Origin of the sequence: Paracidovorax valerianellae, assembly GCF_900102625.1 — a bacterium.
In the GTDB taxonomy this organism is placed as follows: domain Bacteria; phylum Pseudomonadota; class Gammaproteobacteria; order Burkholderiales; family Burkholderiaceae_C; genus Paracidovorax; species Paracidovorax valerianellae.
In genome coordinates this window covers 1-112,459 of record NZ_FMZC01000013.1, presented here as the reverse complement: position 1 = coordinate 112,459, position 112,459 = coordinate 1, and the positions used below count along the sequence as shown (strand labels likewise).

At 66.6% G+C, this 112,459-nt stretch carries 111 protein-coding genes and 1 tRNA gene (1 of these 112 cut by a window edge); 47 read left to right on the top strand and 65 right to left on the bottom strand.

Annotated features, from left to right (window positions below; all coding sequences use genetic code 11):
• The 3 genes from BLT03_RS18315 to BLT03_RS18305 form a co-directional block, all read left to right on the top strand.
• A protein-coding gene (locus BLT03_RS18315) for an NAD(P)H-dependent flavin oxidoreductase (protein WP_092745204.1) crosses the window boundary here: on the top strand, positions 1–465 show its 3' end. 579 nt of this gene lie to the left of the window's left edge; only the last 465 of its 1,044 coding nucleotides appear in the window; its start codon lies off the left edge, out of view; it ends in the stop codon at positions 463–465.
• Between the two features lie 63 nt (positions 466–528).
• Complete coding sequence (locus BLT03_RS18310; protein WP_092745203.1) at positions 529–861, top strand: DHCW motif cupin fold protein; 333 nt, start codon at positions 529–531, stop codon at positions 859–861.
• Positions 862–1,056: 195 nt separating this feature from the next.
• A complete protein-coding gene (locus BLT03_RS18305; protein WP_092745202.1) occupies positions 1,057–1,461 on the top strand; it encodes a hypothetical protein in 405 nt (134 codons plus the stop codon).
• A gap of 37 nt (positions 1,462–1,498) precedes the next feature.
• Here BLT03_RS18305 and rpe read toward each other — a convergent pair whose 3' ends face one another.
• Positions 1,499–2,179 (bottom strand): ribulose-phosphate 3-epimerase, encoded by a 681-nt coding sequence (rpe, locus tag BLT03_RS18300; protein WP_092745201.1) that lies wholly within the window; start codon positions 2,177–2,179, stop codon positions 1,499–1,501.
• 69 nt (positions 2,180–2,248) lie between these two features.
• Between rpe and apaG the strand changes: the two genes are divergently transcribed.
• From apaG to BLT03_RS18275, 5 genes are all read left to right on the top strand, one after another.
• Positions 2,249–2,656: a Co2+/Mg2+ efflux protein ApaG gene (apaG, locus tag BLT03_RS18295; RefSeq protein ID WP_092745200.1), complete on the top strand. Its 408-nt coding sequence runs from the start codon at positions 2,249–2,251 to the stop codon at positions 2,654–2,656.
• Positions 2,657–2,694: 38 nt separating this feature from the next.
• Positions 2,695–4,632, top strand: a complete 1,938-nt coding sequence (locus tag BLT03_RS18290; RefSeq protein ID WP_245711453.1) for a site-specific recombinase — start codon at positions 2,695–2,697, stop codon at positions 4,630–4,632.
• Positions 4,633–4,812: 180 nt separating this feature from the next.
• Positions 4,813–6,072, top strand: coding sequence for a cation:proton antiporter (locus tag BLT03_RS18285; RefSeq protein WP_092745198.1), 1,260 nt, complete (start codon positions 4,813–4,815; stop codon positions 6,070–6,072).
• Complete coding sequence (locus BLT03_RS18280) at positions 6,062–7,186, top strand: YbdK family carboxylate-amine ligase (RefSeq protein WP_092745197.1); 1,125 nt, start codon at positions 6,062–6,064, stop codon at positions 7,184–7,186. Before BLT03_RS18285 ends, BLT03_RS18280 begins: the two co-directional genes overlap by 11 nt.
• Positions 7,187–7,225: 39 nt before the next feature.
• A complete protein-coding gene (locus BLT03_RS18275) occupies positions 7,226–7,744 on the top strand; it encodes an O-acetyl-ADP-ribose deacetylase (RefSeq protein WP_092745196.1) in 519 nt (172 codons plus the stop codon).
• An 87-nt stretch (positions 7,745–7,831) separates the two neighbouring features.
• Here the strand turns inward: BLT03_RS18275 and rbp are convergent, their stop codons facing one another.
• Together rbp and BLT03_RS18265 are read right to left on the bottom strand one after the other, a co-directional pair.
• Positions 7,832–8,182 (bottom strand): RNA-binding regulator, encoded by a 351-nt coding sequence (rbp, locus tag BLT03_RS18270; RefSeq protein WP_092745195.1) that lies wholly within the window; start codon positions 8,180–8,182, stop codon positions 7,832–7,834.
• 115 nt (positions 8,183–8,297) lie between these two features.
• Positions 8,298–8,507, bottom strand: a complete 210-nt coding sequence (locus BLT03_RS18265; protein WP_092745194.1) for a hypothetical protein — start codon at positions 8,505–8,507, stop codon at positions 8,298–8,300.
• A 333-nt stretch (positions 8,508–8,840) separates the two neighbouring features.
• Here BLT03_RS18265 and thiL point away from each other — a divergent pair, with 333 nt between their 5' ends.
• The 6 genes from thiL to BLT03_RS18235 all read left to right on the top strand — a co-directional run bounded on the left by thiL (position 8,841) and on the right by BLT03_RS18235 (position 15,870).
• Complete coding sequence (gene thiL, locus BLT03_RS18260; RefSeq protein ID WP_092745193.1) at positions 8,841–9,815, top strand: thiamine-phosphate kinase; 975 nt, start codon at positions 8,841–8,843, stop codon at positions 9,813–9,815.
• 374 nt (positions 9,816–10,189) lie between these two features.
• A complete protein-coding gene (locus BLT03_RS18255) occupies positions 10,190–11,962 on the top strand; it encodes a pectate lyase (RefSeq protein WP_092745192.1) in 1,773 nt (590 codons plus the stop codon).
• 474 nt (positions 11,963–12,436) lie between these two features.
• On the top strand, positions 12,437–12,964 hold the full coding sequence (locus BLT03_RS18250; protein WP_092745191.1) for a chemotaxis protein CheW: 528 nt from the start codon (positions 12,437–12,439) through the stop codon (positions 12,962–12,964).
• Between the two features lie 124 nt (positions 12,965–13,088).
• Positions 13,089–14,780 carry a DUF4139 domain-containing protein gene (locus BLT03_RS18245; protein ID WP_245711452.1) on the top strand — a complete coding sequence of 564 codons (1,692 nt, stop codon included), beginning with the start codon at positions 13,089–13,091 and terminating at the stop codon, positions 14,778–14,780.
• Positions 14,777–15,316, top strand: coding sequence for a phosphatidylglycerophosphatase A family protein (locus BLT03_RS18240; protein ID WP_092745190.1), 540 nt, complete (start codon positions 14,777–14,779; stop codon positions 15,314–15,316). The genes BLT03_RS18245 and BLT03_RS18240 overlap by 4 nt, the downstream gene beginning before the upstream one ends.
• 116 nt (positions 15,317–15,432) lie before the next feature.
• Entirely contained in the window at positions 15,433–15,870 is a 438-nt protein-coding gene (locus BLT03_RS18235; RefSeq protein WP_245711451.1) for a CinA family protein, read from the top strand.
• Here BLT03_RS18235 and BLT03_RS18230 read toward each other — a convergent pair.
• From BLT03_RS18230 to BLT03_RS18215, 4 genes are all read right to left on the bottom strand, one after another.
• Positions 15,850–16,209, bottom strand: a complete 360-nt coding sequence (locus BLT03_RS18230; RefSeq protein WP_092745189.1) for a DUF1493 family protein — start codon at positions 16,207–16,209, stop codon at positions 15,850–15,852. The two genes, BLT03_RS18235 and BLT03_RS18230, sit on opposite strands and share 21 nt — an antisense overlap.
• A complete protein-coding gene (locus BLT03_RS18225) occupies positions 16,209–16,640 on the bottom strand; it encodes an STM2901 family protein (RefSeq protein WP_092745188.1) in 432 nt (143 codons plus the stop codon). Before BLT03_RS18225 ends, BLT03_RS18230 begins: the two co-directional genes overlap by 1 nt.
• Before the next feature lie 86 nt (positions 16,641–16,726).
• Positions 16,727–18,217, bottom strand: coding sequence for a SulP family inorganic anion transporter (locus tag BLT03_RS18220; RefSeq protein WP_092745187.1), 1,491 nt, complete (start codon positions 18,215–18,217; stop codon positions 16,727–16,729).
• Between the two features lie 122 nt (positions 18,218–18,339).
• Positions 18,340–19,182: a YecA/YgfB family protein gene (locus BLT03_RS18215; RefSeq protein ID WP_092745186.1), complete on the bottom strand. Its 843-nt coding sequence runs from the start codon at positions 19,180–19,182 to the stop codon at positions 18,340–18,342.
• A gap of 254 nt (positions 19,183–19,436) precedes the next feature.
• On the opposite strand from BLT03_RS18215, the gene BLT03_RS18210 reads away from it, so the two are divergent.
• A complete protein-coding gene (locus BLT03_RS18210) occupies positions 19,437–20,264 on the top strand; it encodes a BUD32 family EKC/KEOPS complex subunit (protein ID WP_092745185.1) in 828 nt (275 codons plus the stop codon).
• 46 nt (positions 20,265–20,310) lie between these two features.
• Here the strand turns inward: BLT03_RS18210 and BLT03_RS18205 are convergent, their stop codons facing one another.
• The gene (locus BLT03_RS18205) at positions 20,311–21,612 is read right to left on the bottom strand and encodes a UDP-N-acetylglucosamine 1-carboxyvinyltransferase (RefSeq protein ID WP_092745184.1); all 1,302 of its coding nucleotides are present in this window, start codon (positions 21,610–21,612) and stop codon (positions 20,311–20,313) included.
• A 256-nt stretch (positions 21,613–21,868) separates the two neighbouring features.
• Here BLT03_RS18205 and BLT03_RS18200 point away from each other — a divergent pair, with 256 nt between their 5' ends.
• Entirely contained in the window at positions 21,869–23,821 is a 1,953-nt protein-coding gene (locus tag BLT03_RS18200) for an ABC transporter ATP-binding protein/permease (protein ID WP_092745183.1), read from the top strand.
• Positions 23,822–24,051: 230 nt separating this feature from the next.
• Here the strand turns inward: BLT03_RS18200 and BLT03_RS18195 are convergent, their stop codons facing one another.
• From BLT03_RS18195 to BLT03_RS18185, 3 genes are all read right to left on the bottom strand, one after another.
• Entirely contained in the window at positions 24,052–25,014 is a 963-nt protein-coding gene (locus BLT03_RS18195; RefSeq protein WP_092745182.1) for an alpha/beta hydrolase, read from the bottom strand.
• 202 nt (positions 25,015–25,216) lie between these two features.
• The gene (locus tag BLT03_RS18190) at positions 25,217–25,696 is read right to left on the bottom strand and encodes a putative toxin-antitoxin system toxin component, PIN family (RefSeq protein ID WP_092745181.1); all 480 of its coding nucleotides are present in this window, start codon (positions 25,694–25,696) and stop codon (positions 25,217–25,219) included.
• Entirely contained in the window at positions 25,686–26,957 is a 1,272-nt protein-coding gene (locus tag BLT03_RS18185; RefSeq protein WP_092745180.1) for a THUMP domain-containing class I SAM-dependent RNA methyltransferase, read from the bottom strand. Before BLT03_RS18185 ends, BLT03_RS18190 begins: the two co-directional genes overlap by 11 nt.
• A gap of 183 nt (positions 26,958–27,140) precedes the next feature.
• Between BLT03_RS18185 and BLT03_RS18180 the strand changes: the two genes are divergently transcribed.
• The 3 genes from BLT03_RS18180 to BLT03_RS18170 all read left to right on the top strand — a co-directional run bounded on the left by BLT03_RS18180 (position 27,141) and on the right by BLT03_RS18170 (position 30,067).
• On the top strand, positions 27,141–28,997 hold the full coding sequence (locus BLT03_RS18180) for a methyl-accepting chemotaxis protein (protein ID WP_092745179.1): 1,857 nt from the start codon (positions 27,141–27,143) through the stop codon (positions 28,995–28,997).
• A 101-nt stretch (positions 28,998–29,098) separates the two neighbouring features.
• On the top strand, positions 29,099–29,416 hold the full coding sequence (locus BLT03_RS18175; RefSeq protein WP_139160440.1) for a hypothetical protein: 318 nt from the start codon (positions 29,099–29,101) through the stop codon (positions 29,414–29,416).
• A 90-nt stretch (positions 29,417–29,506) separates the two neighbouring features.
• Positions 29,507–30,067 carry a TspO/MBR family protein gene (locus tag BLT03_RS18170; RefSeq protein ID WP_092745177.1) on the top strand — a complete coding sequence of 187 codons (561 nt, stop codon included), beginning with the start codon at positions 29,507–29,509 and terminating at the stop codon, positions 30,065–30,067.
• Positions 30,068–30,128: 61 nt separating this feature from the next.
• Here BLT03_RS18170 and BLT03_RS18165 read toward each other — a convergent pair whose 3' ends face one another.
• From BLT03_RS18165 to argS, 6 genes are all read right to left on the bottom strand, one after another.
• Entirely contained in the window at positions 30,129–31,733 is a 1,605-nt protein-coding gene (locus tag BLT03_RS18165) for an RNA polymerase factor sigma-54 (RefSeq protein WP_092745176.1), read from the bottom strand.
• Positions 31,734–31,821: 88 nt separating this feature from the next.
• On the bottom strand, positions 31,822–32,610 hold the full coding sequence (gene lptB / locus BLT03_RS18160) for an LPS export ABC transporter ATP-binding protein (protein WP_092745175.1): 789 nt from the start codon (positions 32,608–32,610) through the stop codon (positions 31,822–31,824).
• A complete protein-coding gene (gene lptA, locus BLT03_RS18155) occupies positions 32,610–33,254 on the bottom strand; it encodes a lipopolysaccharide transport periplasmic protein LptA (RefSeq protein WP_092745174.1) in 645 nt (214 codons plus the stop codon). Before lptA ends, lptB begins: the two co-directional genes overlap by 1 nt.
• A gap of 106 nt (positions 33,255–33,360) precedes the next feature.
• Positions 33,361–34,020 carry a thiol:disulfide interchange protein DsbA/DsbL gene (locus BLT03_RS18150; RefSeq protein ID WP_092745173.1) on the bottom strand — a complete coding sequence of 220 codons (660 nt, stop codon included), beginning with the start codon at positions 34,018–34,020 and terminating at the stop codon, positions 33,361–33,363.
• A gap of 58 nt (positions 34,021–34,078) precedes the next feature.
• On the bottom strand, positions 34,079–34,726 hold the full coding sequence (locus BLT03_RS18145; protein WP_092745172.1) for an SPOR domain-containing protein: 648 nt from the start codon (positions 34,724–34,726) through the stop codon (positions 34,079–34,081).
• 12 nt (positions 34,727–34,738) lie between these two features.
• Positions 34,739–36,448 carry an arginine--tRNA ligase gene (argS, locus tag BLT03_RS18140; protein ID WP_092745171.1) on the bottom strand — a complete coding sequence of 570 codons (1,710 nt, stop codon included), beginning with the start codon at positions 36,446–36,448 and terminating at the stop codon, positions 34,739–34,741.
• Between the two features lie 116 nt (positions 36,449–36,564).
• On the opposite strand from argS, the gene BLT03_RS18135 reads away from it, so the two are divergent.
• On the top strand, positions 36,565–36,903 hold the full coding sequence (locus BLT03_RS18135; protein WP_092745170.1) for a PsiF family protein: 339 nt from the start codon (positions 36,565–36,567) through the stop codon (positions 36,901–36,903).
• An 84-nt stretch (positions 36,904–36,987) separates the two neighbouring features.
• Here BLT03_RS18135 and BLT03_RS18130 read toward each other — a convergent pair whose 3' ends face one another.
• The 3 genes from BLT03_RS18130 to BLT03_RS18120 all read right to left on the bottom strand — a co-directional run bounded on the left by BLT03_RS18130 (position 36,988) and on the right by BLT03_RS18120 (position 39,224).
• Positions 36,988–37,443 carry a DUF2214 family protein gene (locus BLT03_RS18130; protein ID WP_092745169.1) on the bottom strand — a complete coding sequence of 152 codons (456 nt, stop codon included), beginning with the start codon at positions 37,441–37,443 and terminating at the stop codon, positions 36,988–36,990.
• Positions 37,444–37,509: 66 nt separating this feature from the next.
• Positions 37,510–38,223 carry a DUF3016 domain-containing protein gene (locus tag BLT03_RS18125; protein WP_092745168.1) on the bottom strand — a complete coding sequence of 238 codons (714 nt, stop codon included), beginning with the start codon at positions 38,221–38,223 and terminating at the stop codon, positions 37,510–37,512.
• Positions 38,220–39,224 (bottom strand): LysR family transcriptional regulator, encoded by a 1,005-nt coding sequence (locus BLT03_RS18120; RefSeq protein ID WP_092745167.1) that lies wholly within the window; start codon positions 39,222–39,224, stop codon positions 38,220–38,222. The genes BLT03_RS18125 and BLT03_RS18120 overlap by 4 nt, the downstream gene beginning before the upstream one ends.
• A gap of 329 nt (positions 39,225–39,553) precedes the next feature.
• On the opposite strand from BLT03_RS18120, the gene BLT03_RS18115 reads away from it, so the two are divergent.
• From BLT03_RS18115 to BLT03_RS18085, 7 genes are all read left to right on the top strand, one after another.
• Positions 39,554–41,770 carry a malate synthase G gene (locus BLT03_RS18115; protein ID WP_092745166.1) on the top strand — a complete coding sequence of 739 codons (2,217 nt, stop codon included), beginning with the start codon at positions 39,554–39,556 and terminating at the stop codon, positions 41,768–41,770.
• Between the two features lie 253 nt (positions 41,771–42,023).
• A complete protein-coding gene (locus BLT03_RS18110; RefSeq protein ID WP_092745165.1) occupies positions 42,024–43,637 on the top strand; it encodes a methyl-accepting chemotaxis protein in 1,614 nt (537 codons plus the stop codon).
• Between the two features lie 193 nt (positions 43,638–43,830).
• Positions 43,831–44,079, top strand: coding sequence for a cysteine-rich CWC family protein (locus BLT03_RS18105; RefSeq protein ID WP_092745164.1), 249 nt, complete (start codon positions 43,831–43,833; stop codon positions 44,077–44,079).
• A gap of 43 nt (positions 44,080–44,122) precedes the next feature.
• Positions 44,123–44,311 carry a 4-oxalocrotonate tautomerase gene (locus BLT03_RS18100; protein ID WP_092745163.1) on the top strand — a complete coding sequence of 63 codons (189 nt, stop codon included), beginning with the start codon at positions 44,123–44,125 and terminating at the stop codon, positions 44,309–44,311.
• Positions 44,312–44,351: 40 nt separating this feature from the next.
• Entirely contained in the window at positions 44,352–45,818 is a 1,467-nt protein-coding gene (locus tag BLT03_RS18095) for a DHA2 family efflux MFS transporter permease subunit (RefSeq protein WP_092745162.1), read from the top strand.
• A 59-nt stretch (positions 45,819–45,877) separates the two neighbouring features.
• Entirely contained in the window at positions 45,878–46,645 is a 768-nt protein-coding gene (locus BLT03_RS18090; protein WP_092745161.1) for a class II glutamine amidotransferase, read from the top strand.
• 403 nt (positions 46,646–47,048) lie between these two features.
• The gene (locus BLT03_RS18085) at positions 47,049–48,119 is read left to right on the top strand and encodes a YihY/virulence factor BrkB family protein (RefSeq protein ID WP_092745160.1); all 1,071 of its coding nucleotides are present in this window, start codon (positions 47,049–47,051) and stop codon (positions 48,117–48,119) included.
• Positions 48,120–48,281: 162 nt separating this feature from the next.
• Here the strand turns inward: BLT03_RS18085 and BLT03_RS18080 are convergent.
• Positions 48,282–48,357: transfer RNA gene (locus tag BLT03_RS18080), tRNA-Arg, on the bottom strand.
• Positions 48,358–48,387: 30 nt separating this feature from the next.
• Positions 48,388–49,080, bottom strand: a complete 693-nt coding sequence (locus BLT03_RS18075; RefSeq protein WP_092745159.1) for a TetR family transcriptional regulator — start codon at positions 49,078–49,080, stop codon at positions 48,388–48,390.
• Between the two features lie 213 nt (positions 49,081–49,293).
• Here BLT03_RS18075 and BLT03_RS18070 point away from each other — a divergent pair, with 213 nt between their 5' ends.
• The 4 genes from BLT03_RS18070 to BLT03_RS18055 all read left to right on the top strand — a co-directional run bounded on the left by BLT03_RS18070 (position 49,294) and on the right by BLT03_RS18055 (position 56,476).
• Positions 49,294–50,598 carry an efflux RND transporter periplasmic adaptor subunit gene (locus BLT03_RS18070; protein WP_175537796.1) on the top strand — a complete coding sequence of 435 codons (1,305 nt, stop codon included), beginning with the start codon at positions 49,294–49,296 and terminating at the stop codon, positions 50,596–50,598.
• Positions 50,599–50,613: 15 nt separating this feature from the next.
• Positions 50,614–53,772, top strand: coding sequence for an efflux RND transporter permease subunit (locus tag BLT03_RS18065; RefSeq protein ID WP_092745157.1), 3,159 nt, complete (start codon positions 50,614–50,616; stop codon positions 53,770–53,772).
• Positions 53,773–53,795: 23 nt separating this feature from the next.
• On the top strand, positions 53,796–55,259 hold the full coding sequence (locus BLT03_RS18060) for an efflux transporter outer membrane subunit (RefSeq protein WP_092745247.1): 1,464 nt from the start codon (positions 53,796–53,798) through the stop codon (positions 55,257–55,259).
• A gap of 320 nt (positions 55,260–55,579) precedes the next feature.
• Positions 55,580–56,476 carry a c-type cytochrome gene (locus BLT03_RS18055; protein ID WP_092745156.1) on the top strand — a complete coding sequence of 299 codons (897 nt, stop codon included), beginning with the start codon at positions 55,580–55,582 and terminating at the stop codon, positions 56,474–56,476.
• A 155-nt stretch (positions 56,477–56,631) separates the two neighbouring features.
• On the opposite strand, the gene BLT03_RS18050 is transcribed toward BLT03_RS18055, so the two are convergent.
• From BLT03_RS18050 to BLT03_RS18040, 3 genes are all read right to left on the bottom strand, one after another.
• Positions 56,632–57,156, bottom strand: coding sequence for a DUF2946 family protein (locus BLT03_RS18050; protein WP_092745155.1), 525 nt, complete (start codon positions 57,154–57,156; stop codon positions 56,632–56,634).
• Entirely contained in the window at positions 57,149–58,261 is a 1,113-nt protein-coding gene (locus BLT03_RS18045; protein ID WP_092745154.1) for a YheT family hydrolase, read from the bottom strand. The genes BLT03_RS18050 and BLT03_RS18045 overlap by 8 nt, the downstream gene beginning before the upstream one ends.
• Positions 58,262–58,351: 90 nt before the next feature.
• The gene (locus BLT03_RS18040; protein WP_092745153.1) at positions 58,352–58,801 is read right to left on the bottom strand and encodes a YybH family protein; all 450 of its coding nucleotides are present in this window, start codon (positions 58,799–58,801) and stop codon (positions 58,352–58,354) included.
• Positions 58,802–59,027: 226 nt separating this feature from the next.
• On the opposite strand from BLT03_RS18040, the gene BLT03_RS18035 reads away from it, so the two are divergent.
• The 5 genes from BLT03_RS18035 (at position 59,028) to BLT03_RS25030 (ending at position 64,497) form a co-directional block, all read left to right on the top strand.
• Positions 59,028–59,627, top strand: a complete 600-nt coding sequence (locus tag BLT03_RS18035; protein ID WP_092745152.1) for a LemA family protein — start codon at positions 59,028–59,030, stop codon at positions 59,625–59,627.
• A gap of 18 nt (positions 59,628–59,645) precedes the next feature.
• Complete coding sequence (locus BLT03_RS18030) at positions 59,646–60,590, top strand: TPM domain-containing protein (protein WP_092745151.1); 945 nt, start codon at positions 59,646–59,648, stop codon at positions 60,588–60,590.
• A 115-nt stretch (positions 60,591–60,705) separates the two neighbouring features.
• Complete coding sequence (locus tag BLT03_RS18025) at positions 60,706–61,248, top strand: TPM domain-containing protein (protein WP_434802412.1); 543 nt, start codon at positions 60,706–60,708, stop codon at positions 61,246–61,248.
• Between the two features lie 157 nt (positions 61,249–61,405).
• Entirely contained in the window at positions 61,406–62,746 is a 1,341-nt protein-coding gene (locus BLT03_RS18020) for an NEL-type E3 ubiquitin ligase domain-containing protein (RefSeq protein ID WP_175537795.1), read from the top strand.
• 269 nt (positions 62,747–63,015) lie between these two features.
• Positions 63,016–64,497 (top strand): NEL-type E3 ubiquitin ligase domain-containing protein, encoded by a 1,482-nt coding sequence (locus BLT03_RS25030; protein ID WP_175537794.1) that lies wholly within the window; start codon positions 63,016–63,018, stop codon positions 64,495–64,497.
• 26 nt (positions 64,498–64,523) lie between these two features.
• Here the strand turns inward: BLT03_RS25030 and pdeM are convergent, their stop codons facing one another.
• From pdeM to BLT03_RS17950, 14 genes are all read right to left on the bottom strand, one after another.
• Positions 64,524–65,237: a ligase-associated DNA damage response endonuclease PdeM gene (pdeM, locus tag BLT03_RS18010; RefSeq protein ID WP_092745147.1), complete on the bottom strand. Its 714-nt coding sequence runs from the start codon at positions 65,235–65,237 to the stop codon at positions 64,524–64,526.
• 108 nt (positions 65,238–65,345) lie between these two features.
• Positions 65,346–68,390 carry a ligase-associated DNA damage response DEXH box helicase gene (locus tag BLT03_RS18005; protein ID WP_092745246.1) on the bottom strand — a complete coding sequence of 1,015 codons (3,045 nt, stop codon included), beginning with the start codon at positions 68,388–68,390 and terminating at the stop codon, positions 65,346–65,348.
• Positions 68,381–68,752 carry a hypothetical protein gene (locus BLT03_RS24060; RefSeq protein WP_139160439.1) on the bottom strand — a complete coding sequence of 124 codons (372 nt, stop codon included), beginning with the start codon at positions 68,750–68,752 and terminating at the stop codon, positions 68,381–68,383. Before BLT03_RS24060 ends, BLT03_RS18005 begins: the two co-directional genes overlap by 10 nt.
• A 44-nt stretch (positions 68,753–68,796) precedes the next feature.
• Positions 68,797–70,527, bottom strand: coding sequence for an ATP-dependent DNA ligase (locus tag BLT03_RS18000; RefSeq protein WP_092745146.1), 1,731 nt, complete (start codon positions 70,525–70,527; stop codon positions 68,797–68,799).
• Positions 70,524–71,705, bottom strand: coding sequence for a ligase-associated DNA damage response exonuclease (locus BLT03_RS17995; protein ID WP_092745145.1), 1,182 nt, complete (start codon positions 71,703–71,705; stop codon positions 70,524–70,526). Before BLT03_RS17995 ends, BLT03_RS18000 begins: the two co-directional genes overlap by 4 nt.
• Positions 71,706–72,016: 311 nt before the next feature.
• On the bottom strand, positions 72,017–72,433 hold the full coding sequence (locus tag BLT03_RS17990; protein ID WP_092745245.1) for a F0F1 ATP synthase subunit epsilon: 417 nt from the start codon (positions 72,431–72,433) through the stop codon (positions 72,017–72,019).
• A gap of 139 nt (positions 72,434–72,572) precedes the next feature.
• Positions 72,573–73,979, bottom strand: coding sequence for a F0F1 ATP synthase subunit beta (gene atpD / locus BLT03_RS17985; RefSeq protein ID WP_092745144.1), 1,407 nt, complete (start codon positions 73,977–73,979; stop codon positions 72,573–72,575).
• A gap of 36 nt (positions 73,980–74,015) precedes the next feature.
• Positions 74,016–74,882, bottom strand: a complete 867-nt coding sequence (gene atpG, locus BLT03_RS17980; protein WP_092745143.1) for a F0F1 ATP synthase subunit gamma — start codon at positions 74,880–74,882, stop codon at positions 74,016–74,018.
• 18 nt (positions 74,883–74,900) lie between these two features.
• Complete coding sequence (gene atpA / locus BLT03_RS17975) at positions 74,901–76,454, bottom strand: F0F1 ATP synthase subunit alpha (RefSeq protein WP_092745142.1); 1,554 nt, start codon at positions 76,452–76,454, stop codon at positions 74,901–74,903.
• Positions 76,455–76,497: 43 nt separating this feature from the next.
• Positions 76,498–77,040, bottom strand: a complete 543-nt coding sequence (locus BLT03_RS17970) for a F0F1 ATP synthase subunit delta (RefSeq protein ID WP_092745141.1) — start codon at positions 77,038–77,040, stop codon at positions 76,498–76,500.
• Positions 77,041–77,053: 13 nt separating this feature from the next.
• On the bottom strand, positions 77,054–77,524 hold the full coding sequence (locus tag BLT03_RS17965) for a F0F1 ATP synthase subunit B (protein ID WP_092745140.1): 471 nt from the start codon (positions 77,522–77,524) through the stop codon (positions 77,054–77,056).
• Positions 77,525–77,558: 34 nt separating this feature from the next.
• Positions 77,559–77,807, bottom strand: a complete 249-nt coding sequence (atpE, locus tag BLT03_RS17960; protein WP_092745139.1) for a F0F1 ATP synthase subunit C — start codon at positions 77,805–77,807, stop codon at positions 77,559–77,561.
• A gap of 51 nt (positions 77,808–77,858) precedes the next feature.
• The gene (gene atpB / locus BLT03_RS17955; RefSeq protein WP_092745138.1) at positions 77,859–78,737 is read right to left on the bottom strand and encodes a F0F1 ATP synthase subunit A; all 879 of its coding nucleotides are present in this window, start codon (positions 78,735–78,737) and stop codon (positions 77,859–77,861) included.
• Positions 78,738–78,758: 21 nt separating this feature from the next.
• On the bottom strand, positions 78,759–79,226 hold the full coding sequence (locus BLT03_RS17950) for an ATP synthase subunit I (RefSeq protein ID WP_092745137.1): 468 nt from the start codon (positions 79,224–79,226) through the stop codon (positions 78,759–78,761).
• Positions 79,227–79,462: 236 nt separating this feature from the next.
• Between BLT03_RS17950 and BLT03_RS17945 the strand changes: the two genes are divergently transcribed.
• From BLT03_RS17945 to lipA, 3 genes are read left to right on the top strand one after another with little or no spacing between them, the layout of a single operon-like run.
• On the top strand, positions 79,463–79,777 hold the full coding sequence (locus tag BLT03_RS17945; protein ID WP_092745136.1) for a YbeD family protein: 315 nt from the start codon (positions 79,463–79,465) through the stop codon (positions 79,775–79,777).
• Between the two features lie 7 nt (positions 79,778–79,784).
• Positions 79,785–80,483, top strand: a complete 699-nt coding sequence (gene lipB / locus BLT03_RS17940) for a lipoyl(octanoyl) transferase LipB (protein ID WP_092745135.1) — start codon at positions 79,785–79,787, stop codon at positions 80,481–80,483.
• Between the two features lie 12 nt (positions 80,484–80,495).
• On the top strand, positions 80,496–81,476 hold the full coding sequence (gene lipA, locus BLT03_RS17935) for a lipoyl synthase (RefSeq protein WP_092745134.1): 981 nt from the start codon (positions 80,496–80,498) through the stop codon (positions 81,474–81,476).
• A gap of 57 nt (positions 81,477–81,533) precedes the next feature.
• Here the strand turns inward: lipA and BLT03_RS17930 are convergent, their stop codons facing one another.
• On the bottom strand, positions 81,534–82,853 hold the full coding sequence (locus tag BLT03_RS17930; RefSeq protein WP_092745133.1) for a heavy metal sensor histidine kinase: 1,320 nt from the start codon (positions 82,851–82,853) through the stop codon (positions 81,534–81,536).
• Positions 82,854–82,870: 17 nt separating this feature from the next.
• On the bottom strand, positions 82,871–83,548 hold the full coding sequence (locus tag BLT03_RS17925) for a heavy metal response regulator transcription factor (protein WP_092745132.1): 678 nt from the start codon (positions 83,546–83,548) through the stop codon (positions 82,871–82,873).
• A gap of 167 nt (positions 83,549–83,715) precedes the next feature.
• Between BLT03_RS17925 and BLT03_RS17920 the strand changes: the two genes are divergently transcribed.
• The 5 genes from BLT03_RS17920 (at position 83,716) to BLT03_RS17900 (ending at position 90,739) form a co-directional block, all read left to right on the top strand.
• Positions 83,716–84,042 (top strand): DUF4148 domain-containing protein, encoded by a 327-nt coding sequence (locus BLT03_RS17920; RefSeq protein ID WP_139160438.1) that lies wholly within the window; start codon positions 83,716–83,718, stop codon positions 84,040–84,042.
• 108 nt (positions 84,043–84,150) lie between these two features.
• Complete coding sequence (gene czcI / locus BLT03_RS17915; RefSeq protein ID WP_092745130.1) at positions 84,151–84,516, top strand: cation efflux protein, CzcI family; 366 nt, start codon at positions 84,151–84,153, stop codon at positions 84,514–84,516.
• Between the two features lie 109 nt (positions 84,517–84,625).
• Positions 84,626–85,927 carry a TolC family protein gene (locus BLT03_RS17910; RefSeq protein WP_092745129.1) on the top strand — a complete coding sequence of 434 codons (1,302 nt, stop codon included), beginning with the start codon at positions 84,626–84,628 and terminating at the stop codon, positions 85,925–85,927.
• Positions 85,928–85,969: 42 nt separating this feature from the next.
• Positions 85,970–87,532, top strand: a complete 1,563-nt coding sequence (locus BLT03_RS17905) for an efflux RND transporter periplasmic adaptor subunit (protein ID WP_092745128.1) — start codon at positions 85,970–85,972, stop codon at positions 87,530–87,532.
• Between the two features lie 9 nt (positions 87,533–87,541).
• On the top strand, positions 87,542–90,739 hold the full coding sequence (locus BLT03_RS17900) for a CusA/CzcA family heavy metal efflux RND transporter (RefSeq protein ID WP_092745127.1): 3,198 nt from the start codon (positions 87,542–87,544) through the stop codon (positions 90,737–90,739).
• A gap of 70 nt (positions 90,740–90,809) precedes the next feature.
• Here the strand turns inward: BLT03_RS17900 and BLT03_RS17895 are convergent, their stop codons facing one another.
• The 7 genes from BLT03_RS17895 to kdpF all read right to left on the bottom strand — a co-directional run bounded on the left by BLT03_RS17895 (position 90,810) and on the right by kdpF (position 100,304).
• Positions 90,810–91,964 carry a pectate lyase family protein gene (locus tag BLT03_RS17895; protein ID WP_092745126.1) on the bottom strand — a complete coding sequence of 385 codons (1,155 nt, stop codon included), beginning with the start codon at positions 91,962–91,964 and terminating at the stop codon, positions 90,810–90,812.
• A 192-nt stretch (positions 91,965–92,156) separates the two neighbouring features.
• Positions 92,157–92,867: a two-component system response regulator KdpE gene (gene kdpE, locus BLT03_RS17890; protein WP_092745125.1), complete on the bottom strand. Its 711-nt coding sequence runs from the start codon at positions 92,865–92,867 to the stop codon at positions 92,157–92,159.
• A complete protein-coding gene (locus BLT03_RS17885; RefSeq protein ID WP_092745124.1) occupies positions 92,864–95,632 on the bottom strand; it encodes a DUF4118 domain-containing protein in 2,769 nt (922 codons plus the stop codon). The genes kdpE and BLT03_RS17885 overlap by 4 nt, the downstream gene beginning before the upstream one ends.
• 69 nt (positions 95,633–95,701) lie before the next feature.
• Complete coding sequence (gene kdpC / locus BLT03_RS17880; protein ID WP_092745123.1) at positions 95,702–96,274, bottom strand: potassium-transporting ATPase subunit KdpC; 573 nt, start codon at positions 96,272–96,274, stop codon at positions 95,702–95,704.
• A gap of 18 nt (positions 96,275–96,292) precedes the next feature.
• On the bottom strand, positions 96,293–98,389 hold the full coding sequence (kdpB, locus tag BLT03_RS17875) for a potassium-transporting ATPase subunit KdpB (protein ID WP_092745122.1): 2,097 nt from the start codon (positions 98,387–98,389) through the stop codon (positions 96,293–96,295).
• 9 nt (positions 98,390–98,398) lie between these two features.
• Positions 98,399–100,204, bottom strand: coding sequence for a potassium-transporting ATPase subunit KdpA (gene kdpA, locus BLT03_RS17870; protein WP_092745121.1), 1,806 nt, complete (start codon positions 100,202–100,204; stop codon positions 98,399–98,401).
• A gap of 1 nt (position 100,205) precedes the next feature.
• Entirely contained in the window at positions 100,206–100,304 is a 99-nt protein-coding gene (gene kdpF / locus BLT03_RS17865) for a K(+)-transporting ATPase subunit F (protein ID WP_092745120.1), read from the bottom strand.
• 361 nt (positions 100,305–100,665) lie between these two features.
• Between kdpF and BLT03_RS17860 the strand changes: the two genes are divergently transcribed.
• On the top strand, positions 100,666–101,487 hold the full coding sequence (locus tag BLT03_RS17860; RefSeq protein WP_434802411.1) for a TorF family putative porin: 822 nt from the start codon (positions 100,666–100,668) through the stop codon (positions 101,485–101,487).
• Positions 101,488–101,613: 126 nt separating this feature from the next.
• Here the strand turns inward: BLT03_RS17860 and ptsP are convergent, their stop codons facing one another.
• The 4 genes from ptsP to BLT03_RS17840 form a co-directional block, all read right to left on the bottom strand.
• Entirely contained in the window at positions 101,614–103,368 is a 1,755-nt protein-coding gene (gene ptsP, locus BLT03_RS17855) for a phosphoenolpyruvate--protein phosphotransferase (protein WP_092745118.1), read from the bottom strand.
• A 96-nt stretch (positions 103,369–103,464) separates the two neighbouring features.
• On the bottom strand, positions 103,465–103,734 hold the full coding sequence (locus tag BLT03_RS17850) for an HPr family phosphocarrier protein (RefSeq protein WP_092745117.1): 270 nt from the start codon (positions 103,732–103,734) through the stop codon (positions 103,465–103,467).
• A complete protein-coding gene (locus BLT03_RS17845) occupies positions 103,703–104,155 on the bottom strand; it encodes a PTS sugar transporter subunit IIA (RefSeq protein WP_092745116.1) in 453 nt (150 codons plus the stop codon). The genes BLT03_RS17850 and BLT03_RS17845 overlap by 32 nt, the downstream gene beginning before the upstream one ends.
• 106 nt (positions 104,156–104,261) lie before the next feature.
• Positions 104,262–104,819: a hypothetical protein gene (locus tag BLT03_RS17840; protein WP_092745244.1), complete on the bottom strand. Its 558-nt coding sequence runs from the start codon at positions 104,817–104,819 to the stop codon at positions 104,262–104,264.
• Between the two features lie 171 nt (positions 104,820–104,990).
• Here BLT03_RS17840 and BLT03_RS17835 point away from each other — a divergent pair, with 171 nt between their 5' ends.
• Both BLT03_RS17835 and BLT03_RS17830 read left to right on the top strand, forming a co-directional pair.
• Positions 104,991–105,494 (top strand): TlpA disulfide reductase family protein, encoded by a 504-nt coding sequence (locus BLT03_RS17835; protein ID WP_092745243.1) that lies wholly within the window; start codon positions 104,991–104,993, stop codon positions 105,492–105,494.
• 102 nt (positions 105,495–105,596) lie between these two features.
• On the top strand, positions 105,597–106,088 hold the full coding sequence (locus BLT03_RS17830; protein WP_092745115.1) for a GNAT family N-acetyltransferase: 492 nt from the start codon (positions 105,597–105,599) through the stop codon (positions 106,086–106,088).
• 209 nt (positions 106,089–106,297) lie between these two features.
• Here BLT03_RS17830 and BLT03_RS17825 read toward each other — a convergent pair whose 3' ends face one another.
• From BLT03_RS17825 to BLT03_RS17765, 13 genes are all read right to left on the bottom strand, one after another.
• Positions 106,298–106,804, bottom strand: coding sequence for a peroxiredoxin (locus tag BLT03_RS17825; RefSeq protein WP_092745114.1), 507 nt, complete (start codon positions 106,802–106,804; stop codon positions 106,298–106,300).
• 130 nt (positions 106,805–106,934) lie between these two features.
• Positions 106,935–107,204 (bottom strand): 30S ribosomal protein S17, encoded by a 270-nt coding sequence (gene rpsQ / locus BLT03_RS17820; RefSeq protein WP_092745113.1) that lies wholly within the window; start codon positions 107,202–107,204, stop codon positions 106,935–106,937.
• Between the two features lie 9 nt (positions 107,205–107,213).
• Positions 107,214–107,411 carry a 50S ribosomal protein L29 gene (gene rpmC / locus BLT03_RS17815; protein ID WP_092745112.1) on the bottom strand — a complete coding sequence of 66 codons (198 nt, stop codon included), beginning with the start codon at positions 107,409–107,411 and terminating at the stop codon, positions 107,214–107,216.
• Between the two features lie 15 nt (positions 107,412–107,426).
• Positions 107,427–107,843, bottom strand: a complete 417-nt coding sequence (gene rplP / locus BLT03_RS17810; RefSeq protein ID WP_056662458.1) for a 50S ribosomal protein L16 — start codon at positions 107,841–107,843, stop codon at positions 107,427–107,429.
• A gap of 3 nt (positions 107,844–107,846) precedes the next feature.
• Positions 107,847–108,728, bottom strand: a complete 882-nt coding sequence (gene rpsC, locus BLT03_RS17805) for a 30S ribosomal protein S3 (RefSeq protein WP_092745111.1) — start codon at positions 108,726–108,728, stop codon at positions 107,847–107,849.
• Between the two features lie 16 nt (positions 108,729–108,744).
• Positions 108,745–109,077, bottom strand: a complete 333-nt coding sequence (gene rplV, locus BLT03_RS17800) for a 50S ribosomal protein L22 (protein ID WP_005796970.1) — start codon at positions 109,075–109,077, stop codon at positions 108,745–108,747.
• Between the two features lie 9 nt (positions 109,078–109,086).
• Complete coding sequence (rpsS, locus tag BLT03_RS17795) at positions 109,087–109,365, bottom strand: 30S ribosomal protein S19 (protein WP_092745110.1); 279 nt, start codon at positions 109,363–109,365, stop codon at positions 109,087–109,089.
• Between the two features lie 10 nt (positions 109,366–109,375).
• A complete protein-coding gene (rplB, locus tag BLT03_RS17790; protein ID WP_092745109.1) occupies positions 109,376–110,200 on the bottom strand; it encodes a 50S ribosomal protein L2 in 825 nt (274 codons plus the stop codon).
• 2 nt (positions 110,201–110,202) lie between these two features.
• Entirely contained in the window at positions 110,203–110,517 is a 315-nt protein-coding gene (gene rplW, locus BLT03_RS17785) for a 50S ribosomal protein L23 (protein WP_092745108.1), read from the bottom strand.
• The gene (rplD, locus tag BLT03_RS17780) at positions 110,514–111,134 is read right to left on the bottom strand and encodes a 50S ribosomal protein L4 (RefSeq protein WP_092745107.1); all 621 of its coding nucleotides are present in this window, start codon (positions 111,132–111,134) and stop codon (positions 110,514–110,516) included. Before rplD ends, rplW begins: the two co-directional genes overlap by 4 nt.
• Positions 111,134–111,805, bottom strand: coding sequence for a 50S ribosomal protein L3 (rplC, locus tag BLT03_RS17775; protein WP_092745106.1), 672 nt, complete (start codon positions 111,803–111,805; stop codon positions 111,134–111,136). The genes rplD and rplC overlap by 1 nt, the downstream gene beginning before the upstream one ends.
• Before the next feature lie 221 nt (positions 111,806–112,026).
• Positions 112,027–112,338: a 30S ribosomal protein S10 gene (rpsJ, locus tag BLT03_RS17770; protein ID WP_005796953.1), complete on the bottom strand. Its 312-nt coding sequence runs from the start codon at positions 112,336–112,338 to the stop codon at positions 112,027–112,029.
• 27 nt (positions 112,339–112,365) lie between these two features.
• Positions 112,366–112,459: EF-Tu C-terminal domain-related protein (locus tag BLT03_RS17765; RefSeq protein ID WP_020653549.1), on the bottom strand; the 94-nt coding region annotated here is incomplete at its 5' end.

Below are 112,459 nucleotides of genomic sequence, written 5' to 3'. Positions count from 1 at the left end.
TCGGGCACGTTCGCACTGCTTCCGCAGATCGTCGATGCCGTCCAGTGCCCCGTCATCGCGGCCGGTGGCATTGCAGACGCCAAAGGCGTCGCCGCGGCGATGGCGCTGGGAGCTTCGGGCGTGCAAGTGGGCACGGCTTACATGCTGGCGACCGAAGCCACGACGAGCGCCGTGCACCGGGCCGCCCTGAAAAGCGAGGCAGCGCGCCACACCGCGCTGACCCACCTGTTCACCGGCCGGCCGGCGCGCGGCATTGTGAACCGGCTGATTCGCGAGGTGGGCGCCATGAGCCCGGCCGCTCCGGAGTTCCCGCTGGCGACCGCCGCGCTGGCCCCGCTGCGCGCCAAGGCGGAAGCCCAAGGCTCGGGAGACTTTTCACCCCTCTGGTCCGGACAAAACGCCAGCGGCTGCCGGGAAGAACCTGCTGCCGTGATAACCCATGCGCTCGCGCAAGGGTTTCATTGAGCGGCCGCATCGCGTTCGCCACCCGTTGCCTTCCTTCACACACCACCAATCTCAGCGACTCCCATGAAGATTCCCGCCCTGCCCTTCACCGCGACGGACTGGTCGCTCATCGAACCGACCGAACATCCTGGCGAGAGCGGCATGGCCTATTGGCGCACGCTGACGTTGGGCGACATCCGCATTCGCAGGGTCGACTATTCCGCCGGCTATCTGGCCGACCATTGGTGCGATCGCGGACACATCCTGTTCGTGCTGGAAGGCACACTGGATACCGAACTGAAGGACGGCCGCCGCTTCACGCTGTCTGCCGGCATGAGTTACCAAGTCTCCGACTTTGGCGATGCCGCGCACCGATCCTCCACGGACACTGGCGCCAAGCTCTTCATCGTGGACTGATGGAACAAGGGTTTCGCCGTGGGCCGCAGCCCTCGCCGAATCCTCTGTGAACCCCGCAGCGGGCCGCCTGCCCGCACCGGTGCTGCGCGCCGTCCGACAGACTCCGGCCCCGTGCAACCCCTACGCTGCAACCCTCGCTCTCGCCAGAACTTTGCTGGCGAATTCAGGGCTGTATCGATCAAAAAGGGTTTCAACATGCCGTTGTCTTTTCGCCGACTTTCCCTATTCGCCACCACCGCCCTGCTCGCTGCCGCTGCGGGCGCCGCGCATGCCGCACCGGACGAGTCGGCCCGGGCGCGCTATGAGCGCGACCGCCAGGCCTGCCTGAGCGGCAACACGCAGCAATCGCAGGCCGTGTGCCTGCAGGAAGCCGGCGCCGCGCTGGAATCGTCGCGCGCCGGTCAGTTGACCGATGCCGGAGCGCCCACCCAGCAGAACAATGCGGTGGAGCGTTGCGATGTGTTCAAGACGCCCGATGACCGCGCTGCCTGCCTGGACCGCGTGAAGGGCCAGGGCGCGGTGTCGGGCTCGCCTGCAGCGGGCGGCGTACTGCGCGAGAGCACCACGACCACGATCACGCCGGCACCGGCGTCCCGCTGATCGACCGGAAGTGAAAACCGCGCCCGCGGCCGGGCTGTCAGGCCAGTTGCGTGCGCATGGCGCCGATCACGCCCGCATAGTCGGGCTTGCCGAAGATGGCGCTTCCCGCCACGAAGGTATCGGCACCGGCATCCGCCACACGGCGGATGTTGTCGGTCTTGATGCCGCCGTCCACTTCCAGGCGAATGTCTTTGCCGCAAGCGTCTATGCGGCGGCGCACGGCTTCGATCTTGCGCAGCGCCGAGTCGATGAAACTCTGCCCGCCGAAGCCGGGGTTCACACTCATGATGAGGATGAGGTCGATGTCGTCGATGACCCAGTCCAGCACGTCCAGCGGCTCGGCGGGATTGAAGACCAGCCCGGGCTTGGCACCCTTGGCGCGAATGGCCTGCACGCTGCGGTGCACATGCGCCGAGGCGTCGGGGTGAAAGCTGATGTAGTCGGCGCCGGCGTCGGCGAAGGCTGCGGCCAGCGCGTCCACAGGCTGGACCATCAGGTGCACGTCGATCGGCACGGGCTGGCCGTCGGGGGTTTTGGCGTGCGGCTTCAACGCCTGGCAGATCATGGGCCCGAACGTCAGGTTGGGCACATAGTGGTTGTCCATCACATCGAAGTGGATCCAGTCGGCGCCGGCGGCGATGACGTTCTTCACTTCGTCGCCCAGACGGGCGAAATCGGCGGACAGGATCGAGGGGGCAATGCGGTAAGTGCGGCTCATCCCCCGATTGTCGCAGCAGGCCGACGCACGGCCGCCGCCGGGGGTGCGGGCGCAGGTACCATTGCGCCCATGCCGAAGTACCAGTTCCAGGCCGAGGTGCAACCCCAGTACCTGCCCGAGCAATCCGCGCCCGATGAGGGCTTTTATGGCTTCGCTTACACGATCACCATCACTAACACGGGCGATATTCCCGCCCAGCTCATTTCCCGCCATTGGGTCATCAGCGACGCACGCGGCCACACCGAAGAGGTGAAAGGCGAAGGCGTCGTGGGGCAGCAACCGCTGCTCAAGCCCGGCGAATCCTTCCAGTACACCAGTGGATGCCGCCTGCGCACCGCCAGCGGCAGCATGCATGGCCGCTATTTTTGCGTGGCAGAGGACGGCGAGGCATTCGAATGCCCCATAGCGCTCTTCGTGCTGGAAGCCGTCTCGGGGGGCCCGTCGGGCGCGCCCCTGAGCGGCAGAGTGCTCCATTGAAGCGCCAGGCCAACGACCTGGGCCATTTGCTGGCGCAGATGGATGCCAGCGCACCGCTGGCGCAGCGCCACCTCTGGCTGATCGCTTTGCTGGACTGGGTGCGGGGCAACCGCCGCTCGGTGGAGGCCGCCGTCGGCCGCATGCAATTGTTCGTCGAAGCCATCGAGAAGGACGAAGCCGCGAGGCAGCGCCTTCAGGCCTGGTGGAGCGCGCTCGTGGGCACCGTGGACATCACCACCTTGCTGGCGGACTTCGGCTTTGCCCCGCGCACGGCACTGGCGAGCGAAGTGGCGGAGCGCCTGCGCTACAAGCTGCTGCCGGGCAGTCCCGAGACCATCGACGCGTCCGAGCTGTTCATGCTGGCGCTGCCCTACGATTTCGACGCGCTGTGGCTGCAAGCCCTGGACGAAGCCCTGCTCGTACGGCTGCTGTCGGCCATGGCACCGGCCGAGGCACCCGGCGCCACCCGCTGGCAACGCGCCCTGCTGGACGCCATCACCTATTGCGCTGGGCAGATCCTGTCGACCGGCTTCGCGCCGGAATTGCGCCTGCGCATGAGCGAGGCAGCGCGCGACGCGCAGCCATTCCATGCGCTGATCCGCGACGTGGAGAGTGTGCGCGTCGAGGTAATGCACCAGTTGCGCACCACGGACCGGCTCGATGAATCGGTGCAGCGCCTGCGCGAGCGGCTCGACGCCTGCCGCGCGGCGGCGGCCACCGTGTATTCGCATTTCGAAGACAACGGCATTTCCGTCGGCCTGGTGTTCCGGCTGCGGCAATTGCGCGAACGCATCCTGCGCGTGCGCGAATTGCTGGACTGCCTGCTTTCGCCCACGCCCGCCCTCACTGCGGCGCGCCTGATGGCGCGGCTGGTGACGGTGGGCCGCGAGCGCCGCAGCCTGCGCGCGCTGCTGGCCTCCAACTCTTCGCTGTTGGCCGCCAAGGTGGCCGAACGCAGCGCCGAAACGGGCGAGCACTACATCACCCGCACTGGCGCCGAGTACCGGGCCATGGTCGGCAAAGCTGCTGGTGGCGGGCTGGTGATGGCTTTCACCACCTTGATGAAGTTCGGCTTGGCGGCACTGGCCCTGTCCGCTTTCTGGGGCGGCTTCTGGGCCGGCGTGAACTACTCGGTGAGCTTCGTGCTGATTTTGCTGCTGCACTTCACGGTGGCCACCAAGCAACCCGCCATGACGGCACCGGCCATGGCGGCAAAGCTCAAGGACCTCCACTCCGACGAGGCGGTCGTATCCTTCGTGGACGAGGTCACGCATCTGGTGCGCTCGCAGGTGGCGGCGGTGCTGGGCAACGTGCTCGTGGTGTTCCCGACGGTTATCGGCATCACGCTGCTGATCGCCAAGGCGACCGGCGAGCCGGCCATCAGCACGTCTCAGGCGCGCCATGTGCTGGAGTCGCTGCACCTGCTGGGGCCCTCGCTGCTGTTCGCGGCCTTCACCGGCGTGCTGCTGTTCGCCTCGAGCATCATCGCGGGCTGGGCAGAGAACTGGTTCGTGCTGCACCGCCTGGATTCAGCCGTGCAGTACAACCCCCGCATCACCCGCGTGCTGGGCATTGCCCGCGCCAAGCGCTGGGCCCACTTCATGCGCGAGAACCTCTCGGGCTTCGCGGCCAACATCTCGCTGGGGTTCATGCTGGGGCTGGTGCCACCGATTGCCTCGTTCTTCGGCTTGGGACTGGACGTGCGCCATGTCACGCTCTCGTCAGGTCAGTTGGGGGCTGCCAGCACGGCACTGGGCGTGCAGGTGCTGCACATGCCGCAGTTCTGGTGGGCCGTGGCCACGATTCCGCTTTTGGGCGCACTGAACGTGTCGGTGAGTTTCTATCTCGCCTTCCGGCTCGCGCTGCGCGCACACAGCGTGACCGGCGTGGAGCGTGCACGCGTCTACGCCGCGCTTCGTGCGCGGCTGCGCGGGGCGCCGCTGGAGTTTTTCATGCCCACCCGGCGCGCCACTTAGGCCCTGCCGGACCGGCATTTTCAGGCCGGCCGAAGGGGGGCCTCCGTCCTACAGTAGGGGTATGGCTCAGCGGGTAAATTCGGGCGACCCCAGGGTCGGGCCGCTGCGCGCCGAGGGGGCTTCGCGAAGGCCGACCCAACCCTGCAGGCCCTGCGCCTGCGCGAAGAGGACTGATAAAGAATGGATGAAATCCTGAGCTTCTGGGCGCAATGGTTGCGCCCTTCGGCCGGGTTGCCCACGGTGCAATGGTCGCTGCTGCTCGCAGTGGCCGCGATTTCGGGCTACCTTTTCCAACGCCACATCGGCCTGCCCAAAGTGGTGGGCTACACACTGGTCGGCACCATCGCCGGCTTGCTGGGCTTTACCGGCGCCGTCTGGCCGCTGCAAGGCATCAGCCTGTTCTTGCTGGAGCTGGGCATCGCGCTGGTGCTGTTCGAGGCGGGCGGGCGCATTCCACTGCGCTGGTTCCGGCACAACCCCATGGTGCTGGTGCAGAGCATCGCTGAATCGGCGCTGACCTATTTCGCCGTGTACTACGTGCTGATATGGCTGGACGTGCCCCAGCGCGCCGCCGGCCCGCTGGCGCTGGTGGCCCTGGCGGCATCGCCCGCGGTGCTGAGCCGCGTGATCGCCGACACGCGCGCCGCAGGCCCCGTGACCGACCGCGCCATGGTGCTGGCCACGTTGTCCACGCTGTATGCCCTGACGCTGGGCAGCGCCACGGCGGAGCTCATCAACCGCCCGGTCGCGCGCATCATGGACACCATGTACCCCGTGATGGTGGTGCTGGGCGTCTCGGTCATCGTGGGCGCCGTGCTGGCGCTGGTACTGCGCATGGCGCTGCGCTTCATGAGCCCCACGAGCGAGAACACCTCTTTCCTGCTGCTCACCCTCATCGCTGCCGGCACGGCCGTGGCGGCGCACATGGGCGGCTCCGCGCCGTTGGCCGCGCTGCTGGCCGGCATGCTGCTCAAGCAACTCAATCCACGCCCCTGGGCCTGGCCCCGCCAGATGGGCACGGCGTCCTCGCTGCTGACCATGCTGATGTTCGTGCTCGTCTCCACCGTGGCGGCGCAGGCCGACTGGAGCGGCCCGGTGGCCGGCGTGGTGCTGGCGCTGATCGTGGTGCGCCTGGCAGCCAAGGCCGTCGGCGTGGCGGTGGGCAATGTGGGCAGCGGCGCCAGCTGGCGCCAGGCCCTTTGGGTGGGCTGCGCGATGACGCCGATGTCGTCGATCGCGCTGCTCATCGCTTCGCAATTCGTGGTGGCCTCGGCCTCCACCGGCCAGCTGATCGCCCGCGTGGCGCTGCCGGCCATCCTGCTCATGGAAGTGCTGGGGGCCGTGATCGCCACCGTGGCCATCTACCGCGCGGGCGAAAGTTCGAAACCCTGGGCGCCGCTCTCGCGCGCCGGCAACGGAGACAACAGCCGTGAGTCTTGAAGCCTTCCACCATTCCGAGCCGCTGACGCTGGGCGTCGAGCTGGAACTGCAGCTCGTCAACACGCACGACTACGACCTGGCGCCCTACGCCGAAGACATGCTCCGCCTCATGCACAAGACGCCGCTGCCCGGCAGCGTCGTGCCCGAGATGACGAACAGCATGATCGAGATCTCCACCGGCGTGTGCCACAGCAGCAGCGAAGTGCTCGGCCAGCTCACGCAGATCCGCGATGCGCTGGTCAAGAGCGCGGACAAGCTCAACATCGCCGTGGCCGGCGGCGGCACGCACCCGTTCCAGCAATGGCACGAGCGGCGCATCTACGACAAGCCGCGCTTTCGCGAGCTGTCGGAGCTGTATGGCTACCTGTCCAAGCAGTTCACGATCTTCGGGCAGCACGTGCACATCGGATGCCCTGACGCCGATTCAGCGCTGCTGATGCTGCACCGCATGTCGCGCTACATCCCGCACTTCATCGCGCTGTCGGCCTCCAGCCCTTACGTGCAGGGGCAGGACACGGCTTTCGACTCGGCGCGGCTCAATTCCGTGTTCGCGTTCCCGCTGTCGGGCCGCGCGCCCATGGCGCTGACCTGGACCGACTTCGAGCACTACTTCGACAAGATGACGCGCACCGGCGTGGTCAAGAGCATGAAGGACTTCTATTGGGACATTCGCCCCAAGCCCGAGTTCGGCACGATTGAGATTCGCGTGTTCGACACGCCGCTCACCGTGGAGCGCGCCGCCGCGCTGGCGGGCTTCGTGCAGTCGCTGGGCGCCTGGTTCTTGGCCGAGCAGCCCTTCATGCCGACCGAGGACGACTACCTCGTGTACACGTACAACCGCTTCCAGGCCTGCCGTTTCGGAATGGATGCGGTCTACGTGGACCCGGCCACCGGCAACCACATGCCGCTGCGCGACCACATCCTGCAGACGATCGACCACATCGCTCGCCACGCCGGCGTCACGGGGGCCTCGGGCGCCCTGCACATGCTGCGCAGCGAAGCCGACGCGGGCCAGAACGACGCGCGCTGGCTGCGCGAGCGGCAGCGCAACGAGCAACTGCTCGGCGAAGTGAGCCGGCAGGCGGCACAGCGCTTTCGGGGCGCGGTGTCGTAGCCCTGGAAAGCGGCAACGCGCCTTGATGGGTTGACGGTCATGCTCCACGCCCTTCATGCCCTTCGCGCCGACATCACCCAACTGGCGGTGGATGCCATCGTGAACGCGGCGAATTCATCGCTGCTCGGGGGTGGCGGCGTGGACGGGGCGATCCACCGCGCTGCCGGACCCGAATTGCTTCATGAATGCCGTCTGCTGGGCGGATGCAAGGTAGGCGACGCCAAGGCCACCAAAGGCTATCGGCTGCCCGCTTCGCACGTCATCCACACCGTCGGCCCCGTGTGGCGCGGAGGAGCGAACGGCGAAGCGGACCTGCTCGCCTCCTGCTACCGCAAGTCACTGCTGCTGGCGAGCGAACTGGGCGCCAGGACGGTGGCGTTCCCCTGCATCAGCACCGGCATCTATGGCTATCCGATCGAACCGGCGGCTCACGTGGCCATCGACACGGTCCGCGCAACGCTGGCACAGGTGCGCGGCATCGAAGCGGTGACCTTCTGCTGCTTTTCAGAAGACGACCTGTCCGTTTACCGGCAAGCCCTCGGAGAGCGCGAACGCTAGCCCTGACGCGCAGCCACAGGGTTGCAGGACGAAAAAAAACCGGCTCCGAAGAGCCGGTTTTTCATGGAGCCGATGGGGCTCGGTCGCTCAGTAGCGGCCGCCGCCGTAGCCGCCGGTGCCGTAGCCCACATCCGAGCGCTTGTTGGCCGTGTAGCCGGCGGGACTGTAGCCACCCGAACCACCACCCTCTTCGCGAGGACGGGCCAGGTTCACGACGATGGAGCGGCCATCGACGGACATGCCGTGCAGGGCGGTAATGGCGGCCTGGGCGACTTCGGCCGATGCCATTTCCACGAAGCCGAAGCCCTTGGAACGACCGGTTTCACGGTCCATCATGACCTTGGCCGAAGAGACGCCGCCGAATTCGGCGAAGTTGCTTTGCAAGATGGCATCGGTCACGGAATAAGGCAGGTTGCCCACGTAGATTTTGGTGCTCATGGAAGAGCCTTTCTGAAGGAAGGTGCGCAACGGACGGCGCGTTGGAAGACAGGATGCGCAGACGACAAGTCCGCGGCACGGGGCACAGGTGGATGCAATCTGCGGCAGCAGACCATCAGCACGCGGGAGGATGCGGCATGCAGGTTTGCAGCCAGCCCTGGGTGATGGCGAAGAGCCGGGCGGCTTCGCGCGATGCGAAGGCTTTGTCGAAACGGAATACGCGGCAGTAGCTGCCGTTACCCTGGGAACGATGGACCGAGAAGGAGGCGCGAAAGCCGCCACAGTCGGTCGGATGTGTCGAGGGCGAGACGACGTACTTGCCCATGGGGATAGCGGTGATGGAAATCTAGTTCATTCAGGATCGCGGGCTTGAAAGGCCTGCGTGAGCATCTAAAGACTCGGTTGGCTGCAGCTCAACAGACCAAGCGGGGCGACAAAGGTCGCGAAAGGCGGCCGGTGTGGGATGGGTTGGAATCCTTCCTGCCGGTGTTGCGGTGACTGCACGAGTCAGGCGCCGTGACTGCAACAGTGCCTATTATATTTCCCGCATTCATTTAAGCGCAAGTCAATATTCCTAGCGGTTGTAAAAAAGCACTTCTGAAACCACTGACTTTGCGCTAGATCGATCACGGTATTTCCGGGGTCGTATGCTCCCGCCATGGGTGAATTCGATCTGATCCGGCGCTTCTTTCAGCGCCCCGTGCACCGCGCCGCACTGGGCGTCGGCGATGACTGCGCACTGCTGGCGCCCGCGCCTGGCATGCATCTGGCCGTGTCCAGCGACATGCTGGTGGAGGGCCGCCATTTCTTTGCCGATGTCGATCCCGAGGCGCTGGGCCACAAGGCCTTGGCGGTCAATCTGAGCGATCTGGCGGCCTGCGGCGCGCGACCCCTGGCGTTCACGCTCGCCCTGTCGCTGCCCCGAGCCGACAGCGCCTGGCTGGAGCGCTTTTCGCGCGGGTTGCTGGCGCTGGCCGATGCACACGGGTGCGAACTCGTGGGCGGCGACACCACGGGCGGGCCGCTCAACCTCTGCATCACCGTGTTCGGCGAGGTGCCTGCAGGCCAAGCCCTGCTGCGCAGCGGCGCCCGGGCAGGCGATGACCTGTGGGTGAGCGGCACCTTGGGCGATGCGCGGCTGGCATTGGAGGCGCTGCGCGGCGAGCGCGCACTGGCGGCACCGCTGCTGGCGCAGGCGCGCGAGCGGTTGGAGCGGCCCACGCCGCGCGTCGCGCTGGGCCAGGCCTTGCGCGGGGTGGCGCACAGCGCCATCGACGTGAGCGATGGGCTGGCAGGCGACCTGGAACACATCCTCGCAGCGTCCGGCGTGGGTGCGCGTATCGACACATCGATTGCTATCAAATTAATAGCATTACAGGCAGTGGATACGGCGGCAAAGCCCATTTTCGATACCGAAACCCTGCTGCGCTGCACATTGTCTGGCGGCGACGACTACGAATTGCTGTTCACCGCCCCGCCCGGCCAGCGCGGCGCGGTGGAGGCGGCGGGCCGGGCCACGGCCACGCCTGTCACGCGCATCGGCACCATCGAAGCCGAGCAGGGCCTGCGTCTGGTGGACGCCATGGGTGAGGCCGTTCCTGCCAGCCACTTGTCGTACGACCACTTCCGCTGAACCAAGCCTGCGCAATCACTTCCGAGACAGACTGGTGCGTCAAAGTCGTTTGATGTCGGATGACTTTGTGACGAAATGCCACCAAAAGCCGTTTTACAACTTCATGCCGTTGCGTGCTGTTGCCGTATGCGCAATCGTTTGCGCCTAAGTAAACACTAACTCGAAGCGCCTTACCAGTCGCTGACGGCATCCAAAACCTCCCGCCCTTGGGGTAAACGCGGATCGCCCCTTTTCGCACTCCTTTCCACAATCGCCGCAAGTTGTACGACGTCATTCAAGACGATCTGCACACCAAGACAGCCGGGACACCCCAGGCTGCAACCGCCGCGCCGACGGCGCGTGCATTCCTTGCACCGGAGACAGAGGAGACATTCATGAAACGCAGAGATTTCGCGCTGACCGCGCTGGCACCGCTATGGCTCACCGCTTGCGGGGGCGGCTCGGGGGGCGCTTCCGGCCCGCAGGGCGAAGCGGCCACCGCGCTGCGCCGCGCCGCCGACTACATGGACGAAGTGGTGTCCTACCGCGGCGGCTATGTGTGGTCGTATTCGCCCGACCTGAAGCAGACCTTCGGCGAGATGGAGGCCTATCGCACCATGTGCTGGATCCAGCCGCCCGGCACGCCCTCGGTCGGCCACGTGTACCTGGACGCCTACCACGCCACCGGCGACGACCGCTTCTACCAGGCTGCCGAGCGCACCACGCTGGCCATCATCGCGGCGCAGCACGCCTCGGGCGGATGGAACTACATCCACGACTTCGCGGGCGAGGAATCGCTCAAAAAGTGGTACGACACCATCGGCAAGAACGGCTGGCGGCTCGAAGAGTTCCAGCACTACTACGGCAACGCCACGTTCGACGATGCGGGCACGGCGGTGGCTTCGCAACTGCTCCTGCGCATGTATGTCGAGAAGCGCGACGTGCGCTTTCTCGCGCCCTTGCAAAAGGCCATCGACTTCGTGCTCAACGCTCAGTTCGGCCCCGAGTACGGCGTGGCGAATGGCGGCTGGCCGCAGCGGTTTCCCCACTTCCCCGGCTCGGTCTCCAGCATGCCGTCGCCCCATCCCGAGCAGGTGCCCGCAGGGGCGCACTCCGGCATGGAAGACGGCGACTACACCCTGCACGTGACCTTCAACGACGACGTGATGGGCGAGAACATCAAGTTCCTCACGATGTGCGTGATGGCGCTGGGCGAAACGCGCCTGCTGGGCCCCATCGCCCGCGCCATGGAGTGCATGCGCCTCATGCAGCAGACCGGCCCGCAGGCGGGATGGAGCCTGCAGCACCTTTCGCGCCCCAAGGACGGGCGCCCTGCGGGCGCGCCGGCAGGCGCACGCAGTTACGAGCCCCGCTCGCTGGCCACACACACCACGCAGACCAATATCCGCCAGCTGTTCAACTACTTTCAGCTCACGGGCGACCGCCGCTACCTGGCGCGCATTCCCGAGGCCATCGCGTGGCTCAAGACCTGCCCCCTGCCCGCCGCCGCCATCGCCGGCAACGCGCTGCTGGGCGGCGGGCGCACGCATCCCACGTTCGTCGAACTGGGCACGAACGCGCCGCTGTACGTGCACCGCTACGGCTCCAACATCCACAACGGCGGCTACTACGCCGACAAGGACTGGGCCAACACGGTGAGCCACTACTCGGCGGGCCGCGCCATCGACATCGCAGGGCTGGAGTCCACCTACCAGAAGCTCTCCTCGATGACCGATGCGGCCGTGGCCGACATGGCGGCGCGCTCGCCGCTCAAATCGGGCACGGCGGGGCGCTCGCTGCCGCGCTATTTTTCGATCCGCGAGGTGGACTTCCCGGACCTTTTCACGGGCGCCGCGATGCCCACGCCGAACGTGCCCGACGCCGAGGCCCGCACGCTGGTGGACGAGTTGGGCAGCAAAGGTTACTGGACCTCGCCGGTCCCCGAGATCGTCAACCCCTACCAGGGCGACGGCCCCGCAGCCGCCTATACCGGTACGGCGTACCGCAGCAAGCATGTGGGCGATGCCTACGACACGTCGCCCTACCCGGCCGACGCGCCACCCGAGGTCGCGCCCTACGTGAAGCGGGACAAGCCGCAGTTCATCGTCACCTCGGAATGGATCCGCCGCATGGGCCGGCTCATCGCCTACGTGGCCCCGCAAGCGTGATGCAGCGCGGCGGCTGATGTTTTTTCGGCTCAGCGCCAATCCGCTGTAGCCACCATTGCAGCCTGCCGGTTCAGGAAGCCTATTCCTGGACCGGCAGGCTGCTTTTCATTGGGGAAGCGCTCGTGGCCCTCGGGTTCAAACGGCAATCATATTTATCAAATAACTCACCACCAGAGCGCAGCATCCTGCCCATTTCCATTTCCACCCATCGGAAAGTGAATAACGAACGCATTTTTAGATACCCATCCAATGGTTTCAAATTTATCATTTTTACGAAATGTTGCATTTTAGCCCCCAGTCAGATGCCAGCGCCCAGCCGGAGCCAGCCGTCGAAGGCCCTGGTCGGCAGCAGCAACGAAGACGACTGGCAGAACTTCTGACCCATCGCACCCCTTTCTGACCCTTCCCCGGCGTGGCCGCCCTCGCGGCAACTCCGGGCCCTCTCCCCCCTGACCCTTTTGCAAGAGCGACACCATGGCTCCTCAACCCCACTCCACCGCGGCCACCATCAGCGAAGGCGGCGAATTTCTCTCCTTCCGCCTGGGTGGCGAGGAGTACGGCATTGACATCCTCCAGGTGCAGGAGATCCGCTCTTATGAGCCGCCGACGCGGTTGGCGGGCGCGCCGGACTTCATCAAGGGCGTGATCGATCTGCGCGGCATCATCATTCCCATCGTGGATCTGCGCCTGAGGCTGCATTGCGACAGCGCCGAGTACAACCATTCCACCGTGGTGATCGTGCTCAACGTCGGCCAGCACACCGTGGGCGCGGTGGTGGATTCGGTCTCCGACGTGGTCGAGCTGACCGCCGAGATGATCCGCCCCGCACCCCAGCTGACTTCCAACGTGGACGCCGACTTCATCCTGGGCCTGGGCAGCGTGAACGACCGCATGCTCATCCTCGTGGCGATCGAAGGCCTGGTGGGCAGCGAAACGCTGGGCCGCATGCGGCCAACCGGCGTCAACCCGGCCGCCGCGGCCGTTGCCGCGTTCATGGACTGATCGCCAAAGCGCCCTCAGCGCGGGTTCCTGCGGGCCGCAGTGGGCACGGGTGAATAATCGCCGGGCGCGGTACCTTGCCGCCGCCTCCAGATTCACCCGCCAGCCCACCGAGGAGCCGCCCTTGATCCATTCCCTGCCCCCGTTGCGGCCCGCGCTGGCCGCACTGCTGGCCACATTGCCCGGCGCCCTGGCCCTGCTCGCCACCGGCAACGCCCTGGCGCAAGACGGCGTGGCCTCGCGCATCACCCAGGTCACCGTCTCCCCCGGCAGCGCCACCGTGGAGCGCACCGCGCGCGTGGCAGCCGGCGCGCGCAGCGCCGTGTTCCGCTGCCTGCCCGCCTCCATCGACACCGCCAGCCTGCAGATCGCCGCAGGCACCGGCGTGCGCGTGGGCGAATTCAAGATCACCACCGAAGACCGCGACGTGGCTGCCGGCTGCGCCAGCCCGCTGGACGGACGCATCCAGGAGCTGGAAGACCAATTGGCCGCCGTGCGCGCCGAAACGTCCTCGCTGCAACTGGTGAACCGCTACCTGCAGGGCGTGGCCGGCAACGCCGGCAGCGCGGCCGATGCCCCGCCGGCCGAGCGCCGCGCGCCGGCCGGTACCGCAGCGGCGGCCGTGAACCCCGCGCAGATCGGGGCGACGGCCGACGCTTTGCGCAAGACCTCGCTCGACGCCCTCACCCGTTCGCACGCGCTCAAGCGCCGGCAGGAGGCGCTGGAACTCGCCCTCAAGCCCCTGGTGGCCGAGCGCAACCGCAATGCGGGCGGCCCGCGCGCGCGCGCCGTGTCCGTCGCCGTCAACCTGGCGGCCGAGCGCGAGGGCGAACTGCGCCTGTCCTACCAGGTGCGCGGCCCCGGCTGGCAGCCCACCTACCGCGCCGTGCTGAACAGCGAGACCGGCGCCGTGGTGCTGGAGCGGCTGGCGCTCGTCGCGCAAAACAGCGGCGAGGACTGGACCGATGTGCGCCTGACCCTCTCCACGCAAGCCGCAACGCGCGCCACGCGCGGCCCTGCGCCCGGCAGCTGGACGGTGGACGTGGCCCCGCCGCCCCAGCCGGAGCCGCAAAGGGCCATGGCCATGGCCCGCATGCCCGCCCCCGCAGCACTGCCTGCGCCGGCCCCCATCGCCGAAGCGGCTGAAGCCGCTGATGCACCGAGCTTCGACGTGACCGCGTTCTCCGGCAACTACGCCATGCAATTCGCGGTACCGCAGCGCATCACCGTGCCCTCGAACGGCCAGCGCACCACGCTGGCGCTGGGCACGCACAACGCATCGGCCACCCTGCTCACCCGTGCCGTGCCGCTGCGCCAGGAAACGGCCTACCTCGTGGCCGAGATCGCGCCGCCACCCGGCGCCTGGCCGGCCGGGCCCGTGGGCCTGTACCGCGACGGCGCCTTCGTGGGCAACGACACGCTGGACTTCGCACAGGCCTCCACGGCCGGCGGCAAGGCCACCCTTTGGGTCGGGCAGGATGACCAGGTCATCGTGCAGGCCGAGCCCGAGCAGGAAAATACCGGCAGCGCCGGCTTCACGGGCGGCCGCACGGAGCGCCGCACCACCCGCGCCTACCGCCTGGAAAACCGCCACGCCCAGCCCGTCACGCTGCAGGTGCTGGACGTGGCCCCGGTCTCGCGCAATGAAAAGATCGAGGTCGAATCGCGCTACACGCCCGCGCCGCAGGAAACCGCGTGGAACCGCACGCCCGGCACCATCGCCTGGCAGCAGCCGCTGGCCGCAGGCGCCACGGCACGCTTCACGGCCACGCACACCGTGCGCTATCCGAAAGAGATCGAACTGCGGGAGCACCAATGAACGCCGCCCCCTTCGGCGCGGCCCCGCCCGTCAGCGCACCGCGCCGCGCCACGGCCGCGTTCATGCGGTCGCACCCCGCGCACTGGATCGCCCTCGGCTTCGGCGCGGGCCTGTCGCCCAAGGCGCCCGGCACCGTGGGCACGCTATGGGCGTGGCTCGCTTACCTGGTGCTGCAGCAGTGGCTCGCGCCTGTGCATTTCGGGGTGCTGATCCTGGCGGGCACGCTCGTCGGCTGGTGGGCCTGCACCACCACCGCCCGGCACCTGGGCGTGGCCGACCCGGGCAGCATCGTGTGGGATGAAGTCATCGCCTTCTGGATCGTGCTGTGGCTGGCCATGCCCATGGGTTTTTGGGGCCAGTGCGCGGCGTTCGCGCTGTTCCGCTTCTTCGACGCCGCCAAGCCCGGCCCCGTGGCCTGGGCCGACAGCCTGTTCAAGGGCTTCGGCTGGCGCGGCGGCTGGGGCATCGTTTTCGACGACCTGGTGGCCGCCTTTTGCACGCTGGTGGTAATCGCGCTCTGGAGGCACCTGTGGTGACGCCCGACATGGCATTCAACGGATCGCTATCAAAAACAGAGCAATCCTCCCTAGTGGTTATTGCGCTGGAGGCCGATTTGACTCATATCGCCCAAACACTGGTCGCACGCGGCTGGATGCTGGCCACCGCCGAAAGCTGCACCGGCGGGCTGATCGCCGGCGCCTGCACCGACCTCACCGGATCGAGCCGCTGGTTCGAGCGCGGCTTCGTCACCTACTCCAACGCGGCCAAGAGCGACCTGCTGGGTGTGCCCGCCGCGCTCATCGAAGCGCACGGCGCCGTGAGCGAGCCCGTGGCCCGCGCGATGGCCGAAGGCGCCGTGGCGCGCTCGCCGGCGCAGGTGAGCGTAGCGGTGACCGGCGTGGCCGGGCCGGGAGGCGGCAGCGTGGACAAGCCCGTGGGGACGGTGTGGTTCGGCTGGTCGGTGGAGGGCGTGGTGCGCAGCGAAGTAATGCGCTTCGATGGCGACCGGGCCGCCGTGCGCAGCGCCACGGTGAGGCATGCGCTGGCGCGGCTGGCCGATCTGCTCGGGTCAGGCCTTCGTACCGCCTGACTCGATGCTGGCGGCATCCCATCGCCGGCACTCAACGGCCTTCGCCAGCATGGCCAGCGTGATGGGAATCTTCTTTTGCCGGTCCCGATAGCGGCGGAAGGGCATCAGGAGCACGAGAAAGGGATTGAACCCTTCGTCGTGGAAATACCGCCCGAAATCGAAGCCGCTGGCATCCACGCCAAAGACGTCGAAGAACTTCTCCATGAACTCGGTGGCGTCGTCCCCTGTGATGCCCAGGTCATCCTCGATCGTGGTCGCTCCATGGAGATTTCGGTGCGGCAGAACACCCGATTCTTTTCGGGCGAACGCCTCTACTTCCGTCATTGAATGGTTAGCCATCAGAACATCCTGTCTTCTTCCTTAACCAGCGCGTTATAGGCACGTACTGATTCGGTGGAAATGCGATAGGCGTCATACGCCAGCATAAAAACCCCGATGACAGGAATAGTTCGCCCTACAAATGCGCCGATGTTCCTGACAAATAATATTTTCAGGCTGGCCATACTCTTCAAAGTAACCGTCGGCAATATCTGGTACTTCAATTTGAATGGCAGCGCCTTTCTTGCAACGACAGAAGCAATCGACGTCCCTCGGGTAGCCCCATTGAATTTTGTTCGAGTGGGGAGTAGCGGATAACCGGCAACCACTGCGCCCAATGCTGCGATGTCTTCGACACCAAAGTGTTTTGCTGCTGTATCGACAAACACTAAAAAGAAGAGCTCTTGTGGTTCCAGCTGCTCATGGATACCAAAGCTATAACGATTAACCATTCACTCTCCCATTGTTAGAGAGTTGATTTTAAAACAAGTTAATTACTAAATAGTTAATGCGTCGTATCAGCGTTTCTTAGAGACCGCTAGTTTTCCGTGCTCGGCCCCAGCCGGTCCACCAGCACCGCACTGGCTTCATTCAGCCCCACCACCTCCACCACCGCGCCGTGGTGGCGCAGCCGCTGCACCACCTTTTCCAGCGCGGCCACGGCGGTCACGTCCCAGAAATGCGCGCGGGAGACATCGATGCGCACCGGCCGGCCTTCGGCCGCGAGGATGTCGAACGCGTCGATGAAGGCATCGGCCGAGGCGAAGAACACCTGGCCCGACACGTACCAGGTGCGCAGGCCGGTGGCGGCATCGTCTTCGGCCCGCACGTCGAGCAAGCGCGCCACCTTGAAGGCGAAGAAGACGCCGCTCAGCACCACCCCCACCCCCACGCCCGCAGCCAGGTTGTGCGTGGCGAGCGTGACGGCCACGGTGGCCAGCATCACGGCGCTGGACATGCGGGGGTGGCGCACGACGGTGCCCAGCGATTTCCAGTCGAACGTCGAGGCGGACACCATCACCATGATGGCCACCAGCGCGATCACCGGCACGCGCGAGACCCAGTCTTTCAGCGCCACCATCAGGATGAGCAGAAACACGCCGGCAAACAGCGTGGACAGGCGCCCGCGCCCGCCGTACTTCACATTGCCCACGGCCTGGCCGATCATTCCGCAGCCGGCGATGCCGCCGAAGCAGCTGGCCGCGAGGTTGGCCAGGCCCAGGCCCGCGCATTCGCGGTTCTTGTCGCTGGGCGTGTCGGTCATCTCGTCCACCACCGCGGCGGTGAGCACGGATTCGAGCAGCCCCACCATCGCGATCGCCAGCGCCGGCAGCGCGATGATGCGCAGCGTGTCCAGCGACACGGGCACTTCGGGCAGGCCGAACATCGGCAGCGCATCGGGCAGCCGGCCCAGGTCGGCCACGGTGGGCAGGGGCAACCCCATGCCGGAGGCGACGAGCGTGAGCGCCACCACGCAGATCAGCGGCGATGGAATGGCGGAGAGTGCGCGCACCCGCAGCCGCTGGCCCAGCCACGGCAGCCCGTAGATGATCGCCAGCCCCAGCGCCAGCATGGCCCAGGTCGCCGCGCTGGCGCTGCGCAGGTGCGGCAATTGCGCCGAGAAGATGAGCACGGCCAGGGCGTTGACGAAGCCCGTGCGCACCGAGCTGGAGACGAAGCGCACCAGCACGCCCATGCGCAGCAGCCCGAATGCCACCTGCACCGCGCCCGCCAGCAGGCCCGCGGCCAGCAGGTAGCCCAGCCCGTGCGATTGAACCAGCGGCGCCGCCACCAGCGCCACCGAGCCCGCCGCGGCCGACACCATGGCCGGGCGCCCGCCCGCGAAGGCGATCACGATGCTGATGACGAACGAGGCGAACAGCCCCACCGACGGATCGACCCCTGCCACGAACGCGAACGCGATCACCTCGGGAATCAGCGCGAACGTGGCCACGGCACCAGCGAGCAGTTCGCGCGGAATGCTGGGCGCCCATTCGGCACACAGGCGGGCCAGGAAAGCAGGGGTCATGAACGGAAACGCGCGCCGGAGCGCGCGTGGTGAAAACGTGGAAAGGTGAAAACGCGGAAAAAGGCAGAAGGGGCCGGTCAGGCGCTGTCAGCGCAAGCGCAGCGCGTCCGGGCCGGCATCCCTCAAGCGCCGCAGCACTTCTTGTACTTCTTGCCGCTGCCGCAGCTGCACGGGTCGTTGCGGCCCGGCGTGTCGGCGCGGCGCACGGCTTCCACGCGCGGGCCGATGCTCTTCCACAGCTGGCGCAGGTCGTACACGGCCCAGACGGCTTCGCTGAACGATTCCAGGCGGCTTTCGCTCACGCTGGCGGGGCCGTCTTCGGCGTAGAGGTTGTGCTCGGGCTTGCCGGTGTCGTCTTCGGTCAGCACCACGATGTTTTCCAGCGCGCCGTCGAGCCACTGCGCGGCGTCCTTGTCGCGCGGGGCAGCCCATTCTTCCGGCCAGTTCTCCACGGCGAACATGAAGCCGAGCGCCCACACCTGGCCGAACGAGGGAATGTCCTGCCCCGCCATCTCGGCGCGCTCTTCCTCGGGCAGGCAGGCGACGGCGCCACGCATGTCCATCACCTCGGGCTGAAAGGCCCGGTCGTCTTCCAGCGACTCCACCTCGGTGGCGAGCTGGCGGCTGACTTCGTCGAACCGCAGCGTCCACAGCTCCATGAAACGCGCCTGCTGGGCTTCGTCCTTGAAGGCCGGCAGCAGCGGCAGCGGGGCGCCCGCGCCTTCGGTCACGTCGATGGGGCCGCCGTCGTCCAGCAGCATGGGCAGGTACTCGGCCGCGGGAATGGCACGGCGCGTGCACGCCAGGGCGGTCAGGAAACCGTCGCAGAACTCCCATTGGGGGATTTCTTCGGCGCGCGAACGCAGGTCGTCGAGCAGGGTGTCCAGCTCGTCGAGCATGTCGTTGTCGAGGGCGGGATCGATGCCGGCGGATTCGGCGGCGGTGTCGGGGGAGGAATCGGTCATGCGGGCGGCTCCAAGGGCGCGGCGGGGGAGAGAAAAAGGCTTCGTTATGATGCCGCAGCCCGCGCAAGGCCGCGAACCGGGGCTGGCGCAGGCATGGCGCTGGGCAGGGTTCCCGCCAGGCCACGGCCCGGCCGCAGGCGGCGATTTTATCCGCCCGGCCCTGACGGCCTTTCCAAGCGTTCCAAGGCCTTTCGTGCCGCCCTTGCAGGCTCCGCCTCACCGACCGCCCATCGCCCATCGCCCTATCCATCGACATGCTGCCCCACGCCGACCCTTCGCCCCCTGCCGCGACCCTGACCGACCCAGCGGCGTTCCTGCGCGAGCACGCAGCCACCCAGGGGCCCAATGTGCAGAGCTACCGCCTGCCTGGCGCGCAATGGTGGCTCAAGCGCGCGGGCGCCAGCCACGGCCCGGGGCGCTACCGTGCCATGGCCGTGCTGGCACGGCTGCTGGGCCTGGCAGTGCTGCGCCCGGTTCCCACGCCGGGCGGGCCGGCCGCCATTGCCATCGAAGTGGAGCGCCTGCGCGACTTCGCCGCACGCGGCCTTCGCGCGCCCGAAGTGCTGGCGGTGCAGCAAGACGCCTTTTTGATGCGTCACCTAGGCCGCCCCGATGAAGAAACCCATTCGCTGGGCAACGAGATCGACCACGCCGTGGCCGAAGGCCCCGAGGCCGTGCTGGCCCTGTGGCGCCAGGGGCTCGATGCCATCGCGCAGGTGCACGCCAGCGGCACCTGCCTGAGCCAGGCCTTCGCACGCAACCTGGTGCGCTGCCCCGACGGCGTGGTGGGCTATGTCGATTTCGAGGACGACCCGGCCACCGCGCTGCCGCTGCCCGTGTGCCATGCGCGCGACGCGCTGTGCTACGTGCAGTCCACCGCGCTGTACCTGCGCCAGGCCGGCGCGCTGGAGTCGGCCCGCACGCTGTGGGCTGCGTGGCTCTCGGCGCGGGGCCCCGAGGCGCGGGCGGTGCTGGCCACCACGGTGCGCCGCCTGGCCTGGCTGCGCCACCTGCCGCAAAGCCGGCGCCTGGGCCGCGACCTGCAGCGCGTGCGCGCCGCCTACGACCTGCTGGCGCCCTGAGCCGCCGCCGCGCCGAGGCGCAGGGCGCACTCGGCGCTTTTCCTATTCACTCCTCGCTGGTCCACTCCACCTGCACGCCCAGGCTGCGCAGGTTTTCCACGAAGCGCGGGTGCGCACGGCGGATGGGCGTGGCGTTGCGGATCTCGGACCGTCCGTCGATGCTGGCCGCCACCATGAAGAGCGCGATGGCAACGCGGATGATGTAGGGGCTCTCCACCACGGCGGGCGTGAGCGCGTTGCCGCCGAAGGTCACGATGCGGTGCGGGTCCGACGAGAACACGTGGGCGCCGAACTTCGACAGCTCCCCCGTCCAGCCCAGCGCGCCGTCGTACACCTTGTTCCAGAACATGGCGTTGCCCTGCGCCCGCACGCCCAGGGCGATGAAGATGGGCAGCAGGTCCACCGGAAAGTAGGGCCAGGGCGCGGCCTCCACCTTCGTCAGCACGTTGCTGGTGAAGGGCGTCTGCACGGTGAGCGGCCCGTCGCGGTGCGCGCGCGACCAGCCGTCGGCGTGCTCGATGCGCACGCCGAACTTGGCGAAGGTGCGGTCGATCAGCGGAAAGTTCTCAGGCGCGCTGTTGCGCACCACCACGTCGCCGCCGGTGATCGCGCCCAGGGCGAGAAAGGTGGTGATCTCGTGGAAGTCTTCGTCGAAGCGGAACTCGCCGCCGCCCAGCTCGGAGCCGCCGTGCACGGTGAGGCGCGAGGTGCCGATGCCGTCGATCCGAACCCCCAGCATGGCCATGAAGCGGCAGAACTCCTGCACATGCGGCTCCGACGCTGCATTGTTCAGCGTGGACACGCCCCGGGCCGAGGCCGCGCACAGCACGAAGTTCTCGGTGGTGGTGACCGAGGCGTAGTCCAGCCAGTGGTGCGTGGCGTTCAACGGCCCGGCGCAGCGCACGAGCAGCGAGCCCTGCGCGCGCTCCACCATGCCGCCGAAGCTGCGGAACACCTCCACGTGCGGATCGATCTCGCGCACGCCGAGCGTGCAGCCCTTCACGTTGTCTTCGAGCCGCGCCACACCGAAGCGCGCCAGCAGCGGCGGCACGAGCATGATCGACGAGCGCATCTCTTCGGGCAGGCGGTGGGCCGCGGCGTCGAACGCGGTGTCGCGGTGGTGCAGGTCCAGCGTGCCGCTGGCGTGGTCCATGCGCACATCGCTGCCCAGCGTGCGGAAGATGTCCAGAATCTTGCGCACGTCGGTAATGTCGGGCACGCCGTGCAGCCGCAGCGGCGCCTTGGTGAGCAGCGTGGCGCACAGCACCGGCAGCACGGCGTTCTTGTTGGCGGAAGGCGTGATGCGGCCACGCAGCGGTGTGCCTCCGTGCACGATGAGATTGGACATGGCGGGAATGCGGGGGACGCCCGAAAAGAAAACAGCCGGCACTGTATACCTGCGGCGGCGCCGATGGGCCACCCATGTGCCGTCGATGTGCCGTTTCTTGTGCCCAAATGCGCCCGCCCTTTGCTCCTATCCGATCGCCGCCCTCGCGGGTCGCGGGCGATTCCTTAGCCGGGCGTGGGCCGTGTCCGACAGGCCGGCCTGCTCAAGCGCACTATCTTCCGCTCCAGCGCTCCCGCCTTTCCTTTTTGTCCACTGAATGTCTTCCTCCGCTTCTGCTGCCGATCCTTCCACGGTAGCCACCCCGGCCCCCGCCAACCAGGCCTCCCGGCGCGCTCCCACTTTTTCCATTGCCGCGTGGAAGCAATTCATGAGCGTGGCCAAGCCGTATTGGCAGGGCGACAAGAAGGTCGCGGCCTGGTCGCTGCTGGGCCTGCTCGTGCTGCTGATGCTGTGCGAGACGCAACTGGCCGTGATGCTGATCGACCGCACCGGCGAAATGACTTCGGCGCTGGCTGCCAAGGACCGCGACCGCTTCTGGGACGCCGTGCGCACCTGCCTCATGGTGCTCGCCTTCGCAGTGCCGGTGTACGCCTTCTACTACTACATGCGCGATGCGTTTTCCAACCACTGGCGGCGCTGGCTCACGCACCGCTTCCTGGACGGCTACCTGGGCGGACGGCGCTACTACGAGCTGAACACGCAGGGCGGCATCGACAACCCCGACCAGCGCATCAGCGAAGACATCAACACCTTCACCGGCCGCTCCACGCACTTCTTGCTGATCTTCGTCGGCGCGGGCATGCAGCTGGTGGCGTTCAGCACGGTGCTGTGGTCCATCTCCAGGGTGCTCGTGGGCTTTCTGGCGGTGTATGCGCTGGTGGGCACGGTGGTGGCGCTGTACGTGTTCGGCGCGCCGCTGATCCGCCTGAACTTCTGGCAACTGCGGCGCGAGGCGGACTTCCGGTTCGGGCTGATGCGGCTGCGCGAGAACGCCGAATCGATCGCGTTCTACCGCGGCGAATCGCAAGAACGCGCGCAGCTGGACCATAGCTTCCAGGCCGTCTTCAACAACTACGCGCGGCTCATCAAGCGCCAGCGTTCGCTCAACCTGTTCCAGCGCGCCTTCAGCCAGCTCACGGTGGTGATTCCCGCCATCATCCTGGCCGACGCGGTGCTGTCGGGCGACATGGAAGTGGGCCGCGCCATCCAGGCCGCGGGGGCGTTCGCGGCGGTCCTGGCCGCCGTCTCGCTGATCGTGGACAACTTCGAGAGCCTGAGCCGGTTCGTGGCCGGCATCGGCCGGCTGGACACGCTGGCACAGGCCCTGCTGGGCGCGCCCGCGCGGCGTGACGAACCCGCCGAGCCCGAGGCCGTGTCCGCCGCGCGCAAGCTGCGCCGCCAGCAGCGGCGCGAACAATGGCGCCAGCGGGTCCAGCGAGGCCGGGCCGGAGCCGTGGCATCCACCGCATCGCCTGCATCGCCATCAGCAGCACCGGCGGCATCGGCGCCGTCAGCCCCTGGCCCGGACACCTCCCGCGAAATCAAGGCACAGCAAGGCGAGCGCCTGGCGATCGATGCGCTCACGCTGTACACGCCGCAGTTCGGCCGCCTGCTGGTGAAAGACCTGACGCTGGAGCTGCAGCCGGGCGACGCGCTGCTCATCACCGGCGCGAGCGGTTGCGGCAAGAGTTCGCTGTTGCGCGCCATCGCCGGCCTGTGGCGCACGGGCGATGGCGTGGTGCACCACCCGCCAATGGACGAGGTCTTCTTCCTGCCCCAACGCCCGTACATGCAGCCCGGCACGCTGCGCAGCCAGATGATCTATCCGGCCAGCAGCACCACGCTGGACGACGCGCAATTGCTTGAAATCCTGAACGACGTGCACCTGCCCGAACTGGCCGAGCGCGTGGGCGGGCTGGACGCCACGCGCGACTGGGAAAAGCAGTTGTCCGTCGGCGAGCAGCAGCGCCTGGCCTTCGCCCGCGTGCTGGTGCGCCAGCCGCGCACCGTGATCCTGGACGAAGCCACCAGCGCGCTGGACGGCGCCAACGAGGCCGCGCTGTACGAGCGGCTGCGCGCGAGCGGAGCATCGATCATCAGCATCGCCCACCGGCCCGCGGTGCTGGCGCACCACACGCACGTGCTCAAGCTGCTGGGCGAAGGCCGCTGGGAACTGCTGCCGGCGGAGGGCTTTCAGTTCGAGGCGTGAGTGCGAAACGACACTGCAGATGTGTAAACGCGCCGCTGAACTTGAAATCTTCTGGTGCTTCAGGCATGGACGCAGCGATCCAGAAACCGTGCATCGGAGTCCGGCACCAAAGACTTGATGGCCGCGAACGGCACGATGAACGTGCGGCAAGCGAGGGCAGCCGGAGGGTCACAGCGACCGCTTTCGAGAATTCTGAAGGACCGCTTCCCGCCGCTCGCGTGGAGGTCGTGTCATCGGGGGTTCTTGATGCTCAGCAGAAACTTCAGCCCATGCGTGAATCCGCGCGGTGCCACGCTCAGGTGGTCTTCGTCGTTGAGCACATCCAACCGCAGCTGCAGCGACGGATAGCCCCGCGAGCGCAGCGTTCGCGTCATCTCCTGCGCATCCGACACCATGTCGTAGTTTTGTCCATAACGCCGCTGCTCGTATTCGCCGACGTACATGTAGACCTGCGCAGGCAAGTCCTTGTGCGTGGCGGCGAAGGTTTTTTCCTGAACCCGCATGGCGTGCTCGCCATACCAATAGGACGGGCTGCCCAGGATGTAGCCGGAGAACATTTCGGGCGCGGTCAGCAGGATCTGCGCACCGAGCAGACCGCCGTAAGAGTGGCCGAGGAACAGGCGCCGGCGTTCGTCGGTGCGATAACGTTGCGCCACGAACGGCAGCACCTGGTCGCGAAGGTAGGCGATGTATGCGTCCGCCTTGCCATGCGTTGCATTCGGCGCTGTGTCCGCTCCCGCTTCAGGCGTCGGGGTGTAGTCGCGCCGTCGGCTGGGCATGGGCTCATCCCCGATCGCGTAGGAAAGGCCGACCAGCACGAACTCGTCGATGGCCCGCCCTTCGCCGTTCAAGCGCCGCGCGATCTGCTGGAGCAGAGGAAAGGAGTAATCGGCGTCGGTGACGTAGAGCACGGGATAGCGGCGGCCGGGGTCGTCGGCATAAGAACGCGGCAGCGCGACGAACACTTGGTAGTCGCGGCCCGCAACCGGGTCGGGCACGTTCCAGACCTGGCTGTTCGCGATTTCGTAAGGCTTTCCCTCGCCGCGTTGCGCGCCCGCAATGGAAGCGATTGCGGGCGCAACTGGGGCTTGTTTCGCCACGTGTGGCACGGACGTCGGCGCCGGTGCCTGCGACCTGTCGGCACAGGCGATTAGAAGCAATGCAAGCAATCCCACCGACAACGACTTGCTCAATCTCGATCTCCTGGCCGCATTGGCTTGATGGTTCCAACGCAGGGACAGGGCCGGGATGATGCCATCCCGAAACGCTGCTCCGCTGCCGTCGATAGAAATGTGCGTGGCGCACGGACAAGCGCTGCGATGCGTAGCAAGGACTTGCGAAACTGGGTGAGGATAAAGATCGGCCGGCCGAGCGCGCGGCTGGCCAGGGCCCGGTTCAGGCGGCGCACTCCGCAGGCTCCAGCACCAGCGCGGTCGCCACGTGCGCCTGCTGCGCCAGCAGCCGCTTTCGCATGCAGATGACGGCCTTGTCCTTGGACAGCAGGATGGCGCGGTGCGCCACCGCCAGGTCGATGAACTTCTGGTCGTCGGCGTCTTTGCACACCGACGCCACGCGCGGTGCCTCGGGCACCTGGCGCGAGCGGGCGTCGAACGCCGCCAGCACCGCGGCCGCATCCAGGCCGTAGAACGCCAGGCGCGGCACGATCTGCGGGTAGGCCAGCACGCGCTCCAGCTCGTCGCGCATGGCCTGCGTGGCCACCCACTGCAGCCGCCCCTGGGCGAGCAGATCGCGCAGCGGCGCTACGGCGGGGTCGGCGAACACCAGCAGGTCGAGCACGATGTTGGTGTCCACCACCACCGCGCGCGCAACCTCGCCGCCGTCCGCCTGCGCCGGCAGGCGCAGCTCAACCCGCATCGGGCGGGCTTTCGGCAGACCGGGGCGGGCGCTCGCGCGCCGAGCCGCGCACCATGTCGAAGCGGAACAGGCGGCATTCGATGGGGCCGTTCCACATCGGCACGCGGCGCGACTCTTTCAGGCGCATCTTGCCGGGCAGCTTGAGGTCGGGCGTAAGCATCCAGCCCTGCCAGCCGGAGAAGTTCTTTTTCCAGTGCGTGGCGAGCTGGCTGAAGAACTCGCCGCCGTCCTCGGTCTGTGCCGTTTCGCGGCCCGCGCGCTCCACATGGCCGGCCCGTTCGGACGCACTGCGCCCGGCCGTTCCGGCGGCGGCGATGCGCTCGCCGTAAGGCGGGTTCAGCAGCATCACGCCGGGCTGCTCGGTGGGCGGCATGCGCTGCAGCGCGTCGCCACCACGCAGCTCGATGGCCTCGGCCACGCCGGCGCGCTCGGCATTGCGCTGCGCGAAGTCCACCATGCGGTGCGACACGTCCGAGCCATAGATGCCCACCGACGCCGGTTGAATGGCGCGCTCCGCTTCGTTTTTGATGGCAGACCACACATGGGCCTGGAACGGCAGCAGTTTTTCAAACGCGAACCGCCGCTGCATGCCGGCCGGGATGTTGCAGGCCATCTGCGCGGCCTCGATCAGCACGGTGCCGCTGCCACAGCACGGGTCGTACAGCGGCACGTCGCCCTGCGGGTCCCAGCCGGTGGCCGCGATCATGGCGGCGGCCAGCGTTTCCTTGAGCGGCGCATCGCCCTTGTCCTCGCGCCAGCCGCGCTTGAACAGCGGCTCACCCGAGGTGTCGATGTACACCGTGGCCTCTTCGGTGGTCAGGTGCAGGTGGATGCGCACGTCGGGCCACTGGGTGTCCACGTCGGGCCGCACGCCGGTCTTGGCGCGGAAGCGGTCGGCCACCGCATCCTTCACGCGCAGCGCGGCGAAGTTGAGGCTGGTGAGCGGGCTGTGCTGGGCCGTGACGTCGATCTTGAAGCTCTGGCGCGGGGTGAACCAGATCTCCCAGGCCACCTCGCTTGCGGCGGCGTACAGATCGTTTTCGGAGCGGTAGGGCCGGTGGCCCAGTTGCACCAGCACGCGTTGCGAAAGCCGGCTGTGCAGGTTGAGCAGCAGTGCATCGCGCCAGGACGCCCGCAGCAGAACGCCGCCCCGGCCGGTGAGCAGGTCCTGGCCGGTCAGGCCGGTGATGCGGTGCACCTCGTCGGCCAGGTAGCCCTCGACGCCGGCGGCGCAGGGCAGAAAAAGTTGCAGTTGATTCATAGACGGCCCCGAGGATACGCGCTGGCGGCCGCCGGGCGCGCAGGCCCCGATCCCCAAACGCCCGCCATGGCGCCACAGAGATATCAGGGTTTCCACCTAGCAGAACCTCTGACTTGGTTTTTGCGCTGGGTCAACCGATCGTCAGAATGAAACCTTGTGTGTATCCAATTGCAAAGGTACCCCATGTTCAAAAGCCTGCGTGCGCGCCTCATCGGCATCTGCGTCGCCATCACCGTGCTGTCGCTTCTCGCCCTGGCGCTGGTCACTTTCTTCGTGGTGCGCAAAGACACGCTGGCGCAACTGGATGAGCGCGTGGGGGGCCTGACCCGCGTCCACGCGGGGGAAGTGGCGGAGTGGGTGCGCGAAAAGCAGCGCATCACGTCCGCCCTCAAGGTCGCCACCGAGCAGCCGGACCCGCTGCCCATGCTGCGGGCGATCAAGCAGGCCGGGGCCTTCGATCTGGTGTATTTCACCTATGCCGACAAGCGCCACATGGCGCTGACCAAGGTGCCAGACGGGTACGACGGCACCTCGCGCCCCTGGTACAAGCAGGCGGCGCAGGCGGGCGGCCCCGTCATCACGCCGGCCTACGTGGGGGCGAGCAGCGGCAAGCTGACCATCACCTTCGCCGAGCCCGCAGGCCCGGCCGGCCAGCCCACCGCCGTGGTCGCCACCGACATCTACCTGGATTCGGTGACCGCCAAGGTCAACGCCATCCACCCCATCGGCAAGAGCTTCGCCTTCCTGATGGACGGCGAAGGCAAGATCCTCGCGTATGCCAAGCCGGGGATGGCGCTCAAGCCCGTGTCCGACATCGCAGGGGCGCTGGACGCCGCGCTGGTCAAGCGCCTGGCCGAGCGCAGCGAACGCATGGATGTGCAAATCGAGGGCGCCGACCAGATGCTCTACGCCGCCAAGGTCGAGGGCACGCCCTGGACGCTGGCCATCGCCATCGACCGCGCCGAGGCCACGCAATCGGTCAGTGCGCTGCTGAAGGTGGCAGTGGTCATCACCCTGCTGAGCGTGCTGGCGGCCGTGGCCCTCGTCACCGTGGCGGTAAGCCACCAGCTGCGCCGCCTGGGCGTGGTGCGCGATGCGCTGGAAGACATCGCTTCGGGCGATGGCGACCTGACGCGCCGCCTCTCCACCCACGGCAGCGACGAGCTCACCCAGATCGCGAGCGCCTTCAACCACTTCGTGGACAAGATCGCGGCGGTGCTGGTGCAGATCCGGGCGTCATCGGAATCCGTGCGCCTGGCCACCAGCGAAATCGCCAGCGGCAACCAGGACCTGTCGTCGCGCACCGAACAGCAGGCCAGCTCGCTGGAGGAAACGGCCGCCGCCATGGAGCAGCTCACCGCCACCGTGCAGCAGAACGCCGAGAACGCGCGCCAGGCCAACACCCTGGCCTCCGGCGCGTCGGAGATCGCCACGCACGGCGGCACCGTGGTGGGCCAGGTCGTGAAGACCATGGGCGGCATCGACGCCTCGGCCCGCAAGATCGTGGACATCATCGGCGTGATCGACGGCATCGCCTTCCAGACCAACATCCTGGCGCTGAACGCTGCGGTGGAAGCCGCCCGCGCGGGCGAGCAAGGCCGGGGCTTCGCCGTCGTGGCGAGCGAGGTGCGCACGCTGGCCCAGCGCAGCGCCACGGCCGCCAAGGAGATCAAGGCGCTGATCGACGATTCGGTCACCCAGGTGGACGCCGGCAGCAAGCTCGTGCAGGACGCCGGCGCCACCATGGAAAAGGTGGTGGACAGCGTGCGCCGCGTGACGGCCATCGTCGCCGAGATCAGCAATGCCAGCCAGGAACAGAGCACCGGCATCGCCGAGATCGGCAGCGCCGTGAGCCAGATGGACCAGTCCACCCAGCAGAACGCCGCGCTGGTGGAGGAAGCCACCGCCGCCGCGCAGTCGCTGCAGCAGCAGGCCGCGCAACTGGCCGACGCGGTGGCCGGCTTCAAGCTGGACATGCACGGGGCTGCGGCTCCGTCGCACGGCGGCGGTGGATCGATGCGGTCGCTGGCATCGCGCTGAAGCCGCGGCGGGCCACTGGCCCTGCCAGCGGAGGATTCAAGCCAAATCGGACTCCAGCGCAATATTCTCTAGGGTGGTTAGCTATCAATTCAGGAGCAACGGTGTCCACACCCCGCCCCCCCGTCGATCCGCCGGTCACAGGCTGGGCTCCCGCCACGGCCTCCACGGCGTGGCGCCGGGCAGCGGCGGCCGTTCTGGCGCTCGCGTTGGCGCTGCCTGGCGCGGCAGTCCTGACCCTGGTGCTGTGGCCGCTGTGGTCGTGGTTCGAAGCCCGTACCGGAATCGAGAGCCTGGGGCATTCGGGCCCCGCGGGCTGGTGCTTCGTAGCCACCTACCTCGCGATGGCGGGATTGGCCCTGGCCTGGGTGCTGCGGCCAAGGCGGGCGGTGAAGAGCGGTGAGGCGTCGCGCTTCGAATAACGGTCGCCGCTGAGCACAGCGCGCTTTTCCGACACCCAGGCAGCCTTTTTCCGCCGCCCCGCGCACCATGCCTGCTGCCATGATGGCGCGATGAACCAAGACCGCCCGACCCCGCCGCCCCTACCCCCGAAGTCCGCAGCGCCGGGTCGCAACGCCCGCGCCCCGCTCTCGCCACGCACCTGGCTGGCCCTGGCCGGCTGGCTGGCGCTGGCGTTCGTGGCCGCCGCGGTGGGCAGCGTCGCGTCGGTACAGGCGCCGCAGTTCTACGGGCAGCTGACCCAGCCGGCGTGGGCACCGCCGGCCTGGCTGTTCGGCCCGGTGTGGAGCACGCTGTACGCCATGATGGGCATCGCCGCCTGGCACGTCTGGCGCGAGCCGGAGGGGCCCGTGCGGCAGCGCGGGCTGGTGCTGTTTTGCGTGCAACTGGCGCTGAATGCGCTGTGGAGCTGGCTGTTCTTTCAATGGCACCTGGGCGCCTGGGCCCTGGCCGACATCGCCCTGCTGTGGGCCTGCGTGGCCGCAACGCTGGCGGCGTTCTGGCGCCTGCGGCCGCTGGCGGGCGCGCTGCTGGTGCCCTACCTGGCGTGGATCACGTTCGCGGCGGCGTTGAACTTCACCATCTGGCGGCTGAACCCGCAACTGCTGGGCTGATCGCCAGCCGCCAGCCGCTACCGGCACCGCGGCGTTGCCGGGCGACGGGCCGGCCCTGCCGCTACAGCGCCTTGCGCAGGTTGGCCGGCGCGATCTTGAGCGCCTCGCGGTACTTGGCGACGGTGCGGCGGGCGCACTCGATGCCCTGCTCTTTCAGCATCTCGGCGATCTGGCTGTCCGACAACGGCTTGGCCGCGCTTTCGGCCGAGACGAACTGCTTGATGAGCGCGCGCACCGCCGTGCTGGAGGCGTTGCCGCCCGTCTCCGTCCCGAGGCCCGAGCCGAAGAAATACTTGAGCTCGTACGTGCCCTGCGGCGTCGCCATGTACTTGGCCGTGGTCACGCGGCTGATGGTGGATTCGTGCAGGCCCAGTTCGTCGGCGATGTCGCGCAGCACCAGCGGCCGCATGGCCAGCTCGCCGTGCACGAAGAAGTTCTTCTGCCGGTCCACGATGGCCCGCGACACCCGCAGGATGGTGTCGAAGCGCTGCTGGATGTTCTTGATGAACCAGCGCGCCTCCTGCAGCCGCTGCTGCAGCCCCTGGTGGCCTTCGCCGCCGCGGTTGCCGCGCAGCGCGCCGGCGTAGATGTCGTGCACGCGCAGGCGGGGCATCACGTCCGGGTTGAGCTGCACGCTGAAATTCTGCTGCGTGCCGCGCCCGATCTTCTTCACGATCACGTCGGGCACGATGATGTTGCGCTCCACCTCCACGAAGGCACGGCCGGGCCGGGGCTCCAGCCGCGCGATGAGCGCCATGGCCAGGCGGGTGCGCTCTTCGCCGCCGCCACAGGCCTGCGCCAGGCGCCGCACGTCGCGCCGTGCGAGCATTTCAAGCGGCTGCTGGCAGATGCGCAGCGCGGTCTGCACGACGTCGGGATCGCCCTCGCCGTCCTCGCGCAGCGCCTTGAGCTGCAGCGTCAGGCATTCGGCCAGGCCCCGCGCGCCCACGCCGACCGGGTCCAGGCTCTGCAGCAGGCCCAGCGCCACGGTGAAGCGGTGCACGAGTTCTTCGACCTGCTCGGTGTCTTCCTCGCCGGCCAGGCTCACGGCCAGCGACTGAAGCGATTCGTCCAGGTAGCCGTCGTCGTTGAGCGATTCGATGAGAAAGCGCAGCGCGGCGGTATCGACCTCGGACAGGCGCAGGCCCAGCGCCTGCCGGTGCAGGTGGGCGGTGAGCGACTCGTGGCTGCGCGCCAGTTCGGTGGCGTCGGCCTCGTCGCCCTCGCCGGCCGTGCGCGTGCGTGCCGGGGCGTCGCCGCCCCACTCGCCGTCGTCGGGCGTCATCTCGACGGTGCCATCGCCCTCCCAGTCGGGCGTATCAGGCGTGTCCGGAGCGTCGGAGCTGCCGGGCGCCTCGGCAGTGCTGGCGGAATCGCCCTCCGAAGAGGCCGCCACCGGCGTATTCGCTTCGCCAGGCGCTCCTGAATAGATAGCATCTTCCGTGTGGCGATCGTCCTCGCTCACCGGCGCATCGGCCTGCGGCAGGCCGAACTCTTCGCGCGCGGCTTCCTCGGCGGTGCGCTCCAGGAAGGGGTTTTCGTCGAGCATCTGCTCGACTTCCTGCGAAAGCTCCAGCGTGGACAACTGCAGCAGCCGGATGGACTGTTGCAACTGCGGCGTGAGTGCCAGATGCTGCGAGACGCGCAGCGACAACCCAGGCTTCATCACGCGAGTGCCGCCGGACCGCCCCAAGGCGCAAGGGCTCCCTGAGGGAGCAGCGCAATACACGCAGTGACAAGCATGGGGGCCATGCTCACATCCTGAAGTGCTCGCCGAGGTACACGCGCCGCACCTCGGCGTTGTCCACGATCTCGGAGGGCGTGCCTCGCGCCAGAACGCGTCCATCGCTGATGATGAACGCGTGGTCGCAGATGCCCAGCGTCTCGCGCACGTTGTGGTCGGTGATGAGCACGCCGATGCCGCGCGCCTTGAGAAAACCGATGATGCGCTGGATCTCGATCACGGCGATGGGGTCGATGCCGGCAAAGGGTTCATCCAGCAGGATGAACCGCGGCTGCGTGGCCAGGGCCCGCGCGATCTCCACGCGGCGGCGCTCGCCGCCGGACAGGGCCAGCGCGGGCGATGCCCGAAGGTGCTCCACGCGCAACTCTTGCAGCAGCGCGGTGAGGCGCGCCTCGATCTCGTCGCGGGTGAGCGCCTTGTCGTTCTCGTCGCGCTGCAGCTCCAGCACGGCGCGCACGTTTTCCTCGACGGTGAGCTTGCGGAAGATCGACGCTTCCTGCGGCAGGTACGACAGCCCCAGCCGCGAGCGGCGGTGGATGGGCATGTCGGCCACCGAATGGCCGTCGATGCGGATGTCGCCGCCGTCGCTGCGCACCAGGCCCACGATCATGTAGAACGACGTGGTCTTGCCCGCGCCGTTGGGGCCGAGCAGTCCGACGACCTCGCCCTTTTGCACGACCATCGACACGTCCTTGACGACCTTGCGGCTGCCGTAGGACTTTTCGAGGTGCTCGACCTCCAGGCGGCTGACCGGGCCGGACTCCGCCGGGGCTGCGGTGGTGGGAATGGCCGATTCCATCACTTGGCGCCGCTGCCCAGTTCGCCGCTGGGCCGAAGCGCCGGGGCGGGAGAGGTGGGTGCGGGGGCGGGCTTGCCGGGCGTTTCCTTGGGCGACAGCACGGCGCGCACGCGGCCGCCCGGGGTGGCCGCGGTGTTGCTGCCGCCAGGGGCCGCCTTCTGGCCGTCGACGGTGAAGACGTCGGTCAGGTTGTTGTAGATGATGAGGGCGCCGGCCATCTCGTCGGTCAGCGTGGTTTCGCGGTAGCGGCGCAGTTCGGAACGGCGGATCATGCGCACGAGGTCGGCGCGGCCGTCGTACTCGATGACCTCGCCCTCGCCCTCGACGAACTCGTCGGGCATGCCGGGCGCGGTGTCGCGCTTTTGCCGGAAGAAGGCCCGCTTGCCGGACTCGGCCGTCATGGTGCCGTACTGGAAGCCGTCGGGGTCCTGCCGAACGTCCAGCCGCGCACCGCGCAGCACGATGGTGCCCTTGGTGACCACCACGCGCCCGGTGAACACGCTGGTTTGCTTGAGCTCATCGTGGCGCAGTGCGTCGGCCTCAATGTTCATGGGTTTGTTGCGGTCAGCCTTTTCGGCGCGGGCGCCCCCCATGGCGAAAGCCAGGGCGACAAGCAGGAGGATCGGTAGGAGGCGTTTTCTCATAGGGCACGAATCTTGCAAAGATTGTAGCCACCCCTTGGCGCGATCCGGGAGCGGCAAAGAAAAAGCCCGCAAAAGCGGGCTTTCGGCCAAACGGAAACCGCTGGGCTCAACCGCCCTTGGCGGCCGTGGTGGCGAGGTATTCGACCACTTGCAGCACGCCTTGCATGTTGCCGGCCATGGTGCCGTCGGTGTAGTAGCGGCCGGCCACGCCCATCGAGGGCACGCCTTCCACGCCGTAGGCTTCCTGCAGCTGGGCGGCCTTGCGCAGCTGGTTGGACGCCGAGAACGAGTTGTAGGCTTCCTTGAACTTGGCCACGTCCACGCCCTGCTTGCCGATCCATTCGAAGATCAGGTCGTCCTTGTTGAGGGCCTGCTTTTCCACGTGCACGGCACGGAAGACCTTGGCGTGCAGATCGCCCACCTTGCCCATGCTTTCCAGCGCGAAGTACAGCTTTTGCTGCGGAACGAAGCTGGAGTTGAAGGCCACGGGCATGCGGCGGATCGCCAGGTCCTTGGGCGCGGACTTGATCCAGGCGTCCAGCGTGGGCTCGAACGCGTTGCAGTGCGGGCAGCTGTACCAGAAGAACTCGATGACCTCGATCTTGCCGGCCGGCACGTCGCTGGCCACAGGCTTGGCGAGCTTGACGTAGTCCTTGCCTTCCTTGAATTGGCGGGCCTGGGCCATGGCGGGCGTGGCCAGGGGCAGCGTCAGGGCGGAGGCGGCCACAGCGGTGGCGGTGGACAGGGAAAACTCGCGGCGTTTCATGAAAAAGACACTCCTTGTTCGGATCAGTGGATTGTGAGCGGCAGGCCGTGGAAAAAGTTCAGCGCTGCACGCGCACCAGCGCGGATTCGACGCCGGCGCCATCGAGCTTGTCCTTGAGCATTTCGGCATCGTCACGCTTGGTGAACGGGCCCACGCGCACGCGGAACACCGTGCGGCCGCTCTGCTCGCGCTCGCTCACGCGGGCCTCCCAGCCCAGCATGGCCAGCTTGGCGCGCTGCGCATCCGCATCGCCCTGGGTGCGGAAAGCCCCGGCCTGCACGAAGTAATCGAAGGGTTCGGCGCCGCCCGGCGCACTGGCCGCACGGGCCTTGGCCAGATCACCCAGCGGGTCGGCCGAAGCGGCGGGCTTGCTGGCCGCGCCGCGTGGCACGGACGCTGCAGCGACAGCTGCGGGCACCGAAGCCCCGCTGGCGGGCGCGGGCGCCACACCGGCCACGGCCGGCGTCGAACTGGCGGCCACGGGCGGCCGGGCCGGGTTCTTGCCATAAAGGGGTGAATTCGGGTCCCAGTTCTTGTTCTTCTGGGATTCCGCTGCGTCCTGGTCGGCGCTGCGCGCACCGCCCTTGTTGAGGAACGGGACCGGCACCTTGGTCACATACACGGCCACGCCCAACGCCGCCCCCAGGCCGACGACCACCCCGAGGATGAAGCCGATGGCGGTGCCCCCACGCTGCTTTTTTGTCATATCCGTAAACACTCACATTCTGGCTGGCGCCGATACGCCCAGCACGGCCAGGCCATTGTGCAATACCTGTGCCGTGGCGGCGACGAGCGCCAGGCGCGCGCGCTTGACGGCTTCGTCGTCCACCAGGATGCGCTCGGCGTCGTAGTAGCTGTGGTAGCTGGCGGCCAGGTCGCGCAGGTAAAAAGTCACGTCGTGCGGCGCCTCGCCGTCGGTCGCGGCGGTGAGCATTTCGGGGTACTTGGCCAATTGCAGCATCAGCGCCTGGGCCTGCGGGCCTTCGAGCGCGGACAGGTCCACGCCCTGCAGCGAAGCCACGTCGCCACCGCCCTGCTCCGCCCAGCCGCGCAGCACCGACTGGATGCGCGCATGCGCGTACTGCACGTAATACACCGGGTTGTCGTTGTTCTGCGCCACCGCCAGATCGACGTCGAAGGTGTATTCGGTGTCGGGCTTGCGGCTCAGCAGGAAGAAGCGCACGGCATCCTTGCTGGTCCACTCGATCAGGTCGCGCAGCGTCACGTAGCTGCCGGCGCGCTTGCTGATCTTGACCTCTTCGCCGCCCTTGACCACGCGCACCATGGTGTGCAACACGTAGTCGGGGTAGCCCTGCGGAATGCCCACATCGGCCGCCTGCAGGCCGGCGCGCACGCGGGCGATGGTGCCGTGGTGGTCTGTGCCCTGGATGTTGACGACCTTGGTGTAGCCGCGCTCCCACTTCGAGATGTGATAGGCCACGTCGGGCACGAAGTAGGTGTAGCTGCCGTCCTGCTTGCGCATGACGCGGTCCTTGTCGTCGCCGTAGTCGGTGCTCTTGAGCCAGAGCGCGCCGTCCTGCTCGTAGGTCTTGCCGTTGGCGACCAGCCGGTTCACCGTGGCCTCGACGCGGCCGCTGCTGTACAGGCTCGACTCCAGGTAGTACTCGTCGAACTTCAGGTTGAACGCCTGCAGGTCCTTGTCCTGCTCGTGGCGCAGGTAGGCCACGGCGAAGTTGCGGATGGACTCCACGTCTTCCACGTCGCCGCTGGCCGTGAAGGCGCGGTCGGTGGCCTGCACCGTCTTCTTGGCGAGAAAGTCGTTGGCGATGTCCTGGATGTAGTCGCCGTTGTAGAACGCCTTGCTGGCCGGGTTCTCGGGGTCGGTGGGCCAGCACTCGTCGCCGGGCTTGAAGCCTTTGGCGCGCAGTTGCGTGCTGTTCGTGAGCGTCTGGATCTGCACGCCCGCGTCGTTGTAGTAGTACTCGCGGTGGACGCTAAAGCCCTGCGTGGCGAAGAGGTTGCAGATGGCGTCGCCCAAAGCGGCCTGGCGGCCGTGGCCCACGTGCAGCGGACCGGTCGGGTTGGCGGAGACGAACTCGACCAGCACCTTCTGCCCGTTGCTCGGCTGCTGCCCGAAGCGCTCGCCGGCGGCCAGCACCTCGCGCACCACTTCCTGTTTGGCGGCGGGTTTCAGGCGAATGTTGATGAAGCCCGGGCCGGCGATTTCCAGGGCCTCGACCCAGCGGCCGAAGGCCGGCGTGGCCAGCAGGGCTTCGCGCAGCGTTTCGGCCAGCTGCCGCGGGTTCTGCTTGGCAGCCTTGGCCAGCTGCATGGCCGCGGTGCAGGCGAAATCGCCGTGGGCGGCCACCTTGGGGGATTCAAAAGCAGCGCGCCCGGCACTGCCGGGCGACAATTTTTCCAGCTCGTCGGCGAGCGCCGCGAGCAATTCCTGTTTGACGGAGAGCATCCGGGGATTCTACGGGCCGCCCGTCATCCAAACTTTCGGCCATGACGTTATGCTGAACAGCCTCGCGGTGCGTGCGTCGACGGGGGGCTTCCTATCCACTTTGCAGGAAATACGACATGAAGAATCTGCTCTCCGTGGTGGCCGCCGCCGGCCTCGCTTTCTCCCTCGTCACGGCCCACGCGGCCGACGCCCCTGCAGCCGCCGCTTCGGCGCCGGCCAAGGCGCCCACAGCGCAGCAGGGCAAGATGGCCACCTGCAATGCCGATGCCAAGACCAAGGCGCTCAAGGGCGATGAACGCAAGGCTTTCATGAAGGACTGCCTCAGCGCCGACAAGCAGGCCGCCCAGCAAGGCAAGATGACCACCTGCAACGCCGACGCCAAAACCAAGGCGCTCAAGGGCGACGAACGCAAGGCCTTCATGAAGCAGTGCCTGAGCAACAAGCCCGCCGCCTGATCCCCGAATTGATCCGACTCGCTCGGATCGATCCGACAAAAAAAGCCCCGCACCGCGGGGCTTTTTGCTTGATGGGCGCGCGCTTCAGCGGGTGCCCACGCCCCGCGCCAGGAAGGTGGCGGCCAGCGGAATCAGCACCAGCAGGTGTGCCTCGATCATCACCAGCCGCCGCGTGCTGCGGATCGCCGCCTCGTCCGGCAGGGCACCCGTGGCGCGCAGGGCCTTGCGCCAGCGCAGGAAGCGCAAGGTGGGCGCGATGGAGATCAGGCCGATCACCACGAACAGTCCCACCTTCACGTGCAAAAGCGGCTGCATGCCGTACCACTGAGCGCCCTTGATGCCCCAGCCGATGCGGGCGAGGCCCGTGGCCAGCACGGCCAGGGCCGCGATGCCGTAGACCCGGTCCACCTGCGCCAGCCGCTCCACGACCGAGGCGTTCAGCCAGGCCGGGCGGCACAGCGCGGCTTCGCTGGCCAGAAAAGTGACCATGGTGAGGATGGCCAGGAAATGGGCGTAGGCCAGCAAGGCTTCGGTGGTCATGCGGGGCTCCTTGAGGGGGATGGCGGCGGCATGGTAGCGCGATTGCCGGGGCGAGCCCTCACGGCATCACTGCGGCAAAGGCGCGCCGATCTCGGCCCGCACCCAGTCGTCGATCAAGGCCTTTTCATACCGCAGCGCATCGCTGGAGCCGCGCCCGGCCCGTGCAAGAAAAGTGGGATCGCGCAGTTCGCGGCGACCCGACTGCAGCACGCTGCCGTCGGCGGCCAGGCGCTTGAACTCCAGGTCGATGCGCGGCGGGTAAATGTCGCGCACGATGCGCACCTGCGACAGCTGGGGGCCGCGTCCGGGCTCGAAACCGCCGGCCCGCTGCACGTCAGTGATGCGGACCTCCAGCTGCTGGCCATCCGGCAGCGCGGCGGCCGCGCGCTCGGACAGGTGCTGGCACAGGGCGTCCACCCAGGCCCGGCGCGCACGGTCGGATTCGTGCGGGCCCATGCGGCTGTCGCTGAAGCGGGACGGGTCGTCGTACACCACGCTGACGACGCCGGGCGCGACCGCATGCGGGCCGCGGGCCGCGGGCCCGGCGGGGGCAGCGGCAGGCCGCGTGGCTTCCGGCGAGGGGCCTTGCGTGGCGACGGGTGCCGGGGGTGTCTGCGGGGCCGTCGCCGGGCCGCCGGCACAACCCGAAAGCGCTGCCACGGCCGCCACCGCGGCGAGGGCCGCCAGCGCACGGCGGCCATGGCCACGGTGCGGCCACGCCGTGCGGGCAGGCCGGACGACGGTGCCGCGCCCTGTCGGCTTTGGAAGATGGGTCGTCATGGCAGAGCTCCTTCTTGGGTGGATGGTGCGGCAGGGGCTGCGAAAGCGGAAGGGTCGAGCGCGGCGGGGGCTCCCACCGCGCGGCGCCAGAACTCGGGTTGGCCGTAATGGTGCTTGAGGTAATCGATCCACAGCCGCACCCGCAGCGGCATGTGCTTGCGCTGGGGGAACACGACGTAGATGCCGTTGGGCGGCGCGGCGAAATCTTCCAGCACGGCCACCAGGCGGCCCGCGGCGATCTCGGCCTCGACCTCCCAGGTGCTGCGCCAGGCGATGCCCCAGCCGCCCAGGCACCAGTCGTGCAGCACCTGGCCGTCCGAACAGTCCAGGGGGCCGCCGGGCTTGAAGTGCACGACTTCGGAAACGCCTCCCTCGCTCGCCGGCATGCGAAAGGCCCAGCCGCGCGTCTGCGAGGCGTCGCTGGACAGCGTGAGGCACGCGTGCTGCGCCAGATCGCCCGGGTGGCGCGGCGTGCCGTGGCGCTCCAGGTACGCCGGCGTCGCCACGCACAGGCGGCGGTTGTCGGCGATGCGCACGCTCACCAGCGATGAATCGGGCAGGTCGCCCACGCGCACTGCGCAATCGAAGCCCTCACCGGCCAGATCGACCACGCGGTCGCTCAGGTTGAGCGAGATGGTCACTTCGGAATGCAGGTCGCGAAAGCGCGGCACCAGCGGTGCCACATGGCGCCGGCCGAAGCCGGCGGGCGCGGTGATGCGCAGGTGCCCCGTGGCCTTCACCCCGCCGGCGGACACGCTGGCTTCGGCGTTCGCCACATCGGACAGCAGGCGCTGGCAGTCTTCCAGGAAGGCGCTGCCCTCGTGCGTGAGGTGGATGCGGCGCGTGGTGCGCACCATGAGCTTGACGCCCAGGTGCTCCTCCAGCGCGTCCAGGCGGCGGCCCATGATGGCCGGCGCCACGCCCTCGGCCTTGGCGGCGGCGGTGAGGCTGCCGCGGGTGGATACCGACACGAATGACTCGAAGGCCTTGAGCTTGTCCATGGGCGCCGATTATGGGGATGGAAGTCATGGATCGGCAGGGGTTCAACGCTGATTCCGCACGTAGGACCCATGGTCAAAATAGCCTACAGCGCATTATTCATCAGGGCACATTGCTACTAAATACATAGCATTACTGGAAGCCGTAGGCCTTAGGCGCTGCTGCGTCGCCACTTCAGCCACCTGCCATTCGTGCGTAAAAGTCATTGGTTATGAGATTTTCAGGCGGTTTATGTGGCTAAAAAATTCAAATACAGTGGGCTTCACGGTGCCCTGACGGCGCCAACGCTCCCTTTCCGCCCCATTTTTCACCTCCACCGAGACCCCTCACCATGACCGACCGCCCCCCCGCCCACGGCCTGCAAGTGGCCACCTCCCTGTACCGCTTCGTCGAGGACCGGGTGCTGCCCGGCACGGGCGTGGACAGCGCGTCTTTCTGGAAAGGCTTCAGCGCCCTGGTGACGGACCTCGCCCCGCGCAACATCGCCCTGCTGGCCGAGCGCGACCGCCTGCAGACCGAACTGGACACCTGGCACCGCGCCAACCCCGGCCCGGTGCAGAACATGGCGGCGTACCGCGCGTTCCTGGAGCAGATCGGCTACCTGGTGCCCCAGCCCGCCGACGTGCAGGCCACGACGTCGAACGTGGACGATGAACTCGCCACGCAGGCCGGCCCGCAACTGGTGGTGCCGATCTTGAATGCCCGCTATGCGCTGAATGCGGCCAACGCGCGCTGGGGCTCGCTGTACGACGCGCTCTACGGCACCGATGCCATCCCCGAAACCGACGGCGCCGAGAAGGGCCAGGGCTACAACCCCGTGCGCGGCGCCCGCGTGATCGCCTTTGCGCGCGAAGTGCTCGACCAGGCCGCGCCGCTGGCCCAGGGCTCGCACAAGAACGCCACCGGCTACCGCGTGGACGGCGGCCAGCTCGTCGTCGCGCTGGAAGACGGCGGCACGACCGGCCTGCAGGAGGCCGCGCAGTTCGTGGGCTACCAGGGCGAGGCAGCGGCGCCCTCGTCCGTGCTGCTGCGCCACCACGGCCTGCACCTGGACCTGCAGATCGACCGCACCACCGCCATCGGCAAGACCGACCCGGCCGGCGTGAGCGATCTGGTGGTGGAAGCCGCGCTGTCCACCATCCTGGACCTGGAAGACTCCGTGGCCGCCGTCGATGCCGAGGACAAGGTCAACGGCTACGCCAACTGGCTGGGCATCCTGAAGGCCGACCTCACCGAGCAGGTGAGCAAGGGCGGCAAGACCTTCACCCGCGGCCTGAACCCCGACCGCCTCTACACCGCACCGGACGGCCAGGCCGAGGTGCGGCTGCACGGCCGCTCGCTGATGTTCCTGCGCAACGTGGGCCACCTGATGACCAACCCGGCCGTCCTGTGGACCGACGCGCAGGGCACGCAGCGCGAGATTCCGGAAGGCATCCTCGACGCCGTCATCACCACCACCATCGCGCTGCACGACCTGCAGGGCAAGGGCCAGGGCGGCATCCGCAACTCGCGCAAGGGCAGCGTGTACATCGTCAAGCCCAAGATGCACGGCCCGGCCGAAGTGGCGTTCGCCAGCGACCTGTTCGGCCGCGTGGAACAGCTGCTGGGCCTGCCTGCCAACACCGTCAAGCTGGGCATCATGGACGAGGAGCGCCGCACCAGCGTCAACCTGAAGGCCTGCATCGCTGCCGCGAGCGCGCGCGTGGCGTTCATCAACACGGGCTTTCTGGACCGCACAGGCGACGAGATGCACACCGCCATGCAGGCCGGCCCCATGGTGCGCAAGGGCGACATGAAGGCCAGCGCCTGGATTCAGTCGTACGAGAAGAACAACGTGCTGGTCGGCCTGTCGTGCGGCCTGCGCGGCAAGGCGCAGATCGGCAAGGGCATGTGGGCCATGCCCGACCTGATGGCCGAGATGCTCAAGCAAAAGATCGCCCACCCCAAGGCCGGCGCCAACACCGCCTGGGTGCCCAGCCCCACGGGCGCCACGCTGCACGCACTGCACTACCACCAGGTCAACGTGGCCGAAGTGCAGAAGGAACTGGAAAGGACCGACGCCAATGCCGAGCGCGACAACCTGCTCACCGGGCTGCTGACCGTGCCCGTCGCGGCCACGCCGCAATGGAGCGATGCCGAAAAGCAACAGGAGCTGGACAACAACGCGCAGGGCATCCTGGGTTACGTGGTGCGCTGGATCGACCAGGGCGTGGGCTGCTCCAAGGTGCCCGACATCCACAACGTCGGCCTGATGGAAGACCGTGCCACGCTGCGCATCAGCAGCCAGCACATGGCCAACTGGCTGCTGCACGGCGTGGTGACCGAAGCGCAGATCAAGGAAACCTTCGAGCGCATGGCCGCCGTGGTGGACCAGCAGAACGCCAGCGACCCGCTGTACCAGAAGATGGCCGGCCGCTTCAGCGAATCGGCCGCGTACCTGGCAGCGTGCGACCTCGTCTTCAAGGGCGTGGAACAACCCAGCGGCTACACCGAGCCGCTGCTGCACGCCTGGCGGCTGAAGGTGAAGGCCGGCACTGCCGTGCGCTAAAGGCGCGAAGCCACGGCAGACCCATCTTTTGACGACATTGCGCCGCTGACCAGCCGGCGCAGATCACGGGGCACCCAGCGGGTGCCCCGTTTTCATTGGTGGACAGCCATCTCCTGAAGCGAGGAGAAAACCGCTTTCCTAGCAGGCTATGCGGGTAAATCCATATGTTCCGCCAATGCGTAAGGGTTTGTAGTGGTGCTTGAGCAATGCGGAGACAATCGCCCGTTAACCAAGGGTTTACCCTAGGATCAACATGAATCTGCAAAACATCTCCATCGGAAAACGCCTCGGTCTCGCCTTCGGCGTTCTCATCCTCTTCATCGTCACCATGCTGGGCGTCGGCACCTGGAAGCTGCAGTCGGTGGCCGAGGAAACCGCTTCGATGATGGCTCTTCCGCTCACCAAGGAACGGCTGATCTCCGACTGGTACCGCACCATCTTCAGCAACGTACGCCGCCACAGCGTCGTGGCACGCAGCACCGATTCCACCCTGGCGCAGCAGTTCGCGGCGGACAACGCGGCGGCGTCCAAGATGTCGTCGGAGCAGCAAAGCCAGTTGTCGAAACTCATCAGCAGCCCGCAGGAACAGGCGCTGTTCGACAAGACCGGCGAAGAGCGCAAGCGCTTCGTCACGGCGCGCGACGCCATCTACAAGGCCAAGGCCGAAGGCCGCTCCGAAGACGCCGAGCGCATCCTGAACGCCGACTTCACCCCCGCGGGCGAGCAATACCTGCAGGCTCTGCAGGCCTTGCTGGACTTCCAGCGCGCGCAGATCAACGAATCCTCCGAAGCCGTGCAGGCCAACTACCAAAGCGGGCGCCTGCAGCTGATCGTGCTGGGCGCGCTGGCCACGGTGATCGCGCTGACCCTGGCGGTCGCCATCACCCGCAGCATCACCCACCCGCTGCACGACGCCGTGACCATGGCCAAGACCGTGGCCACGGGCGACCTCACCATCACCTCGGGCAGCACCGCCCAGGACGAAACCGGCCAGTTGCTGCGCACGCTAAACGCCATGGGCGAACAGCTGCGCGCCACCGTGGGCCAGGTGCGCCATGGCGCCGAAGGCATCGCCGTGGCCTCCAGCGAGATCGCGCGCGGCAATCTGGACCTGTCCAGCCGCACCGAAGAGCAGGCCAGCGCGCTGCAGCAGACCGCCGCCTCGATGGAGCAGATGACCGCCACCGTGCGCCAGAACGCCGACAACGCGCGCACGGCCAACCAGCTCGCGCAGGCCACTTCGGACAAGGCCGTGCGCGGCGGCGAAGTGGTGAGCAACGTGGTCTCCACGATGGGCGAGATCCACGCGGCATCGCGCAAGATCGTGGACATCATCGGCGTGATCGACGGCATCGCCTTCCAGACCAACATCCTGGCACTAAACGCTGCGGTGGAAGCTGCCCGCGCCGGCGAGCAGGGCCGGGGCTTCGCCGTGGTGGCGAGCGAGGTGCGCATGCTGGCGCAGCGCAGCGCCGAGGCGGCCAGGGAGATCAAGGGCTTGATCGACGACTCGGTGCAGCGCGTGGATTCGGGTAACAAGCTGGTGGAGCAGGCCGGCGAGGCCATGCGCGAGGTGGTGGACGGCGTGCGCCGGGTGACCGACCTCGTGGGCGAGATCAGCGTGGCGAGCCAGGAGCAGACCACCGGGCTGGAGCAGGTCAACCAGGCCATCTCGCAGATGGACACGGTGACGCAGCAGAACGCGGCGCTGGTCGAAGAAGCCGCTGCCGCGACGGGCTCGCTGGAATCGCAGACCGCGCAACTGGTGCGGGCGGTGGCCGTGTTCCGCGTCGGCAATGCCCAAGCCGCTCAGGGCGCGGGCCCTGCCCTGGCTGCGGCGCGCCACATGCCGGCGATCGCCGGCTGAGCGCCAACCGCCTTGGCCGCTGGCTGGCTGGCGGCCACCCGCCAACCGGCGTTTCCGAAGGCGCGATGCGTTGCTATATTATTGATAGCAATACTCCCTAGGGGAATATGCGCTGGAGGGCATTTTGATGCATTCCCCTGTGCGGCACCCCGGCAGTCCAGCGGGGCCTACACTGGCGCCTTCCCCCGATGCCATGACCGCTGCGCCGCCCGCCCCTCCCGCCGTCGATCCGTCCCGTTGCCCGCTGTGCGGGCTGCGCAACGGGTGCGCGATCGAAGCCGGCGCGCCCGCTGCGGATTGCTGGTGCATGGCGGCCCCCGTGTCGCCCGAAGCGCTGGCGCGACTGGCGCCGGCGCAACGCGGCATCGCCTGCCTGTGTCCGGCCTGCGCCGCTGGCACGTCCGTTTCGTCCCACGGCGACGCGCCTGTGGCGCCGATATGATGGCCGCTCCCTTTTTTGAACCCACCCGGAAGGACTGACTGACATGCCGACTTACCACATCGAAATGATGGAAGGCCGCACCATCGAGCAAAAGAAAAAGCTGGTGGAAGAGATCACCCGCGTCTCCGTCGAGGTCCTCGGCGGCGTGCCCGAATCGGTGGACATCCTGATCACCGACGTCAAGCGAGAGAACTGGGCCACCGGCGGAAAGCTCTGGTCCGAGCGCACCTGACGGCGCCACCGGCCTTCACGCTGATCCCTGACACCCACCGATGACCAGCCCCGGCTCCGCCGCCCTTTTGCGCGAACGCTACGGCGAGCGCTACCGCTGGCTGCTCCTGCTGTCGGTGATGGTGGGCACGATGGCCTCGATCATGTCGTCCACCATCGTGAACGTGGCCATCCCCGACATGAGCCACTACTTCGCGCTCGGGCAGGAGCGGGCGCAGTGGGTGTCGTCGGGCTTCATGGTGGCCACCACGGTCGCCATGCTCACCACGCCGTGGCTGCTGGCCCGCTACGGCTACCGCGCCACCTATGTGGGAGCCATGGTGCTGCTGCTGGTGGGCGGCATCGGTGGCGGCGTGGCGAGCCATTACGGCCTGGTGCTGGCCGCCCGCGTGCTCGAAGGGCTTGCTGCGGGCGTGGTGCAGCCGATTCCGGCCGTGATCATTCTCTACGCCTTCCAGCCCCATGAGCAGGGCCGCGCGAGCGGCATCTTCGGCATGGGCGTGGTGCTGGCGCCGGCCATCGGCCCCAGCATTGGCGGGTTGCTGGTGGACTGGTTCGGCTGGCGCTCGATCTTCTTCATGGTGGTGCCGTTCTGCATCGCCTCCATCGCCCTGGCCTACCGCTTCGTGCCGGTCAGCAGCCCCGGCGGCGCAGTGGCCAGCCGGGCCGGCAATTCGCTGGACTGGCGCGGACTCGTGCTCGGCGCGGTCGGCACGCTGTTCCTGCTCAACGGGCTCGTGGCGCTGCACGGCGGGCCCGGGCTGCAGGCCGGCGTGCTGCTGCTGGCCGCGCTGGCGGCATTGGCCGCGTTCATCGCGTGGCAGCGCCGGCAGTTGGCGCGGGGCGCCACGCCGCTCATGGACCTCCGGCTGTTCCAGTACCGCCAGTTCGCCATGGGCAGCATCGTGGCATTCATCTACGGCACGGCGCTGTTCGGCTCGACCTACCTGCTGCCGGTTTTCATGCAACTCGGCCTGCAGCTGTCGGCCTCGCATGTCGGCACCATCATGCTGCCGGCCGGCATCGTGCTGGCCATCACCATTCCCATCGTCGGCCGGCTGGCCGACCGCCAGCCCACACACCTGCTGGTGGGCACGGGCCTTGCGCTGCTGGCGATCTCGTTCGCGCTCATGGTGCTGGTCGATCTGACGAGCGGCCTCTGGATGCTGGTGGTGTTCGCCGTGCTGGGGCGCATCGGCCTCGGGTTCATCCTGCCCTCGCTCAACCTGGGCGCGATGCGGCCGCTGGCCAAGCCGCTCATCGCGCAGGGCTCCAGCGCCATCAGCTTCGTGCGCATGCTGGGCGGCGCCGCCGGCGTGAGCCTGTGCGGCATCGTCCTGGAATGGCGCATCGCGGCGCACGGCGACTCACTGCAGAACACGGTCAGCAGCCCGGCACGCATCGCCGCATTCGGCGAAACCTTCCTGCTGCTCACCGGCCTGTGCCTGCTGGCCCTGGTGGCCGCATGGCAGTTGCGCGCCCCGAAAACGGCGGGTGCGGAGCGCTGAGGCGCTTCGTCCTCAAGCTGCTCTTTTCTTTCCTTACTTACTTTCCCGCCAAGCCCACCATGTGCCAGTTGCTCGGAATGAATGCCAATACCCCGACCGACGTGACGTTCAGCTTCACGGGCTTCGCGCAGCGCGCGGGCAACACGGCGGACCACTCCGACGGCTGGGGCATCGCGTTCTTCGAGGACAAAGGCCTGCGCCATTTCGTGGACCACCAGCGCGCGGTGGATTCGCCGGTGGCGGAGCTGATCCGCCGCTACCCGATCCAGAGCCGCAACGTCATCGCCCACATCCGCAAGGCCACGCAGGGCAGCGTCTCGCTGCAGAACTGCCATCCGTTCATGCGCGAGCTGTGGGGCCGGTACTGGGTGTTCGCGCACAACGGCGATCTGAAGGACTTCCGCCCGCGGCTGCATTCGCACTTCCACCCCGTGGGCACGACCGACAGCGAACACGCCTTCTGCTGGATCATGCAGGAGCTGGCCAAGTCCCATGCCGGCGTGCCGAGCATTCCCGAGCTGACGATCACCCTGCGCGAACTGGCCGCGCAGATCGCGCCGCACGGCACGTTCAACTTCCTGCTCTCCAACGGGCAGGCGCTGTGGGCGCATGCGTCCACGCAGCTGTATTACATCGAACGGCGGCATCCTTTCTCGCAAGCCAAGCTGTGCGATGAAGACCTGCGCATCGACTTTTCGGCGCACACCACGCCCCAGGACCGCGTGGCCGTCGTGGTGACGGCACCGCTCACGAGCGACGAGCAATGGACAGCGTTCCAGAGCGGTGAACTGCGGGTCTTCGTGGACGGCACCTGCGCCACGCCGTAGCGCGGCGCCGAGACGATCAAAGACCCGGGGGCGTCACCCAAGCGGCTTCCACACGGGCGGTTCAGGGTCTGGATAGGAGAAGATCACACCGCCCCGCCCCGGCGGCTTGAACATGGCTTCGCGCTGGCGCTGGCGCTTGATTTCCCGGGGCTTGGCTTTTTCGGAACACTGGCGGTGCGATCTGGACATGCACGGACCTCGCAAAAGATCTGAGAGATGGATGCATTAGCGCACTGCATTCCACGGCCTTTTTGTGGGACAGCACCCCTGCCATCCATCGGACTTGCCGCTTGCACTGCGCATGCAACGCGACACAGGGGGCGCATCAGGGCGCTTCCGGCTCCCTCCTACAGCCCAGGCCTGTGCGATTGGTTACACCAGAGCATTGACTGCCCGACCCGACATGAACGCCTCCACACTTTTTCGCCTTGCCAAGAAATCCTGCCAAGCGTGGCTCGACGACTACGCCCCGAGCATGGGGGCGGCCATCTCCTACTACACCGCGTTTTCGATCGCGCCGCTGCTGGTCATCGTGATCTCGATCGCAGGGGCCGTGTTCGGCCAGGATGCGGTGCGGGGCACCATCGAAGGGCAGATCTCCGGGCTGGTCGGCCGCGACGGCGCCCTGGCCATCCAAGGCCTTATCAAGAGCGCCCGCGAACCCACAGAAGGCATCATCGCCAGCACCATCAGCATCGTGCTGCTGGTGATCGGTGCGACGACCGTCTTCGGCGAAATCCAGAGCGCGCTGGACCGTATCTGGCACGTGCCGGAGCCGTCCAAACCCAGCGGCATCTGGGGCCTGTTGCGGGCGCGTTTTCTGTCGTTCGGTCTCATCCTGGGCCTGGCGTTTCTGCTCATGGCGTCGCTCACCGTCAGCGCTGCGGTGGCGGCTGCGGGCACATGGCTCGGCGCGTTGATGCCAGGGTGGGAGTTGATGCTGATGGGCATCAACACCCTGCTGTCGATGAGCATCAGCTGCGTGCTGTTCGCGATGATCTTCAAGTTCATGCCCTCGGTCCCCATCGCCTGGCGCGACGTGTGGGTGGGCGCGGCGGTGACGGCCGTGCTGTTCGAGGTGGGCAAGGTGCTCATCGGCCTGTACGTGGGCAAAGCGGGGCTGAGTTCGACCTACGCAGCGGCCGGCGCCATCGCCGTGGTGCTGATCTGGGTGTACTACGCTGCGCAGATCTTTCTGCTGGGTGCCGAGTTCACCAAGGTCTATGCCGCCGAGCACGGCTCGCACGCGGCCGCCCCGGAAAACCTCCTCGACCCGGTCGAGCCCCGCAAGGGTGCCACCCACGCGGACGCAGCCCTCACGCCCGTGACGCGTGTACCGGCCCCGGCCCCGGCGGCGGCGCCGTTGTCGACCAGCGCCCTGGCCACGACCGTGGCACTGCTGGCGGCGCGGGTGGCGCTGTCGGTCTGGCTGGAGCGGCGAGAAAAGCGCGACGCGCTCAGGGCGCGGCGGTGACTTGTGCAGGCGCCATTTGCCGCAATGGCGCTTGCGCAGCAGCGGATGCCATGACGCCACCACGAACCAGACGTTCGATCAGGCCAGGAAAGTTTCGGGGGAAAGGGAAGACTGAACTGAGAAGCGGCGCAGCAGTGGAGCGCTGTCTCGGAAATCCATCAATGGTGCGGCTGGCGGGGATCGAACCCACGACCCTTGGCTTCGGAGGCCAATACTCTATCCACTGAGCTACAGCCGCACGGGAGGGCCGTTGCGGCCCAGTCGGCGATTATGGCACGGCCCCCACGGCATGCGGACACATGCTGCGCAACGAGCAATCCTGCAGCCAATCCGGCAGGGGCGGCAGGTCCAGGCCGAGCCCGCGAAGGTACGCATCCACCGAAGCCCGGCCGGTGGAGGGCAGATCGAAATTCGCGCGGTTCAGGATCCAGCCCTGCACCAGTCCGTCGAAGATCGCCTGCAAAGCGATCGCCGCGATTTCAGGCGCCATGGGCAGCTCGAGCTTTTGGGCGTCGGCAGCCAGATGAAGATCCCGGGCGAGCTGCTGGCGAAAGGCATCGCAGGCGGCGATGTGCCGATCGCGCACGCCGGCCAGTTCCTCGACGTATTCAACCCGGAAAAAGGCGATCTCGAACACGCGCTGCATGCGCTCGTCCTGCGCCAGGTTGCGCAGCACCAGATCGATCACCCCGCGCATGCGCTGCAGGGGCGCCATGTCTTCGTTGCTTTCGCACTCGCCGTTGGCGCGCTCCAGCGGCAAGGTCACGCGTTCCATCATGGCGTTGAACAGGTCCACCTTGTCCTTGAAGTGCCAGTAGATCGCGCCCCGGGTGGCGCCCGCGGCCTGTGCGATCTCGTTCAACGACGCGTGCGACACACCCTTCTGGTAAAAAACCTGTTCGGCCGCATCCAGCAAACTATTGCGTGTCGCAACGGCATCTTCTTTGGTGCGTCGGGCCATGGGGGCTTGTCTCCTTGTGTTCGATATCAGCGTTCATGGCGTCGTTCACCCCGTGGGAGGGCAGCGCCAGCGCTTCGCCACAATTATACATTCATGTTTGTATGTATAATCGCGCACCGAATTCAAGGGCTATCTGCGTGGTTGATGCCGATCAAAGACATCTCCCGTGCCTGCATGGCCTTTTCAATCAGCGCAATTTCCGGAAGGACTTTCATGCCTCGCCTCAGTGACGATCTTGGCGTTTCCCCTGCCGCAACCCGTTCCGCCCGCAGGGTCGCAGCCTTTTGTCTCAGCCTCATCGCCGCCACCGCCCTGGTGGCCTGCGGCAAGAGCGAGGCACCGGCCCAGGCCGGCGGAGGCGCACCGCCACCGCCCCAGGTCGGCGTGGTCACCGTGGCACCGGGCGATGTCGGTCTCGTGACCGAATTGCCGGGCCGGCTGGAAGCCTCGCGCATGGCGGAAGTCCGCGCACGGGCCGCCGGCATCCTGCAAAAGCGCCTGTTCACCGAAGGCAGCGATGTCAAGGCTGGCCAGAAGCTGTTCACCATCGATGACGCGCCCTACCGCGCCTCGCTGGAAAGCGCCCGGGCCAGCGTGGCCCAGGCCGAAGCCAACGTGACCCAGACCCGGGCACTGGCCGATCGCTACAAGCCGCTCGTCGCCGTGAACGCGATCAGCAAGCAGGAATACGACAACGCCGTCGCCTCCCAGAAGACGGCCGAAGCCAATCTGGCTGCAGCCCGCGCTTCGGTGACCACGGCGCAGATCAACGTGGGTTATGCCGGCGTGACCGCACCCATCTCCGGCCGCATCGGCCGCGCGCTGGTGACCGAAGGCGCGCTGGTGGGCCAGGGCACTGCCACCGAACTGGCGGTCATCCAGCAAATCGACCCGCTGTACGTGAACTTCACGCAGTCAGCGTCCGAGGCCCTCAAGCTGAAGGCAGGCCTTGCCAGCGGCAAGTACAAGCAGGCCGGCAAGGGCTCTGCCAGCGTGAGCGTGGTGCTGGAAGACGGCAGCCTCTATCCCCAGACCGGCAAGCTGTTGTTCACCGACCTCACGGTGGACCCGACCAGCGGCCAGGTCACGCTGCGCGCCGAGATCCCCAACAACGATCGCCAACTGCTCCCAGGTCTGTACGTGCGCGTGCGCCTGGAGCAAGCGCAGGTGGCCGGCGGCGTTCTGCTTCCGCAGCAGGCCGTGACGCGCTCGGCCAAGGGAGACACGGTGATGGTGGTCGGTGCCGACAATCACCTCACGCCCCGCCCCGTCAAGCTCGGGCCGGCGCAAGGCACGAACTGGGTGGTGCTGGAAGGCCTGCAGACGGGTGAGAAGGTCATGGTGGACGGCTTCCAGAAGCTGCCGCGCGGCAAGCCCGGCGACCCGATCGTCGTGCAGCCCGTGGCCTGGCAGGCCGGTGGTCCCGGCGCCCAGGCGCCCGGCGCGCCCGCCTCTGCTGCTGCTCCCGCTGCGTCCGCTGCGTCCGCTGCTTCCGCCGCCGCTCCGGCCAAGTCCTAAGAAGGAGCGCGGCACATGGCCAAGTTCTTCATCGAGCGCCCCATCTTTGCGTGGGTGATCACTATTTTCATCATCGTGATGGGGGCGATCTCCATCACACGGCTGCCGATTGCGCAGTACCCCGCCGTGGCGCCGCCGACCATCCAGGTCTCGGTGGCCTACCCCGGCGCCAACGCCCAGACGCTGGAAGACAGCGTGCTCGCCGTCATCGAACGCGAGATGAACGGCGCGAGCGGCCTGGCCTATGTCGAAACGACGAGCCAGGCCAACGGCACCGGCAGCATCGTGTTGAGCTTCGAGCCCGGCACCAACGCTGATCTGGCACAGGTGGACGTGCAGAACCGGCTGTCGCGCGCGACGCCGCGGCTGCCGAGCGCGGTGACGCAGCAGGGGGTGCGTGTGGAGCAGTCGCGCTCCAACTTCCTGATGTTCGCCATGCTCACCACGGAAAACCCCGATGTGAGCATCGAGGCGCTGAACGACTACGCGGCACGCAATGTGGTGCCCGAGTTGCAGCGCGTGGCCGGCGTGGGCACGCTCACGCAGTTCGGCTCCGAGCGCGCCATGCGGATCTGGGTGGACCCCACCAAGCTCAAGGGATTCAACCTGTCGCTCGACCAGGTCAACGCCGCCATCCGCGCCCAGAACGCGCAGGTGTCCGCCGGCAACCTGGGTGATCTGCCTGCCGAAACGGGCCAGCCCGTGGCGGCCACCATCGTGGTGCAGGGCCAGCTGTCGTCGGCAGAGCAGTTCGGCAACATCGTGCTGCGCGCCAACACCGACGGCTCCGCCGTCCGCCTGAAGGACGTCGCGCGCATCGAACTGGGCTCGCAGAGCTACAGCACCAGCGCCCGGCTGAACGGCAAAGACGCCGTGGGCCTGGGCGTGCAGCCCACCCCTTCCGCCAACGCACTGGCCACGGCCAAGGCCGTGAAGGCCAAGCTGGAAGAGCTGAAGAAGTTCTTCCCGCAGGGCGTGAACTACGTGGTGCCTTACGACACTTCCAAGTTCGTCTCCGTTTCGATCGAGAAGGTCGTGCACACGCTGATCGAAGCCGTGGTGCTGGTGTTCATCGTGATGTTCCTGTTCCTGCAGAACTTCCGCTACACCATCATTCCGACGATCGTGGTGCCGGTGGCGCTGCTGGGCACCTTCGGGGTGCTGATGGCCATGGGCTTTTCGATCAACGTGCTCACCATGTTCGGCATGGTGCTGGTGATCGGGATCGTGGTGGACGATGCCATCGTGGTGGTTGAAAACGTCGAGCGGATCATGTCCGAAGAAGGTCTGCCGCCGCTGCAGGCCACGCGCAAGGCGATGGGCCAGATCTCGGGCGCCGTGATCGGCGTGACCGTGGTGCTGATCTCGGTGTTCGTGCCGCTGGCGTTCTTCGCGGGCTCCACCGGCAACATCTACCGCCAGTTCGCGGCCACGATGGCCACCTCGATCGCCTTCTCGGCGTTCCTGGCGCTGTCGCTCACGCCCGCCCTGTGCGCCACCCTGCTCAAGCCAATCGACCCCGAGCACCATGCCGAGAAGAAAGGCTTCTTCGGCTGGTTCAACCGTTCGTTCAAGAACGCCACGCACGGGTATGAGAGCCGCATGGGCAAGCTGCTGCGCCGCAGCGGCCGCATGATGATCGTCTACCTGGCCCTCATCGGCGCGGTGGCGGTGGTTTTCATGCGCCTGCCGACGTCGTTCCTGCCCAACGAAGATCAGGGCTACATCATCACCAACGTGCAGTTGCCGCCCGGTGCCGCGCAATCGCGCACCAGCGACGTGCTGCGCCAGGTCGAGGGCTACATGCTCAAGCAGCCCGAGGTGGAAAACATCGTGACCGTGGCGGGCTTCTCGTTCTCCGGCCAGGGCCAGAACGCAGGCCTGGCCTTCGTGATCCTGAAGGACTGGAGCGAGCGTTCGGGTGCGGAGCACGCGGCCTCGGCCGTGGCGGGCCGCGCGTTCGGCGCGCTGTCGAGCATTCGCGATGCCTTCATCTTCGCGCTGAGCCCTCCCCCCATCCCTGAACTGGGCACGGGCACGGGCTTCAACTTCCGCCTGCAGGACCGCGCAGGCCAGGGACACGATGCCCTGCTGGGTGCCCGCAACCAGCTGCTCGGCATGGCCGGACAGAGCAAGGTTCTGGCCGGAGTGCGTCCGGACGGCATGGAAGACGCGCCGCAGATGCAGATCGACATCGACCGCGACAAGGCCAACGCCCTGGGCATCGGGTTCGACAGCATCAGCTCCGCGCTTTCGACCGCACTGGGTTCGAGCTACATCAACGACTTCCCGAACAAGGGCCGCCTGCAGCGGGTCGTGGTGCAGGCCGACGCGTCCGCCCGGATGCGTCCGGAATCGGTGCTGGACCTGCCGGTCGTGAACAACCAGGGCCAGACGGTGCCGCTGTCGACCTTCGCCACCACGCGCTGGATCTCGGGCGCCATGCAGACGGTGCGCTACAACGGCTACCCCTCGATCAAGATCGCTGGCGATGCCGGGCCTGGCTTCACCACCGGTGATGCGATGAACGAGATGGAACGCCTGGCAGGCCAACTGCCGCCCGGCTTCGGCTTCGAATGGACGGGCCAGTCCCGCGAGGAAAAGCTGGCCGGCTCGCAAGCCATGATCCTGTACGCGTTCTCGCTGCTGGCCGTGTTCCTGTGCCTGGCCGCGCTCTATGAAAGCTGGACGATTCCCGTGTCGGTGATGCTGGTCGTGCCGCTGGGCGTGCTCGGGGTGCTGCTGGCCACGCTGATGCGCGGGATGTCGAACGACGTGTACTTCCAGATCGGCCTGGTGACCATCATCGGCCTGTCGGCGAAAAACGCGATCCTGATCGTGGAGTTCGCCAAGGACCTGCAGGCCGAGGGCAAGAGCGCGCTGGAGGCGGCGCTGGAAGCGGCCCACCTGCGCTTTCGCCCGATCATCATGACCTCGCTGGCGTTCACGCTGGGCGTGGTGCCGCTGTTCATCGCCTCGGGCGCCAGCTCGGCCAGCCAGCGCGCCATCGGTACCGGCGTGATCGGCGGCATGATCACCGGCACCGTGCTGGCCGTGATCTTCGTGCCCGTGTTCTTCGTGCTGGTGCGCACGCTCTTCAAGGGCAGCAAGCGCCAGCAGGAGCATGACGCCAAGCAGGTCCAGCACCGCCACGCCTCGGAAAACCTCGAATGACGACCGATCCGCTGGAGAGCTCCATGTCCCACCCATCGTCCCTGCGCGCTAGCGCGCGCTTTGCACGCCCCCTGCTGACGGCAGTGGCCGCCGCCGCGCTGCTGGCAGGCTGCAGCTTCATTCCAACCTACGAGCGGCCTGCCGCGCCGGTGCCCGAGGCGTTTCCCAACGCCGCAGCCGCTGGCGGCGCCGCGACGGCCAAGGCCGCCGCGGACATCGACTGGAAGGAATACTTCGCCGATGCGCGCCTGCAAAGGCTCATCGCCATCGCGCTGGAAAACAACCGCGACCTGCGCGTGGCCGCGCTCAACATCGAGCAGGCCCGCGCGCAGTTCCAGATCCAGCGCGCCGGCCAGTTCCCCACCGTGAACGCCGCCGTCAACGCCACCCGCCAGCCGGACGCGTCGACCCGCTCGTACGCCAACAACTACCAGGTCGGCCTGGCCGTTTCGGCGTGGGAAATCGACTTCTTCGGGCGCATCGCCGCCTTGAAAGAGCAGGCACTGGCGCAGTATTTCGCCACCGAAGAGGCACGCCGGTCCACCCAGCTCAGCCTGGTGTCGTCCGTGGCCACGGCCTGGTTCAATCTGCTGGCCGACGAGGAACTGCTCGACATCTCCCGCCGCACGCTGGGCACGCGGGAAGAGTCGGTCAAGCTGACCCGCCTGCGCCTGGAAAACGGCGTGAGTTCCGAGCTCGACAACAGCCAGGCCGAGGGCCTGGCCCAAGCAGCGCGCGCCACTTACGCGCAGCAGCGGCGCCAGCGCATGCAGGACGAGAACGCTCTCGCGTTGCTGCTGGGCCAGCCCGTGCCGCCGGAGATTCGCGACAGCCTGGGCACCACGGTGGCCCGTCTGGCCGACGCACCAGCCATGCCGGCGCTGCCTGCCGGGCTGCCTTCCGACCTGCTCACGCGCCGCCCGGACATCCGCCAGGCCGAGCAGCAGCTCATTGCCGCCAACGCGAACATCGGCGCGGCCCGCGCGGCGTTCTTCCCGCGCATCTCGCTCACGGCGAGCGTGGGCACGGTCAGCAACGAGCTGTCGGGGCTGTTCAAGAGCGGCTCCTGGGCGTTCTCGCTGGCACCGCAGGCAGCCTTGCCGATCTTCGATGCCGGCCGCAACCAGGCCACGCTCGAATCGGCACGCGCAGCCCGCTCCATCTCGGTGGCGCAGTACGAAAAATCGATCCAGACCGCCTTCCGTGAGGTGTCCGACGCCCTGGCGGGCCAGGCCACCCTCGGGGAGCAGCTGGCCGCGCAGCGCGCGCAGGCCGATGCGGACGCCAAGCGCCTGCAACTGTCCGACCTGCGCTATCGCAACGGCGTGTCCAGCTATCTGGACCTGCTGGACGCGCAGCGCTCGCTGTTCACGTCGGAGCAACTCGTGGTGCAGACGCGCCTGATCCAGCTGCAGAACCAGATCACGCTGTACAAGGTGCTGGGCGGCGGCTGGACGCCGCAGGACGAGCGCGCCGCCGGCTCCTGAGCTGGGGCACAACGCCCTTTTGCGGCGCAGTGCCGCTCTTTGAAACGCCCGGCGAAGAACCATTTCCTCGCCGGGCGTTTGCATTGGAGGGGCCTTGTTGGGAGCCTCCGATCTCCGGCGTCCGGCCGGCACACGCGGCCTGAAGCCGTGCCGCGGGCTCAAGCACACCACGTTACCGAAGCCACCATCGCCGCCCACCAGACCTTGATGCAGCGCAACCACGCTGGAAAGCCGGCCGTTTTCCCTAACGGCCGGCCCTGAAAGCCCTTCCTATAATCCAGGGTTGGTTCCCATCAAGCCCCCGATACATAGAGGACGTCATGAGCGACACCCCCCACGAAGAAGCGCACACCGGCCCCATCAAGAACCCCAAGCAACTGCTGTTGACGGTCTTCTTTTCGTTTGTGGTCCCGATCTTCGCCATCATCGGGCTCGTGTTGTATGTCACTTCCGGCACCAAGCCGGCCGACGGCGCAGCCAATCCGGAGCGAGCGCTGGCGGAGCGGATCCAGAAAGTGGGCATGGTGGAAGTGCGCGACGCCAACCGCCCGCTGCGTCCCGGCGAAGAAGTCTTCAAGGGCCAATGCGCCGCCTGCCACGCCACCGGCGCGGCCGGCGCCCCCAAGCTGGGCGACGCTGCGGCCTGGGGCCCCCGCATCAAGACGGGATTTGAGGCGCTGGTCCATTCGGCCCTGGCCGGCAAGGGCGCGATGGCCCCGCAAGGCGGCGGCGAATTCAACGACACCGAAATCGCCCGCGGCGTCGCCTACATGGCGAACGCGGCCGGCGCCAAGTTCGAAGAGCCTGCCGTCCCCGCCGCGGCAGGCGCCTCCGGAGCAGGGGCTGGCGCTTCCGCCACGGCCGAAGCCCCGGCAGCCGCTCCAGCCCCTGCCACCACTGCAGCCCCCGCTGCCCCGGCAGCGCCTGCGACCGCAGCCGCTCCAGCAGCAACGCCGGCTGCGGCAACCACCGTGGCGGCCGGTGCCGGCGAAGCCCTGTACAAGCAGGCCTGCCAGGTGTGCCATGCGGCCGGTGTGGCGGGAGCCCCGAAGTTCGGCGACAAGGCCGCCTGGGCAGAGCGCCTGAAGGACGGCATCGACGGCATGACCCGCATCGCCATCGCGGGCAAGGGTGCGATGCCACCGCGCGGCGGCACGCAGGCCTCCGACGCCGAAATCCGCGCTGCCGTCGAGTTCATGGCCAACGCGGCCAAGTGAGTTGTATGGGGCGAACCGCTGTGTTGCCCTGACGCGCCGAGCCCTCTCGCTCATCGCAAAAGCCGGTCACTGACCGGCTTTTGCTTTTTGTCGGGTTTCGGCGTGCGCTGTGGTGGCCGGCAATGCAGCCGGGCACCTCCGGCGGAGCGCGTGGCTCAGACCTTGAAGGTCGAAGGCTGCAGGACGTAGCCGTAGCGCACCGGCAGGTCGGCGGCCTGCACGGGCAGCGGATTCCATTGCTGTGCCTCGACCGCCTCGGCAGCGGTCTCCATGTCCAGCGTGTGTACCAGCCCCAGCACGGTGCCGTCGAACAGGTACAGCCGCCCCGCTTCGTCCAGCAGGCATTCATGGGCCGTGGATTGGCGACCGGTGTGGGTAACGAGGGTGAAATCGGGTTCGATGCGCCAGATCACCGGGGTAATTTCGAGCTCCACATACACCCGCTGCGGGCCGTTCTGGAAGAACCAGCGGCCCTGGGCGTCGGATTCGTAGTTGCGCTCGATGAATTCGATGAGCTTGCCGTGCTGCAGCAGCGAGCCCCGTGCTTGCGGGAAAGGCCCCTGGGCCTGCGTGGCGTCGTCGCGCATGTACCAGCGGCCCCGCGCGTCGAGCCCCAGCCAGCCGTAGCAGTCGGGAACGTTGGGCCACTTGGCGATGGCCTGTTTGACGATGTCATCCATGGCGCGATGGTATCGAGGGGCCTTTGCCGGCCGCGTAGTCCGGTGCCCCGTGGGCCGCGAGCCAGTCGGCCACCTCGGCCGGCATGGCGCGCACGTGGCCCGGCAGGCGCCCCTGCGCGAAGCCGACATGCCCGCCGTGCGCCGGCTGCCACAGCGTGACGTGCGCGCCGGCCTGCCCGGCGCGCGGCAGGCTGGACGCCGGCACGAACGGATCGTTGCGCGCATTGACCGCCAGCGCCGGAATGCGAATGCGGTGCAGCAGCGGCTGGGCCGAGGCCCGGCGCCAATAGTCGTCGGTGTCGCGAAAACCGTGCAGCGGCGCGGTGAACACGTTGTCGAAGTCGTACAGATCGCGCGCGGCCAGCAGCGCCTGACGGTCGAACAGGCCCGGATGCTGGCGCAGCTTGGCCAGAGCCTTGGGCACCATGGTGCGCAGGAACATGCGCGTGTACACCTGCCGGTTGAAGCCCCGGCCGATGGCCGCGCCGCCGGCCGCCAGATCGAGCGGCGAGCAAACGGCCGCCACCGCATCGGCACTGCGTGAGGCGCTCGCCCCGGCTTCGGCGGCCCAGCGCAGCAAGGCGTTGCCGCCCAGCGATACGCCCACGGCCAGCAGCGGCGCGCGCGGGCCGGGCGTGCCGTCGGCGCCGTGCGATCCATCGGCCTGACGCCGCGCGAGCCGCGCGAGAATCCACGCGATCTCTTCATGGTCGCCCGAGTGGTAGGCGCGCGGGGCCAGGTTGAGCTCGCCGCTGCAGCCCCGGAAATGCGGCACGGCGTAGTCCCAGCCGCGCTCGCGCGCCACGTCGGCGAAGGCTTCGGCGTAGTGGCTGCGCGATGAACCCTCCAAGCCGTGGAACAGCACCAGCAGCGGCCGGCCCATCGTTGATTCGGTCTCGCCCCCGGTGTCCGCTCTGCTTTGCGCTTCAGCCGCCGTGCCGGCGGCGGGCAGCAGAAAGTCCACGTCGACGAAATCGCCGTCGGGCGCCGTCCAGCGTTCGCGCCGGTAGGCCGGCGGCACACCCAGCACGCGGCGCGACGCCAGGGCCGGCCAGATGGTTTGCAGGTGGCCGCCGGGCAACCAGCGAGGCGCTATATATTTCATAGCACTACACCGGCGTATTTATTGCGCTGGAGGGCTAAAAGGCTTGAACCCACCCGTCCGCGTGCGCCAGGATTCACCATGGCCGGCATCTCAGTGCAGCACCGGCGGCGGATGGCCCGGGCCCTGGGCCTCGTGCACGGTGCCGGGGCTGGCATGGTGGGCCACCAGGCGCCAGCCCTGCGGGGTCTTGTGATACACGTTGGTGGATTGCACGATCGCCTCGCGCACCCCGCCGTCCAGCACCACCTCCACATGCTCGACCACGCTGTGCACGGCGCTCGCCATCGCCTGCACCCGGTGGACCTGGGACGGGCGCGCACGCAGGGTGCCGTGCTCGAACATGGCGGTGAAAGCTGCGCGGATGGCCCCCGCGCCCAGCAGCCGCGGGCCGCCGGGGTTGACGCAGACGATGTCGTCCTCTTCGGCCCAGCAGGCCATCAGGCGCTCGATGTCGCCCGTCTGCAGGGCTTCGTAGAAGGCCGCTTCGGTGTCGTCGGCGGAGCCGCCCAGGGTGGCGGAGCGAAAGGTGGAACGGGTCATGGTGCTTCAGGGGGCAGTCATGCGGTGCGGCCTATTGTCGCGGCTGGCGTCACCGCTGGCCGAACGAAATGCACCGCATCGCCACCGCCGGGCCGCCAGCGCCGCCCGACGGTCGGCATCGCATCGGCCCGGCGGACTACGCAGCCGCCCTGGCCTGCTGGGGCAGAATGCGCCTGCGCTGCCAGCCCTCGGCACTGTCGCCCGCACCAGGCCCAGCGCACGCGCCATGAAACGTCTTCTTGCCACCCTTGCCGCCGTCCTGGCCCTCTCGGGCTGCGGCTACAACGACTTCCAGCGCCTGGACGAGCAGTCCAAGGCCGCGTGGAGCGAGGTGCTCAACCAGTACCAGCGCCGCGCCGACCTGGTGCCCAACATCGTCGCCACCGTAAAGGGCGAAGCCGCCTTCGAGCAGGACACGCTCACCAAGGTGGTCGAGGCCCGCGCCAAGGCCACCTCCATCCAGGTGACGCCCGAGACGCTGAACAACCCCGAAGCCTTCAACAAGTTCCAGGCCGCGCAGGGCGAACTCTCCGGCGCCCTGTCGCGCCTGATGGTGGTGGCCGAGCGCTATCCCCAGCTGCAGGCCAACCAGGCGTTCCGCGACCTGCGCGTGACGCTGGAGGGCACCGAAAACCGCATCACCGTGGCGCGCAACCGCTACATCCAGACGGTGCAGGAATACAACGTGCTGGCCCGCAGCTTCCCCACCAATCTCACCGCCAAGGTCTTCAGCTACGACGCCAAGCCCAGCTTCACGGTGCAGAACGAGGCGCAGATTTCCACCCCGCCCGCCGTGGACTTCTCCAAGCCCGCGTCCAAGCCGTAAGCACACCAATCGCCAAATATGCCTCTGGCGCACGTCCTTAAAGCGCTGACAGCTATATTTTTTATAGCAATCGGCTGCTTCAGCATGCCGGCCGCTGCGCAGCGTGCGGTGCCGGCGCTCTCCGCCCGCGTGATCGACGAAACCGGCACGCTCTCGGCCACCGAGCGGCAGGCGCTGCAGACCCGCCTGGCCGCCATCGAGCAGGCGCACGGCTCGCAGGTCGTGGTGCTGATGGTGGCCACCACCGCGCCCGAGGACCTGTCGGCCTTTGCCAACCGCGTCGGCAACGCCTGGAAGATCGGCCGCAAGGATGTGGGCGACGGCGTGCTGGTGCTGGTGGCCAAGGACGACCGCAAGATGCGCATCGAGGTCGCCAAGGCGCTGGAAGGCGCGCTGCCCGACATCGCGGCCGCGCGGATCATCGACGGCACCATGAAGCCGCGCTTTCGCGAAGGCGACTACGCGGGCGGCCTGTCCGCCGCGGTGAACCAGATCGGCGCGCGCATCGCCGGCGAATCGCTGCCCCTGCCCACCGGCACGGCAGGCGCCGACGGCCACGCGGCCCGGTCGGCGCCGGGCGTGGACTGGACGGACTTCGCCATCTTCCTGTTCTTCGGCGTGATGCTGGGCGGACCGGTGGCGCGCCGCGTCTTCGGCAACCGCATGGGCGGCCTGCTGCTGGGCGGCGGCGTGGGCGGGCTGGCCTTCTTGTTCACCACCAGCGTGCTGCTGGCCGGCGGTGCCGGGCTGCTCGCGCTGCTCTACACCTGGCTTTTCAGCGGCGCAGGCCTGCCCGTGGGCGGGCGGCGCGGCGGCGGATTCGGCTCTGGCGGCATCGGCACACACACCGGCGGCTTCGGCGGCTGGAGCAGCGGCGGGGGTGGCGGCGACAGCGGCGGCGGTGGATTCAGTTCGGGCGGCGGTGGCGATTTCGGAGGCGGTGGCGCCTCAGGAGACTGGTGACATGGCAAAGACTCCGCTGGGGCCTTCGGCATCCCCTTCTTCTGCTTCTCCTTCCGCTTCGTCTTCCACGACCACCGCCAGCGCCTCCTCGCCCGCGCAGGGCCCTGCGCCGTCCCTGCTGGCCCGCATCGTCAGGCTCGTGCACCACCGCTGGGTGGAGGGGCGCTTGCACCGCGCGCTGCCGCCCGACCTGCTGGACCGCATCACGCGCCGCGTGGCCGCGAGCGAGCGCCGGCACACCGGGCAGATCCGCATCTGCGCCGAAGGCAGCCTGCCCACCAGCTACCTCTGGCGCGGCGCCAGCGCCCGCGAACGCGCCGTCACCCTGTTCGGCAAGCTGCGCGTGTGGGACACCGAGCACAACAACGGCGTGCTCATCTACCTGCTGCTGGCCGAGCACGCCATCGAAATCGTCGCCGACCGCGGTCTCGCCCGCACCGTGCCGCCCGAAACCTGGCGCACCCTGGTCGTTCACATGGGCGAAGCTTTTCGCGCCGAACGCTACGAGGACGGCCTGACCCAGGCGCTGGCGGAGGTGTCGGCACTGCTGGCAACGCATTTCCCGGCAGGGGTGGGCGACGATGGCGCGGCGGCCAGCGGGCGCAACGAATTGCCCGATGCGCCGGTGCTGGCGGGCGATGCGCTGCTGAAGGAATAGGGCCGCGGCCCGGGGCGCTCAGGCATCGATGCCGGGGCGGGCCCCGAGGCTTCGCTTAACCGCGCATCGCTGCGCGCGGGACATGGAACGTATGCACTGGCGGACCGACGATCGCCGGAACCGCCAGCGCACGAGCACGGCAGACCCAAGCGACTCCATGGACCCCCTTCGACCTTCAAGCCGCACCCGGCTGCGCGAGCACAGCCCGGAGATCGGCGACCACACCGGTACGCCGTCGCCGGCACGGCACGTTCGCGCCCGCACGAGCGGGCCGGGCGCGATCGGCTCTCCCCCGCTGTCGCCACGCCGCCATTCGAGCGACCCGCACGCTGCAGGGCCGTCCACGCTGGCGCCTCGCACGGCCATTCCCGACCTGGAAGCGGACCTCGACGCCTATCTGCAGACCGAGCTTGACGACGACCTCGAGGATGGCGATGTCGAAGGCGATGTGGAGCGTCTGGAACAACCGCTGGGGCAACAAGTCCAGACCTGGCTGGGCCATGCAGGCAACTCGGTGGCCGCGCATTTCCAGGTGTTCGACGACGAACCCCAGGCGCGGGCTTTCGCCCGGTTGCTGGAGCGCCTGGGTCAGGAAGCGCTTCCCACGTTTTCCCCCACGGCACAGGGCCAACTCAGAGAGCAGGTGCGCACCACCATCCTCATGATGGCGCGCGATTCCGCTCTGTGCGAAAGCGTTTTCCTGGTGGCACAAACCGCTCTGGGCGATTGCCGCGACAACCTGCTCGACGGCCTCTCCAAGGTAATGCTGACCGTGCGCAGCCACCAGATGGTCCTGGCCGTGAAGATGGGCAAGATCGATGAAGCGAAGGCCAACCATCTGACAGGCCAGCGGTTTCGGCTGTCGCTGCTGGAGACCGCAACGAACCGCTTCATCGGCCGGCAAAAGGACCGCGCCGACTTGCCGCCCTGGAAGAAGAACTGGCTGGAAAAGGACTCGGTGGAAACCATGGTGCACGCCAAGGCCGCCTTGAAGAAAAGCCTGAATCTGCCGCAGGACACGGCACAGGACCTGACGAACCTGGACTGCAGCGTGCTGGAGCAGCCCGACATCGCCGCCTTGAAAGCCGATGTGCTGGAACAGGCCGCCGACCCCCAGGCCTATCGCCAGTTCCTGCTGAACGACGTGCCGTGGCGCAACAGCATGCAAGCGCTTCACAAGGACGTCTTCGGGCCCATCGACGCCGTCCGGGACGATGACCCCTATTACGAACTTCTCCCGCCGAGTGACAGCGAAAGCCCAGAGGCCTTCGCGCACGCAGAGGCGGGGAAAATAATCTACGCCGCCTGGGAGCTCGCCGTGAATGAACAGCTCAAGTGCTGGCGGCTCAGGCGAGCGGTGCACTACCGCCACCCAGCCTTTCGGCATCGGAGGCCGGACCTTCGCGGGCTCCCTAGCCCGCACCGCGGCAGCCATGCTTGCACAGCACCTCTCTGGAAAGTTCGCCCATGTCAGGCATTGAACGCATCGGCACCGTGAGGCCGCGGGAACCCAGCCCTGAAGCGTCGACCGCGGCCGACCGACAGGTCCGGCCACGCAGAAGCAGCCCCGCTCACCCTGGCAGTCCGCTGGCTGCGCGCAATCCGCTGCCGGGCAGCGCCGCAGAAGCAGCAGCCCACCTGCGAGCGCCACGTGCCAACTTGCACCGGCATCTGCCAGACCTGAACACCGTGCCGCGCCAACCGCCAGACCTCCCGGACCTGAACGCTGCGCTGCCTCAACCACTGGACCTGCCGGACTTGAACGCTGTGCCGCCCCAACCTCTGGAACTGCCAGACCTGAACGCCTCGCTGCCGCAGCCGCTGGAGTTGCCCGATCTGAACGTCGCACTGCCCCAGCAGCCATTCGACCTGAACAACACACCACCACCATCACCATCACCAGACATGCAGCCCCAGACCGCCGGGGCCGAAGAGGAAAGCGGGCAAGGCGATGGTGAAATCGACCCCAACCCGCTCACGCTCCCCTTTGCGAACCATGCGGCACTTGGCATTCATGGCACGCCCCATTCGTCTCAGGTCTTCGCGTTGCTGGACAAGCTGAATGCCCACCCGGAGCTGGCGCCACAGGTGCTGCGCGTGTCGGCCGATCTGCTCGTGGAACTGGGCACCCTGCCCGAGTTGATCGAGGGCTTGGAGGCGCGGGCCATGGACACGACGTTGCACCCGGTCACGGCCGGGGCCATCCGTCAATTGATGGGCATCTTGAGCGACTTTGAAAACGACGATGTCGAGTCGGACGACGAAGGCGAGGACAACGAACAAGAAGAGCTTGAGCGGGACCTGAAGCGCCAGACGATGCCGCTCGGCTGGGAGGTCGCCCAGTGGCTGGGGCAGGACCATCCCGACGCTGCCGCCTTGAGCGCATTCGATGACGAACCACAGGCCCCCGCTTTTGGCCGACTGCTGGCGCGGCTGCGTGATGTCGGCCGCAAGGGCGCTGAAGGCACGTCCTCGACCGCAGCCGCGCAACGGGGCGAGCAGGTCGCGGCTGTGGTCCATGCCGTAGCGGGCGATCCCGATCTGCGGGCGCAGGTGTATCTGATCGCGCAGACGGCCCTGGGCAGTTGCCAGGACAACGTGCTCGAAGGCTTTTCCAAGGCGCTGCTGGCGGTGCGCAACCACCAGATGGTGGCGAATATCCGCAGCGGCCAGGTGAACGCCAAGCAGTTCAAGCGCTGGGCGGGACAGCAGTTCAGACTGTCCTTGCTGGAGAGCGAAGTCACCCGATTCATCCATCGGCAATTGCAGCGGCCGGACCTGGGCGCCTGGCAGGCGCGGCAACTCACCAGGGAGCCGCTGCAAACGCTGATGCACGCCAAGCAGGCGCTGCGGGACCGCCTCGATCTGCCGGAGGGCACCGTCACCAGCGTAGAGGCTCTGCAGTCGAGCGTGCTTCGCCGAAAAAACCTGGACGATCTGGTCCGTGCAGTGGAGCAGCAGGCGAACGACCCTGCCGCGTTTGGTGAATTTCGCATGAACCATCCGACATGGCGCGAGGGCATGAAGGCGCTGCACCCGCATGAATTCGCTCAGTTCACCAGCGCACGCGACAACGATCCATTCTTCGACGAAGACCTCCCACGGGGTCTGGAAGCGGAGGTCGAATACGCCATCCGCAGCCGGGCGGTCGAGGCGAAATGGCTGCACGCAGAAAATCGGCTGCTGCGGCATCTGGGACACATCGGAATGTCCATCCCCTCCGTGAAGGCCGAGCCGGACGTGGCATAAACCTCAGAAGGCGGGCGCGGGTCTTTTCAGCCAGCGGGGGCGGCACCCACGCCGCCCGGCACCGTCCACACCCGCCCGCCACCCACGGCGAAGAAACGGCGCTCCGGTCCACCGGGCAGCGTTTGCCCGCCGGTGAACTCGCCGAACGCCGGCAGCACGGTGAGGCCCGCCTCCACCGAAAAGCACGGCAGGCGCAGCGCATCGCGTCCGCGCCCGCGCAGCACGACGGCCGGGTGCACGTGGCCCGCCAACACGTGCAGCGTGGCATGCGGCTGCGGGTGGTGGCAGCAGGCGAAGGGGCCCAGCGGCCAGGGCTCGTTCACGATGGCGATGCCCAGGTCCGCCGGGGGATCGCCGGCATGGCTGTCGTGGTTGCCGCGCACCAGCACCACCTCCAGCGCGGCATGCACGGCGCGCCATGCGGCCAGGGCGGCCAGCACGGCGGGCGATTGGGCTTCGGCCGCGTGCAGAAAATCGCCCAGCACCACGAGCCGCTGGGCACCCAGCAGCGCGATCTGATGGGAGATCCGGTCGAGGTTTGCGCGGGTGGTGCCCGAAGGCACGGGCAGACCGCGGGCGCGGAAGGTGTCGGATTTGCCCAGGTGCAGGTCGGCGATGAACAAGGTGAGGCCTGCCGGCCACCACAGCGCACGGTCGGGCAGCAGGTGGACTTCAGTCCCGGCGAGGTGGCAGATGACGGAGCCGTTGGATGGGAGGTGCTGGTCCAGGGCGCGGCTCATGCGTGGGCCTCCGCTCGCACTGGAGAAGAAACACGCAGGCGCTTGATGATCGCGGTGGGAATGGAGAGAAAACGAAGGGCGTGCGGCACGGGTCGGAATTGTCCCCGCTCACAGCCGGGGCAGCGGCCGGGAGGGCTTTCGCTCCCGCCGGCGCTTGGGCGGGCCGCCCGGCGCGGACTCGTCGGCCGAGGTCAGCGAAAAGTCGAGCGTACGGCGCACCTCGGCTGCCGCAGCCTGCAAGGGATCGTCGGGCGCGGCGGGCGCTGCCACCGTGGCCACCACAGCCTTGGTGCGCTTGCGTGGGCGCAGCGGCGGGTCGGGTGGCACCACGTCCTGCACGCGGGGTACGGCGTCGGCCGCCGCGCCGCGCGCGTCAGCGGCGCTGTCCAGTTGTTCGAGCATGCGGGCGATGCGGTCGGCCAGGTGCTCGTTGGTGAGCTTCTCGCGAAAGCGCTCGACCATGAGCGGAAAGGCGAACGGGCTGGGCCGTAACAGCGGCCGCACCACGAGCTGCTGGGCCTGCATGCGGCGCAGCGCGGCCAGCAACTGGGCCACGTCCAGCTCCTGGCTCAGCACTTCTTCATCCGCCTGGCGCAGCAGCATGTTGGCGGTGTCGTACTTGCGAAAGACCTCGAAGAACAGTTGCGACGACGCCTGCAGCTGGCGCGCGCTGCGGCGCTCGCCCGGGTGGCTCTGGAAGATCAGGCCCGACACGCGCGCGATTTCACGAAAGCGCCGGCGCGCCATTTCGGTGGCGTTCAGGCTGGCGAGCACTTCGTGCAGCAGGGCATGGCGGTCCGGATCGCTCTTGGGCGCATCGGGCAAGGGATGGCCTGCGGCATCGTCGGCCTCTGCCCGGGCGGCGTTGGCGGTGTTGCGGATGGCCAGGGCCTCGCTGGCGGGCAGGCGCAGGGCGGCAGGTTCTGCCAGGGCCGCAGGTGCGTCGATATGGTCCGCCGCGACCGCTGCGTCCGCCTCAAGAGCCGCCCGGCTGGCGCGCGTGCTCAGCAGCTCTGGCAGCAGGGCCGCCCAGTCGCGCTCGGTGGCGCTGAGCAGTTCCAGGCCGTAGTCGTTCACCGCGATGGAAAAGGTGCCGGCCTCGCCCTGCGCCGCGCGCCAGGCGAACAGGCTGGCGAGGCCGGTGTGGGCATGCCGCCCGGCGAAGGGGTACAGGAACAGATGCCAGCCTTCGCGCGTATGCAGCGTTTCGGCCAGCAGCGTGCCGGGCGTGGGCAGGGCGGACCAGCGCTGCTGCACGTCGAGCAGGGGGCGCACGCTTTTCAGTTCGGGCGAGGTGTAGTCGCCCGCTGCGGCCAGGGCCAGTTGCCGCACCACGAAGTCGGCCAGCACGGTGGACAGCGGCATGCGCGAGCCCGCCCAGCGCGGCACGGTGGGACGGCCGCGCGCGGCGCGGCGCACATAGGCGGTCATGTCTTCGATCTTGACCATCTCCAGCACCTGGCCCGCGAACACGAAGCAGTCGCCGGCCGACAGGCGCGAGAGAAAGCTCTCTTCCATGGTGCCCAGGCGAGCGCCGTGCAGCACCTGCACGGCCATGCTGGCATCGCTCACGATGGTGCCGATGTTGGAGCGATGGCGCCGCGCCAGGCGCGCATCGGGCATGCGCCAGATGCCGTCTTCGTCGGGCACCACGCGCCGGTAGTCGGGGTACACCGCGAGCGAGGGGCCGCCCCGGTGCACGAAGTCCAGGCACCACTGCCACACGCCGCGCGGCAGGTCGGCATAGGCGGCGGTGCGGCGCACTTCGGCATAGAGCGACTCGGGCTCGAAGCCGCCGCCCAGCGCCACGGTGACGAGGTGCTGCACCAGCACGTCCACCGGACGGCGGGGGCAGGCGCGCATCTCCACCTGCCCGGCACGCACCGCGGCGCGTGCGGCGGCGGCCTCGACCAGTTCCAGGCTGTGGGTGGGCACGAGGGTGATGCGCGACGGCCGGCCCGGCGCATGCCCGGAGCGCCCGGCGCGCTGCAGCAGCCGCGCGATGCCCTTGGCCGAGCCGATCTGCAGCACGCGCTCCACGGGCAGAAAATCCACGCCCAGGTCCAGGCTGGAGGTGCACACCACCGCGCGCAAACGCCCTTCCTTGAGCCCCGCCTCGACCCATTCGCGCACGCCACGATCCAGCGAGCCGTGGTGGATGGCCAGTTCGCCCGCCCAGTCGGGCCGCGCGTCGAGGATGGCCTTGTACCAGACCTCGGCCTGCGAGCGCACGTTGACGAAGACCAGCGTGGTGCGCGTGCCGGCCAGCTCTCGCACCACGGCAGGCAGCATCGACAGGCCCAGGTGACCAGCCCAAGAAAAGCGCTCGGGGTGATCGGGCAGCAGCGTGTCCACCACCAGGCGCTTGTCCACGCGGCCCTGCACCAGCACGCCTTCGCCGGAGCCGCCTTGCTGCGGTCCGGGCGGCTGGCCCAGCAGGGTCTGCATGGCCTCTTGCAGATTGCCGAGCGTGGCCGACATGCCCCACACGCGCAGCGCGGGGTTCCATCCCTGCAGGCGGGCGATGGCCAGCTGCACCTGCACGCCGCGCTTGTTGCCCAGCAGCTCGTGCCACTCGTCGGCCACGACCAGTTGCACGGACGACAGGACCTCGCGCGCATCGCCCCGCGCCAGCAGCAGCGACAGGCTTTCCGGCGTGGTGACCAGCACCGTGGGCAGCCGCCGCGACTGCGCGCTGCGCTCGCCGCTGGCGGTGTCGCCGGTGCGCGCACCCGCCGTCCAGCGGGCCACGCCGCTGTGCACCGGCGCCAGCGCGTCGAGCGGGGCCTGCAGCGCCTTGAGCGTGTCGGCCGCCAGCGCCCGCATCGGCGTGAGCCACAGGACAGTGAGCGGCGCAGCGGTGGCAGCGCGCCCCCGCGCGGGAGGCGCTACTTTTTTTATAGCAGAACCCCCTAGTGCTGATTGCGATGGAGCATGATTTGACTCAAAGTCTTTGGCGGGCCCCGCCAGCGCCTGAAGGGCCCCCAGCCACACGGCGTAGGTCTTGCCCGCGCCGGTGGTGGCGTGCAGCAGCCCCGAGCGCCCCTCGGCCATCGCCTTCCACACCTGCTTCTGGAACGGGAACGGCTTCCACCCCCGCTGCCCGAACCAGTCGGCCACGGCGCGCTGCACGGTGAGGGGGCTTACTGCCATCGACCGCCTCCGCGCAGCAGCGGCCCCCACGAGGCGCTCGCGAACGAGGGAATCGCCCGCCCCGGGCGAGCGCGCCGCAGGCTCGGTGACAGGCGGGCGGCCCATGCGTTGCGGCCAAAGGGCACCGAGGCGCGCAGCGGCCGGCGGACTTGCGGTGGCGCGCGCCGTGACCGCAGCGCGGCCCACCCGGTTCGCACGGCCTCCACCAGTCGCAAGCCGCGCAGATGGCCCGCCGCGCATCGCAAGGTGGCCGTCAGCAAAGACGCCTTGCTCCGCAGCGCGCCGCTTCGATGGGGCCGGGTCCACGCCGCAGGGCGCCGGGCGAGGATGCGGCCCCAGCCACGGCCCAGAAATGCGGTCAAGGCGCGGTGCTTTCCGCCCACGAACGGCATGGCGCGGCTCCGTCTCAAGGGTCCGACCGCGGCAACAGCTCCGCGAGGGTGTCCACCGAATCCGCCTCTTCCACGGGCTTGTCTTCGCGCCAGCGCAGCATGCGCGGAAACCGCACCGCGATCCCGCTCTTGTGGCGCGAACTGCGCGCGATGCCTTCGAAGCCCAACTCGAACACCAGGGTCGGCCGCACGCTGCGCACCGGCCCGAAGGTCTCCACCGTGGTCTTGCGGATCACCGCATCGACCCGCGCCATCTCGGCATCGGTCAGGCCCGAATACGCCTTGGCGAACGGCACGAGCGATCGCCCTTCCGTGCCGGGCGGGCCGTCCCACACCGCGAAGGTGTAGTCGCTGTACAGGCTGGCGCGGCGCCCATGGCCGCGTTGCGCGTAGATCAGCACCGCGTCGATGCTCAAAGGGTCGATCTTCCACTTCCACCACGTGCCCACGTCCTTGGTGCGGCCCACACCATATTCGGCGCTCCGGGCCTTGAGCATCATGCCCTCCACGCCCAAGGAGCGCGCCTGTTCGCGCTGGCGGGCCAGGTCTTCCCAGCTCTCGCCCTGCAGCACGGGGCTGCTCACCAGCGCCGGGTGCGACACGCGCGCCAAGAGCGCATCGAGCCGCTCGCGCCGCACCGACTGGGGCAGCCGGCGCAGATCTTCGCCGCCCTCTTCCAGCAGATCGTAGGCGAGCAGCACCACCGGCAATTCGCGCAGGAGCTTGGGGGTGAGCGCCTTGCGGCCGATGCGCTTTTGCAGATCGGCGAACGGCCGCACATGGGCCACCGCATCGCCCTCGGCGGCGCGCCACACGACGATCTCGCCGTCGAGCACCGTTCCGTCAGGGAGCACGTCGCCCAGGGCCTGCAGTTCGGGGAACCGGTCGCTCACCAGCTCTTCGCCGCGCGACCAGATCCAGGTGGTGGCGGCGGCTGCAGGATTGGCGGGATCGACGGAATCGGTCGCAGCGCTGGCGGCGCGTCGCACGACCTGGGCGCGGATCCCGTCCCACTTCCATTCCACGATCCATTGCGATGGCGGACCGAGCACCTTGTCGAACTGCGACACCGGCAGTTGCAGCGGGTGCGCGAGGAAAAAAGGGTACGGATGCCCCCGCGCCTCGCCCACGGCGGCGTCATCGCCCTCCTCGCCTTCCGCCGCCACGAGCCGCAGGTAGTCGGCCTCGCCAGGGCGCGCACCGATGTGCGTGTAGCCCATGAGCCGCTGGGCGATGCGCTTGGGGTCCACGCCACTGACCGCAGCCAGCGCCTGCGTGACCTGCAGCCGCGACACGCCCACGCGGAAGGCCCCGGTGATGAGCTTGAAATACACCAGCCGCTCCTCCACCGCGAGGCCGGCCCACTGCGCGCGCAGGGTGCTGGACAGATCCTCGGGCGGTATGCCGCGCAGCGGCAGCAGGTGCCACTCCATCCAGTCCGCGAGGCCAAGTGCCTGCACCTCGGCCGGTGCGGGCAGCAGCAGCGAAATGGTTTCGGCCAGATCGCCCACCGCTTCATAACTTTCGTCGAAGAGCCACTCGGGGAGGCCGGCCGCATCACGGGCCAGGGCGCGCAGCAGCTTGGTCGGCACCAGTTGCCGCGGCTTGCCGCCCGCCAGGAAGTACACCGCCCAGGCCGCATCCGCCGGCTGCGCGGTCCGCAGATAGGCCTGCAGCGCCGCTTGCTTGGCGAGGCTGGAGGTGCTGGCGTCGAGCGCGCGGTACAGCGCGGCGAAGTCCTTCATGGCAGGGGGTGTGGCGGAATGTCGTGGCCTTCCGGAGCGGCTGTCTCAATCACGGGCGAGGCGTCTCCACCCGGCGCTGCAATAGCGGTGGGGTTGGCGGCGGCGTCGGCGCCGTCCGTGGCATCGGCCGCGCTGGGCTGGCCTGGCACGCCGCCCGGTGCGGCGGAGTCCTGATCGTCCTCGTCGCCGTACTCGGTGTGGAACGACTGGGCTTCCAGCCCCTGCTCGCACAGCCAGCGCACCAGCACGGCCACGCTGCCATGCGTGACGAACACGCGCTCAGCGCCCGTCGCGCCGATGGCGCGCTGCAGACCGGGCCAGTCCGCGTGGTCCGACATCACGAAGCCACGGTCCACGCCCCGGCGGCGGCGGGTGCCGCGCAGCTGCATCCAGCCGCTGGCGAAGGCATCCGCATGGCGCGCGAAGCGGCGCATCCACGGCGTGCCCTGGGCGGACGGCGGTGCGACCACCAGCGCGGTCTTGAGCATCTGCGCGTCCACGCCCGGGTCGGTCACGCGGAAGGTGGGCGGCAGGTCCACGCCCGCCGCGCGGTACACGGCATTGAGCGGCTCCACCGCGCCATGCACCACGATCGGCCCGATGCTGCGGTCCACGCCGTGCAGGATGCGCTGCGCCTTGCCGAACGCATAGCACAGCATCACGGAAGGCCGGCCCTGCTCTGCGTTGGCGCGCCACCAGGCGTTGATATCGGCGAACAGAACGGGCTGCGTGGGCCAGCGGTAGATGGGCAGGCCGAAGGTCGATTCGGTGATGAACGTGTCGCAGCGCACGGGCTCGAACGGCGCGCAGGTTCCATCGGCTTCGGTCTTGTAGTCGCCGGAGGCCACCCACACCCGGCCGCCGTGCTCCAGCCGCACCTGGGCCGACCCGAGCACATGGCCCGCCGGGTGCAGCGACAGGCGCACGCCGTGGTGTTCGATGGTTTCGCCGTAGGCCAGCGTCTGCAGCGCGATATCGGCGCCGAGCCGGGCCCGCAGCACACCTTCGCTGTCGGTGTGCGCCAGGTAGTGGGCGTGCCCGACGCGGGCATGGTCCGAATGGCCATGCGTGATGACTGCCCGGTGCACCGGCCGCCACGGATCGATGTAGAAATCGCCCGCCGTGCAGTACAGGCCTTCGGGGCGCGCGACGATCAGATCGACCTCACCGCGTGCCATGGCCGCTTGCTTTCGCGAAAGGGGAGAAGCGCCGACGAGCGACCTGTCTGACCCCGCCGCCCAATGCGCCGTACGTAGAAGGAAGTGCTGTGTGCGCTTGCATGCCGAATGCTAGCGCCCGCCCTTTCGCATCCCAGGTGAGGAACGCCGCATGCCCCTGTCAGCCGACGCCTACCCAGGGCGCCGGAGGCCGCTAGTCGCCGTCCTGCGCACGAACTCCAGCCGTGGAAATTCGATCGGCCATGAAAAAAGCCGCCCGAAGGCGGCTTTGGTAGCGAACGGGGCGGAAAGCCGCCCGGTCGTTCGTTCGATCAGCGCTTTTGGCGGAACTTGCGCAGCGCAGCGATCTGCGCGGCCATCACGGCCAGTTCCGATTGCGCCTTGGCCAGGTCGAGCTCGCTCTTGGCGTTCTTGACGGCTTCTTCGGCAGCAGCCTTGGCCTGGTTGGCCTTTTCGTCGTCCAGGTCCTTGCCGCGCACCGCGGTATCGGACAGCACCGTCACGCGGTGGGGCTGCACTTCCAGAATGCCACCGGCCACGAAGACGAACTCTTCGCCGCCGTCGGCCATCTCGATGCGCACCGAGCCCGGCTTGATGCGCGTGATCAGCGGGGTGTGGCGGGGATAGATGCCCAGCTCACCGGCCTCGCCGGGCAGAGCGACGAACCGTGCCTCGCCGGAGAAGATGGACTCCTCGGCGCTGACGACATCGACGTGAATGGTGTTCATGGTGGTTCCTTCCAAAAGTCGGGAAAGCTAGAAATCGGTGGCCCGTCCGGCTGGCCGGCATGCCTGCTGCAGATGCGAACCATCGCCCCTGCAGCGCATGCCGATCAACGCCCCTGGCAGGGCCGCCGATTGCGCCGCTTTACGCGACCTTCTTGGCCTTTTCGAAGGCTTCGTCGATCGTGCCGACCATGTAGAACGCCTGCTCGGGCAGGTGATCGCATTCGCCGGCCACGATCATCTTGAAACCACGGATGGTTTCGGACAAGGGCACGTACTTGCCGGGCGAGCCCGTGAACACTTCGGCCACGTGGAACGGCTGCGACAGGAAACGCTGGATCTTGCGGGCGCGGGCCACGGCCAGCTTGTCTTCAGGCGCCAGTTCGTCCATGCCCAGAATCGCGATGATGTCGCGCAGTTCCTTGTAGCGCTGCAGCGTGCCCTGCACACCGCGGGCGACCGCGTAGTGCTCTTCGCCCACGACTTGCGGGTCGAGCTGGCGGCTGGTCGAATCCAGCGGGTCCACGGCGGGGTAGATACCCAGCGAAGCGATGTCACGCGACAGCACCACGGTGGAGTCCAAGTGAGCGAACGTCGTGGCAGGCGATGGGTCGGTCAAGTCATCCGCTGGCACATACACGGCCTGGATGGAGGTGATCGAACCGACCTTGGTGGACGTGATGCGCTCTTGCAGGCGGCCCATTTCTTCGGCCAGCGTTGGCTGGTAGCCCACGGCGGAAGGCATGCGGCCCAGCAGTGCGGACACTTCGGTACCGGCCAGCGTGTAGCGGTAGATGTTGTCCACGAAGAACAGCACGTCGCGGCCTTCGTCACGGAACGACTCGGCGATCGTCAGGCCGGTCAGCGCCACGCGCAGACGGTTGCCTGGGGGCTCGTTCATCTGGCCGTACACCATGGCGACCTTCGAGTCTTCGAGCTTCTCGAGGTTCACCACGCCGGAGTCGGCCATCTCGTGATAGAAGTCGTTGCCTTCGCGGGTCCGCTCGCCCACACCAGCGAACACCGACAGACCGCTGTGGGCCTTGGCGATGTTGTTGATGAGTTCCATCATGTTCACGGTCTTGCCCACGCCGGCGCCACCGAACAGGCCCACCTTGCCGCCCTTGGCGAACGGGCAGACCAGGTCGATCACCTTGATGCCGGTTTCCAGCAGCTCTTGCGAAGGCGACAGTTCGTCGTACGCAGGGGCCTTGCGGTGAATGGATGCCGTGAGGTCCTGGCTGACCGGACCACGCTCGTCGATGGGCGCGCCCAGCACGTCCATGATGCGGCCCAGCGTCGCCTTGCCCACGGGCACGGTGATGGGGTTGCCGGTGTTGGTCACCACGATGCCGCGGCGCAGGCCGTCGGACGAGCCCAGTGCGATGGTGCGCACAATGCCGTCGCCCAGCTGCTGCTGCACTTCCAGCGTCAGGGTGGAACCGTCGAGCTTCAGGGCGTCGTAAATCTTGGGCATCTGGTCGCGCGGGAACTCCACGTCCACCACGGCGCCGATACATTGAACAATCTTGCCTTGCACTTGAGCCATTTTTTGCTCCAAATAAATGTGGGTTGAGCTGTCTGTTTACACAGCAGCAGCGCCGGACACGATTTCCGAAAGTTCTTTCGTGATCGCTGCCTGGCGCGTTTTGTTGTAGACCAGCTTCAACTCGCCGATGACGCTGCCTGCGTTGTCGGTGGCAGCCTTCATGGCCACCATGCGCGCCGACTGCTCGGAGGCCATGTTTTCCGCCACGGCCTGGTAGATCAGGGATTCGACATAGCGCAACAGCAGCTCGTCGATGACGCTCTGCGCGTCGGGCTCATAGATGTAGTCCCAGCCGTGCTCGGTCTTCTCGGCTTCCATCTGGGAAGAAGACAGGGGGAGCAGACGCTCCACCACCGACTCCTGCCGCATGGTGTTGATGAACTTGGTGTACCCCAGGTACACCGCGTTGATCTTGCCTTCGGCGTAAGCGTCGAGCAGCACCTTGACGGGGCCGATCAGCTTGTCCAGATGCGGCGTGTCGCCCAGACCGGTGACATGCGAAACCACCTTGGCACCGACGCGGTTCAGGAAACCCAGGCCCTTGTTGCCAATGGCCACGGCTTCGGTGGACACGCCAGCGGACTGCAGTTCGCGCAGCTTGGTGGTCACGGCACGCAACACGTTGGTGTTCATGCCGCCACACAGGCCCTTGTCGGTCGTCACCACGATGACACCGGCCACCTTCGCATCGTTTTCCTTCATGAAAGGATGAACGTACTCAGGGTTGGCCTTGCCGAGGTTGGCGGCGATGTTGCGAATCTTCTCGCTGTAAGGACGGGCCGCGCGCATCCGGTCCTGCGCCTTGCGCATCTTGGACGCGGCCACCATTTCCATGGCCTTGGTGATCTTCTTGGTGTTTTCCACCGATTTGATCTTGCCGCGTATTTCCTTGCCTGCTGCCATGATGATTCCTCGTTCGGTTTAGGCGAACGACTTCTTGAACGCGCCGATGGCGGCGGTCAATTCGGCCTCAGCGTCCTTGTCCATGGCCTTCGCCTGTTCCAGCTTGGCCAGCAGAGGGCCGTAGCTGGACTTCAGGAACTGGTGCAGGCCGTGTTCGAACTCGAGCACCTTCTTGACGTCGATGTCGTCCATGAAGCCCTTGTTCACCGCGAACAGCGTCGAACCCATCAGCGAGATGGGCAGCGGGCTGTACTGGGCTTGCTTGAGCAGTTCGGTCACGCGGGCACCGCGGTCCAGCTGCTTGCGGGTGGCTTCGTCCAGATCGGAAGCGAACTGCGCGAACGCAGCCAGTTCACGGTACTGGGCCAGGTCGGTACGGATACCGCCGGACAGGTTCTTGATCAGCTTGGTCTGCGCTGCACCACCCACGCGGGACACCGAGATACCGGCGTTGATGGCAGGGCGGATACCGGCGTTGAACAGGCTGGTTTCCAGGAAGATCTGGCCGTCCGTGATCGAGATCACGTTGGTAGGCACAAAAGCGGACACGTCGCCGGCTTGCGTTTCGATGATCGGCAGTGCCGTCAGCGAACCGGTCTTGCCCTTGACTTCACCCTTGGTGAAGGCTTCGACGTAGTCGGCATTCACGCGGGCTGCACGCTCCAGCAGGCGGCTGTGGAGATAGAACACGTCGCCGGGATAGGCTTCGCGGCCTGGCGGGCGGCGCAGCAGCAGCGAAACCTGGCGGTAGGCCACAGCCTGCTTGGACAGGTCGTCATACACGATCAGGGCGTCTTCGCCGCGGTCGCGGAAGTACTCGCCCATCGTGCAGCCGGAGTAGGCCGACACGTATTGCATGGCGGCGGACTCGGAAGCCGAAGCGGCCACCACGATGGTGTATTCCATCGCGCCGGCTTGCTCGAGAGCACGCACGACGTTCTTGATGGACGAAGCCTTCTGGCCGATGGCGACGTAGATACACGTCACGCCCTGGCCCTTCTGGGCAATGATCGCGTCGATCGCGACAGCGGTCTTGCCGGTCTGGCGGTCGCCGATGATCAGTTCGCGCTGGCCACGGCCCACAGGCACCATGGAGTCGATCGACTTCAGGCCGGTCTGCAGAGGCTGGTCCACCGATTTACGGGCGATCACGCCTGGAGCGACCTTTTCGATCACGTCGGTGAGCTTGGCATTGATCGGGCCCTTGCCGTCGATCGGCTGGCCCAGTGCGTTCACCACGCGGCCCACGAGTTCGGGGCCGACGGGCACTTCCAGAATGCGGCCCGTGCACTTCACGGTGTCGCCTTCGGAGATGTGCTCGTACTCGCCCAGAATCACGGCGCCGACGGAATCGCGCTCAAGGTTCAGTGCCAGGCCGTAGGAAGGCGCACCCTCCTTGTTGGCCGGGAACTCCAGCATTTCGCCCTGCATCACGTCGGACAGACCGTGCACGCGCACGATACCGTCGGACACGGACACCACGGTGCCCTGATTGCGGATATCGCTGCTGGCTGCCAGACCTTCGATGCGGCTCTTGATCAGTTCAGAAATTTCTGCGGGATTGAGTTGCATGACTCTTTCCTTCTTTCTTTGGTTAGCCGAGACCTCAAGCCGCTTACGCAGTGAGGGCCGCTTTCATTTGTTCCAGACGGGCTTTGACGGAGGTGTCGAGCACCTCGTCTCCCACGACTACGCGAACGCCGCCGATCAGGGATTCGTCCACCTGTACCGAGACATTCAACTTGCGGCCGAAGCGCTTTTCGAGCACTGCGTCCAGGCCGGACAACGCGGCGGCATCCAGCGGAAATGCGCTGAACACCACGGCATCGGAAGAACCGTTTCGCCGATTCACCAGCGCACGGAACTGGGCAGCCACCTCGGGAAGGGCATCCACACGGCCGTTCTCGATGATGACGCGCAGGAAGTTGCGTGCTGCCTCGGGCAGCGCGCTACGGACCACGCCCGTGATGACATCGAACACTTGGTCGGAGGTCACCTTGGGGTTGTCCGCCAGCTGGCGCACTTGCGGATTGGCGGCAATCGCCGCCACTTCTTCCACCCAGGCCACGGTGCCGTTCAGGTCGGCACCCGGCTGGGACGCGCTGGCCTTGAACAGGGCTTCCGCGTAAGGGCGGGCAATGGTGGCGAGTTCTGCCATGTTGCTTGGCTCCTTACAGCTCGGTCTTCAGGCGGTTCAGCAGGTCGGCGTGGACGCCAGCATTGACTTCCTTGCGGAGAATCTGCTCGGCACCCTTGACGGCCAGCGCAGCCACCTGCTCGCGCAGGGCTTCACGGGCCTGGATCGACTGCTGCTCGGCATCTGCACGGGCAGCGGCGACGATCTTGTTGCCTTCCTCGGTCGCACGGGCCTTCGCCTCGTCGATGATGGCCTGAGCGCGTCGCTCGGCGTCCGCAATACGCGATGCCGTTTCGTTGCGCGTCTGGGCCAGTTCCTTCTCGACGCGCTGGTTCACAGCGGTCAATTCGGTCTTGGCACGGTCGGCGGCAGCGAGGCCATCGGCGATTTTCTGGGCTCGCTCGTCCAGGGCCTTCGCGATCGGGGGCCACACGAACTTCATCGTGAACAGCACCAGAATCAGAAAGACGATGGCCTGAACGAACAGGGTCGCGTTGATACTCACGGCAACACCTTTCTAGTTGGGCGTTGAACGGAGCTTAGGCCAGGACGAAGGGGTTGGCGAAAGCGAACAGCAGCGCAATGGCCACACCGATCAGGAATGCGGCGTCGATCAGACCGGCCAAGATGAACATCTTGGTTTGCAGTTCGTTGATCAGCTCAGGTTGGCGAGCAGACGCTTCGAGGTACTTGCCACCCATCAGTGCGATGCCGATCGAAGCGCCGATAGCGCCGAGACCCACGATCAGACCACAAGCCAGAGCGACGAGACCGAGAACGTTTTCCATGATGACTCCTAGGATGAAAAGAAAGGAAGGTTGAAAAAGAAAGGGAAAGGATCAGTGAGCTTCATGCGCCTGGCCGAGATAGATCAGCGCAAGCATCATGAAAATGAAGGCCTGCAGGGTGATCACCAGGATGTGGAAGATCGCCCAGATCGAGCCTGCAATGATGTGCCCCAGAGGGAGCAACACACCGGAAAGCGACATGGCAGCAGCACCGCCCATCAGGGCAATCAGCATGAACACCAACTCACCAGCGTACATGTTGCCGAACAGCCGCATGCCATGCGACACGGTCTTGGCAATGTATTCAATGATCTGCATGAGCAGATTGACCACGCCCAGGATCAGGGCGAAGACGGGATTCTTGCTGGTGCCGAAAGGTGCCGTGACCAATTCGTGCGCCCAGCCGCCCAGGCCCTTGATCTTCACGCTGTAGTACAGACACAGCACCAGAACGGCGAACGACAGGCCGAGGGTCGTGGACAGATCGGCGGTGGGCACCACGCGCAGATAGGCATGGTGTGGATCGTGGCCGGCGGCACCGTAGATCTGGGCCCAGATGGCGGGCAGCAGATCGACCGGCAGCATGTCCATGGCATTCATCAGGAAAATCCAGACGAAGACGGTCAATGCCAGGGGCGCGATGAACTTGCGGCTTTCGGCGTTGTGGATGTTGGCCTTGGCCTGGTTGTCCACCATCTCGACCAGGATTTCCACCGCGGCCTGGAAGCGACCCGGCACGCCGGAGGTCGCCGTGCGCGCGGCACGCCAAAAGACAAAAAGTGCGATGAAACCGAGAACCAAACCCACGATCACGGAATCGAAGTTCACCACGGAGAAATCGACGATGGACTTCTGCTTGATGTTCTGGAGATGCTGCAAGTGGTGAACGATGTATTCACTGGCAGTCGGTGCATGCGCTTCTGCGGCCATCGGACAACTCTTCTATCAATATCAATCGGTTTTTCGGACACCGGGCCGCACCATGAGGGCGATCCAGTACGTTTTCATCGTCACTACCATGCCAGCCAGCAATGCCAGCCAACTCAGTCCCGGAACCAGCCGGGGTGCCGCCGCCAACATAGCCACGGTCATTGCAATCTTGACCAACTCCCACCCGAAAAGACTCGTCATCGCACTTCCTGCGGAAGTTTGATGTCGTGCCACGCCACGTGCGAACAAGGCTGCAGGCAGAACGACCGCCAGCGCGCCATATCCGGTAGACCAAGCCATATTCGACTTGCCGGAGACCAGCCATGCCACCAGGGCCGCCAGCGCTCCGATCAGTGTCTGACCCAAGACGATCCGCCATACGGAGATACGCGGGTGACGCTTGCGCCACTGCGCGGCCTCTTCGGCAGACAGGGGCTTGAAGTCAGAATCTTCAGCCTCAGTTTCGGTGTCGGGAGCGTTTGTTTTCATTGAGGAATGACGCTCTCTTTACAGACCGAAACTTTCACAAAGCCCCTGATTATAAGTAAAAACCACTTTCATCCAGCAATGACCTCTCAGGTCGGTATGAAAGCGGGCGGGGGTCTGCTCCGTTGTGGTGACAGGCCAACGTGAGTTGCCCTATGGCGGTGCGCTTCTCGGGTTGCGCCTGGCAGCCCGGACGCTATCAAAATAGCGCTCAGTTCGTCACTTAACCGATCTCAGCCATGACACAGCCTCCTTCCGACCTTGCCTCTGCCAGCGAAACTCCAGCCGATCCGCGCAGGGATTCCCTGATCGAATACCCCTCTTCATTTCCCATCAAGGTCATGGGCCAGAAGGTGGATGGATTCGTCCATGCGATCACGGAGCTGGCTCGCCAGTTCGACCCCACCTTCGACGCCTCCACCGTCGAGCTGCGCGACAGTCGCGCGGGCAATTACCTGGGCGTGACCATCACCATCACGGCCACCAGCCGCGAGCAACTGGACGATTTGTACCGCGCACTGTCCTCGCATCCGATGGTCAAGGTGGTGCTTTAAGCCCGCCATGGAGATTCGCCACCTGGGCCTTGCGGATTACGTGGAGACCCTGCAGGCCATGCAGGCGTTCACCGAGCAGCGCACCCCGGACACCCCTGATGCCCTGTGGATCTGCCAGCACACACCCCTCTACACACAGGGACTTGCCGGCAAAGCCGATCACCTGCTCGCCCCCGGCGATATCCCCATCGTAGCCACCAACCGTGGCGGTCAGGTGACATTCCACGGCCCCGGGCAGGTGGTGGCATACCCGCTGCTGGACCTTCAGCGTGCCGGCTATTTCGTCAAGGAATACGTCCACCGCATCGAAGAGGCCGTGATCCGAACATTGATGCACTTCGGCGTGACGGGCCATCGGGTGGCCGGAGCACCCGGCATCTACGTGCGCCTGGACGACCCTGGCAGCCATGCCCAACTGCCACAGCGTCCGAGAAAGGCTGACGGCCCGCCGCTGGCAGCGGATGCTGCACCCGATTTTTCCGGGCTCGGAAAGATCGCAGCGCTGGGGATCAAGGTGTCCCGCCACCGGACCTACCACGGTGTGGCGCTCAACGTGGATATGGACCTGGAACCCTTCTCGCGAATCAACCCTTGCGGCTACGCAGGGTTGAAAACGGTGGACCTTTCTACAATCGGGGTCCACACCACCTGGGAAGAAGCCGCCGGAGTGCTGAGCAAGCAGCTCGCCGTCCGCCTGGCCCCCTGACCACTATCTGTCATGAGCACTCCCGAAGTCGTGCGCGAAGCGCAAACCACCGCCGCCTACAACCCGCTGGCCAAGCAGAAGGCTGCCGCCAAGCTGTCGCGCATTCCGATCAAGGTCGAACAGGGCGAGGTGCTCAAGAAACCAGAATGGATCCGGGTGAAGGCGGGCAGCCCCACAACGCGCTTCTACGAGATCAAGGACATCCTGCGCGAGAACAAGCTGCACACGGTATGCGAAGAGGCGAGTTGCCCCAACATCGGTGAGTGCTTCGGCAAGGGCACGGCCACGTTCATGATCATGGGCGACAAGTGCACGCGGCGATGCCCCTTCTGCGACGTGGGCCATGGACGCCCTGACCCACTGGACAAGGACGAGCCGCTGAACCTGGCCAAGACCATTGCCCAGCTGCGCCTGAAGTACGTGGTGATCACCAGCGTGGACCGCGACGATCTGCGCGACGGTGGCAGCGGCCATTTCGTCGAGTGCATTCAACACATTCGCGCGCTTTCACCCACCACGCAGATCGAAATCCTGGTGCCCGATTTCCGCGGCCGCGACGACCGGGCGCTCGAGATCCTCAAGGCAGCGCCTCCCGACGTGATGAACCACAACCTGGAAACCGCGCCTCGCCTGTACAAGGAAGCACGCCCTGGCAGCGACTACCAGTTCAGCCTGAACCTGCTCAAGAAATTCAAGGCATTGCATCCTGGCGTGCCAACCAAGAGCGGCATCATGGTTGGCCTGGGCGAAACGGATGAGGAAATCCTCCAGGTCATGCGCGACATGCGCGCGCATGACATCGACATGCTGACCATCGGCCAGTATCTGTCGCCCTCCAACAGCCATTTGCCCGTGCGCCGCTACGTGCACCCAGACACCTTCAAGATGTTTGAAGAAAAAGCCTACGAGATGGGCTTCAGCCACGCAGCCGTGGGCGCAATGGTGCGTTCCAGCTATCACGCGGACCAGCAAGCGCACGCTGCTGGCGTCTAGTCGCCGCGAGGGCCCCGGGTTTTGCTTCGCAGGGCGGAGCAATCCCTAAAGGCTCGGTCATTGCGCCGCCGCGGTCGCTTCGTCAATCGACGCACTGATGGTGAAGCCGATGCGCGTGACGGGTCCTTGGCTGTGCGCGAAGGTCCTGCCGCCGTGCATTCGGGCGATTGCGTCCACGATGGCGAGACCAAGTCCGTGGTGCTGTTCCGAGCCGTCGCGGGCCGCCGTGCCTCGATAAAAGCGTTCGAACAGCCTGTCCAGCGCCTGTGGCGCGATGGGTGGCCCTTCGTTTTCCACCGCGATTTCCGCGCCATCGTCGGCACTGCGGATGCTCACGACGATGGTGGAATCCTTCGCGGCATAGCGGATGGCATTGCCCACCAGATTGGAAAGGGCCCGGCGAACCAGCGAAACATCCAGCGCCGCGGTTGCCTCGCCAACGACGACGCCCCGCAATCCCGCGTCTTCCAACGATGCTTCATGGAACTCCAGCACGGCGCACGCCTGTTCCGACAGGCATGCCGGCTGACGCGTACGCAGGAATTCGCCGCGATCGGCCCGCGACAGAAACAGCATGTCTGCAACGATGCCGGACATCCGGCGAATCTCCTCCAGGTTCGAGAGCAGCAGCAAATGCATGTCCTGGGAGGAACGAGGGCGGGCCAACTCGACCTCGGCCGAGGCGATGAGGTTGGCCAAGGGCGTCCGCAATTCGTGGGCCACGTCCGCGTTGAACGCCTTGGATTGCGAATAGGCTTGCTCCAACCGCGCCACAAGGACATTGAACTGCGCAATCCACGGACGGAGCTCCTGGTCAAACTCCAGCGCTTCGATGGGCACGCTGGGAACGTTTGGCGTGATGCGGGACGTGCGCTCTGCCAATTGCCGCAAGGGCTGCAGACCATGCCGCACAAGGAGCGCGCCGGTCAAGGACACCAGCAGAGTACCCAGCACGACGGCAAAGGCCAATGTCCACCGCAGTCGGCGCAACAGGCGAGCGTCCTGGGTCGCATCGAGTCCGATGTGCACCTCGACACGCCCGCCTCCACCTTTCAAGACCTCCTGATATTCAGCCCAGATCCAGGCGCCCTCCGCAGCCGGCGCAGCGTGGAAAACCCTTCTTCCTTCCCGTTCGATGGACAGACTCACGTTCCTGTGTGAGGACAGAAAGTCTTCCAGTTTGTGCTGCAGAGACAGGGCATCGCTCCCCGGACCGGGTTCGTTCAGCAGATGGAATGCCAACCGCGCCTGCTGGTCCAACTCTTCCTGCGACTTCTGCTGAAAATTCCAGGCCGTTACGCCGTAGACAGCGGCGCAAAGAAGGCTCAGGCCGATCAGTGTCTGCAGGGCGAACCAGAGGGACAGCCGGCGCTGCATCGATGGCAAGAATGGCCTCACGATGGCCCCCGGTCTTCCAGCACGTAACCCATGCCTCGCACGGTGTGCAAAAGCTTCTTTGGAAAAGGGTCGTCCAGTTTGCCCCGCAAGCGGCGCACAGCCACTTCCACCACGTTGGTTTCACTGTCGAAATGCATGTCCCAGACTTGTTCAGCCAAGGTCGTTCGTGACAACACGCGCCCTTGGCGCCGCATCAGCAGGGCGAGCAAGGCGAACTCCTTGGCGGTGAGGTCCAAACGCGTCCCTGCGCGCTGGCACTTGCGGGCCACCAGATCGAGCTCCAGATCGGCCATCTTCAGCACGGTGTGTTCCTGCAGTTGCCCTCTGCGCAGCAGCGCCTGTACCCGCGCCAACAGTTCGGAAAAAGCGAACGGCTTGACCAGATAGTCGTCGGCGCCCTGCTGCAGGCCGCTCACGCGGTCCTCGACCTGGTCGCGGGCCGTGACCATCAGGACCGGGACGCCCTTGGACTGCCGGATGGCAGCCAACACACCGAACCCGTCCACGCCGGGCAACATCACATCGAGCAGGACGAGGGAGTAGTCGCCTTGGGTGGCGAGGTACCGGCCCTGAATGCCATCCCTCGCGATGTCCACCACATAGCCGTTTTCTTCCAAGCCTTTTTTGACGTAGTCGCCCAGCTTGGGCTCGTCTTCGATGACCAGTATGCGCATCGGGCCATCGTATCGCCGGGGCACCAGGCTGGAGATTACGAATTTGTCATCTGTCCGTCCGACAACGGGACGATTGGCTTTCTACAGTGACCTCACGCCGACACAACATTCGGCTGCATCCCGGCCCGGCAGTTCGGGCCGGATGCCAACCCACCAGGAGATTGACCATGACCCGTTCCCCCACCGTTTTTCTGCTTGCCACGATGTCTGCCGCCCTGCTGCCTTTCAGCGCTTCGGCATCCAATACCCTCCACAGCGCTCCGACCGAGACCGGCTACACGGTCCATCCGCAGCACGCCGTCGAGGCGACGCCCCGCGCACAAGTGCTCTCAGAACTCAACACCGCCCGCAAGGACGGTACGCTGGTGGCCATGCAGTGGGGCCTGGTCGCACCCGCGCAGGAAGCGGCCAAAAGCACACTGACGCGCGAACAAGTGCGAGAGGAAGCAGCACGTGCCGCCAAGGCCAACCTGCTGCGCTACGGTGACCATTGAACGCACCAGGGCTGAACCCATCGCCGCCTGCGGTCCTGGAATCCAGGGCGGCAGGCAATGCCCGGCACTGCGCCGGGTCCTTCCGGTCGATCGATATACTCCCGCCCGATGCGCCGCTGGCTGATGATCCTTTTGCTGTTTGCAATGCCGTTCCAGTCGAGCTGGGCGGCGGCAGCGGGCTATTGCCAGCACGAGAGCAGTGCAGAAGCCTCGCACTTCGGCCACCACAAGCACCAGCACGCATCAGGGGCCGGCGCATCGGCACAGGATGCCGACGCTCCCTCGGACCCTCTGCTTGGCAGCCCGGACAACGACTGTCTGGCCTGCCATGCCTGCACGGCACAGCCCCTGTCCAATCCCGGCAACCTGCCTGCGATGGGCGGCTCGCCCGAAAGGCCGCAAGCCCTCACCGAGCCTTACCGGTCCCACGTGGCCGGCGTGCCCACCCGCCCTGCCTGGCCCACCTCCGCCTGATTCGGCGAGAGACTCCAGGCACGGCCAGCCATTTTTCTTGATCACAGCCCTTCGCTGAGAACTCTCGCCGAATTCGTCCGCCCGTTGTTTTGCAACCCAGGAGAATTCGATGCACAGGCATTTCGTGTCGCTGGCCGTCATGGCTTTCGCGGCATTCCCGGTCTTTTCACAAAGCCAGACCGCCCCCCTTTCTTTTTCGTCCACGGCATCGGCACGCGCCATGGAGCCCGCCGAGCCTTTGAGCCTTGCCACCGCCATTTCGCTGGCATGGCAGCACAACCCCGAGCTGTCCGCGGCGGCACGTGCGCGCGACGCAGCAGACGGAGCCATCCGGCAAGCGGGCGCACGGCCCAACCCCGTGCTGGAAACCACGGTGGAAGACCTGCGGCAGGAGCGCCGCACAACCACGGTGCAGATCAGCCAGCCCATCGAACTCGGCGGCAAGCGAACGGCCCGGATCACAGCGGCCGAGCGGGCGCGCGACCAAGCAACCGCCGTAGCCCTGGCACGCCGAACGGAAATCCGCGCAGCGGTGATCACCGCCTTCTTCGAAGTGCTGGCTGCGCAGGAACGCGTGCGCCTGGCCCAGGACTCCGTAGGTCTGGCGCAGCGGGCGCTGCATGCCGCGGGCAACCGGGTGATCGCAGGCAAGGTCTCGCCCCTGGAAGAAACGAAGGCCAAGGTGGCCGAGTCCGGTGCCCAGGTCGAGCGCTTGCAGGCCGAGGGCGCATTGCGCACCGCCAAGCAACAGTTGGCCGCACTGTGGGGCAATTCGAAACCGGTGTTCACCCAGGCCGAGGGGCAGCTCGACACGTTGCCCATACCGCCCTCCTCTCTGCAGATTGAAGAGCGGCTGTTCAACGCACCGGCTTTGGTCCAGGCACGCCTGGAGATCGACCGGCGCAGCGCGCTGACCGCGCTCGAGCAAGCCAAGCGAGTGCCTGACATTGCCGTCACGCTGGGTAGCAAGCGCAGCCCGGAGGTGGGCGGCAACCAGTGGATCGTAGGCGTCTCGATTCCGCTGCCCGTCTTCGACAACAACCAGGGCAACCTGGCCGAGGCCCTGAGCCGGGAAGAACAGGCTCGCGACGAACTGTTGTCCGCCGAACTGCGGACAGCTTCCGAAGTGAATGCCGCGCTGGAAACCATGCACTCATCGCGCCTGGAAGCCGAAACGCTGCAGCGCGATGCCCTGCCCGGTGCAGAGGGCGCCTATCAGTCGGCAACCAAGGGGTTCGAACTGGGCAAGTTCAGCTTTCTGGAAGCCCTGGATGCGCAGCGCACGCTGCTGCAGGTGCGTACCCAGACGCTGCGCGCGCGGGCCGCCACGCACCGCGCCGCCAGTGATATCGACCGCCTGCTGGGTCATGCCGGCGACGACTTGCCTCCCACCCTCCCCTCTGCCCGCTGAAAGCCTGCCATGAGCAACGCACCGAAAAAAACGAACCCATCCATGGGAAAGAAACAATGGTTTCTGGTGAGCGCCATCGTGGTCATCACGCTGATCGCCAGTGCATTCATCCTGCGAGGCAACCCACCAAAATCCGGCAGCGGAAAGGCTGAGGCCGGCGCCCACGCCTCCCACGGAGAAGAAGAGGAATCCCACGATTCCCATGACTCGCACGGTTCACGCAGCGAGAAAAAAGCCGGGGAAGACTCCCATACCGAAGAAACATCGGCCAAAGGCCCGCATGGCGGCCAACTGTTCATTGAAGACGGCGTTGGCCTCGAAGCCAAGGTCTCGGAAGCCGCGGGCACCGCTCACCTTGCCGTGTGGCTCTCCGAGCAGGGCAAGCCTGCAAAGGCGGATCCTTCCCAAATATCCGCCACGCTGACCCGACCGGGAGGCGAGCGCGAAACGCTGTCGTTCGTTGCCGATGGTGCCGGGCTGAAGAGCGAGCGGTCCATCGAGGAGCCTCATGTCTTCGAAATCGCTCTCTCTGTAAAGAAAGACTCCCGGACGCATGCCTTCACGCTCCACCAGGAAGAAGGAAAGATTCCGCTGACCGAGGCACAGGCGACCGCCGCCGGCATCGTGATCGACACGGCAGCTCCCGCACGCATTCGCGCAGCGCTGCAACTGCCAGGAGAGATCAAGTTCAACGAAGACCGCACGGCACACGTGGTGCCGCGGCTGGCGGGGGTCGTGGAAAGCGTCTCGGCCCAACTGGGCCAGCAAGTCCGCAAGGGCCAGGTCCTGGCAGTGCTGTCCAGCCCCGCACTGTCCGAGCAGCGCAGCGAATTGCAGACAGCGCAGCGCAGGGCGGAACTGGCCAAGACCACCTACGAGCGCGAAAAGAAACTGTGGGAAGAAAAGATTTCTCCCGAGCAGGACTACCTGCAGGCGCAGCAGTCCCTGCGGGAAGCGCAGATCGCCGTCGCCAACGCGCAGCAAAAGCTCTCCGCCATTGGCGCGACGCTTTCGTCGGCATCCCTCGGACGCTATGAACTGCGGGCCCCGTTCGATGCCATGGTGGTCGAAAAGCACCTGTCGCTGGGTGAGTCGGTCAAGGAAGACGCCAATGTTTTCACCCTCTCCGACCTGTCCACCGTGTGGGTGGAAATCAGCGTGGCCGCGCAGCATCTGCCGCTGGTGCGCGTGGGCGAACGCGTCACCGTGCGCTCTACGGCCTTCGATGCGAAGGCACAAGGCGAGGTCTCGTACGTGGGCGCGCTGATCGGCGCGCAGACGCGCATGGCCACGGCGCGCGTGGCCGTGCCCAACCCGGAGAAGGTGTGGCGTCCCGGGCTGTTCGTGGAAGTGGAACTGGTGTCTTCCGAGACTGCGGCGCCGGTCACGGTGCTGACCGACGCGGTGCAGACCGTCGACGAGAAAACCGTGGTCTTTCTCAAGGTGGACGGCGGTTTCATTCCCCAGGCGGTGCAACTGGGCCGCACGGACGGCCAGCGGGTCGAGGTCATCAAAGGCCTGGCGGCGGGCACGGCCTATGCCGCTGCCGGTAGCTTCGTCGTGAAATCGCAGCAGGGCAAGAGCTCCGCTACGCACACGCACTGAGGGCGTCGCATGTTTGAACGCCTCATTCAGTTCTCCATCGCACAGCGCTGGCTCGTGATGCTGGCCGTGCTCGGCATGGCGGCCCTGGGCCTCTACAGCTATCAGAAGCTGCCCATCGATGCGGTCCCCGACATCACCAACGTGCAGGTGCAGATCAACACCGCGGCACCCGGCTATTCACCTCTGGAGGTGGAGCAGCGCGTGAGCTTTCCCGTGGAAACCGTCATGGCCGGTTTGCCCGGGCTGCAGCAGACCCGTTCGCTCTCGCGCTATGGCCTGTCGCAAGTGACGGTGATCTTCAAGGACGGCACCGACATCTACTTCGCGCGCCAACTCGTGAACGAGCGCATCCAGTCGGCCCGCGGGCAGATGCCGGAAGGCGTCCATCCGGTCATCGGCCCCATATCGACGGGCCTGGGTGAAATCTATCTGTGGACCGTGGAAGCCAAGGATGGGGCCACCAAGCCGGATGGCCAACCGTACACAGCCACCGACCTGCGCGAGATCCAGGACTGGATCATCAAGCCCCAGTTGCGCAACGTGTCCGGAGTGACCGAGATCAACTCGATCGGCGGGTACGCCAAGGAATACCAGATCGCCCCCAGCCCGGAAAAGCTGCTGGCGCACGGCCTCACGATGGGAGACCTCGTCACCGCGCTCGAACGCAACAACGCGAACGTGGGCGCAGGCTACATCGAACGCCGGGGAGAGCAGTACCTGATCCGCGCGCCGGGCCAGGTGCAATCGATGGAAGACCTGCGCAACGTCATCCTCGGCAATGCCGCAGGTGTGCCGCTGCGCGTGCGGGACGTCGCCGAGGTCGGGATCGGCAAGGAGTTGCGCACCGGCGCCGCCACGGACAATGGCCGCGAGGTAGTGCTGGGCACGGTCTTCATGCTGATCGGCGAGAACAGCCGCACGGTCTCGCAGGCCGTGGACCGCAAGATGAAGGAGATCAACCGGACGCTGCCCGCCGGGGTGCATGCCGTGACGGTGTACGACCGCACGGTGCTGGTGGACAAGGCCATCGCCACGGTGAAGAAGAACCTCTTCGAAGGCGCCGTGCTGGTGATCGCGATCCTGTTCCTTTTCCTGGGGAATCTGCGTGCCGCGCTGATCACGGCCATGGTGATCCCGCTGTCGATGCTGTTCACCTTCACCGGGATGGTGAACCAGAAGGTGAGTGCCAACCTGATGAGCCTGGGCGCGCTGGACTTCGGCATCATCATCGACGGCGCCGTGGTGATCGTGGAGAACTGCGTGCGCCGGCTGGCGCATGCCCAGCAGCACAAGGGGCGGCCATTGACGCGGGCAGAGCGCTTTCAGGAAGTCTTCGCCGCATCGCAGGAGGCACGTCGGCCGCTGCTGTTCGGCCAGCTCATCATCATGATCGTGTATCTGCCGATCTTTGCGCTCACCGGCGTGGAGGGAAAACTGTTCCATCCGATGGCGTTCACTGTGGTGATCGCGCTGATCGGCGCCATGGTGCTGTCGGTCACGTTCATTCCAGCCGCCGTGGCGCTCTTCATCGGAAAGACCGTGAACGAGAAGGAAAACCGGGTCATGGGCTGGGCTCGCCGGGCTTACGCGCCGCTGCTGGACCGTGCGATGGGCGCAAAACCGGTGGTCATCACCCTGGCAGCGGCCGCCGTGCTGCTGTCCGGCTTGCTCGCATCGCGCATGGGCACCGAGTTCGCGCCCAGCCTGGGCGAAGGCGACTTCGCCATGCAGGCGCTGCGCATTCCGGGCACCAGCCTGTCCCAATCGGTGGCGATGCAGCAGCAACTGGAAGCCGCGCTGAAAGCGAAGTTTCCAGAGATCGAGCGGGTGTTCGCACGCACAGGCACGGCCGAGATCGCGTCGGACCCGATGCCGCCCAACATCTCGGACGCCTACATCATGCTCAAGCCGCAGGACACCTGGCCTGCGCCGGCCAAGTCACGCGAGCAATTGCTGGCGGCCATCCAGGCCGAGGTCGAGCAACTGCCGGGCAACAACTACGAGTTCTCCCAACCCATCCAGTTGCGGTTCAACGAGTTGATTTCAGGCGTGCGCAGCGACGTGGCGGTGAAAATTTTCGGCGACGACATGGCCGTGCTCGACAAGACCGCCCAGGAGGTGGCCGAAGTGCTCAACCGGATCGACGGCGCCACGGAGGTCAAGGTCGAACAGACGAGCGGCCTGCCGGTGCTGACGGTGAACATCGACCGCGCCAAGACTGCCCGCTACGGGCTGAACGTGGGCGACGTGCAGGAGGCCATTTCCATCGCCGTGGGCGGGCGCGAGGCCGGCACGCTGTTCGAAGGCGACCGGCGTTTCGGCATCCTCGTGCGGCTGCCCGAGCACATCCGCACCGATCTCGAAGCCATCCAGCGCCTGCCGGTGGCCCTGCCGCGGGGCGAAGGGGCCGATGCCCGCCCCCGCTTCATTCCGCTGAGCGAAGTGGCCACGCTGCAATTGGCGCCCGGCCCCAACCAGGTCAGCCGGGAAGACGGGAAACGCCGCATCGTCGTCAGTGCCAACGTGCGGGGCCGGGACCTGGGCTCTTTCGTGGCCGAAGCAGGACAGGCCATGCAGGCCGTACAGATTCCCGCTGGCTATTGGACCGCCTGGGGCGGCCAGTACGAGAACCTGCAGTCGGCCACCCAGCGCCTGCAAGTGGTCGTTCCCGTCGCGCTGCTGCTGGTGTTCACCCTGCTCTTCGCGATGTTCGGAAACGTGAAGGACGGGCTCATCGTATTCACCGGCATCCCGTTCGCCCTCACCGGCGGCATCGTGGCGCTGTGGCTTCGCGACATTCCGATATCGATCTCCGCAGCGGTCGGCTTCATCGCCCTCTCCGGCGTCGCCGTGCTGAACGGACTGGTGATGATCTCGTTCATTCGCGGCCTGCGCGATGGCGGCATGCCACTGGACGCAGCCATCCGCGAAGGAGCGCTCACGCGGCTGCGGCCGGTGCTCATGACGGCGCTGGTGGCATCGCTGGGCTTCGTGCCCATGGCCATTGCCACCGGCACCGGGGCGGAGGTGCAGCGTCCGCTGGCGACGGTCGTGATCGGCGGCATCCTGTCGTCGACGGCGCTCACGTTGCTGGTGCTGCCGCTGCTGTACCGCATCGCCCACCGCCGCAAAGCCGAAGAAGTCAAAGAGCCTGGAGAGGACGGGCCGGCTGAAAACGCAGCTGCGCCGTCTCCATCGACGGTCTGAGCCGGGCCGCGCCCGACTCTGAGCGGGCGCGGTGGCGCTGAGTCGGCCCCACCACAAAGCAGCGGTCGCCTCAGTTGACGGTGAGCTTTCCCGGGCCTGCGCTGGAGGTCACCTTCGCCTTGACCGCCGAGGCCGCATCCAGCGCATAGCCGCTGGCGTAGGGAATGGTCCAGTCCGCCTTGGCAAAGCCGCATTGGGCGGAAAGAGCGAGCGCCGCACCGTTGAGCAGCGAGCCGCTGTCGCGGATGGCCCCGGTCTTGGAGGACGAGCCGGGGTTCTTCACCACGTCCGCACAGGTCTTCGCACCGGCGACTTCGAACACATTGTTTTCGGACAAGATCTGCGCCTTGTAGCCCACGCCGACGCTGTAGTTGTGCTTATAGGGGGCGTCGGTCTTGCTGCCCGCGTAATAGTTGTTGTACACGTGCACCTTGCCGTAACGCACTCGGGGCGCGCGCTCCATGACCTGGCTGTACAGGTTGTGGTGGAAGGTCACGGTGAGATGGCCCTCCTCGTCCGTGCTGCTATCCGAGGCACCGACCAGATGGGTCTTGTCGTGCTGGTCGAAAATGTTGTTGGACACCGTCACGTAGTCGCTGGCATGGATCACGTCCAGCGCACCGTCATGGCATTGCTTGGGCTGGCCCTTTTCGACGGGCGCCTGATCATCGGTGATGGGGGCATCGGTGAATTTGTTGTGATCCACCCAGATGCGCTGCGAGCTGTAGATCGTCACCGCATCGAAGTCGGAATTCCAGCGGCCCTCGCTGCTGCTCCAGACCGGCACCAGATCGCAGGGCGCAACGATGGTCAGGTTGCGCAGGATCACGTTGGACACCCGCTTCATGAGAATGGCGGCGTTGACGATCCTGGCATCGGTCCCTGCGCCGATGAGCGTGGTGTTGCTGGGAATCGCGATGAGATTGCGCGCAGCCTGATCGGCGCGGCTGGTGAACGGTCCGCCATTGTCCGCGGCAGCCATGTCGATGGTGCCGTACACCACGACGATTTTCGGGTTCGCGCCGCCAGCGCTGAGCGCCGCATTCAACTGCGATGCCGAACTGACCTTGCTCAGATACTGCCCGGTGGCGCCCGAGCCGCCGGTGGTTCCCCCTCCCTGGCTCGCCCAGCCGTCCGGCGGTGCGGTGTCGTTGGTATTGTCGGCATGGGCCGCGCCGAAGAGTGCCGCGGCCAAGAGGGCGGCGATGGAACGTTGAAGCAGCATGTAATCCTTGGGTTCGGAAGCACGAAGAAGCGATAGCCTGCCGGCCCTCGGCAGCCGGCCATTGCATTGCAACACCGCGCGGGGAGGGGCTGTAACCAGTCACCCGCTACTGTGGCCATGCACGGCTCCTTCTCCACCCTCCCGGTCCGAAGCGCCGGGCAGGCATGCGAACACGGATAAAAGATGCTTTGCTTACACCGCCAGCCGATACCCGACGCCGGTTTCGGTCAAAAGATGGCGCGGCTGGGCCGGGTCGGCCTCCAGCTTCTGGCGCAGGTGGCCCATATAGATGCGCAGGTAATGGTTCTGGTCCGAACGCATGGGACCCCAGACCTCGCGCAGCAGCTGCCGCTGCGTGATCACTCGCCCGGCATTGGCCACCAGCACGGCCAGCATGCGGTACTCCGTCGGCGTGAGGTGCACCTCGGCAGCGCTGCGGCGTACCACACGGGCGGTCCGGTCTACCTCGATATCGCCGAAACGGAACACGGGCTCCTCAGCGGTAGGGGTGAGCCCGTTGCCGCCTGCAGCGCGCGGGCGACGCAGGTTGGCCCGCACGCGAGCCAGCAGTTCGCCGGTGCCGAACGGCTTGGTGAGGTAATCGTCGGCCCCGGCATCCAGTGCCGCGATCTTGTCGGCCTCGTCGGTGCGGGCCGACAGCACGATGATGGGCACGGCAGACCACCCACGCACGTCGCGGATCAGGCCCACGCCATCGCCGTCGGGCAGGCCAAGGTCGAGCACCAGCAGATCGGGCTGGCGCGTGCCTGCGGCGGACAGCCCCTCGCGCAGCGTGGCAGCCTCGTGCACGTGCCAGCCTTCGGCCTCCAGCGCGCTGCGCACGAAGCGCCGAATCTGCGGCTCGTCCTCGATCACGATCACGGTGCGTGGGGCCAGGCTCATGGCGTTCCCGGCGTGCCGGGCTCCTGCGGTTCGTCCAAAGGAAGGGGCGGCTCGTCGCGCCGTGGCAGGGTCACGGTGAATTCCGCCCCGCCGCGCTCTGCGCTGGCCGCGGTGATGTCACCACCATGCGCCTGGACCACGGCCTTGCAAATGGCCAGCCCCAGGCCCACGCCGGGCGTGGCCGACTCCGACTGGCCGCGCGTGAATTTTTCGAACAGCGTGTGCTCCTGCCCGCGCAGCGCGACCGGCAGGCCAGGGCCGTGGTCGCGCACGGTCAGCAGCAACGCATGGGTGGCGGCGACGGCCGACACCTCGATGGGCGGGGCACCGTATTTGGCTGCGTTTTCCAGCAGATTGACCAGCACCCGCTCGATCAGCACGGCGTCGAACTCCACCAGCGGCAAGTCTGCCGGAATCTGCGTGACCACCGGCAACTCCCCCAGCGCAGGGCGCGCGGCCCGGATGGCCGTGCCGACCACCTCTTCGACCGATTGCCAGTCGCGCCGCAGGCTCACGCTGCCTCGGGCGATGCCGCTTTCCAGCCGCGCCATGTCCAGCAGGTTGCTCACCAGCGCATGCAGCTGGTGCGCCTGCGCCACGATCGCGCGGCCCGCCTCGGCCTGGCCTTCGGCCGGCTGCGCAGGCAGCGACTCCGCCAATGCGATCAGCGCGGTGAGCGGAGTGCGCACGTCGTGCGAAATGGCGCCCAGCAGCGCATTGCGCAGGCGTTCGGACTCCATGTCCACCACGGCGCTCTGCGCCACGTCCACATAGTGCACACGCTCCAGGGCGATGGCGATCTGCCGGGCCAGCGTATCGAGCTGCTGCGCCTGCTCGGGGATCAGCAGCCAGCGCGGCTGAGCGGGCTCCAGCGCCAGGACGCCCCGCACGCGCATGGGCGCGGTGAGCGGCACGTAGCGCCAGCTCTGCGCGGCCAGTGTGGCCGTGGCCAGGCCTGCGCTCTGGCCCTGGCCCTGGCGCAGCGTCCAGTCGGCCACGTTCGCATCGAAGCCTGGCGGCGGCGAATCGGGCAATGCGAGCCGGTCGTTTTCATCCAGAGCCAGCACCTGCGCCCGCCCCCCGAAGTGCTTTTGCACCGCAGCCGCGCCGATCGCGGTGATCTGCTCCACCTGCAGCGCGGCGGACAGCTCGCGCGCCAAATCGAATAGCGACTGCGCACGGCGCTCCCGGCTTGCCGACACCCCAGCCGCGAAGCGCAGCCCGGCGGTGAGCTGCCCCACCAGCAGCCCCACCAGCAGCATGACACCGAAGGTGACGAGGTACTGCACATCGCTCACCGCAAACGACATGCGTGGCGAGACGAAGAAAAAATCGAACGCCAATACGTTGACCAGTGCGGCCAATGCCGCAGGCCCGCGGCCGAACCGCATCGCCACGCCCACGACACCCAGCAGGTACAGCATGACGATGTTGGCCAGCTCGAACACGCCCGACAGCAGATGGGTGAGCAGGGTGACGGCCACGCTCACCGCCAGCGACCACACGAAGCCGGGCCAGCGGGCGGGCTGGCGCTCTTCGCTGTCGAGCGCATCGTCACCCGCCCGGCGCCAGACCGCCTGCGCAAGGCGCCGCGAACTGCCCGCACGCCCGGCCTCCACGATGTCGAGCGCAGGCGCGGCAGCGGCCAATGCCTGCGCCAGCGGCGGCCTGAGCCAGGACCTTTGCCACCACGGGACCTGCGCTGTGCGGCCGACCACCAGCGTGGCGCAGTTGAGCCGGTGCGCATGTTCCGCCAGCACGGGAGCGATCTCGCTCCCGGTGAGCACGGCGGTCTCGGCGCCCAGGGTATCCGCCAACTGCAGCACGGCCAGCACGCGATCGCGGCGCCGGGCATCCAGTCGCTGCAAGCGCGGCGTCTCCACATACGCGGCATGCCACCGCACGTTGAGCTGCCCGGCCAGACGTGCCGCGGTGCGCACCGTCTGGGCCGCCTCTTCGCTCGGCCCCACGCAGGCCAGCAGGGCGCCGGAGGTATTCCAGGCCTGCGGCACGCGGTCGCCGCCCGCGCCCGATTGCTCCACGCGCCAGCCCCGCACGTCGTCCTCGACATGCTCGGCCGTGCGCCGCAGCGCGATCTCGCGCAGCGCGATCAGATTGCCCTTGCGAAAGAAGTTCTGCGCGGCCCGCTCGGCCTGGTGCGGCAGATAGACCTTGCCCGCCGCCAGGCGCGCGGACAACTCGTCGGGGGTGGCATCGACCAGCACCACCTCGTCGGCCTCGTCCAGCACGGTGTCGGGCACGGTCTCATGCACCCGCACGCCCGTGATGGCACCCACCGTGCCATTCAGGCTTTCCAGGTGCTGAACGTTCAGCGCGGTCCAGACCTCGATGCCGGCAGCGAGCAGCTCCTGCACGTCCTGCCAACGCTTGGCATGGCGCGAGCCCGGGGCATTGGAGTGCGCCAGCTCGTCCACCAGCAGCACGCCCGGCCGGCGCGCCAGGGCACCGTCCAGATCGAACTCGGTGCGCTGGCGGCCCCGGTAGTCCAGAGTGCGCGGCGGCAGCACAGGCAGGCCATCGACCAGCGCGGCGGTTTCGCTGCGGCCATGGGTTTCCACGACGCCGATCAGCACGTCGCGTCCCGCCTTGCGCTCGCGCTGCGCCGCGCTCAGCATCGACCAGGTCTTGCCTACGCCCGCATTGGCACCGAAATAGATGCGCAGCTTGCCGCGCTGGCTGCGCTCTTCTTCCGCGCGCATCTGGGCGATGAGGGCGTCAGGGTCGGGTCGGGCGATATCAGGCATGGGCAAAAGAACGTACGGACCCTATTGTGGCGGGCGCAGCCCTCGCGGCAGCGTGCTTCAAGGCGTCAGTCACCGCGCGGCATCGAGGGCGAGGTTCAAGGCCAGCACGTTCACGCCCGGATCACCCAGCAGGCCGATGAACGGAGCATCGGTGTGTTCGTCGATCAATGCCTGCACACGCTCCACCGGCCAGCCCCGCGCCTTGGCCACACGGGCGGCCTGGTAGCGGGCGGCCGCAGGGCTGATGTGCGGGTCGAGCCCGCTCGCCGAGGCGGTGACGAGGTCCACCGGCACCGGGGCCGTGTTGCCGGGATCGGCCTCGCGCAGCTCCTGCACGCGCGCGGTGACCGCATCGGTGAGCGCGGGGTTCAGCGGGCCCAGGTTGGAGCCGCCGGACGCACTGGCGTTGTAGGGCATGGGCGCGGTGGCCGAAGGGCGGCCCCAGATGTGCTTGGGGTCGGTGAAGTTCTGGCCGATCAGCGAGGAGCCCACGGCACGGTTGCCCTGGAGCACCAGGCTGCCTGCCGCCTGCTGCGGGAATGCGGCCTGTGCCACGCCGGTGACGACGAGCGGATAGACGACGCCGGTGATCGCGCTCAACAGCACGAAAAGGGTCAGCGCGGGACGGAGGATCTTGGTCATGTCGATTCCTTGCACGGTTTACACGAGGCCCATGGCCACCAGCACCCAGTCGATGAGCTTGATGCCCACGAAAGGCACCACCAGCCCACCCAGGCCGTAGATCGCCAGATTGCGGCGCAGAAGGGCCGCAGCGCCGACCGGGCGATAGCGCACGCCCTTGAGCGCCAGCGGGATCAGGAAAACGATCACCAGCGCGTTGAACACCACCGCCGACAGGATGGCCGAGGAGGGGCTCGCCAGCCGCATCACGTTGAGCGCGGCCAGTTGCGGATAGGTCGAGACAAAGATCGCCGGAATGATGGCGAAATACTTGGCCACGTCGTTCGCGATGGAGAACGTGGTGAGCGAGCCGCGCGTCATCAGCAAGGCCTTGCCGGTTTCCACCACCTCCAGCAGCTTGGTGGGATTGGAGTCCAGGTCCACCATGTTGCCTGCCTCCTTGGCCGCTTGCGTGCCGCTGCCCATGGCCACGGCCACGTCGGCCTGGGCAAGCGCGGGCGCGTCGTTGGTGCCGTCGCCCGTCATCGCCACCAGGCGGCCCTCAGCCTGGTATTGGCGGATGAGGGCCAGCTTGTCCTCGGGTGTGGCCTCGGCCAGGAAGTCGTCCACGCCGGCCTCGGCGGCGATGGCAGCGGCGGTGAGCTTGTTGTCGCCCGTGATCATCACTGTCTTGATGCCCATGCGGCGCAGCTCGGCGAAGCGTTCCTTGATGCCCGTCTTGACGATGTCCTTCAACTCGACGATGCCCAGCACCTGCGCGCCTTCGGCCACCGCCAGCGGAGTGCTGCCGCGCCGCGCCACGTCGTCGGAGGCACGCACCACCTCGGCCGGGACGCTACCGCCCAGCGCCTGCACATGGCGCACCATGGCCTGCACCGCACCCTTGCGCAGCGCCACCTCGGGCGCATTGGCCGTGGCAGGCAGGTCCACACCGCTCATGCGGGTCTGCGCGGTGAAAGGCACGAGGCGCACGCCAGGCGCGGCAGACTCTTCGGGCAAGCCAATGCGGCGCGCCAGCTCGACGATGCTGCGGCCCTCGGGCGTCTCGTCGGCCAGGGACGCGAGCATGGCGGCGCGCGCCAGGCGCTCCTTGGCCACGCCCGGTGCAGGCAGGAAAGCGCTCGCCTGGCGGTTGCCGTGGGTGATGGTTCCGGTCTTGTCCAGCAGCAGCACGTCCACGTCGCCGGCCGCTTCTACGGCCCGACCCGAGGTCGCGATCACGTTGGCCTGCATCATGCGGCTCATGCCGGCCACGCCCACGGCCGACAGCAGCCCGCCGATGGTGGTGGGAATCAGGCACACGAGCAGCGCCACCAGCGCGGTGAGCGACACGACGGTACCAGCGCCGGACGCGCCCACGCTGAAGATCGAAAAAGGCAGCAGCGTCACGGTGACCACGAGAAACACGATGGTGAGCGCCACCAGCAGGATCGTCAGCGCCACCTCGTTCGGCGTCTTCTGGCGTTTGGCGGCCTCGACCATGCCGATCATGCGGTCCAGGAACGATTCGCCGGGGTTCACCGTCACACGCACCACCAGCCAGTCCGACAGCACGCGGGTGCCGCCCGTCACGGCGGAAAAGTCTCCGCCGGACTCGCGCACCACGGGGGCCGACTCACCGGTGATGGCGCTCTCGTCCACCGACGCGACGCCTTCGATCACTTCGCCGTCCAGGGGAACGACGTCGCCCGCATCCACCTGCACCACGTCGCCGCGGCGCAGGTTGGTGGCCTGCTCGGGCAGGAAGGTGGCACCGTGGCGCGGCTCGGTGAGTTTCTTGGCCCAGGTGTCCTTGCGCAGGCCCCGCAGCGACGCTGCCTGCGCCTTGCTGCGCCCTTCCGCCAGCGCCTCGGCGAAGTTGGCGAACAGCACGGTGAACCACAGCCAGATGGCGATGGCCAGCACGAAGGCCGGGCGCATGCCCGTGTCCTCGGGCACGGTGAGCGCATGCAGCCACAGCAGCGTGGTGAACAGACTGCCGATGAACACGATGAACATCACCGGATTGCGCCACTGCACGCGGGGATCGAGCTTGGCGAACGACTGCCACAGCGCGGGCTTGACCAGCGACGCGTCGAACAGCGAAAGGGAAAGGGATGTCTTGGGGGTTGTCATGTCAGGGCCTCACTTCGTCCACAGCATCAGGTGTTCCACGACGGGGCCGAGCGCCAGGGACGGAACGTAATTGAGCAAACCCACCAGCAGCACCGTGGCGATCAGCAGCGCCACAAACAGCGGGCCGTGCGTGGGTAGCGTGCCCGAGGTGGCGGGCAGGCGCTTCTTGGCTGCGAGCGAGCCCGCGATGGCCAGCACCGGCACGATCACGCCGAAGCGCCCGAACCACATCGCCAGCGCCAGCAGCACGTTGTAGAACGGCGTGTTGGCGGACAGACCCGCGAAGGCGCTGCCGTTGTTGTTGCCGGCCGAGGTGAGGGCGTAGAGGATCTCGGAGAAACCATGCGCACCCGGGTTGGCGATGCCTGCCTTGCCGGCTTCGGCGATCACCGCCACGGCGGCGCCCACCAGCACCAGGATCGGTGTGACGAGGATGGCCACCGAAGTGAGCTTCATCTCGCGCACCTCGATCTTCTTGCCCAGGTATTCCGGCGTGCGGCCGATCATCAAGCCGGCCATGAACACCGCCAGGATGGCGAAGACCAGCATGCCGTACAGCCCCGTTCCTACACCGCCGAAAACCACCTCGCCCAGCTGCATCAGCACCATGGGCACCAGTCCTCCAAGTGGCGTGAACGAATCGTGCATGGCGTTCACCGCACCGCACGAGGCCGCCGTGGTCACGGCCGCGAACAGCGCAGACGAAGCGATGCCGAAGCGCACCTCTTTGCCTTCCATGTTGCCGCCGGATTGCAGCGCAGTCGCGGCCTGGTCCACACCGAGGGCGGCAATGCGCGGGTTGCCGGCCTGCTCGGCCGGAATGACGACCGCCACCGCCACGGCGAACATCACCGTCATGGCCGCCAGGATCGCGATGCCCTGGCGCTGATCGCCCACCACCCGGCCGAACGCGAAGCACAAGGCCGCAGGGATCAGGAAGATGGCCAGCATCTGCACGAAGTTTGAAAGCGGCGTGGGGTTCTCGTAGGGGTGGGCCGAATTGGCGTTGAAGAAACCGCCACCGTTCGTGCCCAGCATCTTGATCGCCTCCTGCGACGCCACCGGGCCCATGGCCAGCGTTTGCGTGGGCGTGCTCGCGTCTTGCGTGACCGGGCTGCCGGCTGCGTCCTTTTCGGGCTGCCCGTCGGCGCCCAGCTTCGGCGCCTGATAGGCCGTGGCTTCCAGCGTGGTGACGTCCCGGGATGGCGAGAAATTCTGGATCACGCCCTGCCCCACCAGAAACACGGCGATCACCAGCGAAATCGGCACCAGCACCCAGGCATTGATGCGCACCATGTCGGCCCAGAAGTTGCCCACCAGCCCTTGCCCGTCGGTGCGGCGCGCAGCGAAACCGCGGGCCAGCGCAAAGGCCACGGCGATGCCGGTGGCCGCCGACAGGAAGTTCTGGACCGACAGCCCCAGCATCTGCGTGAGATAGCCCATGGTGCCCTCGCCCGCATAGCCCTGCCAGTTGGTATTGGAGACGAAGCTCACCGCCGTATTGAAGGCCGAGTCCGGCGACACGGCTGCCATGCCCTGAGGATTGAGCGGCAGCACGGCCTGCAGGCGCTGCAGCCCATACACGACGACCGCGCCGATGGCATTGAAGGCCAGCAGTGCCAGCGCATAGTGCCGCCAGTGCATGCTCTCGGCGGGCTGTACGCCCGCCAGCCGGTACAGCGGCGATTCGGCACGGTGCATCCATTGCGGCAGCCGGCCATCGCAGATCGCGGCCAGCCATTTGCCCAAAGGCCAGGCCAGCAGCATGAGAACGAAAAGGAACAGGGCCAGCAGGCCCCAGGTGGACGTGTCCATGTCAGAACTCCTCGGCGCAGATCAGTGCGAACACCAGATACGCGAACAGGACGACGGCCACGATGGCGCCGAAGCCGTAAAGCACTTCGAGCCCGATCATCGCGACGCCCCCTGAGGTCCGTCGAACCTGCCGAGCAGCACGACCGCCTCGGCGACTGCCACCCACAGCGCCACCAGCGCTGCGACCCACACGATGTCCATCTCTCACTCCTGCGTCAAAACGATGGAATCGATTCTCGGAAGGCGCCCGTAAAAAGGGTGCAGAGACTGGGACGCGGGGCGTAAAAGCGCCGTAAAAATGCGCTGGGCGCCTTGAGCCGCGACCGGCTTCCAGCCCCATCGGCAGCCCGCCGCTACCCATTCTTTATGCCGGTCCACCTGCTTTTGACGGCGCTTTTACGCAGGCCTGCCTACGCTGTGCACTCCCTATTTGCACAGCGATTGCCATGGCCCATTTCCGAATGTTTCCCGCCCTGCGAGCCCTTCCTTTGGCCGCCGCCCTCTGTGCGGCGATGCCGCTGCTGGCGCTGGCGCAGGCCCAGGCCCAGGCCCAGTTGACGGGCAACGTCGCCCTCACCTCCAACTACAAGTTCCGCGGACAGGACCAGGACATGCTCCGGTCAAACCAGTTCGCCAAGACCGGCGCGTTCAAGCCGGCGGTCCAGGGCGGCTTCGATTACGCGTTCGGCGACAGCGGCTGGTACGCCGGCAACTGGAACTCCAGCGTGAACTGGCTGCGAGGCAACAGCGTGGAAAGCGATTGGTACGGCGGCTATAAATGGAAGGCCGGTGCCATCGATCTCGACGCAGGCGCGCTCGCCTACCTCTACCCCGGCAATGCCAGCGGCAACACCACCGAGCTTTACGGCAGCGCCACCTATGCCGATGCGGCGCTGGGCACCTTCGCGCTCAAGGTTTCGCACACGGTGTCGGACGACTATTTCGGCTACGCCGGCGCCAAGGCCGGCTCGGGGCTCTCAGGCCGCAACACGGGGTATTTGAATCTGGCGTACAGCCGCGCGTTGTCGCCGCAGCTCACGCTCAAGGCGGCCGTGGGCTATACGCGCATGGCGAGCGACATCCGGCGCCAGGGCCTACCGAGCTACCTGGACTACCAGGTTGGCGCAACCTATGACTTCGGAGGCGGGCTGTCGCTCACCGGCACCCTGCAAGGGGCGAACCGGCAAGCTGCCTATGGCGCCGCCACCGGGCCAGCGGCCGATGCGCCGCGATACTCGCCCAACAAGGGCCGCTTCATCCTGACCCTGGCCAAGGCGTTCTGAGCCGGCGCCTGGTGGCTTGAGGGGCTTGAGGGGCTTTTCAGGCAGCGCTGCAGACTTTTGGATCAAAAAGTGCCACCACCGCCGTATTCATTGCGGCGACAGCTATAAAAATAATAGCAAATGTGACTATTCGGCCAACACTGCGGCGGGGTCGTCCGAGGCCAGCACGCTCTGCGCCCACGGGCCGAGCTTGCGCGTGTCGGCACGCAGCACCTCCTGCTTCACCGCGAGGATCTGCGCCGGGTGCATGGAAAAACTGCGCAGCCCCAGGCCCAGCAGCAACCGGGTCATCGAGACGTCGCCCGCCGTCTCGCCGCACACGCACACGCTCTTGCCCTGGCGTTCGCCCTCGGCAATCACGTCCGCCACCAGCTTCAGCACGGCTGGATGCAGCGGGTCGTACAGGTGGGCCACGGCCTCGTCGGCGCGGTCGATGGCCAGCGTGTACTGGATCAGGTCGTTGGTGCCGATCGAGAGGAAATCGAAGTACTTCAAAAAGCTGCGCACCATCAGCGCCGCGGCCGGCACCTCGATCATGGCGCCCAACTGCACTTGCCCATGCGCCACGCCGCGGACATTCAACTCGGCGCGAGCCATCTCCACCTGCGCGAGGGTCTGACGGATTTCGCTCACGTGCGCGAGCATCGGGAACAGCAGATTCACCGGCCCGTGCACGGCCGCGCGCAGCACGGCCCGCAACTGCGTACGGAACATGGCGGGATCGGCCAGGCTCCAGCGGATGGCGCGCAGGCCGAGCGCCGGATTCAGGTAGCTGTCCTTGTAGCCTTTGTCGAGCGGCTTGTCCGCACCCACGTCGATCGTGCGCAGCGTGACGGGCAGGCCGTTCATCCCCAGCACCGCGTCGCGGTAGGCCTGGTACTGCTCTTCTTCGCCCGGCAGGTTGCCGTTGCGACCCATGAACATGAATTCGCTGCGGAACAGACCCACACCGGCCGCGCCGCCGCGCAGGGCGGCGGCAGCATCCGCTGGCTGCTCGATGTTGGCCAGCAGTTCGATCTTCTGTCCATCCAGCGTGACTGCCGGCGTATGGCGCAGGCGCGAAAGGCGTTCGCGCTCCAGCGTGGTCTGCCGCTGGCGAAAGCCGTACTCGGCCAGGATGATGGGCGAGGGGTCAACGATCATCACCCCGGCATCGCCGTCGATGATGACCCAGTCGTCCTGCCGCACCAGCTGGCTGGCGGCACGCGCCCCCACCACGGCAGGAATGTCCATGCTGCGCGCCACGATGGCGGTGTGCGAGGTCTTGCCGCCCACATCGGTCACGAAACCCGCGAACACGCTTTTCTTGAACTGCAGCATGTCGGCGGGCGAGAGATCGTGCGCCACCAGAACAAGCGGCACGTCCACCGTGTCGTCCAGCAGCAGGTCCTGCTGGTTGTTGCGGCGTGGACTGCAGGGCGGCGGGGCCACGGGACTGGCCACGCCTTTCATGTGCCGCAGGATGCGCTCCACCACCTGCTCCAGATCGGCCTTGCGTTCGCGCAGGTACTCGTCCTCCATCTCGTCAAACTGGCGCGCGATGACTTCCAGCTGCGTGGTGAGGGCCCATTCCGCGTTGTACAGGCGGTCGGTGATCCAGTGCTTGACGCCGCTCACCAGCGCCTCGTCCTGCAGCAGCATCATGTGCACGTCGAGCAACGCCGCCAGCTCGTGCGGCGCGTCGTGGGGCATCTCGGCCTGCAGGCGCTGCAGCTCCTCCACCACGGCATTGCGCCCGTTGCGCACGCGCACGATTTCCGCAATGACCTGGTCCGGGTCGATGAAATAGTGTGCCACGTCCACGCGGCTCGACGCGACCAGCACGGCCCGCCCAATGGCGATGCCGCGTGCGACGGCGAGGCCGTGGACAGCGAAGGTCATCGCGCTACCTTTGCCTGTTCCGGCCCGGCCCGCGAGCGCCCGCGTGCGGCGGGTGCGGCGGCAGGGGCGAGGCGGGCGATCCGCGCATGTGGCACGTCATTCACCTTCGCCGAACTTGCCGTCGATGAGGGCGCGCAGTGCATCCATGGCTTCCTGCTCTTGAGCGCCGTTCGTCTCCAGTTCGACCGTCGAGCCCAGCCCTGCGGCCAGCATCATCACGCCCATGATGCTTTTGGCATTGATGCGGCGCTCGCCCCGGGACAGCCAGACATCGCACGGGAAGCTGCCGGCCAGCTTGGTGAGCTTCGCGGATGCCCGGGCATGCAGGCCCAGCTTATTGCTGATGGTGATGGTCGTCTTGATCATGGTGGGAACGTCGTATCTGATTCTGCGGGGCTGCGATCGCCACCTGCATCACGCCCTGCGTGCCACCGACCACCGCGCGCGACACCAGCGCGTCCAGCGGTTCATGGCGATAGCTCACGGTGCGCAGCAGCATGGGCAGGTTCACGCCTGTGACGAGCCGCGAATGCTCACCATCGACGAGGCGCTGCGCCACGTTGCACGGCGTGGCGCCGAACACGTCGGTCAGCACCAGCGTGGGCGAATCGCCATCGTGCGCGGCCAGCAGGATGCGCGCGGTGGCCAGCGTTTCCTCGGGCGGCGTGTTGGGATGGACGTCGAACGCGAGCACTTCTTCACCGCAATCGGGAAAGACGTGCAGCGCGCACTCGCGCAGCGCGTGGGCCAGCGGGGCGTGGGCAATGATGAGGATGCGCGTGCTCATGGGGCAATCGGGGAAACCGCATTATGGCGCTGCGTGCAGCAGGGAATGGCCTCCCGCGGCCTGCACGCGGCGACTGCCGGGACTGATAGGGAGGGCGGGATCGCCATCACTGCAGCGCCAGGCCATCGAAGAACGTGTCCGCGACCCCGGCCCGCGGCGTGTCCGTGTAAACCACCGCGTGGTACAGGCGCGCCTGCCGCCCTTCGATGCGTGCAAACCAGGCTGCTTGCGCGGTCACCGGTTTGCCGTCCGCACGCAGCCCTTGGGCCTGCTGCCGCACCGATTGCGGCAGTGCCAGCGCCCCTTTCGGCACGAACGGCGCGGCGGCGGACTCAGGCGCTCCGGTCGTGGGCGCTTGCATGCGCGCCAGCACCGCTGCGCGCCACTGCGCCAGAACCGCACCGGCCTGCGCAGGCTCTTCGATCACCATGTGCGACACGGCGAAGGTCGCGCCGTCCGCCTCACAGCCCGCCATGGCCAGCTCGGCCTGGCGCCCGCCCAAGTCCACCGTGCGTGCGGCGTGGTCCGGCTTGCAGGGCAGCAAGACCGTCAAGTTGGCGTTCTCCAGCGGTACGCTGCGCCAGTTCAAGGCCGGGCTGCAGCCACTCAGTGCCACGGATGAGCCGAGGGTCAGCGCCGCCACGAGAGAGGTCGAGAAATGCATGTTGGCATTATCCGCAGTGCCAGTGAGGGCCAGCAGCCACGGCCGCGGGTTGTCCAATGGCATGCAGCGCGAACTTTCGAAGTCCATTGCGCTCCATCAGCCCGCTGATCCGGACAGTCCGGCAAAATGAACGACCGCGCAAACCGCTCGGGCACAGGTGGAAAGAACGCAATGGGCATCAAACATTGGTTGGGAGCTGCAGCCTTCGCGGCATTGGCTGGCGTGGGTGCCTTCGTGTTCATGGGCGCCGGAACGGCCCAGGCGCCGCAATCGACGTTCGTGCTGCTGGACGGCTCTCAGAAAACCACCGCCGATCTGCGCGGACAAGTGACTCTGGTGAACTTCTGGGCCACCAGCTGCACCACTTGCGTGGCCGAGATGCCCGAGGTCGTTGCCACCTACCAGAAGTACCGAGCCAAGGGCTTCGAGACCCTTGCCGTGGCCATGAGCTACGACCCACCCAGCTATGTCGTCAATTTCGCGGAAACGCGCAAGTTGCCCTTCAAAGTGGCCATCGACAACACCGGCGCGGTTGCCCAGGCCTGGGGCGACGTGAAGCTCACGCCCTCGACCTTCATCGTCAACAAACGCGGTGAGATCGTGAAGACCTATGTCGGAGCGCCTGACTTTCCCGAACTCCACCGGCTGATCGAGCGGCTGCTGGCCGAAACCTGAAGCCGCTCTTGGCGGCTGGATGAGTCTTTCAGCCCTGCGCAAGGTGGATGGCGGAGCGACCTCCCGCTACACTGATCGCTCCTTCGTTCCTAGCAACCGCCTGTGGACCAGCCATCAGTGGCCCTGCTGACGCCGACCCTTCCCGAAGAAATGGACGCCGTGCGCGACATCTTTCGGGAATATGCCGACAGCCTGGGCATCGATCTGTATTTTCAAGACTTCGAGTCCGAACTGGCCAATCTGCCCGCGGACTATGCGCCGCCGCGAGGCCAGCTCCTGCTGGCTGAAGTCGATGGCGCCATTGCCGGGTGCTGCGCCCTTCGACCCCTGGACAATGCGGACTATCCCAACGCCAGCGAAATGAAACGCCTGTATGTGCGCAAGGCGTTCCGGGGCTTTGGATTGGGTCGGCAACTGGCCGAGGCCATTCTGGATGCTGCACGGCAGGCTGGCTACGCCTGCGTCCTGCTCGATACGCTCGACGGGATGGAATCAGCGCGCGCGCTGTACGCCGACCTAGGATTCGAAGAGGTACCGCCCTACTATCACAACCCCATTGTAGGGTCGCATTACCTAAAGGCCGATATTCATTAAAAGCGGAGGGCCGCTAGAGCGATGAAGACAAGGCCTTCTCGCTCCGCCGGCACCAGCCATGAACAGAAGTCACGGCTGTCGGAACCCAACCCACTTTTGAATCGGTTAAGGCAGGGCAATCACCATCACGCGAATGACCTTGTCCGGGCTTGAAGCTGGGGGCGGCTGTTCGCCTGCACGGCTGAGTCTCGCCTCCACCCGGCTTCCGCTCAACCCTTGGCTTGTGCCAGCAGCGTCGCTGCGTCGCTGACTTCGAACTTCGCAGGCGCTTCGATGTTCAGCGATGCCACTTTGCCGTCTTTCACCAGCATGGAGTAGCGGTTGCTGCGCAGGCCGAGGCCCTTGCCATTCAAATCCAGCGTCAGGCCCGTCGCCTTCGCAAAAGCGGCATCACCATCCGCCAGCATGCGAACCTTGCCTTCAGTCTTCTGATCGCGCGCCCAGGCGCCCATCACGAAAGCATCGTTCACACTCAGGCACCAGATTTCGTCCACGCCCGCAGCCTTGAAAGCCTCAGCCTGCTCCACATAGCCGGGAACATGCTTGGCCGAGCAGGTCGGCGTGAACGCGCCAGGCACGGCAAACACGGCAATGGTCTTGCCTGCAGCGGCCTTGTCGACCGCCACGGGATTGGGACCGAGGCTGCAGCCGTCGCCTTCGACTTCAGAATATTCCATCAGGGTAACGGCGGGCAGGGTGTCACCGACTTTGATCATGCTGGCTCCTTGGGTTGGGAATGAAGGAGCCTGCAGAACGCAGGCCCCAAAAAACAAAACGACCCAGCATTGTGGGTCGTTTCGAGCGGCTTTGCAGCCAAAAAGCCTGAAGGGCTTACTGATTCAATAATTAAACCAGTGCGGCCTTCTGGACCAGGCGGGTAGCAACCCAGTTCTTGGTCTTGGAGATCGGACGGCTTTCGGTGATCTCGATGGTGTCACCCAGTTTGTACTCGCCCTTTTCGTCATGGGCGTGGTACTTGCTGGATTTCGCAACGATCTTGCCGTAGAGCTCGTGCTTCACACGGCGCTCGACCAGCACGGTCACGGTCTTCGTACGCTTGTCGCTGACCACCTTGCCAATCAAGGTGCGCTTGAGGGATTTTTTAGCTTCCGTCATGTGGGCTCCTTACTTGGCGGCTTGCTTTTCAGCAAGAATGGTCTTGGCACGAGCGATATCCCGACGGGTGATACGCAGCGTATTGGTGTTTGCCAGTTGTTGCGTGGCCTTCTGCATACGCAGACCGAAATGGGCCTTTTGCAAGGACTTGATTTCGGCTTCGATGCCAGCTTCGTCTTTTTGGCGGAGTTCAGCAGCTTTCGTCATTTCGATTCTCCTGATTTAAGCGCCAATTTGACGGGCCACGAACGTGGTGCGCAGCGGCAGCTTGGCAGCAGCCAGGCGGAACGCTTCACGGGCCAGTTCTTCAGGCACACCAACAATCTCGAACACCACCTTGCCGGGCTGAATTTCCGCCACGTAATACTCGGGGTTGCCCTTACCGTTACCCATCCGAACTTCGGCGGGCTTGGTGGAGATCGGCTTGTCAGGAAACACACGGATCCAGATACGGCCGCCACGCTTCACGTGACGGGAGATCGCACGGCGTGCGGCCTCGATCTGGCGAGCCGTCAGACGGCCACGGTCGGTGCACTTCAGGCCGAAGTCACCGAAGGCCACCGAGTTGCCACGAGTGGCAACGCCGGTGTTACGGCCCTTCTGCTCTTTGCGGTACTTGCGGCGAGCGGGTTGCAGCATCTTTTATTCTCCTTTGCCGTCCGCTGCTGTAGCGGGCGCGTCAACCTTGCGAACGCGCTTAACGGCGGTGTTATCGGCGCCACCGGCACCGGCGGGCTTGTCGCTGCCATCTGCAGGAGCCGCATTGGCACCCACAGGGCGGCGCGGGCCACGGCCTGCACCGGGACGGTCGCCACCTGGGCGGCCATCACGACGCGGACCACGGGGACGACGCTCTTCTTCTGGACGCGGCGTTTCCACGGCGGGCAGATCGTTGCGGCCCAGCGTATCGCCCTTGTAAACCCAGACCTTGACGCCAATGACGCCATAGGTGGTCTTGGCTTCGGACGTGCCGTAGTCGATGTCGGCGCGCAGGGTGTGAAGTGGCACGCGACCTTCGCGATACCACTCGCAACGAGCGATTTCGATACCGTTCAGACGGCCGGACGACATGATCTTGATGCCTTGTGCACCCAGACGCATGGCGTTCTGCATAGCGCGCTTCATGGCACGGCGGAACATGATCCGCTTTTCCAGCTGCTGGGTGATGCTGTCGGCGATCAGCTTGGCATCGATTTCGGGCTTGCGCACTTCTTCGATGTTTACTGCCACTGGCACGCCCAGGCGGATCGCGAGTTCCTTCTTCAGGTTCTCGATGTCTTCGCCCTTCTTGCCGATCACCACGCCCGGACGTGCCGAGTAAATGGTGATACGGGCATTCTTGGCGGGGCGCTCGATCAGGATGCGCGAGACGGCCGCATTCTTCAGCTTGGCCTTCAGGTATTCGCGAACCTTGATGTCTTCGGCCAGCATGCCGGCGAAGTCACGGTTGCTCGCGTACCAACGGCTGGCCCAATTGCGGCTGACCGCCAGGCGGAAGCCGGTAGGATGGATTTTCTGTCCCATAGTCTTCCTCGGGCCTTCAGTTGCCAACCGTCACGTACACATGGCACGTGGGCTTGCTGATGCGATTGCCGCGGCCTTTGGCGCGCGCGGTGAAACGCTTGAGCGTGGTGCCTTGTTCGACGTAGATGGTCTTGACCTTCAGTTCGTCGATATCGGCGCCGTCGTTGTGCTCAGCGTTGGCGATGGCGGACTCCAGAACCTTCTTGACGATGCCAGCAGCTTTTTTCTGCGTGAACGTCAGGATGTTCAGAGCCTGGTCGACCTTCTTGCCGCGGATCAGATCAGCGACCAGACGGCCCTTGTCGACCGACAGACGGACGCCCCGGAGGACTGCACGTGTTTCAGACATGGTCGTTCCTTACTTCTTCTGGACTTTCTTGTCCGCGGGGTGACCCTTGAAGGTGCGCGTCAGGGCGAATTCGCCCAGCTTGTGGCCCACCATCTGGTCGGTGACATACACCGGTACGTGTTGCTTGCCGTTGTGCACGGCAATGGTCAGACCGATGAAATCGGGCAGAACCATGGAGCGACGCGACCAGGTCTTGACTGGTTTCTTGTCCTTGGTAGCAACGGCCTTTTCGACCTTTGCCATCAAGTGGTGGTCAACAAACGGACCCTTTTTGAGAGAGCGAGTCATTTGTTATCCCTTACTTCTTACGACGCGACACAATCATCACTTGTGTGCGCTTGTTGTTGCGGGTGCGATAACCCTTGGTCAGATTGCCCCAAGGATCGACAGCATGGCGGCCTTCGCCGGTCCGGCCTTCGCCACCACCGTGCGGGTGATCCACCGGATTCATGGCAACGCCACGAACCGTTGGGCGAATACCCATCCAGCGCTTCACACCGGCCTTGCCGAGTTGGCGCAGGCTGTGCTCTTCATTGGCGACTTCGCCAATGGTTGCGCGGCATTCAATGTGGATCTTGCGGACTTCGCCGGAGCGCATACGCACTTGGGCGTACGTGCCTTCACGGGCCAGCAGCGTTGCGGAAGCACCGGCCGAGCGAGCGATCTGCGCACCGGCACCGGGCTTGAGCTCGATGCAGTGAATGGTCGAACCCACGGGGATGTTGCGGATCGGCAGCGTATTGCCTGCACGGATCGGGGCTTCGGAACCGCTCAGGAGCGTGCTGCCGACTTCCAGACCACGGGGAGCGATGATGTAGCGACGCTCGCCGTCGGCATAGCACACCAGAGCGATGTGGGCCGTACGGTTCGGATCGTATTCAATGCGCTCGACCTTCGCAGGGATGCCGTCCTTGTTGCGGACGAAATCCACCACGCGGTAGTGGTGCTTGTGACCACCGCCCTTATGACGAGTGGTGATGTGACCGTTGTTGTTACGGCCAGCCTTCTGGAACTGAGGCTCCAGCAGCGGCGCGTACGCTTCACCCTTGTACAGGTGGTCACGGGTAACCTTCACCACGGCACGTTGACCGGGCGAAGTGGGTTTCATTTTGATGACGGCCATGATTACGCGGCCTCCCCGGACAGGTTCAGCTCTTGACCTGGTTGCAGCGTGACATAAGCCTTGCGCACGTTGTCGCGGCGGCCCATGGTCTTGCCAAAACGCTTGGCCTTGCCTTTGGTGTTCACCACAGAAACGCCCTTGACCTCGACCTTGAACATCAATTCCACAGCGGCTTTGATTTCAGGCTTGGTTGCGTTCTGCAGCACCTTGAACGTCACTGCATTGGACTTCTCGGCAACCATGGTGGCCTTTTCGGACACGATGGGAGCGACCAGCACTTGCATCAGACGACCTTCGTCAAACTTGAGCGTGCTCATGCGAACATCTCCTTGAGTTTGTCGATAGCGCCCTTGGTGACGAGCACTTTCTTGTAGTGCACCAGCGACACGGGGTCTGCATAACGGGGTTCAACGATGAACACGTTCTTCAGATTGCGCGAGGCAAGGTACAGGTTTTCGTCCACTTCATCGGCGATCACCATCACCGATTGCAGGTTCATCGCCTTGAACTTGTCGGCGAGCACCTTGGTCTTGGGGCTTTCCAGCGTCAGCGAGTCCACCACCGCCAGACGGCCTTCACGGGCGAGCTGCGAAAAGATCGCGGCCATGCCAGCGCGGTACATCTTCTTGTTGATCTTCTGCGTGAAGTTTTCTTCAGGCAGATTCGGGAAGATGCGGCCGCCGCCACGCCACAGAGGCGAGGAGGTCATACCGGCGCGAGCGCGGCCGGTGCCCTTTTGCTTGAAAGGCTTCTTGGTGGAGTGCTTGACCTGCTCGCGGTCCTTCTGGGCACGCGTGCCCTGGCGGGCATTGGCTTGGTAAGCCACCACGATCTGGTGAACCAGATCTTCGTTGTATTCACGACCGAACACGGTTTCAGGGGCATCGAACTTCGATGCAGCCTGGCCTTGGTCATTCAGGAGTTCGAGCTGCATTAGTTCGCTCCCTTGGAAGCTTTGGCCTTGACTGCAGGACGCACCGTCACGAACCCGCCCTTGGAGCCCGGAATGGCGCCCTTGATCAAGAGCAGTTGACGCGCTTCGTCGATGCGGATGACATCGAGGTTTTGCGTGGTCTTGGTGACATCGCCCAGATGGCCGGTCATGCGCTTACCAGGGAAGACGCGACCTGGGTCTTGCGCCATACCGATGGAGCCAGGCACATTGTGCGAACGGCTGTTACCGTGCGATGCGCGCTGCGAAGCCATGTTGTGGCGCTTGATCGTGCCGGCGTAGCCCTTGCCGATCGACGTGCCTTGCACGTCCACCTTCTGGCCCACGGTGAACAGCGTCACTGGAACGGTGGAACCAGCTGCATATTGAGCGGCAACTTCAGCGGTCACGCGGAATTCGCAGATCACTTCGCCGGCTTCGACGCCAGCTTTTGCCAGATGGCCCGCTTCGGGCTTGGTCACGCGCGATGCCTTGCGCGAACCGAACGTGACCTGCAGGGCCACGTAGCCATCGTTCTCTTGGGTTTTAACCTGGGTCACACGGTTGTTGGACACATCCACCACCGTGACGGGCACTGCGTCCCCGTCATCGGTGAACAGACGCATCATGCCCACCTTGCGGCCCAGCAACCCTTGGGAGTTGCTTTGACTCATTGATTTTCTCCAAAACTTTCACCGCCTCGACTTCAATTGGCCAAAGCGTTTGCACAACGTTTGCACCGCCGTGCGCGAAAGAAGGTTGATAAAACTTCGCCGCCCTTACACGTAAGCGCAAAAAAGGCGAAGCCGCAAAGTATAACGCGGACTGCTTTTTCAAGCAAGTCCGCGTTAGGTGTTGGCGCGCAGCAACCGCTGCACGCCGGGAGCCGCCAGATTTACTGCAGCTTGATCTCGACGTCCACGCCAGCGGGCAGGTCGAGCTTCATCAGTGCGTCCACGGTCTTGTCCGTTGGGTCCACGATGTCCATCAGGCGCTGGTGCGTGCGGATTTCGAGCTGGTCACGGCTGGTCTTGTTGACGTGCGGCGAGCGCAGAATGTCAAAACGCTTCATGCGCGTCGGCAGGGGCACGGGGCCCTTGACGATGGCGCCGGTGCGCTTGGCGGTGTCAACGATCTCGGCAGCGGACTGGTCGATCAGCTTGTAATCAAACGCCTTCAGGCGGATGCGGATTTTTTGCTTGGACATGGCAAGTTCTTCCTTTATGCCTGAGGCTTAAGCAATGATCTTTGCCACGACGCCGGCGCCGACGGTACGGCCGCCTTCACGGATGGCGAAGCGCAGGCCTTCTTCCATGGCGATGGGGTTG

Coding starts and splice junctions, on each gene's coding strand:
- rplV (WP_005796970.1), bottom strand. CDS start 109,077: ATGTCTGAAACACGTGCAGTCCTCCGGGGCGTCCGTCTGTCGGTCGAC.
- rplC (WP_092745106.1), bottom strand. CDS start 111,805: ATGAGTCAAAGCAACTCCCAAGGGTTGCTGGGCCGCAAGGTGGGCATG.
- BLT03_RS18240 (WP_092745190.1), top strand. CDS start 14,777: ATGAACGCCGCCCCCTTCGGCGCGGCCCCGCCCGTCAGCGCACCGCGC.
- BLT03_RS18150 (WP_092745173.1), bottom strand. CDS start 34,020: ATGAAACGCCGCGAGTTTTCCCTGTCCACCGCCACCGCTGTGGCCGCC.
- BLT03_RS18275 (WP_092745196.1), top strand. CDS start 7,226: ATGCTCCACGCCCTTCATGCCCTTCGCGCCGACATCACCCAACTGGCG.
- BLT03_RS18105 (WP_092745164.1), top strand. CDS start 43,831: ATGACCGCTGCGCCGCCCGCCCCTCCCGCCGTCGATCCGTCCCGTTGC.
- BLT03_RS18235 (WP_245711451.1), top strand. CDS start 15,433: ATGCTGGCCACCGCCGAAAGCTGCACCGGCGGGCTGATCGCCGGCGCC.
- BLT03_RS18230 (WP_092745189.1), bottom strand. CDS start 16,209: ATGGCTAACCATTCAATGACGGAAGTAGAGGCGTTCGCCCGAAAAGAA.
- BLT03_RS18065 (WP_092745157.1), top strand. CDS start 50,614: ATGGCCAAGTTCTTCATCGAGCGCCCCATCTTTGCGTGGGTGATCACT.
- kdpC (WP_092745123.1), bottom strand. CDS start 96,274: ATGACCAAGATCCTCCGTCCCGCGCTGACCCTTTTCGTGCTGTTGAGC.
- rplP (WP_056662458.1), bottom strand. CDS start 107,843: ATGCTGCAACCCGCTCGCCGCAAGTACCGCAAAGAGCAGAAGGGCCGT.
- BLT03_RS18030 (WP_092745151.1), top strand. CDS start 59,646: ATGCCTCTGGCGCACGTCCTTAAAGCGCTGACAGCTATATTTTTTATA.
- BLT03_RS17995 (WP_092745145.1), bottom strand. CDS start 71,705: ATGGCACGCGGTGAGGTCGATCTGATCGTCGCGCGCCCCGAAGGCCTG.
- atpG (WP_092745143.1), bottom strand. CDS start 74,882: ATGGCAGCAGGCAAGGAAATACGCGGCAAGATCAAATCGGTGGAAAAC.
- rplW (WP_092745108.1), bottom strand. CDS start 110,517: ATGAGCACGCTCAAGTTTGACGAAGGTCGTCTGATGCAAGTGCTGGTC.
- rpe (WP_092745201.1), bottom strand. CDS start 2,179: ATGAGCCGCACTTACCGCATTGCCCCCTCGATCCTGTCCGCCGATTTC.
- thiL (WP_092745193.1), top strand. CDS start 8,841: ATGGGTGAATTCGATCTGATCCGGCGCTTCTTTCAGCGCCCCGTGCAC.
- atpE (WP_092745139.1), bottom strand. CDS start 77,807: ATGGAAAACGTTCTCGGTCTCGTCGCTCTGGCTTGTGGTCTGATCGTG.
- BLT03_RS17970 (WP_092745141.1), bottom strand. CDS start 77,040: ATGGCAGAACTCGCCACCATTGCCCGCCCTTACGCGGAAGCCCTGTTC.
- BLT03_RS18095 (WP_092745162.1), top strand. CDS start 44,352: ATGACCAGCCCCGGCTCCGCCGCCCTTTTGCGCGAACGCTACGGCGAG.
- BLT03_RS18020 (WP_175537795.1), top strand. CDS start 61,406: ATGGACCCCCTTCGACCTTCAAGCCGCACCCGGCTGCGCGAGCACAGC.
- BLT03_RS17860 (WP_434802411.1), top strand. CDS start 100,666: ATGTTTCCCGCCCTGCGAGCCCTTCCTTTGGCCGCCGCCCTCTGTGCG.
- kdpB (WP_092745122.1), bottom strand. CDS start 98,389: ATGACAACCCCCAAGACATCCCTTTCCCTTTCGCTGTTCGACGCGTCG.
- BLT03_RS18125 (WP_092745168.1), bottom strand. CDS start 38,223: ATGACGACCCATCTTCCAAAGCCGACAGGGCGCGGCACCGTCGTCCGG.
- lipB (WP_092745135.1), top strand. CDS start 79,785: ATGGAGATTCGCCACCTGGGCCTTGCGGATTACGTGGAGACCCTGCAG.
- BLT03_RS18085 (WP_092745160.1), top strand. CDS start 47,049: ATGAACGCCTCCACACTTTTTCGCCTTGCCAAGAAATCCTGCCAAGCG.
- rpsQ (WP_092745113.1), bottom strand. CDS start 107,204: ATGACGGAAGCTAAAAAATCCCTCAAGCGCACCTTGATTGGCAAGGTG.
- BLT03_RS18190 (WP_092745181.1), bottom strand. CDS start 25,696: ATGCGGGTTGAGCTGCGCCTGCCGGCGCAGGCGGACGGCGGCGAGGTT.
- BLT03_RS17825 (WP_092745114.1), bottom strand. CDS start 106,804: ATGATCAAAGTCGGTGACACCCTGCCCGCCGTTACCCTGATGGAATAT.
- BLT03_RS18255 (WP_092745192.1), top strand. CDS start 10,190: ATGAAACGCAGAGATTTCGCGCTGACCGCGCTGGCACCGCTATGGCTC.
- BLT03_RS18185 (WP_092745180.1), bottom strand. CDS start 26,957: ATGAATCAACTGCAACTTTTTCTGCCCTGCGCCGCCGGCGTCGAGGGC.
- BLT03_RS18180 (WP_092745179.1), top strand. CDS start 27,141: ATGTTCAAAAGCCTGCGTGCGCGCCTCATCGGCATCTGCGTCGCCATC.
- BLT03_RS18225 (WP_092745188.1), bottom strand. CDS start 16,640: ATGGTTAATCGTTATAGCTTTGGTATCCATGAGCAGCTGGAACCACAA.
- rpsS (WP_092745110.1), bottom strand. CDS start 109,365: ATGACTCGCTCTCTCAAAAAGGGTCCGTTTGTTGACCACCACTTGATG.
- BLT03_RS18200 (WP_092745183.1), top strand. CDS start 21,869: ATGTCTTCCTCCGCTTCTGCTGCCGATCCTTCCACGGTAGCCACCCCG.
- rpmC (WP_092745112.1), bottom strand. CDS start 107,411: ATGACGAAAGCTGCTGAACTCCGCCAAAAAGACGAAGCTGGCATCGAA.
- BLT03_RS17910 (WP_092745129.1), top strand. CDS start 84,626: ATGCACAGGCATTTCGTGTCGCTGGCCGTCATGGCTTTCGCGGCATTC.
- kdpA (WP_092745121.1), bottom strand. CDS start 100,204: ATGGACACGTCCACCTGGGGCCTGCTGGCCCTGTTCCTTTTCGTTCTC.
- BLT03_RS17925 (WP_092745132.1), bottom strand. CDS start 83,548: ATGCGCATACTGGTCATCGAAGACGAGCCCAAGCTGGGCGACTACGTC.
- BLT03_RS17950 (WP_092745137.1), bottom strand. CDS start 79,226: ATGAAAACAAACGCTCCCGACACCGAAACTGAGGCTGAAGATTCTGAC.
- BLT03_RS18115 (WP_092745166.1), top strand. CDS start 39,554: ATGACCGACCGCCCCCCCGCCCACGGCCTGCAAGTGGCCACCTCCCTG.
- BLT03_RS17835 (WP_092745243.1), top strand. CDS start 104,991: ATGGGCATCAAACATTGGTTGGGAGCTGCAGCCTTCGCGGCATTGGCT.
- BLT03_RS18070 (WP_175537796.1), top strand. CDS start 49,294: ATGCCTCGCCTCAGTGACGATCTTGGCGTTTCCCCTGCCGCAACCCGT.
- BLT03_RS17845 (WP_092745116.1), bottom strand. CDS start 104,155: ATGAGCACGCGCATCCTCATCATTGCCCACGCCCCGCTGGCCCACGCG.
- rplD (WP_092745107.1), bottom strand. CDS start 111,134: ATGCAGCTCGAACTCCTGAATGACCAAGGCCAGGCTGCATCGAAGTTC.
- BLT03_RS18305 (WP_092745202.1), top strand. CDS start 1,057: ATGCCGTTGTCTTTTCGCCGACTTTCCCTATTCGCCACCACCGCCCTG.
- BLT03_RS18165 (WP_092745176.1), bottom strand. CDS start 31,733: ATGAAGCCTGGGTTGTCGCTGCGCGTCTCGCAGCATCTGGCACTCACG.
- BLT03_RS18005 (WP_092745246.1), bottom strand. CDS start 68,390: ATGGCAGTAAGCCCCCTCACCGTGCAGCGCGCCGTGGCCGACTGGTTC.
- pdeM (WP_092745147.1), bottom strand. CDS start 65,237: ATGAGCCGCGCCCTGGACCAGCACCTCCCATCCAACGGCTCCGTCATC.
- BLT03_RS18285 (WP_092745198.1), top strand. CDS start 4,813: ATGGATGAAATCCTGAGCTTCTGGGCGCAATGGTTGCGCCCTTCGGCC.
- kdpF (WP_092745120.1), bottom strand. CDS start 100,304: ATGATCGGGCTCGAAGTGCTTTACGGCTTCGGCGCCATCGTGGCCGTC.
- BLT03_RS18050 (WP_092745155.1), bottom strand. CDS start 57,156: ATGGATGACATCGTCAAACAGGCCATCGCCAAGTGGCCCAACGTTCCC.
- BLT03_RS18145 (WP_092745172.1), bottom strand. CDS start 34,726: ATGACAAAAAAGCAGCGTGGGGGCACCGCCATCGGCTTCATCCTCGGG.
- rpsC (WP_092745111.1), bottom strand. CDS start 108,728: ATGGGACAGAAAATCCATCCTACCGGCTTCCGCCTGGCGGTCAGCCGC.
- BLT03_RS18170 (WP_092745177.1), top strand. CDS start 29,507: ATGAACCAAGACCGCCCGACCCCGCCGCCCCTACCCCCGAAGTCCGCA.
- BLT03_RS18100 (WP_092745163.1), top strand. CDS start 44,123: ATGCCGACTTACCACATCGAAATGATGGAAGGCCGCACCATCGAGCAA.
- atpD (WP_092745144.1), bottom strand. CDS start 73,979: ATGGCTCAAGTGCAAGGCAAGATTGTTCAATGTATCGGCGCCGTGGTG.
- BLT03_RS18120 (WP_092745167.1), bottom strand. CDS start 39,224: ATGGACAAGCTCAAGGCCTTCGAGTCATTCGTGTCGGTATCCACCCGC.
- BLT03_RS18220 (WP_092745187.1), bottom strand. CDS start 18,217: ATGACCCCTGCTTTCCTGGCCCGCCTGTGTGCCGAATGGGCGCCCAGC.
- BLT03_RS17930 (WP_092745133.1), bottom strand. CDS start 82,853: ATGCAGCGCCGGCTGTCCCTCTGGTTCGCCCTGCAGACACTGATCGGC.
- BLT03_RS18000 (WP_092745146.1), bottom strand. CDS start 70,527: ATGAAGGACTTCGCCGCGCTGTACCGCGCGCTCGACGCCAGCACCTCC.
- BLT03_RS17850 (WP_092745117.1), bottom strand. CDS start 103,734: ATGATCAAGACGACCATCACCATCAGCAATAAGCTGGGCCTGCATGCC.
- kdpE (WP_092745125.1), bottom strand. CDS start 92,867: ATGAGCCTGGCCCCACGCACCGTGATCGTGATCGAGGACGAGCCGCAG.
- BLT03_RS18205 (WP_092745184.1), bottom strand. CDS start 21,612: ATGTCCAATCTCATCGTGCACGGAGGCACACCGCTGCGTGGCCGCATC.
- BLT03_RS18045 (WP_092745154.1), bottom strand. CDS start 58,261: ATGAAATATATAGCGCCTCGCTGGTTGCCCGGCGGCCACCTGCAAACC.
- BLT03_RS18075 (WP_092745159.1), bottom strand. CDS start 49,080: ATGGCCCGACGCACCAAAGAAGATGCCGTTGCGACACGCAATAGTTTG.
- rplB (WP_092745109.1), bottom strand. CDS start 110,200: ATGGCCGTCATCAAAATGAAACCCACTTCGCCCGGTCAACGTGCCGTG.
- czcI (WP_092745130.1), top strand. CDS start 84,151: ATGCGCCGCTGGCTGATGATCCTTTTGCTGTTTGCAATGCCGTTCCAG.
- BLT03_RS17895 (WP_092745126.1), bottom strand. CDS start 91,964: ATGCTGCTTCAACGTTCCATCGCCGCCCTCTTGGCCGCGGCACTCTTC.
- lipA (WP_092745134.1), top strand. CDS start 80,496: ATGAGCACTCCCGAAGTCGTGCGCGAAGCGCAAACCACCGCCGCCTAC.
- lptB (WP_092745175.1), bottom strand. CDS start 32,610: ATGGAATCGGCCATTCCCACCACCGCAGCCCCGGCGGAGTCCGGCCCG.
- BLT03_RS18135 (WP_092745170.1), top strand. CDS start 36,565: ATGAAGAATCTGCTCTCCGTGGTGGCCGCCGCCGGCCTCGCTTTCTCC.
- BLT03_RS17920 (WP_139160438.1), top strand. CDS start 83,716: ATGACCCGTTCCCCCACCGTTTTTCTGCTTGCCACGATGTCTGCCGCC.
- BLT03_RS17990 (WP_092745245.1), bottom strand. CDS start 72,433: ATGAACACCATTCACGTCGATGTCGTCAGCGCCGAGGAGTCCATCTTC.
- BLT03_RS18210 (WP_092745185.1), top strand. CDS start 19,437: ATGCTGCCCCACGCCGACCCTTCGCCCCCTGCCGCGACCCTGACCGAC.
- atpA (WP_092745142.1), bottom strand. CDS start 76,454: ATGCAACTCAATCCCGCAGAAATTTCTGAACTGATCAAGAGCCGCATC.
- BLT03_RS18215 (WP_092745186.1), bottom strand. CDS start 19,182: ATGACCGATTCCTCCCCCGACACCGCCGCCGAATCCGCCGGCATCGAT.
- BLT03_RS17945 (WP_092745136.1), top strand. CDS start 79,463: ATGACACAGCCTCCTTCCGACCTTGCCTCTGCCAGCGAAACTCCAGCC.
- BLT03_RS18060 (WP_092745247.1), top strand. CDS start 53,796: ATGTCCCACCCATCGTCCCTGCGCGCTAGCGCGCGCTTTGCACGCCCC.
- BLT03_RS17905 (WP_092745128.1), top strand. CDS start 85,970: ATGGGAAAGAAACAATGGTTTCTGGTGAGCGCCATCGTGGTCATCACG.
- BLT03_RS18290 (WP_245711453.1), top strand. CDS start 2,695: ATGGATGCCAGCGCACCGCTGGCGCAGCGCCACCTCTGGCTGATCGCT.
- BLT03_RS18055 (WP_092745156.1), top strand. CDS start 55,580: ATGAGCGACACCCCCCACGAAGAAGCGCACACCGGCCCCATCAAGAAC.
- lptA (WP_092745174.1), bottom strand. CDS start 33,254: ATGAGAAAACGCCTCCTACCGATCCTCCTGCTTGTCGCCCTGGCTTTC.
- BLT03_RS18035 (WP_092745152.1), top strand. CDS start 59,028: ATGAAACGTCTTCTTGCCACCCTTGCCGCCGTCCTGGCCCTCTCGGGC.
- ptsP (WP_092745118.1), bottom strand. CDS start 103,368: ATGACCTTCGCTGTCCACGGCCTCGCCGTCGCACGCGGCATCGCCATT.
- BLT03_RS18250 (WP_092745191.1), top strand. CDS start 12,437: ATGGCTCCTCAACCCCACTCCACCGCGGCCACCATCAGCGAAGGCGGC.
- argS (WP_092745171.1), bottom strand. CDS start 36,448: ATGCTCTCCGTCAAACAGGAATTGCTCGCGGCGCTCGCCGACGAGCTG.
- BLT03_RS17885 (WP_092745124.1), bottom strand. CDS start 95,632: ATGCCTGATATCGCCCGACCCGACCCTGACGCCCTCATCGCCCAGATG.
- BLT03_RS18265 (WP_092745194.1), bottom strand. CDS start 8,507: ATGGGCAAGTACGTCGTCTCGCCCTCGACACATCCGACCGACTGTGGC.
- BLT03_RS18130 (WP_092745169.1), bottom strand. CDS start 37,443: ATGACCACCGAAGCCTTGCTGGCCTACGCCCATTTCCTGGCCATCCTC.
- BLT03_RS17840 (WP_092745244.1), bottom strand. CDS start 104,819: ATGCATTTCTCGACCTCTCTCGTGGCGGCGCTGACCCTCGGCTCATCC.
- BLT03_RS18110 (WP_092745165.1), top strand. CDS start 42,024: ATGAATCTGCAAAACATCTCCATCGGAAAACGCCTCGGTCTCGCCTTC.
- apaG (WP_092745200.1), top strand. CDS start 2,249: ATGCCGAAGTACCAGTTCCAGGCCGAGGTGCAACCCCAGTACCTGCCC.
- atpB (WP_092745138.1), bottom strand. CDS start 78,737: ATGGCCGCAGAAGCGCATGCACCGACTGCCAGTGAATACATCGTTCAC.
- BLT03_RS17900 (WP_092745127.1), top strand. CDS start 87,542: ATGTTTGAACGCCTCATTCAGTTCTCCATCGCACAGCGCTGGCTCGTG.
- BLT03_RS18090 (WP_092745161.1), top strand. CDS start 45,878: ATGTGCCAGTTGCTCGGAATGAATGCCAATACCCCGACCGACGTGACG.
- rbp (WP_092745195.1), bottom strand. CDS start 8,182: ATGAGCACCAAAATCTACGTGGGCAACCTGCCTTATTCCGTGACCGAT.
- BLT03_RS18310 (WP_092745203.1), top strand. CDS start 529: ATGAAGATTCCCGCCCTGCCCTTCACCGCGACGGACTGGTCGCTCATC.
- rpsJ (WP_005796953.1), bottom strand. CDS start 112,338: ATGTCCAAGCAAAAAATCCGCATCCGCCTGAAGGCGTTTGATTACAAG.
- BLT03_RS18040 (WP_092745153.1), bottom strand. CDS start 58,801: ATGACCCGTTCCACCTTTCGCTCCGCCACCCTGGGCGGCTCCGCCGAC.